Raw genomic sequence first — 111911 nt, 5'->3', positions numbered from 1 at the left:
CCGGGCCGAGGTGGTCGACGCGCTCGACGACGACGCCACCGTGATCGGCTGGGGCGACGCGTCGAACGGCGAAGACGCCTTCATCGGCGTGAACTCGGCAGCCGGCGTCAAAGCGTTGCCCGCCGACCACGCCCGCAACCTGTCAGTGCTGTCGGGCATCCGGGAAGACCGCTTGAGGCAGAGCGGAGGGGGTGGGGGGAGGGCCCTCGAACCGGACCCGAATGCCCACTACGTGACCTTCCTGATCACCGATGGGGACAACATTCAGTGGATGCTCGGGGACTTCCCCACCGACCCGCGGTGGTTCGGGAGTCCTCGGCGCGGGGAGGTCGACCTGGGCTGGGGCATCTCGCCGTCGCTGATCGATCTCGCTCCCTCGGTGATGCGCTGGTACTACGACCAGTCGCGCAAGGACCGCTGGGTCGTGGGTCCGTCGGGCGGCGGCTACATGTACCCGAGCCGCTACCCCGCTGCCGCACTGGACAAGCACACCGCTTCCCTGGCCGAGGCGATGGGCCGCGCAGATCTGTCCGTCGCACAGATCATCGACTTCGACGCGTTCGAGAACACCAGCCTGTGGTCGTCGTACCTCAAGCGCCGTGAGATCGACGGCTTGATCTACCTCGAGTACTCCCGCTACGACGGCCTGAAGGGCAAGGTCGTCTGGTCCGAGGGCAAGCCGGTCATCTCCGCCCGCACGATGCTCTGGGACGGGCTCGACGGCGCCGACGAGGCCTCGGTGACAGCCGAACTCAACGCGGCCACGCGAAACCCGCACTCCACGGCCGGCTACTCGGTGGTCGTCTGGCACGCGTGGAGCAAGTCCGTCGACAACGTGCTGACTGTTGTCGACGGACTCGACCCGCACGTGAAGGTCGTTCCGCCGGACACCTTGGTGAAGATGGTCGGGCGGTACGCCCGCCCCTAGAGGGTTCGGTAGTAGACCGCGACCGGGAGCTTGACGCAGCCGAGGCTTTCGTAGAGGGCACGGGCGGGGGCGTGGAAGTCGTCTCCGCCGGTGCCGATCTCGACGACTTCCGCGCCCAGGCCTCGCATCCCGTCGAACGCGTGCTCACACAGGGCGGTGCCGAGGTTCTCCCTGCGGTGCTGAGCCGCGACGGCGAGGATGGTCACCTCGCCATGCCGCCGATCGGGCTCGACTGCCCACGCCACATAGCCGGCGAGTACGCCGCTCTCCTCGGCGATCGCGACGTACTTGTGCTGGTCCGGATCATGCAGCCCGGCGACCTGCTTGTGGTAGTCGTCGCGCCAGTTGCCGTGCTGGATGCCGAAGATCGTCTCCCCGACCAGCGGACGGAACGAGTCCTCGTAGAACGGGCCGAACGTCTCGATCGTGAACTCGATGAGCCCGGGCAGGTCAGAGTCAACGTACGAACGAATGAACATGAAGTGTGCCTCTCGCACTGAAGGGAATCGGGCGCGCGTGACCCGTCTCGCAGCTCGCGCTGCGACGGGTCGACCTTCAGCGGCGAGTACGTCCCGCGGCGAAACACTCCATGCCCGTCATGCTACGTGACCCGACCGCAGCCTTGTCGCCGCACGCTGGCGCCGAGAGCGTCTCGGCCCGCGGCTCAGGACGAAGAGGGTTGCGAGGAGCGGGAGGGTGACGAGGTACGCCGTACGGAGGTCGAGGACGCGAGCCAGTACGGCGAGCAGAGCCGGGGCGATCAGAATGGCGATGCCGGAGGCGAGGGCTCCGACGGCTGCGAGGCGGGCGGGGCTGAGACCGGGTGTCGCGACCAGGGCGGCGAGGGTGACCGGGTAGAGCGGCGCTATGCCGAAGCCGGCCACTCCCAGTCCGAGCGCCACTGCCGCGGGCGAGTCGAACAGACTGACGAGCAACGTGCCGGCGATCGCCAGGAGTCCACTGGGTACGACCGGAGACCATGCCCGCCATTGGATCGGGCCGATCGCCCGGCCGACCGCCATGCCGATGGGGAAGGCACTTCCCAGCAGGGCAGCTGTTGCTGTCGGCAACCCGGTGGAGACCAGGCGGGCCACCGCCCAGACCACGAAGCAGAACTCGACCGCGACGGCCAGCACGATCCGCAGCCAGCCGCGACCGACCTCCAGAACCACCGCCCTCCCCAGCCTGCGAGGCACGAGTCCCTTGAGACCGCGTCCGGACCACCGCTTGCCGAGACCGACCGCCGGCGCCGAGTCGATGAGTACAGGTACGGGCGTCTCCCTGACCGGAGGCGATGGTGAGGCCGTGCGCCAGGTGAGGACGGCCAGGAGGAGCAGGGGTGGGACAGCGGCCAGGATGGCGAGGCGGCCGGAGGGACCCAGTGAGTCGAGCGCACCAATGGCGAGTGGGGCGAGGATGCCGGTGCCGCTGGCGACCGCATTGACCCGGCTGAGACGGGCAGCCGCCGTGGGACCGTTCAGCATCAGTGGGGCGACCAGGACGAGCAGGGCGCCGCCCAGGCCGATGCACAGTCCGCCAGCGACCGCCACGGCGTACACCGGGGCCAGTGCGAGGAGCACTATGCCGGCGGAGCAGACAACTGACCCGAGCGCGAGGACGGTGGTGATCGGCCAGGTGCGGAGCAGGCGTGGACCGACCAGCGCGACGATCAGGAGGCCGATCGCGAAACCCGACGACAGCAGGGCCAACCGACTGGTTGGTTCGTCCAGATCGCGCGCCAGGATCGCGATGCAGGCTCCCAGTCCGGCCAGCACGAACCCCATCGACGAGAGCCCGATTCCGATCTGGACCTCATCACGGCGGATGCGCGCTCCGGGGATCTCGGCGCTCATTCGACTTGAGCGGTGAACAGCGCGACGAGGCGGTGCAAGTCGGCCAGCTCGATGTCGGCGGTCGTACCCTTCAGGCCGGCCGTGACCGCACCGGCCGCGCGGCCGGCAGCCAAACCGACCTCGGTGTCCTCGACCACCAGACACTGCTCAGCAGGCACGCCGACCAGCTCGGCGGCCCGCAGATACCCCTCCGGATCCGGCTTGCCGCGGCTGACGTCGTCGACGGTGACCAGGATCGACGGAGAGATCCCGGTAGCTCCGAGGCGGACCTTCGCCAGCCGGGTGGACGCACTCGTGAAGACGGCCCACGGCAGACCGAGCCGTTCCAGCACCTCGATCAACTCGTGGGCACCGGGTGCAGGCACGACGTCGGTCAGGTCCTCGCACTCCAGATCCAGCAGCCGGGCCGCGGCCGCGGACACCTCCGCCGGCGCGAGATCGGGTCGCAGCCGCGCGATCGTCGCCTCGGACGGACTGCCGTGAGCGATCGCCAGTGCGTCGGCCGGCCGTACGCCGTACTCCTGCGCCCAGAGCGTCCAGGTCCGGTCGACGGCTCCGTCGGAGTCGACCAGGGTGCCGTCCATGTCGAACAGCACCGCGCGGATGTCGGGAAGCCCCATCACCCCTCCAATTAAACTCGTCCCACGAGCATAAGGTAGAAGGATGCTATGACTCCAGTGCGCCGGGGACAGTGGCAGACGGCTTCCGACGTACTGGTGCGGATGAGCCGTCAGCCGGGGATCACGCGTGCCGCGGTGGCGCGGGAGCTGCGGCTGAGCACGAGTTCGGCGACCGAGGTGACCGCTCGGCTACGCGATGTACGGCTGCTGACCGAGGCTCCGGCGCCCAGCCAAGGGCGGGGACGGCCGACGACGGTACTGCGGGCGCACCCGCAAGGGCCCGTGGCGCTCGCGCTGGACCTGAGACAGGGCAGTTGGCGGAGTGCTGTGGTCACGCTCGACGGGTCGTTCCTGGAGCAGCAGTCCAGGCGGCATCGGAGCCGACGTTCCCAGGTCGTGCTCAGCAACCTGCAGGAGGAGGTAGAACGGGCACACGGGCAATACGGTGCTCGGTTGCGGGTCGTCAGCCTGGCGGCGCCGGGCACCATCCGGGACAACCGTTTGATGCAGGCGCCGACGCTGGACTGGGCCGAGCTCGACCTCGAGACCGTCACAGCTCGGACCGGCGTACCTCTGCTCGCCGGCAACGACGCGACCCTGAGCGGTGTGGCCGAAGCGCGCACGGGTGCTGCCGCGGGAGCCGGTACGGCGTTGCACCTCATCGTCGAGGTGGGTCTTGGCGGCACTCTGATCATCGACGGCGTACCAGCGCAGGGGGCGTCGGGCGCCGGCGGTGAGTACGGGCATGTCCCGTTCGGGGATCGCAGCCGGTCCTGCCCGTGTGGTGCACGCGGCTGCTGGGACCTGGACATTGATGGGCGCGCGTTGGCCAGGCATCTCAAGGAGACCGCACCGGACGATCCGTACGCCTACGCGGAGGCTGTGCTCCGTCGCACCGACCGTGCAGCGGCCCGGGCAGTCGCCAAGGTGGTCACGGCGTTGGGCACCGGCATCGCCGGTCTGGTCAACGCACACGACCCCGACGTGGTCACGCTGGGCGGTCTGGCCATCCCACTCCGCGCTGCCGCCGAGACGTCGTTCGAGCAGGCCTACCTAGCCGGTCTGATGACCTTCCACCGCAGCTCTCCCCCGCCGGTCCTGTCAGCCACGCACCAACCAGACGGCCCGCTCCGCGGTGCGGCAGCGCTGGCACTCGACCACCTCACCAGCGAGCCCTCCATAGCGACCTGGGCCGCTAGTCAGTAGTGGTCTCCTCCACTGCCGGAGGTGGTTCAGGCTTGGCCTTGGAGACGATCGGGGGCTCGACCTCCGCGAGGATGGTGATGAGGTCGAGCCGGTGGTGCTGGATCTCGTGGGCGGTGTGCCGGATGATCCAGCCCAGCGTGCGCGGCGCACGCACCGGGTAGTTGTAGAGGCCGAGCTTGCCGAGCTGTGGCGGGGTCAGCACCCGGGCGGCCGCACCGAACTCGCGGGCGAACCGCACCAGCGCGGCCGCCACCTCCATCGGGTCCTGGTCCTCGTACTTGAGCTGCTTCACCCGACCGGTCCGGTCCATCGGCGCGTACACCGGCCGGTCCTCGGCCAGGCACTGCGCGATCCGGTGCCGCTGCGTCTCGAGTACGTCGCGCACGTGGCAGGCGTACTCGATCGCCGACCACACGTCAGGCTCCGGTCGCAGCCGTACGACGTTCGGATCCGGACCGGCCGCGGCCTTGGTCAGAGCCATGCTGCAGTCCGCCGCCTGCCGGATGAGCAGGGTCACCGTGCCCTGCAGGTCACCCGTGTCGTAGTTGAAGCCGCACTGCTCGCAGTACCCGTCCACCGGGGGCTGCTGCTTCGTCAACTGCCACTCCCTCGAAATCTCCACGCGTGATCGACCGGACCGATTCCACCACCGAGTGCGAACCCGGCCACGATCGCCCCGGTCACGTACTCCTTCGCGGCACCGACCGCACTCGGTACGTCGTACCCACGCGCCAGGTACGACGCGATGGCGCTGGCCAAGGTGCATCCGGTCCCGTGGGTGTGCCGGTTGTCCGCCCGGACCGCGCTGTAGGACCGTCGTACCCCCGGACCGTGCAGCACGTCCACTGCCGCCGTACCGACGTCGTGGCCGCCCTTCACCAGGACCCACGTGGCTCCGCCGTCCATGAGCAGCTTCGCGGCGAGCTCACGGTCCTCGATGGTCTCCAGTTCGATTCCGGCGACCGGTCCGAGCTCGGTCAGGTTCGGCGTCAGGACGGTTGCCAGCGGCACGATCTCGGTCCGAATGGCGTCCATGGCGTCAGCGGCCAGCAGCGCATCACCGTGCTTGGACACCGACACCGGGTCAACCACCACCGGCACGGACGGCGGCAGCGTCCGTAGCAGGGACGCCACCACGCCGACCATCCGCGCAGAGGCCAGCATGCCGGTCTTCACCGCGTCCACACCGATGTCGTCCACGACACTGTGGAACTGGGCGCGGACCTGCTCCTCCGGCAGCTCCCACGCACCCTGCACGCCGAGGCTGTTCTGCGCCGTGATCGCGGTCAGCACGCTCATGCCGTGCACACCGTTGGCCAGCATGGACTTGAGGTCGGCCTGGATCCCCGCTCCGCCGCCGGAGTCCGAACCGGCGATCGTGAGCACCCTGGGCAATCGACTCATCTCAGCTCCTGAAGTGGGCGTGACCGGACTCCTCGGCGTACGCCGCGCCGTCCACGGTGACCGTTCCGGCCGGCCGTTCCTCGTTGCCCTCAGCAACCGAGCCGATGACGGTCCAGCCCTCGGGTACGTCCGCGGGCTCGAACGTGCCGACCAGTGCGTGGTCCTCACCACCGGTCAGCACGAACTTCAGCGCGTCGACACCTGTCGCGGCCGCCACCGCCTGCAGCGGCTCCGGCACGGCCAGCGCGTGCGAGTGTACGTCGATGACCACCTGACTCCGGGTCGCGATGTGGCCGAGATCCGAGAGCAGTCCGTCGCTCACGTCACACAGTGACGACGCACCGGCCAGCGCGGCCCGCGGACCCTCCACGTACGGCGGCTGCGGGCGGCGGTGCGCTTCCACGACGGACCGGGGCGAACGGAAGCCGCGGGTCAGGACCGTGTAGCCGGCCTCGGCCCAGCCCAGCCGGCCGATGTAGGCGACCTCGTCACCTGGGCGCGCGCCGGAGCGCAGCACCGGTGCGCGGCCGTCGAGCGACCCGAAGGCCGTCACCGAAACGACGATCTTGTCCGACTGCACGGTGTCGCCGCCGACGATGTGCACATCGACCAGTTCGCACTCGTCCGCCAGGCCCTGGTTGAGCTCCAGCGCCCAAGCGGTCGCCAGGTCGGCCGGTGCGCCGAAGCCCACGACCATGGAGGTCGGCCGGGCGCCCATCGCCGCCACATCGGCCAGGTTCTGCGCGGCGGCCTTGCGGCCCACGTCGTACGCCGACGACCAGTCCCGGCGGAAGTGGCGGCCCTCCACCAGCAGGTCCGTCGTGATCACCATCCGCCCGTCCGGCACCGCCACCACGGCCGCGTCGTCACCAGGCCCGACCAGGACGTCCTCACCTGTGGACAGCCCCTTGGTGACGGCCTCGATCAGGCCGAACTCACCCGTGCTCCCCAACGTCTCTGTCACGTCAGCAGACCTCCCATATCGCCAGTGGGAGTCTAGGCGGTACCGTGACCGGGCAACGAAGAGTACGCCCGGCCGCCGCCCAGTACCGCGGCCGGAGCCAGCTGAGGACGACTGAGTGGAGAACGACGTGGTGGTCCAGGCCTACATCCTGATCCAGACCGAGGTCGGCCGGGCGGCCGACGTCGCCGCACAGATCGCCGAGGTCCAGGGTGTCACCCTGGCCGAGGACGTCACCGGTCCGTACGACGTGATCGTCCGCGCGGAAGCCCGCAATGTCGACGAACTGGGCAAGCTGGTCGTTGCCCGGGTCCAGAACGTGCCTGGCATCACCCGCACCCTGACCTGTCCCGTCGTTCACATCTGAGCTGGTTGCCCGAGGTCCCGCCGTCCTTCAGCATGCCCAAAGTCCTGTTCGCCGCACTCGGTCTGGCCGGTCTGGTCGTTCTGACCGCGTGCAGTCCGGGGGCCGTACCCGTCGCCGTACCGTCTCCCGCGCCCGAGGTCGCTGCGGTCTGTGAGCCGCTGGTGGCGGCGCTGCCCGACCACGTACTGGACGCCGACCGCCGCAAGACCGAGCCGCCCAGCCCGCTGACCACCGCGTACGGCGATCCGCCGATCGAGGTCACCTGCGGAGTCGCACCGCCGGCGGGGATGGCCGAGGCGCAGTCGCAGTGCTTCGAGGTGAACGGCGTCGGCTGGTTCGCCAAGGAGGCCGGCAACGGGACCATCTTCACGACCATCGGCCGCAAGGTCTACGTCGAGGTCGCGGTCCCGGCGAAGTACAAGCCCGAGGCGAACGCGCTGACCGACGTCGCGGACGCTATCCACAGGTTCGACAAAGTCATCACTCCCTGTACCTGACGACGGCATACTCCCTGTCGAGAAGGAAATTCGTCCGCACTCGGTGTCCGGTTCGGTCCGGCGGGGGCGACGTATCGGCTGAGAGGCACCCGCGGTGGGTGCCCGGACGACGGGAGACTCCGATGAAGTACATGATCCTGACCTACGCGTCGCAGCAGGACTACGACGGGATGTCCGGCAAGGACACGGGCAAGCCCGCCTGGACGGCCGAGGACTTCGCCGCGATGGGCGCGTTCATGGAGAAGTTCAACGCGGATCTGGCCGAGTCCGGTGAGCTGGTCGAGACCCGCGCGCTGGCCGCGCCGGTGCTCACCCGGCGGCTCGGCTCGAAGGACGGAGCCTCGGTGGTGACGGACGGTCCGTACGCCGAGACCCAGGAGGTGCTCGCCGGGTACTGGATCGTCGAGTGCGAGTCCTTCGACCGGGCGACCGAGATCGCCTCCAGGCTCGGCGACACACCGGCGCCCGAGTTCGTCCGCGCGACCGCGTACGCCGACATCCGGCCCGTGGTCGAGGGCCGGGACGAGATGCTGGACTGATCGTCATGTCCGCAGCTCTCGAGGACCTGCTGCGTGAACTGGCGCCGCAGGTGCTCGGGGCGCTGGTCCGGCGGTACGGGCACTTCGACACCGCGGAGGACGCGGTGCAGGAGGCGCTGCTCGCGGCGGCGCAGCAGTGGCCGGAGGACGGCGTACCGGACAGTCCGCGCGGGTGGCTCATCACGGTGGCCTCCCGCCGGCTGACGGATCTGCTCCGCCGCGAGCAGGCTCGGCAGCGGCGCGAGGACCGGATGGCGCGGTGGGCGGCCGGCCCGAGCGAACCGATCGCGGACACCGACGACACGCTGATCCTGTTGTTCATGTGCTGCCACCCGTCGCTGTCGCCAGCGTCGCAGATCGCGTTGACGTTGCGGGCGGTCGGCGGTCTGACCACCGCGGAGATCGCCCGAGCGTTCCTGGTGCCGGAGGCAACGATGACGCGGCGGATCACCCGGGCGAAGGCGAGTGTGAGCGCCAGCGGTGCGCGGTTCGCCCTACCGGCGGATCGGGACGAGCGGCTCGGCGCGGTGCTGAAGGTCGTATACCTGATCTTCAACGAGGGCTACGCGAGTACGACGGGGCCGAGTCTGCAGCGGGTCGAGTTGTCGGCGGAGGGGATCCGGCTGGGACGGATGCTGCACCGGTTGCTGCCGGACGACAGCGAGGTGACGGGGTTGCTCGCGCTGATGCTGCTGACGGATGCGCGCCGGCCGGCGCGGACCGGGCCGCTGGGTGAGTTGGTCCCGATGGACGAGCAGGATCGGTCGCTGTGGATCTCTGAGTTGATCGAGGAAGGAGTGGGGCTGATCACCGCGGCGCTGCCGCGAGGCCCGGTGGGTCCGTATCAGCTGCAGGCAGCGATCGCCGCCGTACATGACGAGGCCGCGTCGGCGGAGGAGACCGACTGGCCGCAGATCCTTGCGCTGTACGAGGTCTTGCTCCAGCTGACCGACAACCCGATGGTCGCGCTCAACCACGTCGTCGCGGTCGCGATGGCGCGGGGACCGGACGAGGGTCTCAAGCAACTGAGCACCATCGAAGACGACGACCGCATCGCCAACGACCACCGCCTGGCAGCCGTCCGCGCGCACCTACTGGAAATGTCCGGCGACACCACCGCAGCCCGAGCCGCCTACGAGGAAGCAGCAACCAAAACCACCAGCGTCCCCCAACAGCGCTACCTCCACACCCGAGCCAACCGCCTATAGCTGCGGTGTGGGGGTGATCACCTGGTAGCGGATGTGGGTTGCTAACGGTGTGTCTACTACGCGGATGATCTGTAGCTCGATCTCGGTGGGGAGGATGTCGAACAGGCGGTGGCCTCGGCCGAGCAGGACCGGGACCTGGTGGATCTGGATCTCGTCCAGGACGCCGGCTTCCAGCGCGCTCTGACCTGTGGACCCACCGCGGACCTGGACGTCGCGGTCGCCGGCGGCCGCCTTGGCCTGCTTCATCGCGCTCACGATGCCGTCCGGCACGTACGTCACCAGCGGATATCCCCACCGCGCGGCGGGTCCGGGCGGCCGGTGACTCGGCACGAAGATCGGCCTTCCGTTGTGATCGCCACCCCAGTGATCCATCAGCTCGGCCGTACGACGCCCCGCGAGGACCGCCCCACAGCCGTTCCACTCGTCGAAGAACTCCGACTCGGGCCCAGCCGGCCGATTCACCTCGGCGTCCTCGGCGAACCAGTTGTGCAGCCGATGCCCGTCGGCTCCACCGAGGTAGTCGTCGAGATCCGCGATGTACCCGTCAACGGACACCGACATGTCGAGCACCGACTTGGACATGACCTGCTCCCCTCCTGGTCCGGCGTGGGGGCAACCCCACGTCCGCGACCGTAGGCCGACCGCCTTTCAGGCCACTTTCAGAGCCTGAAAGGCGGGGAAGGCCGTCAGCGGAGGCCGGTGGGGCGGGTCAGAGCCAGCGTGAGGAGGCGGTTGACCAGGGTTGGGTAGTCGATCCCGGATTCGGCCCACAAGCGGGGGAACATGCTCGTGGGGGTGAAGCCGGGCATCGTGTTGATCTCGTTGATGACAACCCGGCCGGTTGCATCGAGGAAGAAGTCGACACGGGCCAGGCCTTCGGCCTCGATCGCGTCGAACGCCGTCAGAGCCTTCGCCCGGATGTCCGCGGCGACGTCGGCCGGGAGGTCGGCCGGCACCGAGAGCGCGAGGTACTCCTCACCCTCCGGCAGGTACTTCGTCTCGAAGTCGTAGAAGTCGTGGCCGCCACCGGAGACCGCGACCTCGCCGCACACGCTGACCTCGGCGGGCGCACCGTCCAGGCCGCCCAGGACGCCGACCTCGATCTCGCGCGGGTCGTTCGCCGACGCCTCGACGATCACCTTCGGGTCGTGGGCCCGGGCCTCGACGACCGCGTCGTCGAGCTCGTCGCGGCTGTTCACCTTGCTGATGCCCAGGCTCGACCCGCCGCGGGCCGGCTTCACGAATACCGGGTAGCCGAGCGCGTCCACCGCCTTGCGGCAGGCCTCCGCGTCACGCATCCAGTCACGGTCGCGGATCACGACGTACGGCCCGACCTCGAGGCCGGCGGCCTGGAAGACGACCTTCATGTAGTGCTTGTCCATGCCGACCGCGCTGGACAGGACGCCGGAGCCGACGTACCGGATGTCGGACATCTCGAGGAGGCCCTGGATGGTGCCGTCCTCGCCCCACGGCCCGTGCAGGAGTGGGAACACCACGTCGACCTCGCCGAGCGTGCTCGGTACCGTCCCCGGTTCGCTCACCACGAGCTCGCGGTTCGCGCCGAACAGCACCGGCATCGCGGTGACGTCGACCTCCGGGAGCTTGCCGTCGGTGATCGACAGGCGCTCCGGATCACCGCTTTCCAGCACCCAGTGACCGCTGGTACTGATGCCGACCGGGACCACGTCGTAGACGTCGCGGTCGATCGCCTGCAGCACGTTGGCCGCGGTCACACAGGAGATGGCGTGCTCGCTCGACCGTCCGCCGAAGACCACGGCGACGCGGGGCTTGCGTTGTTCCCTCGAGTACTCACTCACCGGCTCGACTGTAGCGGCCCGGCGATCAGGTTCCGATCTGGGTTCGGTTAAGAGCTGTTCAGATTTCGGACGGTAGCGGCGTGTCCCAGGTGACCGGGAGCGCGGTCACGCCGTACACCAAGGTGTTGTCCTTGAACTCGAGTTCCTCGAACGGTACGGCGAGTCGCAGCGTCGGGATCCGCCGGTACAGACGGGTGAACACCTCCTGCAGTTCCACCCTGGCCAGCTGTTGTCCGAGGCACTGGTGTGGACCGAAACCGAACGCCACGTGACCGGCCGCGTTGCGGGTCAGATCGAGCCGATCGGGGTCTGGGAACGCGCGCTCGTCGCGGTTGGCCGACGACAGCGCCGCGATCAGGAACCCACCCGCCTCGATCGTCCGGGAGCCGGCCGGAAGGTCGTCCGTCACGTGCCGGAACACGCCGAACTGAACCACTGACAGATACCGCAGCAGCTCCTCGACAGCGGCGGGCGCCAGCGAGGGATCCTCCCGCAGAGCCTTGAGCTGCTCCGGGTTGCGCAACAACGCGAGGGTGCTGAGGGCGATCATGTTCGCCGTCGTCTCGTGGCCGGCGATCAGCAGCGTGATGCCGATCGACACCAGTTCAGGCACGGTCAGCGGCTGACCCTGTTCCTCGCCGCGGGTGATCAGCCGCGACAGCAGGTCGTCCTCCCGCTCGGCCTGCTTGGCGAGGACGAGACCGACGATGTACTGGTTCAGCTCGCCGCTGACGCGCATCATCTCGTCCGGATCCCGGTCGATCGCCACCAGGACCGCGCTGCGCTGCTGGAACTCGTCCCGGTCCGCGTACGGCACGCCCAGCAGTTCGCAGATCACCAGCGAGGGGATCGGCAGCGCGAACGCCTGCACCAGATCGATCGGCCCGCCGACCGCGAGCATCGCGTCCAGGTGGTCCTCGATCATCCGCACGATCCGCGGCCGCAGCGCCTCCATCCGCTTGACCGCGAACTCGGTCGCCAGCAGCCGGCGCAGCCGCCGGTGCGCCGTGCCGTCGTTGTGCAGGACCGAGCCAGAGTCCACCTCCCGCTCCAGGTCCGCGTCCACCCGGACGTGGTCCGACGGCGCGGACCGCGAACTCAGCCGGTCGTCCCGCAGCACCGTGCGTACGTCGTCGTACCGGCTGAAGACCCAGGCGTCGACGCCGGCCGGGGTGGAGACCTTCGACGGACCCTCGGTACGGCGCAGCGCGGCGTACTCGCTCGCGGGGTCGAACGGGCACCCGGACGGGCGGTTGACGGGGAACGTGTCGGTCATCGGCACCCTTTCCGCAGATTCTGGTAGTGACTACCATATGACCGAGACTGCCGACTGCGAAGCATTACTGGCGAGTCGGCCAACCGGTACTCTGCCCGCGGAGGTGGAGATGGGACTGCGCGAACTCAAGCGGGAGCGGACCCGCCGGCTGATCGCGGACAAGGCGTTCGAGCTGTTCACCGACCACGGCTTCGGCCGGACCACGGTGGAACAGATCGCCGCCGCCGCGGAGGTTGGTCCGAGCACCCTGTACCGGTACTTCCCGACCAAGGAGACTCTCGTCCTCGAGTTCGTCGAGGACTGCCTGATGGACGCCGTCGGCTGGTTCCGCGGGCAGCCGGTGATCATCGCCCTGCCCGACGGCCTGCAGTCGGTGATCGAGCGGGTGCTGGAGCGGCTGGAGAGCAACCCGGACCGGGTGCGCGCGGTGTTCGACCTGGCCGGTCAGACCGCGTCGGTGAGCGCCCACCTGAACGAGTTGATCTGGCGGTTCCGCAACGACCTCACCGACGAGCTGGTCCGCCGGCTCTCCGGCCCGGTCCGCCAACGTGCCGAGCCCGGCCCAGCCCGCCAACAGAGTTCGGACCCGCGGCAGGTCGAGTTCACCGCCGCGCTGTCGGCCGGGATCGCGATGAACATCATCGAGACGGTGGTACGGATCTGGGTGGAGAATCCGGACGACACCGAGGTCAAGGTGCTGGCGCGCCGCGCGATGAGCCTGCTCCGCGGCGGCGGCATCCCCCTCCCGGCGGCCGGTCCGCGACTGCCCGGCCCGCTCCCGTCCTCCCCCGCCCGGAGCGAAGCGGACGGTGGGCGGAACAATTCCCCGTATGGCCTCTGATCTCGATCCCTCCACCGTCGTCGTCCACGCCGGCCGCCCCGAGCGGGTACCGAACGCGCCGGTCGGCGACTCGCCGGTGTTCAGCTCGACGTACGTCGCGGGCGGTGACCGCGGCTACGGACGGTTCGGCAACGACGCGTGGACCGCACTCGAGGAGACCCTCGGCGCGCTCGAAGGCGGTCGTGGACTGACCTTCGCCTCCGGGATGGCAGCGGTCGCGGCGGTGTGCGATCTCGTTCCCGTCGGTGGCCGGATCGTCGCACCACAGCACGCGTACTCCGGTGTCCTCGCCCTCCTCGACCAGCACGCGGCATCCGGCCGCCTGCGCGTGGAGAAGGTGAACATCGCGGACACCGACGCCGTGATCCAAGCGGTCGCAGGCGCCGACATGCTGTGGATCGAGTCACCGACCAACCCGGCGATGGAGGTCGCGGACATCCCCGCGCTCTCAGCCGCTGGTCACGACGCCGGCGCCACCGTTGTCGTCGACAACACGTTTGCGACCCCGCTGCTGCAGCAGCCGCTCAAGCTCGGTGCTGATGTCGTGATGCACTCGGCAACCAAGTTCATCGCCGGTCACTCCGACGTCATCCTCGGCGCCGTCATCACCGCCGACGAGGACCTGTGGGCCGCGATCGAGCTCCGCCGCCGCGGCAGTGGCGCGATCCCCGGCCCGATGGAGGCCTGGCTGGGCCTCCGCGGACTGCGGACCCTCGCGCTGCGGCTCGAGCGTGCCCAGTCCAACGCCGCGTTCCTGGCCGAGCGTCTCCTTCAGCACCCGCGCGTGAGCCGCGTGCGGTACCCCGGCCTACCGGACGACCCCGGCCACGCCCGCGCCGCCGCGCAGATGTCCGGCTTCGGCGCGATCCTGTCCATCGAACTGGGCGGCGATGGTGAGTACGCTCAGCGCGTCTGTGAGAGCACCGAACTGTGGGTTCACGCGACCAGTCTCGGTGGCGTGGAGTCGATGCTCGAACGCCGTCGCCGGTGGGCGATGGAGGTCGAGACGATCCCGGTGGACCTGATCCGGCTGGCGGTCGGGATCGAGCATCCCGACGATCTCTGGGCCGACCTGGAGCACGCGCTCAAGACCGCGACTTGAGCACCGGCCCGCCGAGGAACGTCAGCACGCAGAGCACCAGCGGCAGGATGAACGCGACGTTCAGCGGCATCCAGTGCGCGAGCCCACCGATCAGCGCCGGGCCCGCGAGCAGACCGACGTACCCGAGTCCGACGACGCGTGCCATCAGGGCGCCGGCGGCACGGGGGTCGAGGTTGCCGGCGGCAGTGAAGAGTTGCGGTACGCCGCCGGCCAGGCCGAGGCCGAACAACGCCCAGCCGACGAGCGCGACGGGCACCCACGGTACGACGATCACGATGGTCAGACCGACCGCGGCCATCGCGGCACCCCACCTCACGATCGCCGCCGGGCCGACCACCGCGGCGACCCGGTCGGTGAGGAACCGGCCGACGGTCATCGCCACCGCGAAGGCGCCGTACGCGTAGGCCGCCGTACTGACCGACGTACCGAGGATGTCGCGGAAGTGCAGCGCGGCCCAGTCGTTGGCCACACCCTCCGCGAGCATGAGGCCGAACGCGAGCCCGCCGAGCGCCCAGACCAGCTTGCCGGGCGGTTTCGCCCGCTCCTCGGCCGGCTCGTCGGCCCCGTCAGTGGTCGCCTCGATCAGGAACCGGCTGGCGGCGAGAGCGATGACGATGCAGAGCGCGCCCGCCAGGCCGAGGGTGACCTCGGTCGGTACGCCGGCTCGCAGCGTGGCGGCACCGATCAGCGCCGCGATGGCGCCGCCGATCGACCACATCGCGTGGAAGGCTGCCATGATCGGGCGCGGGTAGCCGCGTTCCACCACGACCGCCTGGGCGTTCATCCCGACGTCGATCGAGCCGTTGCCGAAGCCGATGAGAATCAGCGTCAGGCCGAGCGTCCACCAGTTCGTCGCCAGGCCAGGACCGGCGAGAGCGATGCCGAGCAGTACGCCGGCCGCGGGCACCAGCCGTCGCTGGCCGAGGCGGTCCACCAGCGGGCCGGCCACCTGCATGCCGGTGAAGGCGGCGCCGCCGAGGACCAGCAGCAGAAGCCCGAGCGTGCTGTGCGAGATGCCGGTGGCGTGCTCGATGTTGGGGATGTGCACGACCCACATACCGACGGCGAACCCGTTCAGGCCGAAGTACAGCCAGGTGGCGACACGGGCGGCTCTTGGCGGTGCGGTCTGCGAACGCAGATCGGTGGCGGTCAAGAAACGTCCTCCAAAGCGGCAACCTCGACCAGTACGCCGCGTTGGGCCAGCAGCGTGCGCTGGTCCTCGGGCGCGGTCGGGTCGGTGATGATCAGGTCTGGGTCGTCGGCCGGACAGACGTAGGCCAAGGCGGCGCGATCCCACTTCGCGCCGTCGGCCAGCACCATCGAGCGAGCGGCGACGGCCATCGCCTCCTGCTTGACCTCGGCGTCGCCCAGGTCGAACGCAGTCAGTCCGGCGTCGAGGCTGAACGCGCAGGGGCTCAGCACGGCCAGGTCGAAGCGCAGCGCCCGCAGCGACGCGACCGTCAGCGGACCGACCAGAGCAAGCTCGCCTCGACGCGCCTCTCCCCCGGGCATCAGCAGCCGGATCCGTGGTGCGTCCGCCAACTCGTGCGCGACGTGGAGCGAGAGCGGCATGACGGTCACCGCGCGATCGTGCAGAAGCTTGGCCACCTCGAGCGCCGTCGTACCGCTGTCGAGGACGATCGTCTCGCCGTCGTGGATGTGCTCGACCGCGACGCGCGCGATCGCACGCTTGGCGGCGACGGCGGCCTGCGCCCGCAGCGAGTACGGCGGCTCGACACCCGAGGCCATGGCCGGGACGGCACCACCGTGGACGCGCTTGAGAACGCCCTGGGCGGCCAGGAAGTCGAGGTCGCGGCGGATCGTCATGTCCGACGACTCGGTCGCCTCGACCAGTTCCTGGACGGACACTCGGTCAACGCCCCGAAGTCGTTCTACGATCACTTGATGCCGTTCTGCGCTCCTCACGCGCAGAAATCTACCATCCGCCTGATCGTTCAAACAGATTGTCTGTTCGCTTGTGACTGACGACACCACACTGGTCAGGCGGTCGCGGTACGCCGTGGCCGCGGTCTTCTGCGTGCACGGCTCGGTGACGGGCTCGTTCGCGACCCGCGTGCCCTGGATCCAGGAACACTCCGGCCTGTCTGCCGGGCAGCTCGGCATCGCGCTCGCGTTCCCCGCGTTGGGCGCGGCACTGATGATGCCGCTCGCCGCCCGGGTCACCCACCGCTTCGGGACACGGAGCGCCCTGCGCGGACTGCTGGCGTTGTGGACGCTCTCGCTGATGCTGCCGTCGTTCGCTCCGAACCTGCTGATGCTCTGCGCCGCCCTCTTCGTGTACGGCGGAACGTCGGGCATGGCCGATGTGGCGATGAACGCCCTCGGGGTCGAGGTGGAGCATCGGCTGAACAAGTCGATCATGTCCGGCCTGCACGGGATGTGGAGTCTCGGCGCGCTGTTCGGGGCCGCGGTCGGCACCGTGGCGGCGCACACTGAGCTCAGCGCGCAGGTCCATCATGTGGCGGCGGCCATCGTCTTGACGGTGATCGGAGCCGTCGCATGTCAGTTCGTGCTGAACATTCATCCGGACGAGGACGAGGAGCCGCCGGCGCGGTTCGCGCTGCCGCCGCGGTCGGCGTTGCTGATCGGTGCGGTCGGGTTCTGCGCGGTGTTCGCTGAGGGCGCGAGCCTGGACTGGTCGGCGGTCTACCTGCGCGACGTCCTCGACAGCACGGCCGGGGTCGCCGCGGGTGCGACGACGGGCTTCGCGCTGACGATGGCGATCGCGCGGATCACCGGTGACGCGGTGGTCGACCGTTTCGGCGCGGTACGGACGGTTCGCTGGAGTGGCGTGATCGCGACGGCGGGCGGCGTACTGGTCGTGATCGCACCTCACGCGGCGGTCGCGATGCTGGGGTTCGGGCTGCTCGGGGTCGGGATCGCGGTCGTCGTACCGCTCGCGTTCGCCGCGGCCGGCCGGACTGGCACCAACGCGAGTCAGGCGATCGCTGGGGTCGCCACCATCACGTATGCGTCCGGGCTCGTCGCGCCGTCGATCATCGGCGGCATCGCCCAGGCCAGCAACCTGACCGTCTCCTTCATGGTCGTCACCGTCCTGACCGTCGCCCTGGCCGTCTTCGCCCCGGTCCTCCGCACCAAACCCCGCGTCCGCGCCTAGCTGAGCAACCGGTCGAGGACCTCCCCGGCTTCCTCGTAGCCGGCGTCGCTGATCCGCTGCAGCTCCAGCAGGTCCTTGGCGGCAGCCGCACGCCGCGTGAGGTGCTCCCCCGCCCGCTCGTTCCCCTCGTCGAGCAACCCGTTCAGAGCGTCCAGATCAGACCGCTCATCCGCCAGATCGGCGAGCCTGTCCATCGCCTTCTCGTTCCCCTCGTCGGCGAGCGCGCGCAGGGTGTCCCAGTCAGTCATGCATCGATCATGCGACCTTGCCCCTAGGGCAAGGTCAACAATGGCCCTGTGCTCACGATCGGACAGCTGGCCAAGTACGTCGGGGTGTCGACCAAGACCATCCGCGTCTACCACGCCAAGGGCCTGCTGCCCGAGCCCGAACGCGACGCCTCCGGTTACCGGCGGTACGGCGCGGAGGCGGTGGTCGACCTGATCCGGATCCGGACGCTGGCCGAGGCCGGTGTTCCGCTGGCACGGATCCGGACCCTCGGTTCGGGGCAGGAGTTCGCCGCGGCCCTGCAGCAGATCGACGACGATCTGACCGACCGGATTCGTGGCCTGGAAGCCACTCAGCAGCGCTTGCGCGAGCTTGCCTCAGGCGACGTACGACTGCTCCCGGCCGAGGTCGACGTCCATCTGCGGGGTCTGGCCGAGCTGGGCTTCAGTGAGCAGTGGGTGGCGATGGAGCGCGATCTGTGGATCATCGTGTTCGCCACCTACCCGGAGACCGGGGACGAGCTCTTCAGGGACCAGGCCGGCGCTCTGGCCGAGCCGGCGCTGCGAGAGCTGTACCTCGACTACGACCGCGCCCGCGACCTGCGACCCGACGACCCGGTCCTGGCCGAACTCGCCGACCGGATCGTGGCGGCCAGCATCGAGCGCTACGGCACGGACCTGCCCGGCCAGGCGATCGACCCCAACCTGCCCCAGCTCCTCCAGAACACGGTCAACGCCTCCTCCCCCGCCTGGCAGCGCCTGGACCACCTGATCCGCCGCCGCCTGGGTTGAGGCGCCCGGCCAGAGGCTTGGTACGGCCGATCAACCGGCCGTCACCAAGCTCCCGACCGAGGATCTGTCCGCGCGCGGCTACTTGTCGGTGGCGAAGGCGGCGTCGAAGGCGGCTTCGGGCTTGTCGAAGGCGAGGTTGCGGATGACGTTGACCGCTTCGGCGGCGCCGACCTTGCGCTCCATGCCGGCGTCCTCCCACTCGACCGAGATCGGGCCGTCGTAGCCGATGGAGTTCAGGACCCGGAAGCAGTCCTCCCACTGCACGTCGCCGTGACCGGTGGAGTAGAAGTCCCAGCCGCGGCGCGGGTCGCCCCACGGCAGGTGCGAACCGAGCCGGCCGTTGCGGCCGCCGCCGACCCGCATCCGGGTGTCCTTGCAGTCGACGTGGTAGATCCGGTCCTTGAAGTCCCACAGGAACGCGACCGGGTCGATGTCCTGCCACACCATGTGCGACGGATCCCAGTTCAGGCCGAACGCCTCACGGTGCCCGATCGCCTCGAGAGTCAGCGTGGTCGTCCAGTAGTCGTACGCGATCTCCGACGGGTGCACCTCGTGCGCGAACCGCACACCCTCCTCGTCGAACACGTCGAGGATCGGATTCCACCGGTCCGCGAAGTCCTTGTAGCCGGCCTCGATCCGCTCGGCCGGCACCGGCGGGAACATCGCGACGTACTGCCAGATCGACGACCCGGTGAAGCCGATCACCGTGTTCACACCGAGCTTGGCCGCCGCCCGCGCGGTGTTCTTCAGGTCCTCGGCGGCGCGCTGCCGGACGCCTTCGGGATCGCCGTCGCCCCAGATCCGCGACGGCACGATCGCCTGGTGCCGGAAGTCGATCGGGTTGTCGCAGACGGCCTGGCCGACCAGGTGGTTCGAGATCGCGAACACCTGCAGGTTGTACTTCGCCAGGATGTCCTTGCGGCCCTGGACGTACGAGTCGTCGTCGACGGCCTGCTGGACGTCGAAGTGGTCACCCGAGCAGGCGATCTCGACGCCGTCGTACCCGGCCTCGGAGGCGAACTGACAGACCTCCTCGAACGGCAGGTCGGCCCACTGACCGGTGAACAACGTGATCGGACGTGGCATCTGACTGACTCCTCAGCGATTAAGAGTTCTCGACGGTGGTCCAGGCACTGTCGTCCGCGGCCGACCGCAGTACGGCGTCGACCAGCCGGGCGGACCGCGCTCCGGCGGCGAAATCGGGCAGGCCGTCCGGGCGATCACCCAGTACGGCGGCATAGCTGTCGGCAACGAACGAGTCGAACGCGTCCTGGTACCCCTGCGCATGCCCGGCCGGCAGCCGGTTCACGCGCGCCGCGGGCGGGCTGAGCGTCTCCGGGTCCCGGGTCAGCAACTGCGAGGCGGCACGGCGGCCGACCCAGAGGCGATCCGGGTCCTCCTGGTCGAAGCCGAAGCTCGACTCGGTCCCCGAGACCTCCAGGTACAGGCGGTTCTTCCGGCCGGCGGCGACCTGGCTGACGACGATGGTGCCGACCACTCCGGCCTCGGTGCGGAACTGCGCGGTGGCCAGATCCTCCGTGCGCACCTGCACGCCGCCACGCTCGCCGCGGACGGTCCGTAGCTGCGCGCTGATGGCCGCGATCCGGTCGCCGGTGACGAACTCGGTCAGGTCACACCAGTGCGACCCGATGTCGGCGAACGTCCGCGACGGTCCGCCGGTCTGGTCGTCCACCCGCCAGTTCTGGTCGTCCGCACCGGCCAGCCAGTCCTGCAGGTACGACCCGTGCAGGCTGGTGATCACTCCGGCCTCGCCGGCAGCGATCCGGGTCCGCAGCTCGCGGACCATCGGGTGGTAGCGGTACACGAACGGCACGGCTCCGACGCGCTCGGCGTCGAGCGCGGCGGCCTGCAGGCCGGCCGCGTCCTGCGCCGAGGTCGCCAGCGGCTTCTCGCAGATCACGTGCTTACCGGCCTCGAGCGCCCGCAACGTCACCGGGAGGTGGGTGTCGTTCGGCGTACAGACGTGGACGACATCGATGTCGGCGGCAAGCAGTTCGTCCAGGGTCGCGAAGCCGCGCTCGGCGCCGGTCGCCTCGGCCGCGGCCTCCGCCCGAGCGGGGCTGGAACCGATCGCACCGACCACCTGGGCTCCGGCCACCAGGGCCGACCTGCCGTGAACGCGGCCCATGAAGCCGCCGCCGACGATCCCGACCCGGAGCTTGCGCGCACTGGTGGACACGTCGAAGGACGCTATGTGACACTTTTGAACCCTGTCAAGCAAAAGTCCATCGGTCCAACGACGGAAGTGCTGCGATGAGCGATCTGGGTACGGCGGGCACCGGTGCCGTGCTGCGGTTGCTCCTGGACGGGCAGCCCCGGACCCGCGCCGAACTCATCGATCTCAGCGGCCTGGCCCGGTCCACGGTGACCGGCCGGATCGAGGAGTTGCTCGCGGCCGGACTCGTCGTACCGTCCGGTGAGGCCGCCTCGACCGGTGGCCGGCCGCCGGCGCGCTTCCGGTTCAACCCGACCGCGCGGCTGATCCTGGCCGCGGACGTCGGCGCGACGCATCTGTCCGTCGCCCTGACCGACCTCACCGGCGAGATCCTCGATCGGTCGACCACGCCGCTCAACATCGCCGAAGGCCCCGAGGTGGTCCTGACCGCCATCGCGCGGACCGGCCGTTCGCTGCTGAAGGCCGCGCGGCGTTCGAGCAAGGACCTTGCCGGCACCGGAGTCGGACTGCCTGGACCGGTCGAGCACAGCACCGGCCGTCCGAACCATCCGCCGATCATGCCGGGCTGGGACTCCTACGACGTGGTCGGCCGGCTCGAACACGAGCTGAAGGCGCCGGTTCTGGTCGACAACGACGTGAACATCATGGCCCTCGGCGAACACGCGACCGAGTACGCCGACGTCGAGCACCTCCTGTTCGTCAAGGTCGCCACCGGCATCGGCGCCGGTGTGATCAGCGGCGGCCGCTTGCATCGTGGCGCACAGGGCGCGGCCGGCGACATCGGCCACATCCAGGCACCAGGTCGCTCCGAGCTGTGCCGCTGTGGCAACACCGGGTGCCTGGAGGCGGTCGCGTCGGCCGCGGCCATCGCCGCCCAGCTGGACGTCGGCGGCAGTCACGACATCGTCGGCCTCGTCCGCGCCGGCAACACCGCCGCAACCGCGGCAGTCCGCCAGGCGGGCCGTGAGATCGGCTCCGTCCTCGCCGCGGCCGTCAGTCTGCTCAACCCGTCGGTGATCGTCATCGGCGGCTCACTGTCCCGGGCCGGCGACAGCCTGCTGGCCGGCATCCGCGAAGCGATCTACGCCAGATCGTTGCCCCTGGCCACCACCGACCTGCACGTGGTCACCAGCCGGTCAGGTCAGGATGCCGCGCTGCGCGGCGCCGCAACCCTCGTCCTTCAGCACCAGCTGACGGCCCAGTGATCCACCAGCGCGAGGATCCGGTCGCGGAGCGGGCCGCCCCGTGCTCGCCCGAAGCCGTGGCGCCTGCCGTGGAAGGCCGCCTGCACGACCTGGAGATGTGCCCACCTCCGGACGCGCTCCAGCTCCAGCTCCGCGGCGTCGGTGAAGACGTCGAGCTCGTGCAGCAGCACCTTCATCAGGTCGTCGGACTCCATCAGCGCCAAAGCACGGGGCTTGAGGAAGGCCACGCCGTCGTACGCCGGATCACCGACGTACCCCTTCGGATCGACGGCCAGCCACGGTTCGCGGTCGGCGCGCAGGATGTTGCGGGGATGGAAATCGCCGTGGACGACGAGGTCCGGCTGATCCCGGCCCAGTTCGTCGATCACCGCGAGCGCGGAGTCGACCACCGCGACGGGCAGGACGCCCGCGAACTCCGCAGCGTCCTTGCGAAGCTCCTCGTCCCAGCTGTCGGCCTGGTCCACCAGTCGCGGTAGCGCGGCCGGTGCCGGGATCGACAACCGGCGATTGAGCCGGCCGGCCACCGTGGCGATCTCGTCGCCGTCACCGAGCTCGGTCAGCGTCGAGGGCTGTGCTCGCTCGAGCAGCATCGCGAAGCGGTCGTCGTCGCGCTCGTACAAGCGCACCGCACCGCGGCCGTCCCAGGCTGCGAAGGCCTCGGGCTCGTGCACGTTGCCGGGATGCGGGAAGGACACCTTGAGAGCAGCCGGTCCGCAGGCCCGCCGGACAGGCGCGATCACGCCGACCTGACCGTGTCCGAGCGAACCGTCGAGCGTGCAGTCCCACCGTGCCAGCAGATCCTCGATGATCGTCGGCAGCTCGGACAGCCAGGCCCGGCCTGCCTCGCCTTCGCGGTCGACCGTCGATTGTGCGAAAGCGGCAGGGATCATCCCCAGCGCTCCGACTTGGCCGACCGGGAGACGAGGCTGAACAGCATGTCCTTGGGCGTCATCTCGCCGGCGACGACCTTGGTGACATGTTCGGCGATCGGCATCTCGACGTCGTGGTGGTGAGCCAGGTCGGTGATCGACGAACAGGACTTCACACCCTCGGCGACCTGGCGGGTGGCGCCGGCGATCTCGGCCACGGTCATGCCCTTGCCGAGCTTCTCGCCGAAGGTCCGGTTCCGCGACAGCGGTGACGAGCAGGTCGCGACCAGGTCACCCAGGCCGGCCAGCCCGGAGAACGTGTGCTCCTGCGCGCCGAGCGCCGTACCCAGGCGGGCCGTCTCGACCAGACCGCGGGTGATCACCGAGGCCCTGGCGTTGTCGCCGAAGCCGAGGCCGACCGCCATCCCGACGGCCAGGGCGATCACGTTCTTGGTCGCGCCACCGAGCTCGCAGCCGATCACGTCGTTGTTCGTGTACGGGCGGAACGTCGGCGAATGGCACAGCTTCTGCAGCCGCGTCGCGGTTCCCTCGTCCGCGCACGCGACCACCGACGCGGCCGGTTGTCCTTCCGCGATCTCCCGCGCCAGGTTGGGCCCCGACACCACAGCGATCCGCTCCGGTCCGGCGCCGGTGACCTCCGCGATCACCTCGCTCATCCGCTTGGTCGTACCGACCTCGACGCCCTTCATCAGACTGACCAGGGGTACGGCGTTCGGCAGGACGTCGGCCCAGTCCTTCAGGTTCTCCCGCAGCGACTGACTCGGGACCGCCAGTACGACGGCCTCCGCACCGTCGGCGGCCGCGGCCGGATCGTGGGTCGCGGTGATCGCGTCCGGGAGTCGCACCCCGGGCAGGTAGTCGGGGTTCTCGTGCCGGCTGTTGATCACTTCGCACAGGGACTCACGCCGGCCCCAGACGGACACCTGGTTCCCCGCGTTCGCCAGCACCGTGGCGAACGCCGTACCCCAGGATCCGGCTCCGAACACCGCCACCTTCGTCATGCCGTCTCCTCACCATCGTCGGCCGCACGGGCCTTGCGCAGGTCGTAGAGCTCCTTCGGCGGGGTCTCGCCGCGCAGTTCGCCCAGCGTGGCAGCGACCTCGGCCATGATCACCTCGGTTGCCTCGTGCAACAGCGAGTTCGTGAGCGGCTTGCCCTGGAAGGCACTCAGATCGACTGGCCGGCCGGCCCGCACCTGCAAGGACTTGCGCGGCAGCAGCCGGATCCGCACGCCGCGGCCGGTGTAGGACTTGATGACCTCCTGGGCGCCCCAGTTGGCGACCGGGATCACCGGACAGCCGGTCATCAAGGCGATCCGGGCGGCACCGGTCTTGCCGGTCATCGGCCACATCTCGGGGTCGCGGGTGATCGTGCCCTCCGGGTAGACACCGACGCACTCGCCCCGCTCGACCGCGGCGACCGCGTCCCGGAACGCGTCCGCGGCCTGGGTGGAGTCCCGGTAGACCGGGATCTGCCCGGCACTGGTGATGATCCGGCCGAGCACCGGCAGCTTGAACAGCGACGCCTTGCCCAGGAACCGCGGGATCCGGCGGCACTCCCAGATGAAGTACCCGAGTACGACCGGGTCGAAATGCGAGATGTGGTTCGGCACGTAGACCACGCCGCCGGAGCGGGGCATGTTCTCCCGCCCGGTGAACGTGCACTTGGTGAACACCAGCATGAACGGCTTCACGATCGCGACGATCAGGCCGAACCAGAAGCCCCGGGGTGGCCGGGGATCTTTCCGCTGCCCGTCCACTGCTGCCTCCTGGTGCTCGTGCCTGCCATCGGTCATGGGAGAATCCTGCCTGATGGCAGACCTACAGGTCGCTCCCTGGACCCTGGTGATCCCGGTGAAGCGTACGGCGATCGCGAAGAGCCGGCTCGCTGCCGCCTACCCGCAGCACCGTCCGGAGCTCGCGCGCGCCTTCGCTGTCGACACTACTGCGGCGGCCCTCACCTCTCCCCTGGTCCATGCCGTCCTGGTCGTGACCGACGATCCGGTGGTGTCCGGAGACGTCACCGCCGTCGGCGCACGGGTGGTGCCGGACCTTCCGGCCGCAGGCCTCAACGACGCCTTGCTGCACGGCGCCACGGTCGCTGCCGCGGAGTTCCCGGGGCACGGGGTCGTTGCCCTCTCCGCGGATCTGCCCGCATTGCGGCCCGCCGAGCTGACCGCCGTACTGGCGGCTTGTGTGGCGCCGCGCTCGTTCGTCATCGACCTTCCCGGCACCGGTACGTCGCTCCTCGCAGCACAGCCCGGGGTCGCGCTGGATCCGCGGTTCGGTGTGGGTTCCGCACTAGCCCACCAAGCATCCGGGGCGGTGCCGATCGAGCTGACCGGCATCGAGTCGGTACGCCGCGACGTCGACACGGCAGCCGATCTGGCCCACGCCGTACAGCTGGGAGTCGGTGAAGCGACCGCGGACGTGATGTCACTCGTGCTCGGTGCCGCCACCGGGACCGAGGGTCTAGCCTGCTGAAATGCAAGCAACAGTGAGCCGCTACGACACCGAGACATTCTCCGGCGCGGTGCTGACCGACACCGGGATCGAACTGCCCTTCACCGTGCACGCGGTCGCGGACACCCCGGTCCGGCATCTGCGCGTCGGCCAGCGGGTCCGGATCGAAACCACCGGCTCCGGGGCGGATCTCAGCGTGACCAGGGTCGATTTCGGCACCGTGCTGTAAAGGTTGCCAAAGGCACCCGCACACGGCGAAGGCCGGTCGCCCCTGGAGTGGGGTGACCGGCCTTCGCTGTAGTGCGTACTGCGGTGCTGCAGTGCTGAAGGTCAGCGAGACGATGCGCGCTTCGCCGGAGCCTTCTTGGCGGGGGCCTTCTTGGCCGGCGCCTTCTTGGCGACAGTCGCCTTCTTCGCCGGAGCCTTCTTGGCCACGGTCTTGGCCGGGGCCTTCTTGGCCACGGTCTTCGCCGGCGCCTTCTTGGCAACCGTCTTGGTGGCCGTCGCCCTCTTGGCGGCGGTCTTGGTCGCCGCGGCCTTGGCCGGAGCGGCCTTCTTCGCCGGGGCGGCCGCCTTGGTGGCGGTCGCGGCCGGCTTCGGCACGACGAGCTTCGGCAGCTTCTTCGCACCGGAGACAACGGCCTTCAGCTCCGCACCCGCGCGGAACTTCGGAACCACGGTCTTCTTGGCACGCTTGGTCTCACCGGTCCGCGGGTTGCGCACGATGCGCGCGCCACGCTCGATGGCCTCGAAGGCACCGAAACCGGTGATGGCGACCTTGCCACCCTTCTTGGTCAGCTCGCGTTCGACGGTGTCGATCACCGATTCCAATGCGTGCTGGGCCTGGCGGCGGTTTCCGTCGAAGTGCACTGCGAGCGCTTCGACCAACTGGCTCTTGTTCACTGCTTCCCTCCGTGAACACTAGGCGTCGAGCACAGCGCTCGATCTCACGTGAACGTTATGGACTCAAGTGCCAGTTCACAAACACCAACGCGGCAATTCGGCCTTGTTTTGGGCGATTCGTGCCACAATTTGGCCCGATCCGGCCCATCAGGGCCTTCAGAATCCCTGCTGAGCAACGATCCGATGCCCAGCGTGACCGGGTGGAAGCCGGGTCACAACCAGCCGCGGCGCTTGAAGATCTGGTGCAGACCCCCGCAGACCAACGCCATCAGGCCGATCGCGAACGGGTATCCGAACTGCCAGTGCAGCTCGGGCATGCTGTCGAAGTTCATCCCGTAGACGGTGCCGATCAGCGTCGGTGCGAACAGGATCGCCGCCCAGGCGGAGATCCGCTTCACCTCTTCGTTCTGCTCGCTGCTGGCGATCGCGAGGCTCTTCATCTCCTCGTTCTGCTGCTGGGCCACCAGGGTCGCGTTCACGGTCAGGATGTCGCGCAGCAGTTCGCGGAAGCCGTCGACCTTCTCCACCACCTCGGTGACGTGGTCGGCCACATCGCGCAGCGAACGCTGCAGTTCCTCGTCGATGCCGTACTTCTCGAATCCGCCGCGCAACGCCTCGAGGATGGCGACCAGCGGCCGGGTCGCGCGCTGGAACTCGATCACCTCACGGGACAGTTCGTAGATGCGCCGCGACACCTTCGGGTCGCCGCGGAACACTTCGGTCTCGATCTCGTCGATGTCGTTCTCCAGACCGGCGACCACCGGCGCGTACCCGTCGACGACCTTGTCCATGATCGCGTAGAGCACGGCCTCGGTGCCCCGGTCCAGCAACTCGGGATCGCGTTCGACCCGGCGCCGTACCGCGGCCAGGTTGGGCGCCTCGGCATGCCGGACCGTCACCACGAAGTCCGGGCCGACGAACACGTGCACCTCGCCGAACTCGACCTCCTCGGTCGCGTCCCGGTAGCGGGCGGCCTTCAGTACGACGAACAACGTGTCGCCGTAGCGCTCCAGCTTCGGCCGCTGATGGGCCTGGATGGCGTCCTCGATGGCCAACTCGTGCAGGTCGAACTCCTGGGCCAGCGACGCGAGTTCGCGCCGGTCCGGCCGGTACAGGCCGATCCAGGCCAGGCTCTTGGGTGCCTTGTGCAGGACCCGATAGGTCTCGGCCAGCGAACCCGGCGACGCGACCCGGCGCCCGTCACAGTAGATCGCGCTGTCGACGACGCTGTGTCCCTTGGGCAACGGCTGCTCGCGCGGCTTCTCGGCCGGCTCGACGACAGGGGCAGCGGCATGCTTGCGGGCGGCAGTGCGCAGTGACGGGGTGCGGCCGAAGGCGCGCAGCGTGCGCAGGCGCAGGTCGGACATGAGTCCTCCAGGTGCGGTGAGGCAAGTGAGTGATGGGCACGCGTCTGCCCGACCCCCACGGCACTCAAGCCGCAACTACCAGAGGATTCCGCCTCTCAAGGTCGAGCGAGACCGGTATGTCTGGAGGGATCGCTGTTCATGAGCGCCTCACCTCCTCGGTCTCGCAAGCCTTGTTCTGACAACCACGCCAGGGTAACACCAGAGTTATCGCCGCCAGGCCTCCGGACGTTACGGCGGCGAGAACTCTGCGCTACGTCAGGCCTTCGCGTTCCGTCAGGCCTTGGCCGGCAACGTAGCCGGCTTGAACGCGGGCCGGGTCGCCTCGTACGCGGCGATGTCGGCCTCGTGGGACAAGGTGATGCCGACGTCGTCGAGACCGTTCAGCAACCGGTAGCGGGTGTAGTCGTCGATCTCGAACGGCGCCGAGACGTCACCGGCGGAGATCGTCTTGTGCTCCAGGTCGACGGTCACCTTGGTGCCCGGGTCGGCTTCGATCGTGGTCCACAGCCGCTCCACGACGTCCTGCTCGACAAGGGCCGCGAGCAGCCCGGCCTTGCCCGAGTTGCCGCGGAAGATGTCGCCGAACCGCGACGACACGACGACGCGGAACCCGTAGTCGAGCAGGGCCCAGACCGCGTGCTCGCGCGACGATCCGGTGCCGAAGTCCGGTCCGGCCACGAGCACCGAGACACCGCCGTACTCGGGCTGGTTCAGGACGAACGCGGGATCGTTGCGCCAGGCCGCGAACAGCCCGTCCTCGAAGCCGGTCCGGGTGACCCGCTTCAGGTAGACGGCCGGGATGATCTGGTCGGTGTCGACGTTGCTGCGGCGCAGCGGGGCCGCCGTACCGATGTGCTGGGTGAAGGCTTCCATGATTCTGCTGCTCCTCAGACGTTCTCGGGTACGGCGACGTCGACCGGCGGCAGGTCCGCCGGGGCCGCGAGGGTCCCGGTGACCGCGGTCGCCGCGGCGACCAGCGGGGACACCAGGTGCGTCCGGCCGCCCTTGCCCTGACGGCCTTCGAAGTTCCGGTTCGAGGTGGAGGCGCTGCGCTCCCCCGGGGCCAACTGGTCCGGGTTCATGCCCAGGCACATCGAGCATCCGGCCCCACGCCATTCGGCGCCGGCGTCCTTGAAGATCGCGTCCAGGCCCTCGGCCTCGGCCTGCAACCGGACCCGGCCCGATCCCGGGACCACGAGCATCCGGGTGCCCTCGGCAACCTTCCGGCCGGCCAGCACCCCGGCCGCGGCGCGCAGGTCCTCGATCCGGCCGTTGGTGCAGGAGCCCAGGAACACTGTGTCCACGTGGATCTCACGCATCGGCGTACCGGCGGTCAGGCCCATGTACTCCAGCGCCCGCTCGGCGGCGCGATTGTCGTTCTCGTTGCCGAAGTCGTCCGGCGACGGGACCGACTCCGACAGCGGGATGCCCTGACCAGGGTTGGTGCCCCACGTGACGAACGGCGTGATGTCCTCGGCGCGCAGTACGACCTCGCGGTCGAAGGTCGCGTCCGCATCGGTGGCCAGGCTCTTCCAGTACTCGACCGCGGCTTCCCAGTCGACGCCCTGCGGCGCGTGCGGCTTGTCCTGCAGATAGGCGAAGGTGGTCTCGTCCGGCGCGATCATGCCGGCCTTCGCGCCCCACTCGATCGACATGTTGCAGATCGTCATCCGGGCTTCCATGCTCAGCGCACGGATCGCCTCGCCGCGGTACTCGACGATGTAGCCCTGGCCACCGCCGGTGCCGACCTTCGCGATCAGCGCCAGCACCAGGTCCTTCGCCGAGACGCCGTCGGGCAGTACGCCGTCGACCGTCACGGCCATCGTCTTCGGCCGGGCCTGCATCAGTGTCTGGGTGGCCAGCACGTGCTCGACCTCGCTGGTGCCGATGCCGAAGGCAATCGCCCCGAACGCACCGTGCGTGCTCGTGTGGCTGTCACCGCAGACCACGGTCATGCCGGGCTGGGTCAGTCCGAGCTGCGGGCCGATCACGTGGACGACGCCCTGGTCCGGGTCGCCGAGGGTGTGGATCCGGATGCCGAACTCCTCGGCGTTCTTGCGCAGCGTCTCGACCTGGGTGCGCGACACCGGGTCGGCGATCGGCTTGTCCACGTCGTACGTCGGGACGTTGTGGTCCTCGGTGGCGATGGTCAGGTCCGGGCGCCGGACCTGACGGCCACCCAGCCGGAGGCCGTCGAACGCCTGCGGACTGGTCACCTCGTGCACCAGGTGGAGGTCGATGTAGAGGAGGTCGGGTTCCCCGTCGGCATGGCGCACGACGTGCGCATCCCACACCTTTTCCGACAACGTCCTACCCATCAGACTTCTCCTCCTTGGATACTTTTCCCAACCCCACCGGCCCCGGTCGAGGTGCCTGGTGAGGTGCTGTATCGCTCACAGTGCTCTCGATTGGGTCACGGAAGCGACTTGCGTTCCACGATTCGAGACGGCAATATCGTCTCATGGACAACTCTAGCGGAGTCGGCGTTCTCGACAAAGCAGCCCTCGTTCTGTCCGCCCTGGAGTCCGGGCCGGCGACCCTGGCCGGCCTGGTGGCGGCCACAGGGCTGGCCCGTCCGACGGCACACCGGCTGGCGGTGGCGCTGGAGCACCACCGGCTGGTCGGGCGCGACATGCAGGGCCGGTTCGTGCTCGGCCCGCGGCTCAGCGAGTTGGCCTCGGCCGCCGGCGAGGACCGGCTGCTCGCGACCGCCGGCCCGGTGCTGGCGCGGCTGCGGGACATCACGGGTGAGTCGGCGCAGTTGTTCCGCCGCCAGGGTGAGTACCGGGTGTGCGTCGCGGCCGCCGAGCGTCCGTCCGGCCTGCGGGACACCGTGCCGGTCGGCAGCCAGCTGACCATGGCGGCCGGCTCCGCGGCCCAGATCCTGCTCGCCTGGGAGGACCCGGAGCGGATGCACCGCGGTCTGCACAACGCCACCTTCAACGCGGCCGCCCTGGCCGGTGTACGGCGCCGCGGCTGGGCCCACTCGGTCGGCGAACGCGAGCAGGGTGTCGCGTCGGTGTCGGCTCCGGTGCGTTCCCCGTCCGGCAAGGTGATCGCGGCAGTGTCCGTCTCCGGCCCGATCGAGCGGTTGTCCCGCCAGCCCGGACGGATGCACGCCCCCGCCGTGATGGCTGCCGCCGAGCGTCTGTCCGAGGCTCTCCGCCGCGCCTCGGAGTAGTCAAGCGAACTGTTCAGCCGCCGTACGGCACCGTCAGGATCTCGAGGTTGTGCCCGTCGGGATCGTCCCAGTAGAGGCCACGTCCGCCGTCGTTGGTGTTGATCTCACCGTCGCGCCGGTGGAACGGATCGGCCCAGTAGGCCAGTCCGCGCTCGACGATCCGTCCATGGATCTGGTCGAACTCCTCCTCGCTGACGAGGAAGGCATAGTGCTGCCGATGCGGCTGCCCGTGGGCGTCGGCGAAGTCCAGCGACGTTCCGTTCCCGAGCTGCACCACAGCGAACGGCCCATAGCTGGTCGGATTGCCGAGTCCGAGGATCTCGGCCAGGAAGCGCGCGGACGCCTCCTTGTCGGAGCAGTTCACGATGGTGTGGTTGAACTCGACGGCCATGACCCCAGCGTAGGGGCTCGGAAGTTCCGCGGCTGCGAGTGATGACGTGGACCCGTTGTGCATTCGGGTGAGTCGGGGTGACCATGAAGCTTGGGTGGCCTGGGAGCTCAAGGAGGTCTGCAGATGGATCGGGACTGGCTCACACTCGGCTGGAAGATGCTGCTCGTCCGCGGGGCGATCGGCATCGTCTTCGGGATTCTCGCGATCGTCTGGCCGATCGAAACGGCCATCGCGCTCGCACTGCTGTGGGGCATCTGGGCCCTTGCGGACGGCATCGGTTCGATCGCACAGGCGTTCCAGCCGGAGTCGAGAGGCAACCGGCTCTGGCTCGTGGTGCTCGGCGTCATCGCACTGCTCGCGGCGTTCTTCGCGATCTTCCACCCGGGGATGGCGGCGAAGACACTGACGTGGATCCTCGGCATCTGGCTGATCGTCCGCGGACTCTTCGAACTGTTCGGTGCCTTCACCAACAACCACGTCATGCCGCGCTGGCTGCTCGTCGTGAGCGGTGCCCTGTCGATCCTGATCGGCGTCCTGTTCGTCGCCAACCCGGGTGCGTCCGCGGTCGGCATCGCCGTACTCCTCGGGGTGACCGCCCTGGTCTGGGGCGTCGTCCTGATCGCCGTCGGCCTCAGCGTCCGCCGCGACCTGAGCCATCCACCCCAGACCACCACGCCGTCCCCGGCGTGATCGGCTGACATTCGTCCAAGACCGACGGCCGGCAGCCGCATAGCGTCCCGTGCATGGTTCATCGCGACGTTGAGCTCGTGCACGGGATGCACGTGGTCCACGACGGCCCGCGGACAGCGTCGCCGTTGGTGCTCATTCATGGATCGGGCGCCTCGGGCGCATCCTGGGGTCCGGTGGTCGAGGCACTCGCCGGCCGTCATCACGTCATCCGGGTAGATCTTCCCGGCTGCGGCCGGTCTCCGACGGCTCCGACGTACGACGTGCCTCGTCAGGCGAGCCGCGTTGCCGAGCTGCTCGACGACCTTGGACTGCGGGACGTCCCTGTGGTCGGGCACTCCAGCGGCGGCTGGGTCGCCATCTCGCTCGCCGAACAACGCCACGACCTGGTGGGTTCGCTCGTGCTGATCAGCACGGCCACCAGCCTCGATGCGCTGCAGCCGCAACCGTTCATCCTGCGAGCCCTGCTGGCCCCGCCCTTCGGCGCGCTGCTGTGGCCCAGGCGGTCGGACGCGATGATCCGCAAGGGAATCGGGGCAACGATGGTTCGCCCGGTGGACATTCCGGACGATACGGTCGCCGACCTGAAGAACCTCACGTACCGCACCTTCCGCAAGATCCTGCGGTGCAACGGCGCCTACGTCGCCGAGCGCAGTACTCCGGACCGTCTCACCGGCCTCGACGTACCGGTACTCGTGATCTTCGGTGCCGCCGACCCCCGGTACTACCCGGCGACAGCGCGCCAGTACGACGCGGTGCCGAACACACGGCTCGAGATGCTGCCCGGTGTCGGGCACATGCCGATGCTCGAGGCGCCCGAGCTGACCAGCGAACTCCTGCTGGGCTTCACGGCCGCTGCCGCGGACACTCCCACTCCGTAGACTGATTACGTGTCGTCGACTGGCACATCACCTGGCTGGACATGGTCGGACGTGGACGTCGCCGTACCGCGCCCGTCAGCTCGGCTGCCGGGGATCAGCATGGCCGGGTTCGGCGTCCGAACATCCGCGTTCGTGGACATCGCCATGGTTGCCCACCCGTCGGTCACTCTGCTGTTCGACCTGAGCGAGGTAGGAGGCATCGTCTACGGGGCCGATGGGGGGCAGCACCAGCGCGGCAGCTTCGTCGCCGGGCTCCTCCCTGGCCGGCTGCGCGCCGGCGGCTGGAACGGCGAGTGTCTCCAGATCCGCTTGTCGCCGGTCGTCGCGGCCTCGGTGTTCGGCGCGTCGAGCGAACTCTCCGGGACGGTCGCATCCCTGGACGATGCCTGGGGCCGCGATGCCGGACAGCTCGAGGAGAAGCTGCGCGCCACGGGATCCTGGGACGAACGGTTCACGATCGCGGCGGACGTCCTCACCCAACGCCTGGACGGCCGGCGATCGATCGACCCGGAGGTCGCGTTCTCCTGGCAGCGGACGGTCGCCGGCCGCGGGCGGATCCGGGTCGACGGGCTGGCGGACGAGGTCGGCTGGAGCCGGCAGCGCCTGTGGTCCCGCTTCCGCTCCCAGATCGGCCTCACGCCCAAACGCGCCGCTCAACTCGTGCGCTTCGACCACGCCGCTCACCTTCTCGCGGCAGGCCACGCCCCCGCGAGCGCCGCCGCCCAGAGCGGGTACGTCGACCAGTCCCATCTCCACCGCGACGTCAAAGCCATCACTGGAATCACCCCGTCCGCCGTGGCCACCGCGCCATGGCTCGCAATCGACCACATCGCCTGGCCCGCGCATCCCAGATGATCCCCGCGTGTGGCCTTCAGTCCTCGATGGCGGTCAGCGTTTCGATGAGCCGATCGATGTGACTGGAGAGTGCTCGACCGGCCGGCACGAGCTGCGGCGTCGAGTGCACCAGCTGTGCGTGACCGAGGAAGGCGGCGTACGCCAGCAGGCCGCGGTCGCGGGCCCGGGCCTGGGAGAGCCCGAGTTCGGCGAACAGTGAGGTGAGGTAGGCGAGCCGGCGCTCGGTCACCCGCGCCAGCGTGGGCGCGACCAGCGGGTGCGTCGCGGTGGCCTGCAGTGCGAGCTCGACGGAACCGGCTCCCGCCCCGGGGTCGCCCACCACCGCGGTGAACACGAGGCGGAGGAGCTTGCGCAGCCGGGTCGCGACGTCGGGGGTCCGGTCGACGGCCGCGATCACCCGGTCGGTGTCGCGTTGCTCCCAGCGCTCGAGCGCGGCGGCGATGAGCGCGTTCCGATCGGTGAAGTGCCAGTAGAAGCTGCCCTTCGTGGTCCCGAGCGACTTGGCCAGCGGCTCGACCGCGACCGCTCCGAGACCGCCCCGGGCCAAGGCGTCGAGCGCTGCCGCCGTCCAGTCGTTCGCCGTCAATGACTCGCGCTTCCCAATGGCCATGTCCATACGCTACCGTATGGTCAATCCTCCATACGGGGGCGTATGGAGGGAGTGTCATGAACGCACAGACCATCGAGGCGCAGCCCGCCGCCCCACGCACCGCCGAGCAGCGCAAGGCCCGGGGCCTGATCGGCGTCATCCGGCGCTACCCGGTCCTCAGCTTCGTCATCGCGGCCTGCCTGTTCGGCTGGCTGCCGTACATCGCGGCCTTCGCCGGGCTGGGATCGAATCCCGGGAATCTGCCGCTCGGCCCAGTCGCGGCCGCGCTGGTCGTCACCGCCTGCCAGGGGCGCGAGGAGCTGCGCGCCTGGGGCCGGAGGCTGCGCCAGTGGAGAGCAGCCCCGAAGTGGTACTTGCTCGCCATCCTGGCACCGGTGGTGGTGCACACCGTCAACGTGCTGGTGAACCATCTACTCGGGGCGCCGTTGCCCACCTCGGAGCAGCTAGCGGCCTGGCCCGGCGTACTGGCGTCGACGGTGGTGCTGGTTGTGCTGATCGGCTTCGGCGAGGAAGCGGGCTGGATGGCGTTCGCGGCGCCGATCCTGCTGCGCCGGCACGGCTTCCTGGCCGCCTGGGTTCTCGCAGCGGCGATGCGGATCCTTTGGCACCTGCCACTGATGATCGCCGGCGACCTGCCGTGGGTGATCGGGATCGTGGGCAACGCGGCCTTCACGATGGTGATGCTTCAGGTCTTCACCGCCAGCGGCGGACGCTGGACTCTGGTGGCGGTCTGGCACGCGGTCCTCAACGCTGTCGGCTCAGGTTTCTTCTTCCAGATGGTGACCGGCGAGGACAACGCGAGGCTCGGCTACCTGCTCGCCGCCGCCTACACCGTCGTCGCCACCGCCGTGTACGTCGGCCGACGGCGGGCCGCGGTGCGGTGACCTGATCCGTCCGGAACCAGAAAAGCCTCCCACCAGTTGGTGGGAGGCTTTCTCTGGTAGCCCCGACGGGATTCGAACCCGCGCTACCGCCTTGAGAGGGCGGCGTGCTAGGCCGCTACACAACGGGGCCAGAGGTTTGTCGTCCGGTCCTCACGGGCCAGGCAACGAGGTTGAACCTTACCGATTTCCGTCGGTGCGGTCCAATCCGCTGGGGTACTAGGACTCGAACCTAGACTAACTGAACCAGAATCAGACGGGCTGCCAATTACCCCATACCCCAAAGGCATTTCACTGCCGTTGTGAGACCGTCTCCGCCCTCACAACCTGGCTCGAAGAGAGTACCCGAGCATGGGCTCGGACACCAAAACGGGGGTGCCGGTGGCGGGTTGTCACTCCCGTCACACCAGCCTCGTGCCCGGGTGCGGCGCCGGCGTCAGCGGCAGGTCGCACACCGTCGCCAGCTTCATCCTCCGGGCCAGCCACAGCGCGACCGCCCCGAACAGTGCGAACTTCACGACGTCCACCGTCACCAGCGACCAGGGCGCGTCCTTCGCGCCCAGGCTGGCACCCACGCTGTTGGTCAACGCCGCGAACACGAACGTCACCACGTTGTTCGCCGCGTGCGCCGCGATCGACGCCTCCAGCCCACCGGTCCGTACGACGAGGAAGCCCGCGACCAACCCGAACGCGAACCGATCCAGGAACAGCGCCGGGCTCTCCCACGGCCACACCCCGTGCGCCATGGTGAACAACACCGTCGTGACGAGGACCGCGATCACGGAACTCCGCACCAGCGCGCCGACAGCCTGCAGCAGGTAGCCGCGGAAGAAGTACTCCTCCCCCGCCGCTTGGAACGTCGACGTGAGCAGCGTGACCGCAATCACGCCGGCCGCATCAGGCGCGATCCCACTGCCGCCATCACCGCCGATGAGCTCGACGCCGCCGACCTGGATCACACCGAGCATGACCAACTCGGTCACAACCGCTGCCACCGCGAACCACGCCAGCGGCCGCCACCGCAGCCGGCCGACGACCGAGGACAACAGCCCCGGCGCCTGCCGGTTGAGCGCTCGCGCGACCAGCATGCTCAACGGGATCAGCACGATCAGCGACACATTCGTCGCCAGCAGCCCGAGCCACGAGACCGTGCCGTCGGGATCCTTCCGGATGCCCTGCTGGATCCCGAGCACGATCACGCTCGTGATCATCCAGCCGACCAAGATGGCCAAGGCGCCGAGAACGACGTACCCGCGCGGTGCCTCCGGGTTCACCAGCAGCCGCTGGTACGGCGGAGGCCCCGCATCGGACCTGTCCGTCGCCGGCGTCACGTCGTGCGGCATCTAGCCCGCCAGGAGGGACGCACGCGCCTGCTCGAGCCGGTGCAGGGACTTCTCCCGGCCGAGCAGCTCGATCGACTCGAACAGCGGCGGCGAGATCCGGCGTCCGGAGATCGCCACCCGGACCGGGCCGAACGCGTTCTTCGGCTTCAGCCCGAGCCCTTCGATCAGCGAGGTCCGTAGCGACGCCTCGATCGCCTCAGTGGTCCAGTCCACGTCGGCCAGCGCCTTCACCGCCGCCTCGAGGACCGCACCCGCGTCACCGGTCAGCACCTTCGCGGCGGCGTCCGGGTCGACGCTGAACGCCGCATCGTCGACGAACAGGAAGCCGAGCATGTCGACCGACTCCGACAGCGTGTTCATGCGCTCCTGCACCAGCGGTACGGCGGCCTGCAGGACCGCACGCTGGTCCGCCGACGGCTCGGCCGGCAGCACGCCCGCCTTGGCCAGGAACGGGACCATCCGGGACCCGAACTCCTCCGGCGCCAGCATCCGCATGTGCGCGGCGTTGATCGCCTCGCACTTCTTCGGGTCGAAGCGGGCCGCGTTCGAGTTCACCTTGCGGATGTCGAACGCCGCGATCATCTCCGCCGTCGTGAACACGTCGCGGTCGTCGGCGATCGACCAGCCGAGCAGGGCCAGGTAGTTCAGCAGGCCCTCGGGCAGGAAGCCGCGCTGCATGTACTCGCCGAGGCCGGAGCCCGGGTCGCGCTTGGACAGCTTCTTGTTGCCCTCACCCATCACGAACGGCAGGTGCCCGAACCGCGGCGTCCGGCCGCTGCCGACGCCGATCTCGGCCAGCGCCTCGTAGAGCGCGACCTGCCGCGGTGTGGACGGCAGCAGGTCCTCGCCGCGGAGCACGTGGGTGATCTCCATCAGCGCGTCGTCGACCGGGTTCACCAGCGGGTACAGCGGGTAGCCGTTCGCCCGGACCAGGACGTAGTCGCTCAGGTTCTCGGGCAGGAAGGTGATCTCGCCGCGGACCAGGTCGTCGAACACGATCGGCCGGTCCGGCATCCGCAGCCGGACCACGGGCCGGCGGCCCTCGTCGACGTACGCCTTGACCTGCTCCTCGGTGAGCGTGCGGCAGTGGCCGTCGTACCCGCTGTGCTGGCCGGCGGTGCGCGCGGCCTCACGACGCTGCTCGAGCTCCTCCTGCGAGCAGTAGCAGTGGTACGCCCGGCCGGCCGCCAGCAGCCTGGCGACGACGTCGGAGTAGATGTCCATCCGCTCGGTCTGCTGGTACGGACCGAAGTCGCCGCCCTTCTCCGGGCCCTCGTCCCAGTCGATGCCGAGCCAGCGCAGAGACTCCAGGGTGTAGCTGAGCCCGTCCGAGGTGTTGCGGGAGACGTCGGTGTCCTCGATCCGCAGGACCAGCTTGCCGCCGTAGTGGCGGGCGAAGGCCCAGGCGAACAGCGCCGTCCGGATGTTGCCGACGTGCAGGTAGCCCGTCGGGGAGGGCGCGAAGCGCAGCCGCACCTGGTGCGGTTCGAGGCCGCCAAGAACGTCGCCGTCGTCGTCGAAGGAAGCAGCGGCTGGCCGGTCAGTCACGCACGATCACCTTGTTCGTCAGAGTTCCGATTCCTTCGACGCTGATGGCGACCTCGTCGCCGGGCAGCATCGGGCCGACACCCGCGGGGGTGCCGGTGAGCACCACGTCGCCGGGCAGCAACGTGGTGAAGGAGGTGATGTAGGCCAGCACCTCCGGGATGCCGAAGATGAACTGCGACGTCCGCCCGTCCTGCTTCGGCTCGCCGTTCACCTGCGTGCTGACCCGCAGGTCGGACACGTCGAGCTCGGTGCTGATCCACGGGCCGAGCGGGCAGAACGTGTCGTAGCCCTTGGCCCGGGCCCACTGCCCGTCGCTCTTCTGCAGGTCGCGCGCGGTGACGTCGTTGGCGATCGTGTACCCGAAGATCACCTCGTTCACCCGTTCCTTGGGCAGGTCGCGGCAGATCCGGCCGATCACGATCGCCAGTTCGCCCTCGAAGTGCAGGTTGTTGGTCTGCTCGGGGTACACGATGCCGTCCCGCGGCCCGATCACCGAGGTGTTCGGCTTCAGGAAGATCAACGGCTCGGCCGGTACGTCGTTGCCGAGCTCCTCGGCGTGCGCCGCGTAGTTGCGGCCGACGCAGACCACCTTGCTGCGCGGGATCACCGGAGCGAGCAGCCGGACGTCGGCCAGTTGCAGCTTCTCCCCGGTGAACTGGACCGGCCGGTAGAGCGGGTCCGAGTCGAGCACGGACACGGTGCCGGTGAGCCCCTCGGGGTCGTCGGTCTCGACGACGCCGTACCTCGGCTCGTCGTCCACGGAGAATCTGGCGATACGCACGGCCCGAGCCTACCGTCGCTGGGGAATGAGACAGTTATCCGGTGACGATCGAGATCCGGCAGGCGCTTCCTTCCGAGTACGACGCTGTCGGCGAGCTGACCGTGGAGGCGTACTCGCACGACGGTTATGTCCGGGGCGACTACGCGAGGACGCTGCGGGCGGCGGCTGATCGGGCCGCCAAGGCGGAGCTGTGGGTCGCGGCGGACGAGAGCGGTCTGCTCGGCTCTGTCACCTACTGTCCGGCGGCCTCTGTGTACCGAGAGATCGGGCTGGACGACGAGGGAGAGTTCCGGATGCTCGGAGTGGTCGGCCGTGCGCGCGGACTGGGCGTTGGGACCGCGCTGACCGAGCGCTGCATCGAGCGCACCCGCGAGCTCGGCCTCGGCCGGATCGTGATGTGCAGTGCGACGTACATGACGACCGCGCACCGCATCTACCAGCGCCTCGGCTTCGTCCGCATCCCCGACCGCGACTGGTCCCCGATCGCCGGCGTCGATCTGTGGGCCTTCGCCCTGGACCTGTGACCGTCACCCTCAGCCCCGCCGAATGGACGTCGTACGAGACAGCCCATCGGAACCGCGTCGACGCCTTGGTCTCCGGCCATCTGGAGCGGCGACGTCGTAGGCAGGCGCATCCGGTCGAGGACTTCCTCTTCACCTACTACCCCACTCGCCCGAACCAGCTCCGCATCTGGCATCCAGGACCGGGCGTCCGGTTGCTCGGTGCCACGCAGTACGACGGACGCCGCGGCTACAGGTACGTCGACGGCGCGGCGAGTGTGGATCCGGCGGAGGTGGAGCGGCGGGCGGACAGCATTCGGTGGATCCGTCGCCTGCTGGGTGCGACGCTGGATCGCCAACCGCAGTTCGGATGTTTCGGGTTGCACGAGTGGGCGATGGTCTACCGGACGTCCGACGTACGGCATGAGTCGTGGCCGTTGCGGCTGGGATCCGAGCGGACGGATCAGGTGGTGGAGTCGCACAAGATCGCCTGCTCGCACTTCGACGCGTTCCGGTTCTTCACGGACTCCGCGCGGCCGCGGAACGTGCTGCAGCCGACCCGGGAGTCCCAGCCACAGCTGGAGCAGGGCGGCTGCCTGCACGCCAACATGGACCTCTACAAGTGGGCGTCGAAGCTGATGCCGTTCACTCCGAGTTCCTTGGTGCTGGACTGCTTCGAGCTCGCCCGCGACATCCGCACGCTCGACATGCGCGCCTCGCCGTACGACCTCTCGGCTCTCGGCTACTCCCCTGTGCCGATCGAAACCACAGCAGGCAAAGGCGAGTACGCCGCTGCCCAGCGCACCTTCGCCGAACGCGCCCGGCCGCTGCGTCAGCGACTCGTCGATCTCTGCGACGAGTTGCTCGGCTAGGCTCGGCCGCATGGGGAAGATCGTCGCCATCGCACTGGGTGCCCTGCTGCTTGCCATCGGCGCGGTCTGGACGCTCCAGGGACTCGGCTACCTCGAGGGCAGCTCGATGACCGGTAGCTCTTTCTGGGCGATCGTCGGCCCTATCGTCGCGGCCGCCGGCGTCTCGCTCATCTACGTTGCGTTCCGCGGTCCGCAGAAACGGTGACGACCGCCCACTGGTAGTGCATCGATCGGCCGTCGTCCCACGTCTCCCATTCGTCGACAGTGCCGTAGCGCTGCAAGGTCTCCCGCAGTCCGTCGTCCGTGCGGATGCTGAAGAAGCGCCCCGGACCGAAGCCACTCTCGTCCTGCCAGACCTGCTCGCCCCCGGTGGCACTACCCCACAGCCCGATCGCCAGCGGCGCGCCAGGACGCAGCACTCGCACGATCTCGCTCAGCGCCTGGTCGACATCTTCGTCCGCGACATGCAGGAGCGTGCTCATCGTCCAGCCGGCGTCGAAGGTCTCGTCCTCGAACGGCAACTCCAGGACTGAAGCAACTTCCGCTCGGAGGCCGAGCGAGCGGCACGTCTCGACGCTGGCGGGCGCGAGATCCACGCCCACATAGGCGAACCCGGCATCCGCGATCGCCTGCCCGTCACGCCCCGGCCCACACCCGATCTCGAGCACGGACCGCCGCCTCTCACTCTCCAGCCGCGCGAGGTACGCCGTACGCCGAGCGACCCTGGCATCAGGCAGCTCACGCCCGACCCGCGCCCCGACCTCGTTGGTGTAGTAGGCAATCAGGTCACTCTCGCGCTGCGCGCGTCCGTCGTTCGTCATCTTCCGATCCTAGAGATGAGCGACTGGCCCACGGTCTCCACCGCTGATTGGCCCAATCCACTGGGCATTTCAGGCCCTACCGTGACAGTCGTGAAGGTAATGATTGCCGGCGCGACCGGAGTGATCGGACGACAGTTGGTCCCGCGCCTGATCGAGGGTGGGCATCAGGTGATCGGGACGACCCGCTCCGATGCGGGGCTCGAACAACTGCGGGCGGCCGGGGCTCACGGCGTACAACTCGATGTGTACGACGCGGATGCGGTGAAGGCTGCGGTCGCGGCTGCTGCGCCCGACGTGATCATGCATCAACTGACCGACCTCAGCAGCGGCGCCCCGGGTGGCAACGGCCGGATCCGGCGCATCGGCACCCGCAACCTCGTCGACGCGGCCCGCCAGGCCGCCGTACCCAAGATGGTCGCGCAATCGATCGCCTGGGCCTACGAAGCCGGTGCTGGACCGGCCGTGGAGACCACCCCGCTGGACGAGTCGGCACCGGACCCGCGCGGTACGACGGTGTCCGCGATCCGCGCGCTGGAGGACGGGGCGGCCGAACTCCCGGAGTACGTCGTCCTGCGGTACGGACTGCTCTATGGCCCGGGCACGTGGCTGCGCCGCGGCGGGTTGGCGGACGACGTACTACGGAGCGAACGGCCGGCCGATCACCCCGGTGCCGCGTTCTTCGGCGGCCTCATCGAGGGCGATGGTGTCTTCTCGTTCCTCCATGTCGAGGACGCGGCACGGGCTGCCGTCGACGCCCTGAACTGGCCGAGCGGCGCCGTCAACGTGGTCGACGACGAACCGGCACCGACGCGCGAATGGCTCCCCGTCTTCGCAGCGTCCGTGGGAGCCCCGGCTCCGGCCCTGGCGTCGGGTCGCAGACCGTGGGAGCGCGGCGCCGACAACGCCCTGGCCCGCTCGCGCGGTTGGACGCCGCTTCACCCCAGTTGGCGCACCGGCTTCAGCGCGGAGTGACCGCCTTCAGGGCGAAGAGGAGGGGGATGCGTGGGGCGTCGTCGGGGAGGCGCCACCAGCCCTCGGCGGTCTGTTTCATCCTGGGCCAGCGGGGCCACTGCAGGACCTCTGATTCACGCAGGGTCGTGACGTGGAAGCCGGTGGACGCGAGGGTGGTGACCACCTCACCCAGGCCGTGCATCCATTCGTAGCTGGTCTGACGGCCGGGCACCGCGTCGCCGGTGTAGGTCACGGTCGAGTCGTGGGCGATCGGTCCGCGGCCTTCGAGGTAGTCGGCGCGGATGATCAGGTCGTCGGACTCGCCCGGCAGCGACACCGGCCGCATCGCGTTCAGCAGTGGGTGGAACTCCACGACGTACAAGGCGCCGCCGGGCTTGAGGAGGTCATGGACCACGCGCGCCCAGTGCTCGAGATCGGGCAGGTAGCACAGCGCACCCTTGCCCGTGTAGACGACGTCGAACGTGCGGCCTTGCACCGCCTCCACAGCGTCGTACACATTCGCGTGGACGTAGTCGACCTCGACCCCGGCGTCGGCAGCGATCTGCCGCGCCTCCTCGAGCGACTTGGCCGACAGGTCCAACCCGGTCGTCCGCGCCCCGCGCCGAGCGAAAGCGATGGTCTCCGTCCCCAGATGACACTGCAGATGCAGTACGTCGCGACCCTCGAGCGGACCGAGGTCCTCCCACTCGTAGTCGGCGAACCAGAACTCCGCCGGCTGACTGTAGAAACGGCTTGCCGCGTGCAGCGGCGCCCGCGCATCCCAGTCCGCCTCGTTGGCGGCCACCATCCGCAGTGTCTGCTCGTCCAGTTGCATAAGCGTCCTCAGGCGTCGGGGTCGTCTGGCAGTCGACCGTAGGACAGATCCTTGGCGCGGTCGAACGTATTGCCGGCCGGGTGATGCGGGTGCGGCAGCGCCGAGTCGGTGTCAAGGTCGAAGCCGACCGCCTCCTCCGACTCGATCACGTCGTCGGTCTTCGGATGGTGCTGGTGGTGCGGCAGGTGTTTGCCGAGAGAGTGCAGCAGACCGGAATGCTCGTCCTGCGGCTCGGTCTCCGTCATCGCCGGGGCCCCTTCGGTAGTCGCCCTGCGACGCCGGGCGGAGGACTGATTGTGACGCGTTCTGGTGGCGAGCGGGTGAACGGCGCCTGCTTGATCGCAGCATCCCCTTGTTCAAGGTTGTGAAATAAGCTTGAATAAGAGGTATGGCACGGGTGGAGTTGCATCGGTGGCCTGGGCATCCGGACGGGTTCACCCGGGCCGAGCGGTTGGGCGGGTCGTACGAGCTGTACTTCCCGGACCCGTTGGTCGGGCGCGAGTTCGACCTGAGCGACGACGTCCTCGCGGCCTTGGAGGACGCCGCCGGCGATCTGGCCCGCCTGGACGCGACGGCCGCCGTCCTGACCAACAGCGAAGCCCTGGCCCGCCTGCTGCTGAGGGCAGAGGCTGTCGGGTCGTCGCAGATCGAAGGGCTGGTGGTCGGCGCGCGCCGCCTGCTCAAGGCCGACGTACTGCGGGACCGGCAGCGCGACGTCACCGCCGAGGAGGTGCTCGGCGCGGTCGACGCGATGACCTGGGCGACCGAGTCCGTCCAGGCCGGCGACAAACTCGAGGTCGACCACCTGCTCGAGGCGCACCGGCGCTTGATGGCCCAGTCCCCCACACCCGAGTTCGGCGGCGAGGTCCGCTTCCTGCAGAACTGGATCGGCGGCCGCTCCCCCGCCGAGGCGTACTACGTCCCGCCGCCGGCGCACCTGGTGCCCGACCTGCTGGCGGATCTGATGACCTTCGTCCGGGAGTCCCGGCTGCCGGTGCTGGCGAAGACCGCGATCGCGCACGCGCAGTTCGAGACCATCCATCCATTTGCCGATGGCAACGGCCGGACCGGGCGGGCGCTGATTCACCTGATCCTGCGGGCCGATGGACTCATCACGCGAACCGTGCCGCCGGTGTCGCTGTCGCTCGCCACCCACGCGATGCAGTACGTCGAAACACTGACGGCGTTCCGGCATGTCGGTCGCTCGACCACTGCGAAGGCTCGGTCGGCGGCGAATCCGTGGCTGCGGATGTTCGCGATGGCCTGCAGCCACGCGACGGCGGAGGCCGCTCGCTTCGAGCAGACGGCGGCCGAACTGAAGTCCGCATGGCGCGAGCGAGCCGCGCCCGTCCGCGGCGGCTCGGCAGCCGACCTGCTCATCGAGGCACTGCCCGCCGCGCCGGTGCTCACGCTCGCGGCGGCGGCGCAGCTTGTCGACCGCTCCCAGCAGGCGACCAACCAGGGTCTGGCGAGGCTCGTCGAGGCCGGCATCCTGCGTGAGATCACCGACGGCCGACGCAACCGCGTCTACGAGGCGCCCGAACTGATCGACGCGTTCACCCTGCTCGAACGCCGCTTCGCCAGCCCGGCCGCGGACACCCGGATCGAGCCACCTAGCAGACCGGTCCCATCGAGGCCAGCACCAACACGCCACGCACATTGACTTTCGTCTCCCGAGCGAGCAAGAATTCGAACATATGTTCGATCGTACAGGGAGAGATGATGCCAGAGCCGTTCGACTGGGACATCCTGCACCGGCCATCGGCGATGGCCATGGTCCGGGGCCAGCTCGGCTTCAGCTGGATGGTGCTGTCCGGCCGGCTCGCGCAGTTGACCGACGACCAGTACTTCTGGCGACCTAGCAGCGAGGCGCTGACCGTCGTGCGCCGGCACTACACCGGACGGTTCCGATCACTCGGGTCCGGCGAGTGGGTCGCGCAGTGGCCCGACGAGCCGGACCATCGCGGGCCACGCACGATCGCCTGGCTGATCGCCCATCTCACCGAGACATTCTTCGAGCGCTGGGAGTGGACGTTCGGCACGAGCCAGCAGGGACGTGCGGACATCACCCTGCACGGGAACGCGCGGGATGCGGTGGCGTGGCTGACACATTGGGTCGAGGCCTGGCAGGACGCGATCGCCGCTCTCGACGAGGAGCAGGTGATGACGATCGGCCTGAGCCAGGCGACCGAACTGGACGCGGGCGAGCCGTTCGGTCACGTCGTACTGCGGCTGAATCGGGAGTTGATCCACCATGGCTCGGAGATCATGACGCTCCAGGATCTCTACGCGGTCGCTGCGTGAGTTGCGGGCGAGGACCACAAGATGTGCGACACGCGGCGTGGCGCTACCACAAGATCTAGGGGTCGCCACTTAGCATCACTACTGCTGGTGGTTCGGAGTGGCCGGTACTGCGAGATGTGGGCCACGCCGAGGCAACAGGGGAATCCGGTGCGAGTCCGGAGCTGCCCCGCAACGGTGAGCGGAAGCCTTCCGCGAGTCCTGATACCTGCCACCGGCGCGTGCACCGCCGGTGCACGCGGTCCGAGACCTCGCGGGTGGGTCGCAGGGCGTGGCGGCAGTGTTCCCGGCCGGTGCTGCCGGCCCCGTCGTGCGCCCCTCCGCGTGGCTCCGGTCCTCCGAACTCGTTTGGAGACAACACCTGTGACGATTGCTTCCTCATCCCGGGCGGCGACAGCCGACCAGTCGATCCAGCTGACCGTCGTACGCCGCGACGGCGGCCACACCGGTTTCGACCAGACCAAGATCTCGGTCGCCATGACCAAGGCGTTCCTCGCCGTCGAGGGCGCCGAGGCGGGCACCACCCACCGGGTCCGTGACCTGGTGACCGACCTGACCGGCCGGGTCGTCGAGGCCCTGACGAGCCGCGGTGACGCCCGCCGCAGCGTGCAGGTCGAGGACATCCAGGACCAGGTCGAGCTGGCGCTGATGCGCGCCGGCGAGCACCAGGTCGCCCGTGCGTACGTCCTCTACCGCGAGGAGCGCACCAAGGCCCGCACCCCGGCCGACCCGTCCGGCATCACCGACAAGCCCGCGCTCACCGTCCGCGCGGCCGACGGCAGCGCGGCGCCGCTCGACGTCGACCGCCTGCGCGTGATCGTCGCGGAGGCGGCCACGGGTCTCGACGCGGTCGACCCCGAGCTGATCCTCGACGAGACCCTCGGCTCCTGCTACGACGGCATCGCGCAGCACGAGGTCGAGCTCGCGCTGGTGATGGCCGCCAGGTCGTATGTCGAGACCGAGCCGCAGTACAGCTTCGCCGCATCCCGGCTGCTGCTCGACCAGATCCGTCGCGAGGCGCTCGGACGCGTCCACGGCGAGCCGCGGCAGGCCAGCCAGGCCGACATGACCGACGCGTACGCCCACTACTTCCCTCGCTACATCCAGCTCGGCATCGAAGCCGGGCAGCTCGACCCGGAGCTGGCGAGCTTCGACCTGGACCGGCTCGCCGCTGCGATCCGTCCCGAGCGCGACCTGGACTTCACCTTCCTCGCCCTGCAGACCCTCTACGACCGCTACCTGCTGCACATCGACAAGGTCCGGTTCGAGTTGCCGCAGGCATTCTTCCTGCGGGTCGCGATGGGGATGGCGCTGCGCGAGGACGACCGCGAGGCACGGGCGCTGCAGTTCTACGAGTTGCTCAGCTCGTTCCGGTTCATGTCGTCCACACCGACACTGTTCAACTCCGGCACCACCCGGCCGCAGCTGTCGTCCTGCTTCCTGACCACGGTCGAGGACGACCTGGCCGGCATCTTCCACGGCATCCGCAACAACGCGATGCTGGCCAAGTACTCCGGTGGCCTCGGCAACGACTGGACCCCGGTGCGCGGGATCGGCGCCAGGATCCGCGGGACCAACGGCGAATCGCAGGGCGTCGTACCGTTCCTGAAGATCGCCAACGACACCGCGGTAGCTGTGAATCAGGGTGGAAAGAGAAAGGGCGCGGTGTGTGCGTATCTCGAGACCTGGCACGTCGACATCGAGGAGTTCCTCGACCTGCGGAAGAACACCGGCGACGAGCGCCGGCGTACGCACGACATGAACACGGCGAACTGGGTGCCGGACCTGTTCCTGCAACGGGTCGAGGCCGGCGGCGACTGGACGCTGTTCTCTCCCAACGAGGTGCCCGACCTGCACGATCTGTACGGGCCTGAGTTCGCCGCGGCGTACGCGCAGTACGAGGCGGCGGCCGACCGGGGCGAGATCAAGGTCTTCAAGCGGGTCAAGGCGGTCGACCTGTGGCGGCGCATGCTGACCGTGCTGTTCGAGACCGGGCATCCGTGGATCACCTTCAAGGACGCCTGCAACCTCCGCTCGCCGCAGCAGCACGACGGCGTCGTCCACTCGTCGAACCTGTGCACCGAGATCACCCTGAACACGACCGTCGACGAGACCGCGGTCTGCAACCTCGGTTCGGTCAACCTGGTCGCGCACCTGACCGAGGACGGGCTGGACGCCGACCTGCTCCGCGAGACGGTGAAGACCGCGGTCCGGATGCTCGACAACGTCATCGACGTGAACTTCTACACCACCGCGGAGTCGGAGCGGGCCAACCAGCGGCATCGCCCGGTCGGCCTCGGTCTGATGGGCTTCGCCGACGCACTGTTCGCGCTGCGGATCCCCTACTCCTCCGACGCCGCCGTGGCCTTCGCCGACAGCTCGATGGAGCAGATCAGCTACCACGCGATCGAGGCGTCCAGTGATCTCGCCGCCGAGCGCGGCCGCTACTCGTCGTACGACGGATCGCTGTGGAGCCAGGGCATCCTGCCGATCGACTCGCTCGAGCTGCTCAGGACGGCGCGGGACGGCGACCTGATCGTTGACCAGAGCAAGCAACTCGACTGGGACGCGCTCCGGCAGAAGGTGCTGCGCGACGGCATGCGCAACTCGAACGTGATGGCGATCGCGCCGACCGCGACGATCTCCAACATCTGCGGGGTGAGCCAGTCGATCGAGCCGACGTACAGCAACCTGTTCGTGAAGTCGAACATGTCGGGTGAGTTCACCGTGGCGAACCCGTTCCTCGTGGCCGACCTGAAGGCGCGCGGGCTGTGGGATCAGGTGATGGTGTCCGACCTCAAGTACCACGACGGCATCCTGGCGGGGATCGAGCGGATCCCGGCCGACCTGCGCGAGCTGTATGCGACGGCCTTCGAGATCGACCCGATGTGGCTGGTCAAGGCGGCGTCGCGGCGGCAGAAGTGGATCGACCAGTCGCAGTCACTGAATCTCTACATGGCCGCGCCGTCGGGCCGGGCGCTGGACGAGCTCTACAGGTCGACTTGGCGGTATGGACTCAAGACGACCTATTACCTGCGTTCCCAGTCAGCCACCCATGTGGAGAAGTCCACGCTCCAAGGGACGGACGGCCGGCTGAACGCCGTACCCGTTGCGCTTCCCGAGCCCACCGGCGCCGTGTGCGCCATCGACGACCCGGACTGCGAGGCGTGCCAGTGACGACCGGATTGGGAGAGATCGCCGTCGGGGCGTCCCGGGTCGAGGTCGCCGACAAGGCGATGATCAACGCGCGGGCGGACGTGAACCAGTTGCTGCCGCTGAAGTACCGGTGGGCCTGGGAGAAGTACCTTGCCGCCTGCAACAACCACTGGATGCCGACCGAGGTGTCCATGCAGGCCGACATCTCGCTCTGGAAGTCGCGCGACGGCCTGACCGAGGACGAGCGGATGATGCTGAAGCGCAACCTCGGCTTCTTCGCTACGGCGGAGTCTCTGGTCGCGAACAACATCGTCCTGGCCGTCTACCGGCAGCTGACCAACCCCGAGTGCCGGCAGTACCTGCTGCGCCAGGCGTTCGAGGAGGCCGTGCACACGCACACCTTCCAGTACATCTGTACGTCGCTCGGCCTGGACGAGGGCGAGCTGTTCAACATGTACCGCGAGGTGCCGTCCATCTCGGACAAGGACGCGTGGGCGCTGAAGTACACCCAGCACCTGGAGGACCCGGACTTCCGGACCGGGACGCCGGAGAGCGACACCGCGTTCCTGCGCGACCTGATCGCGTTCTACGTGGTGTTCGAGGGGATGTGGTTCTACACAGGATTCGCGCAGATCCTGTCGCTGGGCCGGCGGAACAAGATGGTCGGCATCGCCGAGCAGTACCAGTACATCCTGCGCGACGAGTCGATCCACCTGAACTTCGGCATCGACTGCATCAACCAGATCAAGCAGGAGAACCCACACCTGTGGACGGCCCGGTTCCAGGCCGAGGTGCGGCAGATGCTCACCGAAGCGTGTGAGCTGGAGGTCGCCTACGGCCGCGCGACGATGCCGAACGGCATGCTCGGCCTGACCGCGGAGCTCTGCGAGCAGTACATGCACTTCATCACCGACCGCCGCGCCGAGCAGATCGGCCTCGCGCCCCTCTTCGGCGAGACCCGCAACCCCTTCGGCTGGATGTCAGAAGTCATGGACCTGAAGAAGGAAAAGAACTTCTTCGAAACCCGCGTCATCGAGTACCAGTCGTCAACCGGACTGAGCTGGGACTGAGTGCGACGCGAGCCGGGCAGCCCAGCGGCTGCCCGGCCCGCGTGTCCTGCCCGCGGTCTACGCAGGGAGCTTGGCCAGGATGTCGGCGGTGGTGCCGGTTTCGCCGAGGCGGGGGAAGATGTAGGTGGTGGCGTGGGTGTGGGAGTCGGGGCTGAGGTCCGTCATCGCGTCGGTGGCGAGGGTGACGTGGTAGCCGTGCTCGTGGGCGGCGCGGGCGGTCGACTCGACGCCGAAGCTGGTGGCTACGCCGGTGAGGACGATCTGGGTGACGCCGCGGCGGCGGAGATGGACGTCGAGGTCTGTGCCGTGGAACGCGCCCCAGTTCCGCTTGGTCACCACGGTGTCCTCGGGGTGACCGGCAAGCTGCGAGACGATCTGGTCGGCGTCGGCGGGCGGCGTACCGGTCGCGCGGGTCGCCTGCTCGGTCCGGCCTGGCATCCGGTCCGCACCGTCCGCGCGGAAGCTCGCCCGGACCAGGAACACCGGGAGGCCGCGCTTGCGGAAGGCGTCGGCGAGCTCCGCGGTCCGGGTGATGACGTCGGCGGTCGGGTACGGCGCACCGGGGATGGCGGTGATGCCGTTCTGCAGGTCGATGACGACGAGGGCGGTGTTCGGATCAAGAGTGGTGACGGGCACGACGGACCTCTCAGTTGGGTTGTGGGCGGCCGATCCGGGCGAGGGACCGGTCGAGGAGGGTCACCAGCACGAGCAGGCCGGCGATGACGAGCAGGAACAGCGCCAACTCGTGCAGACCGGTGGTGGTCGCGCCGTGCTGGAAGAAGTGGGCGTTGGCCGCGGCGGCGATCAGCGCACCGAGGTACATGAAGGTGCGCAGCAGACCGGCCGAGGAACCCATCCGGGCCCGATCCGCCTGGTGGTAGAGCGCATTCTGATTGGCCAGGCCGTTCAGGCCCTGCGGGATCCCCGCGATGACGCCGACCAGTGCCAGCAGCCAGATCGCGGTCTCACCCCCGACGAGCTGCGGTACGACGCAGGCCACGGCCAAGAGGATGCTCCCGGCAACGAGTTTGCCGCGGACCTGGGCACGCCGGCCGGTGATCACGGTGATCGCCATGGCCGACAGCGACAGCGGCAGCAACAGCAGGCCGGCCGACGAGGCACCCAGCCCGCGACCTTCCTCGAGCCACTGCGTGAAGCCGTAGAGGAACGAGTAGCTGATCGTGAACGCGAGCACCTGGCGCAGGTACGTCGCGATCAGCGGACGGTTGCCGCCGAGGACCCGCAGGTCGATGAACGGCTCCATCGAGCGAAGTTGCACGACGACGAACACCACGCCGAGCAGGGCACCGAGCGTCAGCAGGTACCAGTTCGATGCCTTCGGCGCCATCAGGAACATCATCAACGACACCAGGGTGCCGGCGAACAGCGCGATGCCCGCATAGTCGAGCCGGACCGTGACACGGGACCGCGGACTCCGCGGCAGCCAGAGGGATCCGAGGACCAGGCAGATGATCGACAGCGGCACGTTGATGGTGAAGATCATGTGCCAGCCACCGAGCCCGATCAGCAGTCCGCCGAGCGTCGGGCCGATCACCGAGATCACCTGGTTGGCGATCGACAGCGAGCTGAGGATGGCCGCCGGAGTCTCCATGCCGGTCCGGTCGGCTTCGCTCCGGATCAGCGACATCGAGGCCGGGTACGCCGCCGACGTACCGAAACCGAGGAGGACGCGGGACACGATCAGCACCCCGAGCGTCGGCGCCAGCGCACCGAGCAGACCGGCGACGCCGACGACCGCCGTACCGATCAGATAGAGCGGACGCGGGCCGTAGAGGTCGACCAGCCGGCCGATGACCGGCTGCCCGACTGCGGTCGCGAGGTACAGCCCGGTGATCAGCCAGGCGGTGTCGGAGGGCGGTACTCCGAAGGCGGCCCCGATCGGGATCAGCGCCACCGCGAGCATCGACGAGTTGATCGGGTTCAGGATCGACCCCACCACCATCGGCGCGATCAATCGCCGATCGAACCGCTGGGGGCGACTGGCGGCCGGATCCGGCTCGGGGGTCACCGGGAGGTCGCCGCCCGGGGTGCCGCGGTGGTGTCGAGGGCATGGTCGAGCAGAGCGAGTGCCTTGATGACGGTCTGCCGCTCGGCCTCGGTGCAGCCGTCCTGCAGCGCACGGGCCAGCCACTCCTGGCGGACCTTGCGATCACCCTGGAGCCGGTGCCGTCCGGCGGTGGTGAGCGACACGACCTGCCGGCGACCGTCCTCGGGGTCCGGGTGGCGCTCGATCAGGTCCGACTCCCGCAATCCGGCCAGGATCGCGGCCATCGACTGCGGGCGCATCCGCTCCACGGCCGCCAACTCACTGGCCGACGCCGGCCCGTCCTTGTCGAGCCGGCTCAGCACCGAGCTCTGCGACGGCGTCAGGTCGTCCTGCTCCGCCAGTTCCTTCAGCCTGCGCTTGAGCCGGCCGAACATGACGCGCACGTCACTGGCCGCCTGCACCGCCGACGGGGAGATCCGCTCACTCACCTAGCCAGCATAACTGGTCAGTCCAAACTGAGCAGTTGCGGCTGATGAATCAGGAGTAGGTGACCTCGAGGACGCCGATCACTTTGTTCAGGCGGGCGGCGACGCGGCCTGCGTCGAAGCCGTCGCCCTCGACGGTGATGTTCAGCGTGCCGTCGTCGAGGGAGAGCGCGAGTTCGCGTACGTCGTACGGGTTCAGCATGACGGCGATCCGGGCCAGCATGCCTTCGGTCTCGACGACGCGCGCGGTGAAGACGGTGACCGTTCGTTCGACGGCGAGCAGGGTCATCGCACGACCTCCTTGTGACGCAGCAGACCGAACGTGACACCGTCGACGAGCGCCTCCCAGGACGCCTCGACGATGTTGTGGCCGACCCCGACCGTCACCCAGGAGCCCTCGCCGTCCGCGGTCTCGATCAGGACTCTGATCACCGCGTCCGTCCCATGCCCCTGGTCGAGGATGCGGACCTTGTAGTCGACCAACTCGAACTTGTTCACTACCGGGTACGCGCGTTCGATCGCCGTACGCAGCGCATGGTCGAGGGCGTTGACCGGGCCGTTGCCCTCCCCCGTCACGATCTCCCGCTCGCCGCCCGCGACCAGCTTCACGGTCGACTCCGACACCGCCTCGCCATCGGCGCGCGACTCGGTGATCACCCGCCACGACTCGACGTCGAAGAAGGACGCCCGTTTCCCGGTGACCTCCTCGGTCAGCAGCAGCTCGAACGACGCGTCCGCCGCCTCGAACGTGTACCCGCGGGCCTCCATCTCCTTCACTCGCTCCGTCACGCGGCTGACCAGTTCGCGGTCGTTGCCGAGGTCGAACCCGAGCTCGCGGCCCTTCAGCTCGACGCTCGCCCGCCCGGCCATCTCGGACACGAGCATCCGCATGTCGTTGCCCACCCGGGCCGGATCCGTGTGCTGGTAGAGATCGGGATCCACCTTGATCGCACTGGCGTGCAGCCCCGCCTTGTGGGCGAAGGCGGACACACCGACGTACGGCTGCCGGGTCGACGGCGGCACGTTCGTCACTTCGGCGATCGCGTGGGCGATCCGGAACGACTCGGCCAGCTTGCCGGCCGGGAGGAGGTCCAGGCCCCGCTTCAGCTCGAGGTTGGCGACGATCGCGAGCAGGTCGGCGTTGCCGGTGCGTTCGCCGTACCCGTTGATGGTGCCCTGGACGTGCGTGACGCCGGCCTCGACGGCGGCGATCGTGTTCGCCACCGCGCAGCCGGCGTCGTTGTGACAGTGGATGCCGAGGCGCGCGCCGGTGGAGTCGAGGACGTCGCGGACGATGTCCTGCAACTCCCGCGGCAGCGTGCCGCCGTTCGTGTCGCACAGCGCCACCACGTCGGCGCCGGCCTCGACGGCTACGCGGACGACTTCCAGCGCGTAGGCCCGGTTGGCGCGGTAGCCGTCGAAGAAGTGCTCGGTGTCGAGGAAGACCCGCTGCCCGTTCTCGCGCAGATGGCGGACCGTGTCCGCGACCATCCGGAGGTTCTCGTCCAGCGTCGTACGCAGCGCCCGCTCGACGTGCGCATCGTGGCTCTTGGCAACGAGTGTGACGACGCCGGCGCCGGAGTCGCGCAGGGCCGCCACCTGCTGGTCGTCGGCCACCGCGGTCTCGGGTTTGCGGGTCGCACCGAAGGCCGCGAACGTCGCGTTCCGCAGGTGCAACTCGGTCCGGGCCTGCTCGAAGAACTCGGTGTCCTTGGGCACCGCGCCCGGCCAGCCGCCCTCGATGAATCCCACGCCCAGGTCGTCCAGGTGCCGCGCAATGGCGATCTTGTCGGCCACGGACAGCGCCAGCCCCTCCTGCTGCGCACCGTCGCGCAGAGTGGTGTCGTAGACGTGGAACTCGTCCGAGATGCTCATGATCGGCCTTCCGTGGGGGCTGGCGGGCAAACAAAAAACCTCCCGCAAGGTGCGAGAGGTCTGCGCGCTCAGGTACTGCTGGCTGAGCGCGCCTAGGTAATGATGACCCGGTAGTTCTTCATGACATTTCGCAGTCTGCCACACAATGTCCACACCGTGGCGGGCCCGTCTCGAATCACGAACATTCAGTACGCCGACCAGTACTACGGCGCATGCGGGAGTCCACCTCCCCACCAGAGCCCGCTCCCCACCGGAGTCCACCTCCCCACCAGACCCCACCTCCCCGCCGGAGCCCGCTCCACCACCCGCACACGAACGGATATCCCCTCCCCTTGCGGGTTCTCCGTTCTCACACCACCGGAGAACCCACTTCCCGGAGGGATATCCCCTCGTGTGCGGGTGGGAGCGGGAGCTAGGCGGGTGGGAGTGGGAACCGGGCTGGAGTGCGGGAGTGCGGGTGGGAGCTGGGCGGGTGGGAGTGGGAGCCGGGCGGGAGTGCGGGAGTGCGGTGGGGGTTGGGCGGGTGGGAGCCGGAGCTGGGGGCGGGTGGGGTTGGCGGGGGTTCAGGCGGTGAGGGAGGTGAGGGACCAGCCTGGGTCGTCCCAGGCGGTGTAGAAGTCCTCGCGGCTGAGTGGGCGCAGCCCCCACTCGTCGCGGTCCAGGGCCTGGTCGGTGAGCATGCCCTCGTCGTCCTCGACCCGCTGCCACCAGTACCTGCTGATGGTGCCGTCCTCGGCCGCGCCGATCTGGCGGACCACGACCCACTCCCGCTCGTGCCAGACCGCCTCGTACAGCCAGTCGGTGCCTTCCTCGTCGGCCACCGCGCCGTACGTGCGAGGCGCGGTACCGCGGTCGAGGTCGCGGATCAGCTCGACGGTCGACCGGATCGCGGCGACGGTCTCCGGCGACCAGTCACGCCGCCCGGCGAGCTCCGCGTAGTAGGCCTCGACATCGTCGGGGAAGCTGCTCATGCCGCCCGACCCTACCGAACCCCGGGCCCCGGCAGCTGAAAGGATCCTGTGAAAACAACCGCTTGAGGAAGGATCACGCAGTGAGTGAGGCCGAGCGCCGGGATGCTTTTGAGGACGATGTTCGTACGGCGCTGTTCCGGCCCGGCGGGGAGCTGAAGCGGCTGCAGTTCCGGCTGATGGGATTCGCCGTCGGGCTGGCGTTGCTGGTCACGCTCGCGCCGACCTGGCTGACCGCCCGCGGCTCGACCACCAGGATCTACAGCGGGATGAGCCTGCTCGGCCTGACGCCGGGCAGTGAGTCTCCGATGGGTGCCCTGGGCACCGTTCTGTTCCTGGTCTTCCTGCTGCTGGCGGTGGCGTTGCTGGTGACTCCGCCGGAGAGCGTGTTCGCGCTGGTGGCCGGCATGGCCGGGCTGGTGTCGACGTTCGTGATCGTGGTGAACCGGCCGGAGTCGGAGACCCGGGAGGTCGACTGGACCGGCGCACCGGCGGTCGCCCTCGGCCTGTGGGTGCTTGTCATCGTCGTGGCCGGCGTGGCGCGGAGTACGGCTCGGGGCTGACGTGACGGACGGCCCGGTGGAAGCTCCACCGGGCCGTCGTACGTGCAAACTGATCAGCAGATTCTGGTCATCCAGTTGTGGGTGTCGGGGGTGCGGCCGTACTGGACGTCGAGGAGGGCGCTGCGGACCGCGGCGGTGACCGGGCCACCGTTGCCGTCGGCCACCTGCACCTCGCCGTCCTTCCACTTCAGCGACGCGACCGGGGTGATCACCGCGGCCGTGCCGCAGGCGAACACCTCGCGGATCTTGCCCGACGCCGCACCGTCGCGCCACTCGTCGATCGAGATCTTCCGCTCGGTGACGGTGTGGCCGAGGTCGGTGACCAGCTTGAGGATCGAGTCCCGGGTGACGCCCTCGAGGATGGTGCCGGACAGCTCCGGCGTGACGACCGAGTTGTCGTCGAGGACGAAGTACAGGTTCATCCCGCCGAGCTCTTCGATCCACTTCTTCTCGACCGCGTCGAGGAAGGCGACCTGGTCGCAGCCCTGCTCGATGGCTTCGGCCTGCGCGATCAGCGACGAGGCGTAGTTGCCGCCGGTCTTGGCCGCGCCGGTGCCACCGGGGGCCGCTCGGGTGTACTCCTCGCTCAGCCAGATCCGCACCGGCTTGACCCCGTTGGCGAAGTACGAGCCTGCCGGCGACGTGATCACGCAGTACGTGACCTCCGCGGAGGGCCGGACGCCGAGGAACGGGTCCGATCCGAACATGAACGGCCGCAGGTAGAGCGACGTCTCGCCGCCACCGGGGACCCAGGCCTTGTCCAGCTCGACCAGCTTGCGCAGCGAGTCCAGGAAGGCGGCCTCGGGCAGCTCGGGCAGCGCGAGCCGGCGCGCCGACTTCGCGAACCGGGCCGCATTGGCTTCGGGGCGGAACATGTGGATCGAGTCGTCGGGATGCCGGTAGGCCTTCATCCCCTCGAAAATGGTCTGGGCGTAGTGGAACACCGCGGTGGCCGGAGACAGCTCCAGCGGTCCGAAGGCGGTGATCCTCGCGTCGTGCCAGCCGTTCTCCTTGGTCCAGGTGGCGATCGCCATGTGGTCGGAGAAGTACTGCCCGAATCCCGGGTTCGCCAGGATCGTGGCGCGCTGGTCGTCGCTGGCCGCATGGGTGGTTGGCTCAACGGTGAATCGCAGATCGGCGCTCATAGCCGCACCGTACCTCTTGGCCGACTGGTCATGCGAGCGTCAGCCGATCGCGCGCTTGGTGATGGCGTCGCCGATCTCCGCGGTGCTCCGGACGGCGCCGGTACGCTCCGCGATGTCGGCCGTGACCGCCGCCTCGATCGCCGCCGCGGCCTCGGTCAGACCGAGGTGGTCGCACAGCAGCGCCGCGGACAGGATCGCCGCGGTCGGGTCCGCCTTCTGCTGACCGGCGATGTCCGGCGCGGAGCCGTGCACCGGCTCGAACATGCTCGGCGCGGTCCGGTCCGGGTTGATGTTGCCGCTCGCGGCCAGCCCGATACCACCGCTGATCGCGGCCGCAAGGTCGGTGATGATGTCGCCGAACAGGTTGTCGGTGACGATCACGTCGAACCGGGCCGGGTCGGTGACCAGGAAGATGGTCGCCGCGTCCACGTGCAGGTAGTCGACCGCGATCTCCGGGAAGTCCGCGGCGACCTTGTCGAACGTCCGCTTCCACAGGTGGCCGGCGTGCACGAGCACGTTGTTCTTGTGGACCAGCGTGAGCTTCTTGCGCGGCCGCGCCTGCGCCCGGGCGAACGCGTCCCGGACCACGCGCTCCACGCCGTACGCCGTGTTGACGGAGACCTCGGTGGCGATCTCGGCCGGCGTACCGACTCGCAGGGCGCCACCGTTGCCGACGTACGGGCCCTCGGTGCCCTCGCGGACGACGACGAAGTCGACGTCGCCCGGGTCCGCCAGTGGGGAGCCGACCGACGGGTAGATCTTCGACGGGCGCAGGTTCACGTAGTGGTCGAGGGTGAACCGGAGCTTCAGCAGCAGGCCGCGCTCGAGCACCCCGGACGGGACCGACGGGTCGCCGACCGCACCGAGCAGGATCGCGTCGTGCTTGCGGATCTCCTCGAGCTCGGCGTCCGGGAGCGTCTCCCCGGTCGCGTGCCAGCGCCTCGCGCCGAGGTCGTACTCGGTCCGCTCGAACGTCACGCCCTGCTGCGCGGCTACCGCGTCCAGCACCTTCAGCGCCTCGGTGGTGACCTCCGGACCGATGCCGTCACCGGGGACCACGGCCAGCGTGAAGTTCTTCTTGTCGCTCACTTCTTGGGTTCTCCCCCATTGTCGCGGCGGTTCATAGCCTCTTGGACGGCCCTGGCCTCGGACGCGGTCACGCTCCCCGGGCGCGCCGGACGGCGACGGCGGGTCGCCTTCCGTTCGCGGGCGTCGATCGCGGGCCAGTTGGCCGGATACATGTCGTACATGCTGCTCCTCCCCAGACAGGATGCGGGCGGCAGGATGCCGACGAATTTACTCTGACGTCCGACTATTTCACCACTATGCGGGCACGATGTCCCGGAATGTGAGATGTCGGTGCAGGCGCTGGGCCAGAGCTGTGCAACTCTCAACCGGTGAGTGCTCCTCCAGAACTGCCGCCGCTGGTTTCAGCGGCCCTCAGCCTGTCCGGCCGGCGTGGATTCGTCAGCTCCACCCGGAACGAGACCGGCCGGCTGCTGGCGACGCTCGCCGCGTCGAGGACCGGTCTGCTCGGCGAGCTCGGGACCGGCTGTGGCGTGGGCTCCGCGTGGTTGCGCAGCGGCGCCGGAGAGAGCACCCGCATCGTCACCGCGGAGAGCGACCCGCAACTGGCGCAGGCGGTGGCGGAGCTGTTCGCCGCCGACGAGCGGATCGAGGTCGTGTCGGCCGACTGGACCGCCCTGATCGAGCGCGGCCCGTTCGCGCTGCTGTTCGTGGACGCCCGCGAGGCGAAGCTGTCGGCCCGCGACATCATCGCGGACGTCGTCGAGCCGGGCGGCTTCGTCGTCCTGGACGACTTCACGCCGTCGGCCGTCTGGCCGCCCATGTACGAGGGCCGGGTCGACACGCTCCGGCAGGAATGGCTGATGGACAAGCGGTTCACCACCGTCGAGGTGATGGTCGCGCCGGACGCCGCCGTACTGCTGGCCACCCGGCACTGAAACAAGCCCTGAAACAAGCACTGAAACACCCAGGAACGAAGGCGGGCCCGAGCCATAGGTGGCTCGGGCCCTTGTCGGCCGCCATGCGCCTGCGGGCGGCTGACCGCTTCCAGTAAATCAGTCGTTCGCCTGAATTACGCCTCCAGGTCCACAGTGCGAGCCGTATCGGCCTGCACCGCACCGGCGATGTCGTCCAGTACGCCGGTCGCGATCGCCGAGTCGACGGCCAGCGCGACCAGCGCCTTGCCGCCCTTGCGGTCCCGGCTGACCTGCATGCCGGCGATGTTCACTTCCGCCTCGCCGAGGATGCGGCCGATCTGGCCGACGACGCCCGGCCGGTCCTCGTAGGTGAGGAAGGCCAGGTGCGCGGACAGCTCGATCTCGACGTCGAACCCGTCGATCTCGACCAGCCGCTCCGACTGCCGGACGCCGACCAGCGTGCCGGACACCGACACCTGGATGCCGTCGGCAAGGGTCCCGCGCAGGGTGATCAGGTTGCGGTGCTCGGGGCTGTCGTGGTCGGTGACGAGCCGGACCTCGAGGCCCCGCTCGGCCGCCAGCAGCGGCGCGTTCACGTACGACACGTTGTCCTCGACCACGTCGGCGAAGACGCCCTTGAGCGCGGCCAGCTCCAGCACCTTCACGTCGTACTGCGTGATCTCGCCGCGGACCTCGACGTCGAGCTGCTGCGCGACGCCACCGGCCAGCGCGGTGAAGATCCGGCCCAGCTTCTCGGTCAGGCCGATACCCGGCCGGACGTCCTCGGCGATCACGCCGCCCTGGACGTTGACCGCGTCCGGCACCAGCTCGCCCGACAGCGCCAGCCGGACCGACTTGGCCACGGCGATGCCGGCCTTCTCCTGCGCCTCGTCGGTGGACGCGCCCAGGTGCGGGGTGGCGATCACGTTCTCGAACTCGAACAGCGGCGAGTCGGTGCACGGCTCGGACGCGAACACGTCCAGGCCGGCGCCGGCCACCCGGCCTTCCTTGAGCGCGTTGTAGAGCGCCTGCTCGTCGACGATGCCGCCGCGGGCCGCGTTCACGACGATGACCTCGGGCTTGACCTTGTGCAGCTCCTCGTCGCCGATCAGGCCGATCGTCTCCGGGGTCTTCGGCAGGTGCACCGAGATGAAGTCGCTGGCCGCGAGGAGCTCGTCCAGGGACGCCAGCCGCACGCCCATCTGAGCGGCCCGGCCGGCCTGCACGTACGGGTCGTAGGCGATCACGTTCATGCCGAAGGCGGCCAGCCGCTGCGCGACCAGGACACCGATCTTGCCGAGGCCGACGATGCCGACGGTCTTCTCGAACAGCTCGACGCCGGAGTACTTGCTGCGCTTCCACTCGCCGTTCTTCAGCGACTGGTCGGCGGCCGGGACCCGGCGCGCGGTGGCCAGCAGCAGCGCGACCGCGAGCTCGGCGGCGCTGACGATGTTGGAGGTCGGCGCGTTGACCACCATCACGCCGGCCTGGGTGGCGGCCTTCACGTCCACGTTGTCCAGGCCGACACCGGCCCGGGCGACGACCTTGAGGCGCTTGGCCGCGGCCAGCGCCTCGGCGTCCACCTTGGTGGCGCTGCGGATCAGGATGGCGTCGACGTCGGCGATGGCCGGGAGCAGCTGGGCGCGGTCGGCGCCGTTGGTGTGCCGGATCTCGAAGTCGGGGCCGAGGGCCTCGACGGTGGCCGGGCTCAGCTCTTCGGCGATCAGGACGACGGGCCGGGTTACGTCAGTCATGGGAGAAGTCTCCTGCAGAAGCGGTAGGGGCTCGAAAGTCAGAGCACCGCGCTGTGCCCGCTGATGCGATGGTACCTCGTCGCCGGTCAGGCCCGCCGGGCGACCCGAATGACGGTCAGTCGGTGTCGCAGCTCTGCGGGAGGTTCACCGAGCTGCCCTGGTCGACCTTGAGCCGCCCGCCCTCCCGGACCAGACGGTACCGGACGTCCAGCCGGTTGCAGGTCTGACCCTTCGCGCCGCTCGCGTTCGGCGAGAACAGCACGGTGAACATCATCCGGGCGTTCACGCCCTGGGCGTTGGTGGTCACCTCGATGATCCTGGCGCCGAAGAAGTACGTCGTCTGGTGGCTGTCGCGATCCCGTTTCTCCGACAGCGCGCCGAGCAGCCGCTGGGAGTAGTAGGCCGTCCGCAGCCCGCCGAAGTCGTGGTGGTTCATCAGCGTCAGGTAGGTGCCGAGCAGTTTCTGCGCCTCGATCGCCAGCTTCGTCTTCGAGACCAGCAGTTCCGGGACGATCGGGGTCTGCGGGCCGAGCGACCGCTCACAGGTGCCGCCCGGTTCGGGCGTGAGCGCCGGCGCGTTCGGTACGACGTACTCGCGGAGCCGGGCGACCGGGACGATGCCGGCGGTCGCGGCGGTGTCACCGACGACCAGGCCGACGACCTGGCCGGACTTGTCGACGACCGGCCCACCGAGCTTGGCCGTGTTCATGATCTCGGTCAGCGCCCGCGGGCGGTCCGTCGTACCGACCTTCTGGATCGCCTGCCTCCCCGCCGCGGTGTACCCGATGTGCGCGCGCTCGGCCTTCCGGTCCGGGTCCGTGGGCGCCAGGGGCACCGGGTCCTCGTCGAGTCGCCCGATCATGCGCAGTACGGCGACTCCGTCCGCGCTGGTGCCGAGCAGGTTGGCCCGGCGGATCCGGCCGTCCGGGGTCACGATCGCCATCGACAGCGACTGCCTCATCGCGGACGCTGCGGTGAGGACCAGTCCGTCACCGATCACGACCCCGCTCGCTTCGCCGTTCCCCGCGCACGTCGTCGCGAGGACCCGGACGACGCCGGGGCCGGCCAGGTCCAGGACCTTCGCGGTGTCGATCTTGAGGCTCTGTGCGCGGATCAGCCAGCCGGCCGAAGCGCCGGCGCCGAGGATCAGCAGGACGACGAGGAGCCCGGCCAGGAACCGGCCGAGCTTCCACCGCGGCCGTGGTCCACGGCGTGGGGTCCGCGGGATCGGGGCCTGCAGTTGGGTGAGGACGCCGGCGCCCACCGGCACACGCCGGGGCGGCCGCGGCAGCGCATGCCTGCCGTCCTCCACCGAGGTCCACCTCCCCCACCATCACCAGTCCAGACCACAATCGTCACCGATTGTGCCAAAGAACAGGCCCGGACCACCCACCTGGATGGTCCGGGCCTATCACAAGGTGGGTGTCAGCGGGCCGCGGTGCCCTCCACGTAGTCCTCGTCGTGGGACTTGACCCAGGCCATCAGGCCGCGCAGCTCCTTGCCGACCGCCTCGATCGGGTGCGACTCGCTCTGCTTGCGGAACTCGGCGAACTCCGGCGCGCCGGCGTCCTGGTCGGCGATGAAGCGGGCCGCGAAGGTGCCGTCGGTGATGTCGCCGAGGACCTCCTTCATCCGCTGCTTGACCGACGCGTCGATGATGCGGGGGCCGGACACGTAGTCGCCGTACTCGGCGGTGTCGGAGACCGACCAGCGCTGCTTGGCGATGCCGCCTTCGTAGATCAGGTCGACGATCAGCTTGAGCTCGTGCAGGCACTCGAAGTACGCGACCTCGGGCTGGTAGCCGGCCTCGGTCAGTACCTCGAAGCCGTTCTGGATCAGCGCGGACACACCACCGCAGAGGACGGCCTGCTCACCGAACAGGTCGGTCTCGGTCTCCTCGGTGAAGGTGGTCTTGATGCCGCCGGCCCGGAGGCCGCCGATGCCCTTGGCGTACGACAGCGCGAGGTCCCACGCCTTGCCGGTGGCGTCCTGCTCGACCGCTACCAGCACGGGTACGCCGCGACCCTCGGTGTACTCACGGCGGACCAGGTGGCCCGGGCCCTTCGGGGCGACCATGAACACGTCCACGCCGGCCGGCGGCTTGATGTAGCCGAACCGGATGTTGAAGCCGTGACCGAAGACGAGCGCGTCGCCGTCGACCAGGTTCGGCTCGATGGCCTCCTTGTAGAGCTTGCGCTGGGCCGGGTCCGGAGCCAGGACGACGATCACGTCGGCCTCCTCCACCGCCTCGGCCGGGCTGAGTACGCGCAGGCCCTGGGCCTCGGCCTTGGCCCGGCTCCTGGAGCCCTCGGGCAGGCCCACCCGGACGTCGACGCCGGAGTCGCGCAGGGACAGCGCGTGCGCGTGGCCCTGGGAGCCGTAGCCGAGAACGGCCACGTGGCGGCCCTGGATCACCGACAGGTCGGCGTTGTCGTCGTAGAACATTTCAGCAGCCACTTTGGCGCTCTTCTCCTCTGTAGATATTCGGTACGGCGCTTGTTGTCGGCTCAGCCCTGGCGGGCCGGGGCCACAGGTCGGCCCGGCGGCGGCGCCGGCACCGGGTGATGGGATCGCTCGGCGGGTTGCGCCTGCAGGTTCGGGGGGCCCGACGCGACGTGCGGCGGCGGCACCGGGACCGGCCGTAGCGTGCGGTCGGAGATGGAGCGACTGCCCCGGCCGATCGCCACCATGCCGGACTGCACCAGCTCACGGACGCCGAAGGGTTCCAGCACGCGGAGCATGGCCTCGAGCTTCTCGGGATTGCCGGTCGCCTCGATCGTGATCGCGTCCGGAGCCACGTCCACCACCTTCGCACGGAACAGCTGGACGGTCTCCAGCACCTGTCCCCTGGTCAGGGTGTCCGCCTTGACCTTCACCAGCAGCAGTTCACGCTGCACGGTCTGGCTGGGCTCGAGTTCGACGATCTTGATCACGTTCACGAGCTTGTTCAGCTGCTTGGTGATCTGCTCCAGAGGCTGCTCGTCCACGCTGACCGCGATGGTCATCCGGGACACCTCGGGGTGCTCGGTCGGACCGACCGCGAGGGAGTCGATGTTGAACCCGCGGCGCGAGATCAGCGCGGCCACCCGGGCCAGCACACCGTGCTTGTTCTCCACCAGGATCGACAGTGTGTGCTTGCTCATCGCTTACAGCTCCTCGCTGTCCCAGGCCGGCGCCATGTCGCGGGCGATCTGGATGTCGTCGTTGCTGGTGCCGGCCGCGACCATCGGCCAGACCATCGCGTCGCGGTGCACGACGAAGTCGACCACCACCGGCGCGTCGGTGACCGCCATCGCCTTCTCGATCGTGGCGTCGACCGAGTCGCGGTCGGAGCAGCGCAGCCCGACGCCGCCCATCGCCTCGGACAGTTTCGCGAAGTCCGGGATCCGGGCCGAGTGCAGGTCGGTGTTGGAGTAGCGCTTGTCGTAGAACAGGGTCTGCCACTGCCGGACCATGCCCAGTGACTGGTTGTTGATCACGGCAACCTTGATCGGGATGCCCTCCAGCGCGCAGGTGACCAGCTCCTGGTTGGTCATCTGGAAGCAGCCGTCACCGTCGATCGCCCACACGGTCTTGTCCGGCCGGGCGACCTTGGCTCCCATCGCGGCCGGAACGGCGTACCCCATCGTGCCGAGGCCGCCGGAGTTCAGCCAGTGGCGCGGCTTCTCGAACGGGAGGTAGTGCGCGGCCCACATCTGGTGCTGGCCGACGCCCGCGGTGTAGACGGCGTCCGGTCCGGCGATCTGGCCGATCCGCTCGATCACGTACTGCGGGGACAGGCTGCCGTCCTCGGGCTCGTCGTACGCGACCGGGTACTTGGCCCGCACGGCCTCGAGCTGGTGCCGCCAGGTGTCGTACGACGGGGTCCGGCCGGCGTTCGCGATCTCGGTCTGGAGCGCGGCGATGAGGTCGGTGATGACCTCCTTGCAGTCACCCACGATCGGCACATCGGCGGCCCGGTTCTTGCCGATCTCGGCCGGGTCGATGTCGGCGTGGATGACCTTCGCCTCCGGGGCGAACGAGTCGAGCTTGCCGGTCACCCGGTCGTCGAAGCGGGCACCCAGGCAGATGAGCAGATCGGAGCGCTGGAGCGCGCCGACCGCGGAGACCGAGCCGTGCATGCCCGGCATGCCGAAGTGCAGGTCGTGGGTGTCCGGCAGCGCGCCGCGGGCCATCAGCGTGGTCACCACCGGGATGCCGAGGAGCTCCGCGAGTTCCTTCAGCTCGGCGTGGGCCTGCGCCCGGATCACACCGCCGCCGACGTACAGGACCGGCTTCTCGGCCGCCGCGATCAGGCGGGCCGCCTCGCGCACCTGCTTGGGGTGCGGGCGCGTCACCGGCCGGTAGCCGGGCAGCGACAGTTCGGTCGGCCACTGGAAGTCGACGCGCGCCTGCATCGCGTCCTTGGTCACGTCGACCAGCACCGGACCGGGCCGGCCGGTCGAGGCGATGTGGAACGCCTCGGCCACCGTGGTGGCGATGTCGTTCGGGTCGTTGACCAGGAAGTTGTGCTTGGTGATCGGCATCGTGATGCCGCGGATGTCGGCCTCCTGGAAGGCGTCCGTCCCGATCGCGGCGCTGGCCACCTGGCCGGTGATCGCGACCATCGGGACCGAGTCCATGTACGCGTCCGCGATCGGCGTCACCAGGTTGGTCGCGCCAGGCCCGGAGGTCGCCATGCAGACGCCGGTCTTGCCGGACGCGGAGGCGTACCCCTGGGCGGCGTGCCCGGCGCCCTGCTCGTGACGTACCAGGATGTGGCGGATCTGGGTCGAGTCGAGCATCGGGTCGTACGCCGGGAGGATCGCGCCACCCGGGATGCCGAAGACGGTGTCCACTCCGGCATGTTCCAGTGCGCGGATCAGAGCCTGTGCCCCGGTCAGCTGCTCACTCATGAGTGCCTTCCCTCAGTCCTGTCACGATATGGCCTTGATGATCTGGCGTTGTCGCGACCGATCCATCCTCGCTTGTGGCTGTCGCTTCGCGACATCTGGGTCGCAGATAGTCGCATCGGCAACAAAAAACCCCTTCCGCCGGGTTGGCTGAAGGGGCGCGCTCGACTCAGTGGTCGCGTCAGTCGGCGCGCCGCACAAGTACGAGGAGAATCGATCGCATGTAGGCAACAGTCGCCGACGGAATGCGATCGGGTCAAGTTCGGCTCGGCGTTCTCTCATATCGTGAGATGACTGTCTTAGATGCAGACAGCCCCTTCGGACGCCGAGCGGACCAGGCGGGTGTACTTGCCGAGCACACCCTTGGTGATCGCCGGGGTCTTCGGGGTCCAGCCGACCTTGCGGCGTTCGAGTTCCTCCGGGCTGATGTGCAGGTCCAGCGTGCGGTTCTTGACGTCGAGGGTGATCCGGTCGCCGTCACGGACGAACGCGATCGGGCCGCCGTCGACCGCCTCCGGGGCGACATGGCCCACGCAGAGTCCCGTCGTACCGCCGGAGAAACGGCCGTCGGTGAGCAGCAGGACCTCCTTGCCCAGGCCGGCGCCCTTGATCGCGCCGGTGACCGCGAGCATCTCGCGCATCCCGGGGCCGCCCTTCGGGCCTTCGTAGCGGATCACCACGACGTCGCCGGGGTTGAGTCCGGCGACCGCGTCCATGGCCGGGCGCTCGCCGTCGAAGACTCGCGCCGTACCTTCGAAGACGTCGGAGTCGAAGCCGGCGCTCTTCACCACCGCGCCCTCCGGCGCGAGCGAGCCGTGCAGGATCGTGATGCCACCGGTGCCGTGGATCGGCTGGTCCAGCGCGCGGATGATCGTGCCGTCGACGTCCGGCGGGGCGATGTCGGCGAGGTTCTCGGCCATCGTCTTGCCGGTGACGGTGAGGCAGTCGCCGTGCAGCAGTCCGGCATCGAGGAGCGAACGCATGACCACCGGGATACCGCCGACGCGATCCACGTCCGTCATCACGTAGCGCCCGAACGGCTTGAGGTCGCCGAGATGCGGGACCCGGTCGCCGATCCGGTTGAAGTCCGCCAGGGTCAGGTCGACGTCGGCCTCCCGCGCGATCGCGAGCAGATGCAGTACGGCGTTCGTCGAGCCACCGAGCGCCATCACGACGGCGATCGCGTTCTCGAAGGCTTCCTTGGTGAGGATCTGGCGGGCCGTGATCCCCTTCTGCAGAAGGCCGACCGCGGCCTCGCCGGACTTGCGCGCGTAGCCGTCGCGACGTCGGTCGACCGCGGGCGGTGCGGCCGAGCCGGGGAGCGACATACCGAGCGCTTCGGCGGAGGCGGCCATGGTGTTGGCCGTGTACATGCCGCCGCAGGCACCTTCGCCTGGGCAGATGGCGCGCTCGACCGCATCCACCTCGTCCTGCGTGATCAGGCCACGCAGGCAGGCACCGACCGCCTCGAACGCGTCGATGATCGTGACGTCCTTGTCGCCGAGCCTGCCGGGCATGATCGAACCGGCGTACAGGAAGACCGAGGCCAGGTCGAGCCGGGCCGCGGCCATCAGCATGCCGGGCAGCGACTTGTCGCAGCCGGCCAGCAGCACCGAGCCGTCCAGCCGCTCGGCCTCCATCACGGTCTCGACCGAGTCGGCGATGATCTCGCGGCTGACGAGCGAGTAGTGCATGCCGACGTGGCCCATCGAGATGCCGTCGGACACGCTGATCGTGCCGAACTCCAGCGGATAGCCGCCGGCCGCGTGCACGCCTTCCTTGACCGCCTTCGCGAGCCGGTCCAGGGACAGGTTGCACGGGGTGATCTCGTTCCAGCTCGACGCGACTCCGACCTGTGGCTTGGCCCAGTCGTCGTCACCCATCCCGACCGCGCGAAGCATCCCGCGCGATGCGGTCGCCTCCAGCCCGTCGGTCACCGTCCGGCTCCGTGGCTTCACATCGACCATGCGGCTCACTCTATTCCTTGGTCAACGAACACCGCCGTTACGGCTCTGCACCGTTGGTTGGGTCAGGACATCTGGTGTGCCACCGCCGTCGCGAAGGCGGTGAGGGGGTCGGGGTCGTTGGTATAGCCCCAGGGCAGGCTCTCGATCCGGCCTGTCGTCAGTGCGGCGTGCTCCATCGCCGCGGCCTTCGCGCCGACCGCCTTCAACGCGAACGCCATCGCGCCGTGGGCGGAGATGTCCTCCGGCTGTTGATCGCGTCCGGGGGTCCACCACTTGTCCCTCGCGGCCAGCAGTTCCTCCCGCCGGTTCGAGATCTCGCGGGTCAGGCGGGCGCCGCGCTGCAGCCGGGAGAGCTCGCTGTCGCCGAGTACGTCGACCCACACCTCGTTGATCACCTGTGCGGCGACGGCGCAGAGCGCGCTACCCGGCTGTGCGTTCGCCACCACCTGATGACCGAAGTGCACGAGCTCGGCGAGCTCCAGGCCGGACCACTTCGGGGCGAGCACCTGCACCCGTCCGCTGTGCGCGGCATAGCTCTCGGGATGGCGCTCCACCGCGGACCGAAAGACCTCGTCCTTCACTTCCATCGACGACTGCAGTCCGACCGTGACCCACTGCAGCACCTCCCACGGGGCCGCATCGCCGGGCGCCGTATCGATCGCATGATTCAGTACTGCGCCCGCGGTCCCGAGGACGTCGTGGAACGACGCGAACTGCTGCTCGGAGACGTACTTCGCGAGACTCTCGCTCCGCACTTCCCAGGCCTCGAACACCAACGTCTGCCCAAGCCACAGGAGCAGATCCGGATCCCTGGGCAACGCCTCCAGCCGCAACTCCAACTGCCGACTGTGCCCGACCGCCGCCTGCCCCAGGCCCACCACCCGCACCGACCGCAGCCCGGTATTCATCGGCGTCGCCTTCAGCAACGCCATCCCCGTCGACAGATCCCCCGCACGCACAGCGGCATACGCCCGATCGAGCTCGGGATCGGCCCAGGCCTGATCGAGCCGAAGCCTGGAGACATCCACCGCCCTCCGAGAGAAGATCCCCATCCTCGGATCGTACGTGTGCGGGTTGCTCGAATAGACTGCCGAACGACCGCGACTGGCGAGGGTGGAGTACCACCGGGGAGCGGTCGGCCGGCAAGCAAGGCGTCGTCCGCCTGGGCGCCTCCGATGTGTTTCGATCTCGGAGGTCGCTGGATGCGTTATGGCATGAACCCCCACCAGTCCGCCACGATGACGCCGGTGTCGGGTCGGGCGCCGTTCACGGTCGTCAGCGGGAGTCCGTCGTACATCAACGTCCTGGATGCGCTCACCGGTTGGCAGCTCGTGCGAGAGGCGGCCGGGATGTTCGGGATGGTCGCTGCGGCGTCGTACAAGCACGTCTCCCCTGCCGGTGCTGCGCTGGCGGAGTCGGTGAGCGCCGCGTATGTGCGTGCCCGTGATGCCGATCCGAAGTCGTCGTACGGCGATTTCGTTGCCGTGTCGCATCCGGTCGATGCCGAGCTTGCGGGTGTGCTCAAGCGGGTCGTGAGCGACGGGATCATTGCGCCCGGGTACGACGAGGGCGTCGTCGGAGTGTTGGCTGGGAAGAAGCGCGGGACCTTTCTCGTTCTCGAAGCCGATGCGTCCTTCGAGCCGCCGGAACACGAGGTGCGCGAGGTGTACGGGCTGCGGCTGACGCAGCAGCGGGACGATCTGCCGTTGACTCGTGAGCTGCTGGATCCGGGCGTGCCGGATGCCGCGGCCCGCGATCTGTTGCTCGGGATGATCGTGGCGCGGTACACGCAGTCGAACACGGTCGCGATGGTGAAGGACGGTACGACGATCGGCATCGGCGCCGGCCAGCAGTCACGAGTCGACTGCGTCCGCCTGGCCGGCGAGAAAGCAGACGAGTGGTGGTCCCGCCGCTCGTCCGAGCAGCTGATCGGTGTCGCGATGGTCTCCGACGGCGCCATCCCCTTCGTCGACAACATCGACGAAGCCCACCGCCACGGCGTGGCCCACATCGCCGAACCCGGCGGCTCGATCCGCTCCGACGAGGTCGCCGAGGCGTGCGCCGCCCGCGGAATCACGCTGTCACGAACGGGCGTACGCCTCTTCCGCCATTGAGCAGGTCAGGAGACCGGTTCGACCTTGGGGGTTTCTTGGGGGGTTGGCGGGGGTGGGGCGGGCGGGCCGCCTTCCAGCTGGATGTCGGGGACGATGCGGTCGAGCCATCGGGGCAGCCACCAGGCGCGGTCGCCGAGGAGCGTCATGACGGACGGGACCAGGACCATCCGGACGATGCTGGCGTCGATGAGTACGGCGACCGCCATGCCGACCGCGAGCATCTTGACCGTCGGGTCGTCGTCGAGGACGAAGCTGAGGAAGACCACGATCATGATCGCGGCCGCGGTGGTGATGACCCGGGCCGTCGCGCCGATTCCGATCGCCACGGCGCGATGGCTGTCCTTGGTCGCGATCCACGCCTCGTGCACCCGGGACAGCAGGAAGACCTCGTAGTCCATCGACAACCCGAACACGATCGCGAACATCAGCATCGGCACGAACGACGGGATCGGCACCTTCTCGTCGATCCCGACCAACGAGGATCCCCAGCCCCACTGGAACACCGCGACGATCACGCCGTACGCCGCTCCGACCGACAGCAGGTTGAGGATCGCGGCCTTGATCCCGATCAGGAGCGATCGGAACGCGACCGTGAGCAGCAGGAACGCCAGCAGCACGACAGCCCCGATCAGCCACAGCATCCGCCCGGCGACCTTCTCGGTGAAGTCGACGTACCCGGCGGTCGTGCCCACGACGTACGTCGGCTCCTGCTGCCCGGCCAGGACGTCGTCCCGGATCCGGTTGACCAGGTCCTCGGTCTCCGCCGCGGACGGCGACGTGGTCGGGATGACGTTGATGATCGCCGTCGTACCGGTGCTGTTCAGGCTCGGCGGCTGTACGGCGGCCACGCCGGACGTCTTCTGCAACGTCGACGCGAGACCGTTCAGCAGGGTCTGCTTGTCGGTCGAGCTCTCGGACGGGAGTTGTACGACGACCGTCAGCGGACCGTTGGCGCCCGGGCCGAAGCCTTGGGCCACCAGGTCGTACGCCTTCCGGCTCGAGTCCTGCTCCGGATCCGTGCCGGCGTCGAGCTGGCCGAGGTTCATCGACAGCAGCGGGATCGCCAGGACGAGCAGCACCAGCGTGGCGACGATGCCGTACGGCCACGGCCGGTCGCTGACCTTGCGTCCCCAGCGGGCGAACGCGCTCTGCTCGTGTTTGAGGTCGCGCCGCTCGCGCTCCTCGGCCCGGTGTTCGGCCACGGCCGCCTCGTCCTCGAGGCCGGCCTCGAGCTCCCGTTCCTCCACCAGGTGCTGCCGGTCCTTGCGGTTGAGAACCATGAACTTGGCCAGACCGAGCATGGCCGGAATGAGCGTGAGGGCTGCCAGCACGGTGACCGCGACGACGATCGCCGACGACAGACCGAGCGCGCCGACGAACGGCACGCCGGACACGTACAGGCCGAGGATCGCGATGACGACCGTCCCACCGGCGACCAGGATGGCCGCACCGGAGGTCGACTCGGTCCGGCCGACGGACTCCTCGACGCCTTGCCCGTCGTCGAGTTGTTCGCGATGGCGCGACACCATGAAGAGCCCGTAGTCGATCGCGACGCCCAGTCCGAGCAGGGTCGCGACCGTCGGTGCCGACACCGGGAAGTCCTTCACGGCCGCGAGCAGGCCGAGGATCGCCAGGCCACCGCCGACGCTGAAGACCGCTGCCACCAACGGCAGCGCGGACGCGACGATGGAGCGGAACATCAGGAACAGCAACAGCAGCGCCAGCGCGAGACCGATGGCCTCCGAGAGCGCATCGTCGGCCTGCTTGCCGATCTGCCCGGCGCCTCCGCCGTACTCGACCTCGAGTCCTGCTGCGCGGGCCGGCTGGACGGCCGCGTCCAGCTTGTCGAGGTAGCTGCTGTCGAGCGACGCCGGCACCACCGAGAACGACACCGGAGCGTTGACGACGCTGCCGTCCTTCGAGATGTACGCCGTCGACGACGTCGCGAGCGGATCGACGGCCGAGACGACGTCAGGCAGCTTGCCGACCGCCGCCATCGACGTCTTGACCGCGTCGGACTGCTCGGAGACCGTCCCGGACTTCGCATGGAAGACGATCGATCCGGAGTAACCGCCGGCCGTGGAGAAGTCCTTGTTCAGGATCGTCAATCCAGCAGACGATTCACTGCCCGGGACCGTGTAGTTGTTGACATACGTACCGCCGAACGCCGCCCGCAGGACGAACAACCCAATCACGGCGACCAGCCAGCCGGCGATCACGAACCAGTGAAATCGTGCGGCCCCCCGGCCGAGCCGATCCAGAAACGCATGCATAGGGCGCCCCCTCCCCCAGGCGCCCCCAGGCCGCGGCCCCGCCGCGCGCCCCTTCGCCGACAGTAGGCCGGGCGCGACCGCGCGACAACCCCTTGGTCACTGTCCGCATCTCTACGCCACCGCGGGATCGCTCTTCGTCGTCACCCGACCAGGCGGAAGCGCTGGGACGAGACAGCACGCCGTACTTCGTCCGCCGTCCGCTGCACGTCGAGCCCGCTGGTGTCGATCGCGTGCGACTCCAGCTCACCCAGGTCGGCGAAGAGCTGGTGCAGCCCGGTGATCGCCTCGGCATCCTTCAGCGAGTCGCCGCCCCGGTCCCGGGCGCGGGCCAGCGTGGTCTCGAGATCCGGCCGGAGCACGACGTACGACAGCACCAGGCCGGCCCGCTCCGCGGCGGCGCGGAACGGTGGCACGTAGTGGAGGCCGACGACCCCGTCCACCACGACGTCGTACCCGCCTCGTGCGTACGTCGTGGCGGCCCCGACCATCACGTCGATGACCACGTCGTTCTGGTCCGCCGCCCCAGGCATGTACGGCGGCACGAAGCCGGTGCGGATGGCCGTGTAGAACTGATCGGTCAGGAGATGCACTGTCAGGCGTTCCGCATCCGTGGCAACCAACTCGGCCACTGTCGACTTGCCTGCACCAGGCGTTCCGGTCAGCACGATCAGCTCGCCGTTCATGCTGCGAGACACTAGCCAACCCGCCCCGGAAACCGCAGCCATTTAGCCGCCGGCGACGCTGGGGAGGATGAGGAGCTCGGCTTCGGCGGGCAGCTTGGTGTCCAGACCGTCCAGGTCGCGGATGTTGTCGTTGCCGAGATACACGTTCACGTGCCGACGGATCGCACCCTGCTCGTCGGTCAGGCGCCGGCGAAGCGCTGGGTGCTGAGCCTCGAGGGCGGCGAAGACCGAGGCAACAGTCGGCTCGCCGCCGGCCTCGATCTCGACCCGCTCGGCTCCGCCCGCGAACGGTCTGAGCACCGTCGGCAGCCTGACCGCGACCATCGTCAGCCCAGCACCGCGGCGCGCACGGTGAGCACGTCCGGCAGGTGACTCGCCACCCCGACCCACGTGTCACCGGCATCCGCGCTCGCGTACACGCACCCGTCGCGCGTGCCGACGTACACCCCAGCCGGGTCGGCCGAGTCGGTCGTCATCGCGTCGCGCAGGACCGGCACGAACGAGACGTCGGGCAGTCCGCTGGACAACGGCTCCCAGGTCGCTCCGGCGTCGCGGGACCGGTAGACGCGGCAATTGGCCTCGGTGGGGATCCGGTTCGCGTCCGCCACCAACGGGAAGACGTACACCGTGTCGGGCTCGTGCGGATGCACCACGATCGGGAACCCGAAGTCCGACGGCAGACCGTCAGCGATCGACTTCCAGATCGCGCCACCGTCGTCGGACCGGTAGACGCCGTGGTGGTTCTGCGCGAACATCCGGTCCGGTACGTCGGGATGGCCGGCCAGCTTGTGCACACACTGCCCGAACTCCGGATACGGGTCGGGGAAGAACTTCGCCTGGATTCCCTGGTTCGCCGGCGACCACGACGCACCGCCGTCGGTGGTCTGGTACACGCCACCGGTCGACATCGCGACACTCACCCGCCCGGGGTCGCTCGGGTGCGGGAGCACGGTGTGCACCGCCTGCCCGCCGAAGCCGGCACCCCACTCCTTGCGGTGCGGGTGGTCCCACAGGCCGCGGACCAACTCGAACGTCACTCCGCCGTCGGTCGACTTCCACAGCGCCGACGGCTGCGTCCCGGCGTACACGACTCCGGGCTGCGATTCGGGCGCCGGCTGGATCTGCCAGACCCGCTCGAGCGACGCGTCGGAGCCCTCCGGAAACCCGATCGAGCCCTGCGGAGGCTCGTCCCAGCTTGTCCCGAGGTCGTCGGAGTGGAACACCGCCGGGCCCCAGTGCTCGCTGGTCCCGCCGACGAACAGCCGGGGCCGGTCGCCGCGCGTGTCGATGCCGACCGCGTACACACTCTGCATCTCGAACTCCGGCACCGGACCGTCCAGGTTCCAGTCCTTGCGCGCGGCGTCGCTCCGGCCGATCCAGAGCCCCTTCTTGGTCCCGATCAGCAGTACGGCCTCGGACATCGTTGTCCTCCTTTAGCGTGGTGGGCCCGCCACCACATTGACGAGTGCTTCCCCGTTCGCGTAGCGCTCCAGCTGGGCCCGCACCAGGCGGGCGACGCGCGGCTCGAACGCCGTCGACGCGCCGCCACGGTGCGGGTTGATCAGAACGTTCGGAGCCGACCACAGCGGATGTCCGGTGGGCAACGGCTCGGGATGGGTCACGTCGAGCGCGGCGCTGATCCGCTCGGAGCTGAGCTCCGCCAGCAACGCGTCCGTGTCCACGACGACACCGCGTGCGACGTTCACCAGCAGCGCGCCGTCCTTCAGTTGGGCCAGGAACTTCGCGTCCACCATCCCCCGCGTCTCGGCGGTCGCCGGCGTCAGCACGACGACGACATCCGCGCGCGGGAGCAGCTCAGGCAGGTCGGTGATCGGGTGCACACCCTCCCGGGGCCGCCGAGCGACCCGGATGATCTCGCACTCGAACCCGGTCAGCCGCCGCTCCAGCGCCTCCCCGATCGACCCGTATCCGAGGATCATCACCGTCCGGTCCGCGAGCGAGTCGTCCAGCTCGGTGTACGACGACGGCCAGACCTCCCGCTCCTGGTTGCGGACGGCTCGCGGCAGGCGCCGGTACGACGCCAGGATCAGGCCGACCGCCAGCTCCGCGGTGGACGCGTCATGGACGCCGCGGGCATTGCACAAAATGACTCCGTCGGCCAGGTGCGGCACGACATGCTCGAACCCGGCCGTCTGGGTCTGCACGACCTTGAGATTCGGCATCTCCCGGACGACCTGGATCACCCGGTCACCGCCCATGTACCCCGGAACGTAGAACTCGACCTCCGCGAGCGACGCCGGCCGCTCGTCACCATCGAAGAAGTCCACGTCGAAACCCGCGGGCAGCCCGCCGAGGAAGGAGCCGGGGTCCTCCCAGGGCAGCCATGCCTTCACCACATCAGCCATGCCCACGAACCTACTCGGCCACTCCGACAGTGTGAACTCCCGTGCCAGGCACGAGGCGTCGTCGTACTCTGGATCGGTGCCTTCGATATCGGATCCGGTCCGGACTCTCGATCACGATCAGGCGGTAGGGCAGCTGCGGGCGTCGTACGAACGGATCCCCGCAGGCAGGCCCGTCCGGCTGGCGAAGCGCAGTTCCAACTTGTTCCGGCCGAGAGCCGAGATCGACCAGGCCGGCCTCGATGTGTCCGGACTGACCGGCGTGATCGATGTCGATGCGGTGGCGCGGACGGCCGACGTCCAGGGCATGTGCACGTACGAGGACCTGGTCGCGGCGACGTTGCCGCACGGCCTCACCCCGATGGTCGTCCCGCAACTGAAGACCATCACCCTCGGCGGCGCGGTCACCGGACTCGGCATCGAGTCGTCGTCGTTCCGCGCCGGGCTGCCGCACGAGTCGGTGCTCGAACTCGACATCCTCACCGGGGCCGGCCAGCTCGTCACAGCCCGGCCCGACGGTGAGCACGCGGAGCTGTTCCGCACCTTCCCGAACTCCTACGGCACCCTCGGCTACGCGACCCGGCTGCGGATCGAGCTCGACCGGATCTCGCCGTACGTCGCGCTGCGGCATGTGCGGGTCGACCTGGACCGGCTCGGCCCGGTGATCGAGGAGATCGTTGCCTCCGGCATGTACGAGGGCGAGCCGGTGCACTTCGTCGACGGGGTGGCGTTCACGCCGTCGGAGGCGTATCTGACGCTCGGTCGCAACAGCGACGCGGCGGTGCGGACCAGCGACTACACCGGCCAGCAGATCTACTACCGCTCGATCCAGCAACGACCGACCGATTTCCTCACCGCACACGACTATCTGTGGCGCTGGGACACCGACTGGTTCTGGTGCTCGGCCGCCTTCGGCGCGCAGAACCCCTGGGTACGGCGGGTGTGGCCGCGGCGCTGGCGGCGCAGCGACGTGTTCCACAAGATCGTCGGCTTCGAGAACCGGCATCACGTTGCCGCGCGGCTCAATCGCCGGCGCGGCCACGCCGACCGCGAACGCGTCGTCCAGGACGTCGAGATTCCGGCGTCGCGGCTGGCCGGGTTCCTGCGCTGGTTCGACGCCGAGGTGGGGATGCGGCCGGTGTGGCTGTGCCCGCTGCGGCTGCGCGGGTCCACCGACTGGCCGCTGTATCCGCTGAAGCCCGGCGAGACGTACGTGAACGTCGGCTTCTGGGGCACCGTGGCCATGGCCGACGGTGCCGCCGACGGTGACGTGAACCGGGCGATCGAGGACGCCGTCGCGCGTTTCGACGGCCACAAGTCGCTGTACTCCGACGCCTACTACGACCGCGACACGTTCGACCGCCTCTACAACGTTCCGGCCTTGAACGCGGTGAAGAAACGGTACGACCCCGACGCCCGGCTCACCGGGCTCTACGAGAAGGCGGTGACGCGCCGATGACGACGCTTGCGACCCAGGTTTCGATTGCCGATGCACTCACGACAGTGACCCCGGACGGTCTCCCGTTCCGGTTCACGGCGTACGACGGCAGCGCGACCGGCCCGGAGGATTCGCCGATCCACATGCACCTCGCGTCCGAGCGCGGCCTGTCCTACGTACTCACGGCGCCCGGCGACCTCGGCCTGGTCCGCGCCTACGTGATGGGCGATCTGGAGATCACCGGCGTGCACCCGGCCAATCCGTACGAGCTGATGCGGATGATGCTCAACCAGCTCCACTTCGAGCGCCCCACGACGGCGGAGGCGCTGCGCATTGTCCGCGGGCTCGGCTGGAGCCACCTGAAACCACCGCCGCCCCCGCCGCAGGAGCACCTGCCGAAGTGGCGCCGTACGTTCGAGGGACTGCGGCACTCGCGGACCCGGGACAAGTCCGCCATCCACCACCACTACGACGTGTCGAACGCTTTCTACGAGTGGATCCTCGGGCCGTCGATGACGTACACCTGCGCGGTGTACCCGTCGGCGGACGCGACCCTGGAGCAGGCGCAGTACGAGAAGTACGACCTGGTGGCGCGGAAGCTCGACCTGAAGGCGGGCCAGCGGCTGCTCGACGTCGGGTGCGGGTGGGGCGGCATGGTCCGGCACGCGGCCCGCGAGTACGGCGTACGCGCGCTGGGCGTCACGTTGTCGTCGGCGCAGGCCGAGTGGGCGTCGGAGGCGATCAAGGCCGAAGGGCTGGAGGATCTGGCCGAGGTACGGTTCCTCGACTACCGCGATGTGCCGGAGCGCGACTTCGACGCGATCAGCTCGATCGGCCTGACGGAGCACATCGGCGTACGCAACTATCCGTCGTACTTCGGTTTCCTGCTGGACCGGCTCAAGCCCGGCGGCCGGCTGCTGAACCACTGCATCACCCGGCCGGACAACCGGTTCCGCTCCACCGGCGCCTTCATCGACCGCTACATCTTCCCCGACGGCGAACTGATCGGCTCCGGCCGCATCATCGCCGAAGCCCAGGACGCCGGCTTCGAGGTCCGCCACTCGGAGAACCTCCGCGAGCACTACGCCCTCACCCTGGCCGCCTGGTCCGACAACCTCCAGACCCACTGGGACGAGGCCGTCGCCGAGGTAGGCCACCCCATCGCCAAGATCTGGGGCCTCTACCTAGCCGCCTGCCGAGTCGGCTTCGAACGCAACAACACCCAACTCCACCAGTTCCTGGCAGTAAAACTGGACAACCAATCCAACGCCCACTTCCCCCTCCGCCCCACCTGGCTCAGCTGACAAACGAGAGGCTCCAGCGATCCTTCCGCTGGAGCCTCTTCGTCAGAGCTGGGAGAGTCGGGACGCCTCGTTACGGCTACGAGCGCTGCCGGTCGACGTAGTCCAGGATGTCGCCCAGCGCGTCCTCGGCTGTCCCACCGAGGTCAGGATCGGACATCAGTTGCTGGAGGCGCTCCCGAACCGCGTCGTCGATCCGACCGTCGAGCCGTGCCACATGACCAAGACAGGTGACGGCGAGACGGCGGACCTGAGGATCGCGCCCGACCGCCGTGCACTCCAACAAGAAGCGCTGCAACCACGCACGATCCACCTCGTTGTACGTCAGATCCAGCAGCGCAGCGGTCGCGTCGGTCGTCGTCCCATTCTCAACGGCCCCGACGCGCCCCGCCCGCCAACGGAGTTCATCCTCCGTCACCTTCAATTGGTCACCAGCCCGCTCTTGATGGCCTTCGTCAGCACAGATCTCGCCCTGGCCATACTCGGCGCGGTCTGAAAATCGCCTGGTACGTGACCATGGTAAATCTCGTCGGTTCCTCCCTCGACCGTGCAGCCACAGGCGCGCATCTCCGTCCGGTCGAGAATCACGGTCTCACCGCTGCTCCGCCCAACCCGCCGGGGTGACGTCGATTTGATCTGCACCGAGTTGTCCAGTGCGGCCTGACCGTCCGAAGGCTCGGCGCTGTTCACGCCGCGGGACGAACTGCGAGCTGTCGGGCCGTGCTTTCCGCCGGCCTCGTAGATCTGCCGGCCGCAGTTGTGCACCAGGACCCGAGCCTCGGACTGGCCGGTGGTGCCTACGTAGTAGGTGTGAACGTCGTTGACTGTCAGGTTGTAGACCACAGCCTGGGTCGTCCGGGAACTCACCTGCGACACAGTGACCACGACACCCTTGTCCAGGCTCTCCAGAGCCATTCCCGCGCGAAGCTCAGACGCCTCGATCCACCGCTTCAGCGCGGGGACGTAGAAGGGGTGTCCGTCCGTGGCTGTCACGGCAGTGGTCTCGGAGTTGCCGTTCCTCGCGGCAACCTGGAGGGTGATCGTGACCAGCGTCTTCTGCCCACGTCCGATGATCGTCCGAACGACCGATCTGTCGGTGGTCGCCCCGGTCTGCGGATCGGTGACCCGCACTTTGTCGCCGACCCTCACCTTGTCGATGGTCATCTCGCTGCCGTCGGACAGCACCACCTTGGTTGACGACACGAACGAGTTCCACACACAGGACGCCGCATCCGTGAGTTCGTCTTCGGCTTTGCGGAGGCCCTTGATGCCGTCGATGGCTTCGCCGACCAGGTCTTTGATGCGGCCGATGAGTTTCCAGGCCTTCTTGGCATGGAGGAGGTATCTGCTGATGAGTTTGCCGGCGATGCCTCCGGCGAAGGAGGACAAGATGGTGACGCCGGTGGCGATGCAGCCGCCGATGTCGCCGTTGGTGAAGCAGTTGAGGGCGTCGGTGATGCCCAGTTCGTCGGCGACGATCTTGACCAGGTCCTTGATGACCTTCTTGATGCGCTTCTTGGTCTCCTTGACCTTCTGGGTGTGCTGGGAGATCTCGGACTCTTCCCAGGTGTTGATCTGCTTGCCGTCGTCGTCCTTGTAGGAGATGAGGCCGCCGCGGCCCTCCTTCTTGGACTTCTGGTACTCCTCGACGTTGTTCGAGCCGCCGTTGCGGTACTCGGGCCCGTCCTCGCCCCGGCCGCCCAGGAACATCAGGCCGTCGGGGTCGCTGAACGTCGCCGGGCTGTTGTTGGAGTAGGCGTAGGCGTTGAGGGTCTGCGGATCGGCGATGTCGACCAGCGGGTCGACACTGATGAAGCGGCCGAGCTTCGGGTCGTACTCGCGGGCGCCGAGATGTGTCAATCCGGTCGACGGATCGTCGACGCCGTTGACGAAGCCGCGGGAGTTCGGTTCCCAGGTCGGTGATGTCGTACCCCGGGTGTTGCCGAACGGGTCCATCAGGCGACGGGACACGGTCGTCGTCAGTCCGTCGACGGACACCGACGCGGTGCCGTGCGGGTCCGCCATCAGGTACTCGACCGACGAACTGTTGTTGCGCATGGCAATCGTCGCGCCGTTGAAGTCGTAGTACCGGGTCGAGCCGGCTGTGTCCGTGGTCTTGTCCCAGCGGACCTCGGCCGACGCGAGGTAGAGCGTGGCTCCCTTCGGATCGTGACGGATCAGGCGACTGCCGTCCGCGTCGTAGACGAAGCTGGTGTCGCCGTCCGGGCCGCTGACGGACGCCACGTGACCTTCCGCATCCCAGGTGAACGCGTCCGTGTCACCGCCGACCGTCCGCGTCGCCAAGTTGCCGGCGGCGTCATACCCGTACGTGTCGGCCGATGTTCCACCCGGGCCTGCGGCGGACACACCAGTGACCGCGTGCGGCCGAGCGGCCGTCGGCGCCGGGTACGCGTAGGTCGATGTGGTGTCCCCAGCCACCTTGTGGTCGACCAGGCCGGTCCGGTTGCCCGACGCGTCGTACGAATACGACTGCCAGTACGGCGCTGGGCCGCCCAACGTGGACGCGGACCGCGCATCCGTGCACTTGCTCGCCGGAGTCCATGCCTCGGTGGTCCGCTGCAGGTAGTCGGTCGCGAAGCACTGGAGATCGAGCGACGTGCCGTACTGGTGGGAGATCGACGTGACGTTCGACGCGTCGTCGTACCCGTAGACGAAGGTGTCGTCGGTCTGCAGGACCGCTTCGCGGTCGACCTTCATCTTGGCCAGCCGCCGCGTGCCCTGCTCGTACTCGAACGACTGGTAGACGCCCTTCCCGGTCTGCTGACCGGCGTGGTACTGCAGCGGGTCGCCGTACTCTCCGTAGACAGTTCCACTGACGTAGGCCTGCCAGCCGCCCATCTTCGACAGGTTCCCGGATGCGTCGTACGAGAGGTCGATCGTTTCGTCCGGCAGTCCCGGCGTGGTCGGCAGCTTGGCCTTCTTGACGGTGCCGTCCGGGTTGTATTGCGTGGTGCTCGCATAGGTGCCGGCCAGCTTGCCTTCGGACGCCGGGATGACGACCTGAGTGCCGACCGGGCGATCCATCGAGTCGTATCCGGTGATGGCGGACACATAGTTGTTGCCATTGATCGTGCGGGTGGACGACGTCAGCAGTCCCTTGCCGAGCGTGTCGTACACCCAGCTCGCCAGCACGGGGCCGGTCGCCGATCCGTTGCGTACGGCGGTCTTGCGGTCCAACTCGTCGTAGGAGAAGTAGAGCTCCTGCCCACGCGCGTCCTTGGTGGACACGACCCGGTCCGCCGCGTCGTACACCGAGGTCGTGGTGCCCTTGTCGGGGTCGTCGGCCCGGATCTGCCGACCGCGCAGGTCGTAGCCGTAGCTCCAGACACTGCCGGCCGCGTTGGTGACGGTCTCCAGCTGATCGTCCGGGGTGTAGGTGTACTTGGTCGAGTCGTAGTCACCACCGGCCGCACGGCCGTGGAACTGCCGGAGCTCCGTGACCTTGCCCCGGGCATCGAGCATCTTGATCGTGGTGGTCGCGCCCTCCGGCGGGATCACCGCGACCGCATTGCCGCCGTAGATCGTCTGGGTGCGCCACTTCTCCGCGTTCTGGACGACGAACTGCGACAGGATGGCGCGGTTCGCGCCGTCGTAGGTGGTGAGCGTCCGGGCCGGCAGATTCGGCTCGTCGGCGTCGAAGAGCGTGTTGGACGGTGCGGACGTGTTGTCGTAGTACGGCCCGTCCTGACTCGCCACGTTGCCGCGGGCGTCGTACCTGGTGTCGATCAGAACCCGGCCGAGACCAGTTGCCGCGGGCGTCTGCACCTGGCGCTGTCTCAGCAAACCGTCGAACAGCGTCCGGCTCGTCTTGTAGGTGCCGTCCGGCTTGAGCTCCTGGGTCGCGACGACGTTGGGCGCGGTCTTCGACACCAGGTAGCTGAAGATCATCGACGCGGTCGCGCCGCCGGCCTTGGAGCGGTTCGGCAGCCAGACCCCGGTCAGCCGCCCGAACGCGTCGTACGCGAGATCGGTACGGCGTCCGTTCGGGTCGACCTCGGCCAGAGTGGCTCCCCAGGCCGGGGAAACCGTGGTCGTGTTGACGAATCCCTTGGCGTCCGTGGTGGTCATCCCTGTCACCGGGCCGCCGGTGGCCGGAACGAAGGCGACCGTGCTGGTCTGCCGGTTCAGGCCGTCCCAGGTCCCGACGATCCGGCCGAGCGCGTCGTACGACGTCCGCGAGCGCTGCTCGTAGACCGGGCCGGAGGTCCAGCCGCTCATGGTCTCGACCTTGGTGACGAGGCCCCGGACCGGCGCGTCCGCCAGACCGGTCTTCCCGTCGTAGTAGCTGCGCTCGTCGGAGATCACCTGAGTGGGACGGTCCGGCGTCGCACCACAGGCAACGGAAACCGTCTCCTCGCGGCTCACCGGGCTCAGCAGCCACAGGTCGTTGTTGCGGTTGTAGGTGTAGCGGGTGCACCGGTCGTCCGCAGTCGTTGCCAGATCACCCAGGTCGTCGACCGAGGTGGGCAGACCGACCGAGTCGAAGGTCGTCACCGAGCCCGCCGTACGGTAACTGCCGCTGCTCAACCGCGTCCGGGTCACCGACGACTTGGTCCGCAGGATCATCGCGGTGTCGCCACCGGCCGTACCCGTCGCGGTCACCCACGGCGTGGAGATGGTCCCCTCGACCTCGGCGCCACCGGCACCGTCGTACGTGATCTCCTCGCGGACGAACCCGTTGTACCGGTTCGCGTCCTCGATCGTGCCGCCCTGGCTGTCGGTCACGATCGCCGTCTTCTTCGTCGTCCCCGCAGGGTCGAGGTAGTCGTCGTGCATCCCGCGGAAGAAGGTGTACTGCGTCTGAGTCTGGTTGCCGAGCGGTCCGGCCTTCACGTTGACCTTGGAATACCCGCGCCAGTCACCCCAACTGCGGTACTTCAGCAGCGTCAGTTCGTTGTCGTCGAAGTGCCAGGCCGGTGTTCCCAGATACTCGTACGTCGTCTGCTGGTCGGGGGCATCGGTGGTCTGGTCGTCGACCGCGACAGACGTGACGACGTACTTGCTGAACCACTGCAGGGTCGGCGCGGCGCCGCCGTCGATGGTCCAGTAGACCGGGAAGCACAACCGGGTGTTGGTCGCCACGTTGGCCGGTTTCGAGGTCGGCGTGCAGTCCGCGGCGCTGTAGTTGACGTTGGTCGTCTGACCCGATTCCGACGTGACCGACGAGACGCGGTACTTCACCATCGCCGGGGCGCCGTCGCCGATGGCGTCGACCCGGTTCGGCTTGTCGATACCGGTGAACGTGACGCTGGGGTTCGTCAACGCTGTGCCGACCCGGCCCTGGTGGGTGATCGAGCGCAGGAACAACGACGGCGCGACGTCCGTGGCCGGATAGTCCTGGGTCAGGGTCCAGGTGTCGACCGGGTTGTAGGTGTTGTTGCTGCCGAGGACCTCGGTGTTGATCGTGGTCAGCCGCTTGCGGGTGAAGAACGACGGCGAGGTCCGGTTCGGGCAGGTGGTCGACGACGTACAGAGCTGGTCGAACGGCGTGTCCGGCCAGCGCGAGGCGTTCGCCGCGGTCAGCTGGGCCGGGTCACAGGTCACCGTTCCACCGGGGAGGCACCGCTCGGAGACGCCGAACCAGACCCGGGTCGGCGCGGCCGTGGTCGTCTCGGTGCTGCCGGCAACCTTTCCGTAGTCGATGATCCACGGGTAGCTGGCGCGCTGGTAGATCGAGACGCCGGTGTTGTTGTTGCGGCCGTAGTAGTTGCTCTCCTGGATGTACCGGTAGCTCATCAGGTTGTTGCTGAGGTCAACCACCCGGTCGACGTTCCAGCGCCAGGCCTGAGTGCAGTACGACGCGGCGAACGTCGCCTGGTAGCACGGCTCACCGACCTGGTTGCCGAAGACCGGGACCGTGCTGACCGAGTCGGAACGGGCGTTGCCGGGCACGCTCGGGTTGAGACCGAAGGAGTACTTCGTTCCGTCCGTGGTCGTGACCTGCCAGTACTCGCCGTCCTTGGCGCCGTTCGTCGCGCCGTAGCGGCGCTGGATCAGCGAACCGTCGTCGTTCTTCAACCGGAACGTGTCGATCTTCGCGACCGGGTCGCTGCTGATCTTCAGCAGTTCACCGGAGTGGCTGCCCAGCGAGAGGACCGCGTTGTCGGACTTCCAGCACAGGTCGCCGGTCTTCACGGTCGTGTTGCTGTTGGTCATGTCATCGGCGCAGGACACGTACTTGCGCTCGATGAAGCCAGGCTCCAGAGAATGCCCCTGGCCAATCCACGAGGTCTGGTTGTTCGTCGACGCCACCTGCCCGTCGACCGACCCGGAGCTGTAGCTGATCGCGAGCTCGGGCTTGGGACCGGCCGTACCCGGCGGGACGCGGAGCGGATAGCTCCAGGTGAAGTCGCCGGTCTGAGCCCCGACGTTCCAGGTCGCCGAGGGCGAGAGCGTCGTCGCCGCGTAGGAGCCGGCCGGGCCGGATGCCCCAGCCGTCAGGGCCAGCGTGGTGAACTGACTCGTCGCCTGCTTGGCAGCAAGCTGGACCTCACCGGACACGACCTTGGTGTCGACGTTGTTGCGCGTCGCCGCCACCGGCCGTTCCTGCGTACAGGTGGTGGCGGCGGTGCAGGTCAGTTCGACCAGCCGAAGCCGCGACGACCAGTCGCCGCCGTAGGCGCTCGCGAACTTCGAATAGTCGAACTGGACCTTCACCTTCGCGGGCGCTGCCTGCGCGTCCGTCCGGCTGAGACGCATCGCGACACCGGTGACGCCGAGCCGGTTGCTGTCGGCCTGACCGAGCACCTCGAGCTTCGCAGACGGGGACGCTGTACTCCGGGCCGTCGCACTGACGGAGGCGGACACGGATGATGCGACCTTGCTCTGCACCGAGGCGCCGACCGTCGAGACCGACGCCTCCGGCCATACCGGAGCCGGGGGCACCTTCGAGGCCGCCACGGCCTGCTTCGACTGGGCCGCCGGCGCCGGGACGAAGTTCTTGCCCGGCGTCGGCTTCTCCTGCTGCACCGCCGGCGCGGGCCGGCTCGGCGTCTTGGCCTCTGCCTCGGGGACGTACGCCGCCACACCTGCCACCAGGCTGACGCCGAGCAAGGTAACCAGCGCGGCCATCCGCCGCCGCTTGGTGTGAAGTGATCGCATCAGAGGTCCTCAGTTGGTCGGGGCGGAGTCGTACAGGTCCGTGTAGACCGCGGCGTTGTCGATCGGACCGGGGTAGATGCGAACGTCGTCGACCTGGCCGTCGATCGGACGGGCCACACCCGCGACCGTGCCGGTACCGACTCGCAGCAGCCCGGGTGCGTCCGTCGTCGGAGGAATGTCCACGGTCGTCGCCACCGCGTCCTCGCCGACGAACAGGGTCAGCGTGTGTTCCCCGGAGTCGTAAATGCCGGTGAGGTAGACCCAGTCACCGGCCAGGTACGGTGTGGGTTGCGACAGAACCGACAACTCGCCGGATCCGTTCGGGTTCGGGATCGAGAAGGACCACACGGCCTTGGGATCGCCAGGATCGGACAAGTCCTGGCTCTGGACTCCCAGCATGAATCCACTGGTGCCGGCGCGGTCCTCGCTCAACGCGATCTGACGCCCGGGTGTGTTTCCCAGCTTCACCCTCACGCTGGCGCTGAAGCTCCGGCTGGTGTCGACGATGTCGCTCGCCGGCGAACCCAGCGTGGCGCCGCCGGTCAGCGCGACCGACCAGTCCTGATTCGTCGCCGACGGATCCCACCGGTCCCCGGACGCCCAGGTCGCCGTGGTCGCCAGGTTGAGTCGACGCCCGAACGTACTCGAGTCCGCTGTGGTGATTCCCGAGCCCTCGTCCATCCTCCAGATGCCGGCTGCGGCGCCCGTCTGGACCTTTGCGGCCGCCTCGCCGTACAAGGCGCTGCGGTTGTTCGAGCGGTCGTAGGCCCAGGCCCTGATCACCGTCGGGCCGGTCTTCGTGGCGGTGAAGGTGAAGGTGCCGGGATTGACCGGGATGTTCGCGCTCGTCGGCTCCTCGCTGTCGATGGTGTAGCGGAAGTAGTTCTGGTCGACGGCGGTCGCGACGATCTTGACGCTGACCGTCTCACCGAGGGAGTAGATCTTGTCCTCCCCCGACGTGATCGTGACGTCCGGAGCCACCGGTTTGGAGGTGTCGATGATGAACCAGCAGAACGGCGACCAGGCCGAGTAGTCGACACCGTCCCAGGCACGGACCCGCCAGCCGATCAGCCGGTTCGTCTCCAGCGGTGCGACGTCGGCTTGTGGCGTGAAGTCAATCGTGCTGCCACTGACCTTGGTGACGCTGGTCAGCCGCTGGGCCGCCGCCCCGCCGCCGTTGTACCAGAACTCGAAGCCTGCCGACGACGGCTGCAGGTCGCTGTCGAGAATCTTGACGTGCGGGACCGGGCTGGTCTGGTTGAGCCGGGCCGGGTTCTGGTAGTCGGTCGCGCAACCCGACGTGGGATCCGTCGTCCGCATGCCGGAGACCTGCGGGATCCAGTTGTAGCCGATCGTCAACTTGACCGCCTTGTGGAATCTCTTCCAGGCCAGCGAGTCGGCTTCGTTGGTCGCGCGCACCCCCAGGTGGACCCAGCCGCTCCGCGCGGCGGCCTGCTCGGCGACCGCGGTCAGCACGTTGAACTCGAGCCACTTCCCGTTCGGAGTGCATTCGTCGCGACCGACTGCATCGGTGGCCGAGGCCAGCTTCTTGAGCCAGACGTTGGAGCCCGAGCCGTTGCTCCAGTTGACCTCCGTGTTGATCGCGGCGACCTTCCAGACCTCCACCGCTTTCGGCGTACAACTGGCGGCCCACGTCTCGTAGGCACTGAAGATGGCCGAGGTGATGTGGGCGCCGGCGAGACCGGAGATCCCCATCTTGTAGATCAGGCGCTTGCGGCTCCACGGCTCGAACGACTGGTACCCGACGCCTTCCGGGCCTTCCCAGTTCCACGACGGGGTGGTCGGGTAGTGCTCGTTCATCATCGCGCGACCGGACTGCGCCGAGTTGAACGTCGGGTCGATGTGCAGCGGGTACCGCGTCGCGGCGTCGTTCAGCAGCGCGGGCGCCGGGCTGATCGTCAGCGCGTTCTTCGAGACCGTCGCCGGAAGCTGGACGACCTTGTCGCCTTCGAGCGGAGCCTCGGTCCGGTCGTCGTCCGTCGGTGCTGTCGCCGTACCGCGGGAGTCCCACATGATCGGCTGCGATCCGCTGAAGACCAGCTTGCCGAGGTGGTCCTTCGCCTCGATCACGCCGCCCCTGGACTTCGCCACGGTCAGGCCGGGCGCCTTCATCCCGAGGTCGAGGTTCTGCAGCTGCGGCAGCCGGGCCGCGGCCGGGGTCTTGACGATCAGGACCTCGCTGTAGGAGTCGGCGAAGGCGGTGATCTTGAGGTCGACGTCGGGGAACACGTTCGGGTAGGTGACGTTGTCGGCGTCGACGACCGGCTGGGGCAGCGTCCCGGGCCAGCTGAGCGCGAGCTCGTGGCCGTCGGACGTCATCACGATGAGCGGGTCGGTGCCGCCGCCGGAGAACGTCATGTCGAGCGCGGTCGCCTTCGGCCGCAGCCGGCCGTCAGCGCTCTTCGCGAGTGTCGTGTCGATGTCGGCCCACTGGTCGCCACGCTTCACGCGGACCGGGATGTTGGTCTGCTCGAGCGTGAACGTGCCGTCCGGGTTGGCGAACGTCTGCGTGGTCTCGGTGCGCTTCTCCGGCACCTCGACTCGTTTCCCGGTCGCCTTCGCCCGCTTGGCCGGAGAGTCGTCGGCGGCCGTGCTGGTCACCGCCGCCGGTTGAGCGTCGGCCGGCGCCACGATCACCGACCCGAACAGTCCCACTGCCAGCGCGCAGAAACCCGCCACCGCACGCCGCGCCAAAGTCTTCCGCCCCTGGGGCAGACCCCACCCGTACATCGCGCCCACCGCTCTCGACTCCCCCGAGCCATAGATGCGGTACGGATCCTAAGGAGCGCACACGGTGACCAACAGGTACAACCCATACAGTTCACCCATACAAACCGGAACGCCCCAGTACCCCATGTGTGGGGTGCATGGACTACGCCTGTGGTTGGCATTGGACGGGCGCCGGCCGGGCGGGAGACGGTGGTCGGGTGGCTGTCGAGTTCGGGGTTCTGGTGGACGTTCGGGGGGCGGGGGCGGGGTACTCGGGGGAACGGGTGGAGGAGGTGGTGGTTGCCGACCAGCTCGGGTTCGCGGGGGCTTGGTTGTCGGAGCACCATCTGACCGCGGACGGCATGTTGCCTTCGCCCTTGGTGATGGCCGGAGTGCTTGCGGGGCGGACGGCGCGGATCCGGATCGGGACGAACGTGCTGGTGTTGCCGCTGCATCATCCGTTGCGGGTGGCGGAGGACGCGGCCGTGCTTGACCTGGTGTCGGGTGGGCGGTTCGTGCTGGGGGTCGGCCAGGGGTACGCCGAGCGCGAGTTCGCCGCGTTCGGAGCCGACAGACGACGGCGCGGGGCACTGCTCGAGGAAGGCGTGGAGCGGATCCGACGCGCGTGGGCCGGCGACCTGTCGGTGACACCGCGGCCCGGCCACCGGATCCCGATCTACGCCGCTGGAGTGACGGCGGCGGGGCTGCGGCGGGCGGCGCGGGTGGGCGACGGAGTGATCATCTACTGCGCGACCCCGGCGGATCTGATCGCCCGGCGGAAGCTACTGGACGAGGTCGTCGACGAGCCGCCGCCGCTGATCTGCACCGGGATCATGCACGTGGACGAGGACGCGGATCGGGCCTGGGCCGACGCGGCGCCTGGGATCGCTTATCTGGAAGGGGAAATCGCGTCGTACGGCGGGACCGAGCCGCCGGCGTTGCGGCGGGAGGACTATCTGGTCGGTACGCCGGAGGACGTCGCCGACCGGCTGATCGAGTTGCACGCGGCGACGCGGTTCGTGCAGTTCGCGCACTGGTTGCGGCTTCCCACCATGTCGCACGAGGCGGCGCTGCGGTCTCTCGAATTGGTTTCGGCTCGGGTGATTCCCGCCGTACTGGCTGGTGTTGGACGCTAACTTGGGAGGCAGGACGACCTGAGGAGACGGCGTGGGCGGGACTAGGGTCAGGCAGCGTGGACGGGCTGCGGTGGTTTTGACCGCGCTGGCGTTGGCTGCGGGGTGCTCCGATGACGGTGCCGCGACGACGTCGAATCCCGGCACGTCCGCGCCCAGTACGACGCCCGCACCGAGCAGCACCGGTACGACGTCCAGCGCCGCGCCGAGCACGAGCCGGCAAGGGCCGGTCAAGCTGACTGTGGCGTCGACGGTGGCGACGGGAATCGACGTACCGTGGGGGCTCGCGTTCCTGCCGGACAAGAGTGCACTCGTCGCGGAGCGGGATTCGGCCAAGATCAAGCGGATCGCGGGCGGGCAGGCGAACGAGGTCGGCGAGGTGGACGACGTCGACGGGTCGTCCGAGGGCGGACTGCTCGGGCTGGCCGTGGATCCTGGGTATCCGGGCAGGCCGTACATCTACGCCTACTACTCCACCGACGACGACAACCGGATCGCCCGGATCACGTTCCAGAACAACAAACTGTCCGACCAGCAGGTGATCCTCGACGGGATCCCGGAGTCGGCGGTCCACAACGGCGGGCGACTGCGGTTCGGCCCGGACGGGTACCTGTACGCCGGGACCGGTGACGGGTCCGAGCGGCCGAACTCCCAGGACGACGAGTCACTGGGCGGGAAGGTCCTGCGCATCACCACCGACGGCAAGGCCGCGCCCGGCAATCCGGACGGCCGGCCCTGGTTCAGCAAGGGCCACCGCAACGTGCAGGGCCTCGCCTTCGACGGCAAGCAGTTGTACGCCGCCGAGTTCGGCCAGAACACGTGGGACGAACTCAACGCGATCACCGCCGGCACGAACTACGGATGGCCGGCCGCCGAGGGCGTGAGCGGACTCGACGGTATGGCGGACCCGATCGCGCAGTGGCGGACCAGCGACGCGTCGCCGAGCGGTATCGCGTTCGCGCAGGGGCACATCTTCATGGCGTCGCTCCGCGGCGAGCGGTTGTGGGCCATACCAGTTGCCGACGGCAAGCGAACCGGCGAGCCGCAGGCGTTCTTCACCAACCAGTTCGGCCGGCTGCGCACGGTCGAGACCGCGCCGGACGGCTCGCTCTGGCTGACCACTTCCAACACCGATGGCCGCGGCGGCACCCGCGACGGCGACGACAGAATTCTCCGCATCACCATCAGCCGTTGACCGACAACCGTTTCAAGTCTTTGCGCGTCTGGTACTAGTGGGGGAAGCCTTGAGAACAACCGGTTGAGGGAGGAGTTGGTGATGCGGCCCGATCAGGTGTCCGTTGTCCCTAGCAGTGTGGTCGCTTCGGTGAGCACCTTCGAGGATGCTCAGCAGACGGTCAGCTATCTGCGCAGTTACGGGATGGAAGCGGGCAGCCTGGAAGTGGTCGGATCCGACCTGAGACAGGCCCGCAGGAAACGGGTCGTCCCGGTCGCCAAGCTGACCGGCGTCGGCGCCTTGCAGGGCGCGCTCCTCGGCATCCTCGCCGCCGTCTTCATCACCCTCGTCGCCGAGACCACGTTGACCGGTCTTGCCGTCGTCGTCTGGGGCTTCGTGTACGGCGTACTCCTCGGCGCGCTGTGGGGACTGTTCCGCGGACTCGTGCGGAACAGGCCCGACGCGGAGACGACCGAGATCGTGCCGACGCGCTTCGAGGTGCGCTGCCCGCCCGACGAACTGTCCGTCGCGCGAACGCTGCTCGCGGACGCCACGGACGTCGACGACGACGGGCGGGTCGAACGCGAGGTCATCGCGAACGCGCCGCACAAGTCCGACAAGGACAAGAAGGCAGCCTGACACGGAGCCGGACCCCTGGGTGGCTCACCCAAGGGTCCGGCGCCAGGCTGCTCAGGCGGGCAAGCTAGCCCGCTTGCAGGCCAGCAAGCTTGCAAGCTTGCCCGCCAGGTTCAGATACCGAGCTTGGCGTTCAGCAACTCACGGACCTTGGCAGCATCCGCCTGACCGCGCATGTCCTTCATGACCGCGCCGATCAGCGCGCCGGCCGCGGCCGGCTTGCCGGAGTTGACCTTCTCGACCACGTCCGGGTTGGCCGCGATCGCCCGGTCGATCGCCTCGATCAGCGCCGAATCGTCGGAAACCAGCGCAAGGCCCCGGGCGGCGATGATCTCGTCGATGCTGCCTTCGCCCTTGAGCAGACCGTCGAAGACCTGACGCGCCAGCTTGTCGTTCAGCTCGCCCTTGTCGACCCGTGCCTGCACGTTGGAGACATCGGTCGGACTGATTCCCAGCTCGCCCAGATCCTTGCCGCTCTCGTTCGCGGCCCGGGCGAGCTCACCCAGCCACCACTTCTTGGCGGCCGCGGGACTCACCCCGAGGCCGACCGTCGTGACGATCAGCTCGAGCGCGTTGCCGTTGACGACGTCGCGCATCTCGAGGTCGGTGAAGCCCCACTCCTCCTGCAACCGGACCCGTCGCAGTGAAGGTGCCTCCGGCAACGAAGCGCGGATCTCCTCGACCCATTCGCGCGACGGTGCCACCGGGACGAGGTCGGGCTCCGGGAAGTACCGGTAGTCCTCGGCGTCGGACTTCTCCCGGCCGGAGGTGGTGATGCCGGTGTCCTCGTGCCAGTGCCGCGTCTCCTGCACGACCTTGCCGCCGGCCGACAGCACCGCCGCCTGCCGGGTGATCTCGTACGTCACCGCGCGCTCGACCGAGCGGAACGAGTTCACGTTCTTCGTCTCGGTCCGGGTGCCGAGAACTGTGGAGCCCGAAGGCTTCAGCGAGACGTTCGCGTCGCAGCGCAGCGAGCCCTGGTCCATCCGGACGTCGGAGACGCCGAGCGCGAGCAGCAGGTCGCGCAGCATGCTCACGTACGCGCGCGCCACCGCGGCGGCCTTGTCCCCCGGTACCTCGATCGTCTTGGTGACGATCTCGATCAGCGGGATGCCGGCCCGGTTGTAGTCGACCAGCGAGTGCGAGGCGCCGTGGATCCGGCCGGTCGCGCCGCCGACGTGGGTGGACTTGCCGGTGTCCTCCTCCATGTGGGCGCGCTCGATCTCGATCCGGTACGTCTCCCCGTCGACGACCACTTCGGTCCACCCGTTGTACGCGATCGGCTCGTCGTACTGGGAGGTCTGGAAGTTCTTGGGCATATCCGGGTAGAAGTAGTTCTTCCGGGCGAACCGGCACCACTCGGCGATCTCGCAGTTCAGCGCCAAGCCGATCTTGATCGCGGACTCGACGCCGCGGCGGTTCACCACCGGCAGCGCGCCCGGCAGGCCGAGGCAGACCGGACAGGTCTGCGTGTTCGGCGGCGCGCCGAACTCGGTCGGGCAACCGCAGAACATCTTCGACTTCGTGTTCAGCTCGACGTGGACCTCGAGGCCCATCACCGGGTCGTACTGCGCCAGCGCGTCGTCGATCTCGAGGACGTCAGCGGTCATCGGGTCACCTCCAGCTCCGGAGCCTTGGTCATCAGTACGCCGCCCCACTGCTCGGCCAGCGCGGACTCCAGCGCGGCGCCGACGGTGTAGCACAGGTCGTCGCGCAGCACCGGCGCCATCACGTGGAAGCCGACCGGCATGTTGTCCTCGTCGGCCAGACCACACGGGAACGACGCGGCCGCGTTGCCGGCCAGGTTGGACGGGATCGTGCAGAGGTCGTTCTTGTACATCGCGATCGGGTCGTCGATCCGGTCACCGATCGCGAACGCCGTCGTCGGCGTCGCCGGCGAGACGAGCACGTCGACCTGCTCGTAGGCGTTGACGAAGTCGCGGGCGATCAGCGTCCGCACCTTCTGCGCCTGGCCGTAGTAGGCGTCGTAGTACCCGCTCGACAGCGCGTGAGTGCCGAGCATGATCCGGCGCTTCACCTCGGCGCCGAAGCCGGCCTCACGGGTCAGGTTCATCACCTTCTCCGCGCTGTTCGTGCCGTCGTCGCCGACCCGCAGCCCGTACCGCATCGCGTCGAACTTGGCCAGGTTGGACGAGGCCTCGCTCGGCAGGATCAGGTAGTAGGCCGGCAGCGCGTACTGGAAGTGCGGACAGGACACCTCGACCACCTCGGCGCCGAGCTTGGTGAGCAGCTCGACCGCCTCGTGGAAGCGCGCCTCGACACCCGGCTGGTACCCCTCGCCGCCGAGCTCCTTGACCACGCCGACGCGCAGGCCGGCGACATCACCGTTGCGGGCCGCCGCGACGACGGCCGGGACCGGCTGGTTGATCGAGGTCGAGTCCATCGGGTCGTAGCCGGCGATCGCCTCGTGCAGCAACGCCGCGTCGAGCGTCGTCCGCGCACATGGACCAGGCGTGTCGAGCGACGACGCCAGCGCGATCAGTCCGTACCGCGAGGTCCCGCCGTACGTCGGCTTGACCCCGACGGTCCCCGTGAACGCGCCGGGCTGCCGGATCGAGCCACCGGTGTCGGTGCCGATCGCGAGCGGTGCCTCGTACGCCGCCAGCGCGGCCGAGGAACCACCGCCGGAACCACCCGGGATCCGGCCGAGGTCCCACGGGTTGTGGGTCGTGCCGTACGCCGAGTTCTCCGTCGAGGAGCCCATCGCGAACTCGTCCATGTTGGTCTTGCCGAGGATGACGATGCCGGCCGCCTTCAGCCGCTTCACCATCGTCGAGTCGTACGGCGGCTTCCAGCCCTCGAGGATCTTCGAGCCGGCCGTGGTCGGAACGCCCTCCTGGGTGAGCACGTCCTTCAGCGCCAGCGGGACACCGGCCAGCGGAGCGAGCTCCTCGCCCGCCGCGCGGCGAGCGTCCACGGCGGCGGCCTGCGCCAGTGCGCCCTCTGTGTCGACGTGCAGGAACGCGTGCACGTCGCCGTCGACGGCTGCGATCCGGTCCAGGTGCGCCTGGGTGATCTCCACCGAGCTGGCCTGGCCGGACGTCATCAGCTCCGCGAGCTCAGCCGCGGTCTTGCGGATCAGATCTGTCATGTCAGTCCTCCTCCAGGATCCGCGGCACCCGGAATCGCTGCTCCTCGGCGGCCGGCGCACCGGACAGCGCCTGCTCGGGTGTGAGGCACGGCACGTTCTCGTCCGCGCGCATCACGTTGGTGAGCGGGAGGGCATGCGAGGTCGGCGGGATGTCGTCCGCGGCCACCTGGCTGACCTGCCCGACCAAGGTGATGATCTGGTCGAGCTGCGGGGCGAGGTGGTCGAGCTCGTCGTCGGTGAGCTCGATCCGCGCCAGTCGCGCCAGGTGCGCGACCTCTTCGCGGGTAATCGATGGCATGAACTGATCCAATGGTTTCTTGAGGATTGACCGGGGTGAAATCGGCCCGGACCCGGCCATCCTAGTGGGCTCGTGTATCGGTCGCGTTTCCTTGTCCCCCAGGGCTGTGGACAGCGCTGCGGGCTCGATGGCCGAGAGGGCCGGGCGTGTCTTCGGGTTCCGCTCTGTAACATGGGCCGCGACAGGGCGTTACGCGCAAGGTGATCGGCTGGGAGATGATCGTTCGGTGTTCCTGCTGCGCTTGATCATCCCCGACCGGCCCGGTTCGCTCGGCACCGTGGCCACCGCCCTCGGTGAGGTGAACGCCGACATCCACGCGATCGAGATCGTCGAGCACCGCCGTGAGAACGGCACCGCCGTCGACGACATCGTCGTCGACGTGCCGCCCGGCGTACTGCCGGACCGACTGGTCTCCGCGTGCAACAGCGTCGCGGACGTCGAGGTCATCTGGTTCTCCCGGTACGGCGCCGGCGGCGGACTGCACATGGACCTCGAGGCCGTGGAGCAGATGACGTCTGCCCCCGCGGACGCGATCGACATCCTGGTCGAGCAGTCCCCGGCCGTGCTGCACGCCGACTGGGCCGCGTTGCTCGACGGCACGGGCAGTGAGGTGAAGGTCGCCCTCGAGACCAGCGCCACTCCGGAGTTCGGTGACGTGGCGGCGACCTGGCTGCCGCTGAAGAAGGCCAGCACGATGGAATCCCCGATGGAGCACAAGGGTCTGGCGGAGTCGGTCCTGGTGGCCGCACCGCTGGAGTCCGACCGCCGGATGCTGGTCATCGGCCGGCGCGGCGGGCCGGAGTTCCTGGCCTCCGAGGTGGCCCGGCTCAGCTACCTGGCGTCGCTGGCAGTCACCATCCGCGCGACCGCCTGAGCAGTCCCGACCGCTCGCCTACGTGAACTTGAAGTAGGCGAGCGTCCACAGTCCTGCGATCACCAGCAAGACGACGACCCCGACCAGGGCCACGATCAGGATCGCCTGGCTGTTGCTGCCGGTGCGCTCCGGGAGGTCGAACTGGGTGGGCCCCCAGGGCCCACCACCGTCGACCCGCGGGGATGCCTCCGGCGGCGGTTTGACCACCGTCCGGGGATCCCGCTTCTCGCGGGGGAACTTCATCCGGCCTCCGTTGTGCGCTTGCTCAGACGTAGAAGGTCTCGTAGCTGACCGAGATCCGCTGCGAGGCGTAGTCGTCCTCGCTGTTGCCGGTGATCTCGACCCGCCATCCGGCCACATAAGCAGCGTACGACTTGCCGTCACTGTGCTTGTCGACGTACTCCTTCACCGCGGCCACGTCCTCGCCCTTCAGCGCGCCGAACGCGTCGTTCACCGCGGCCGGGAACGCCGTCTTCACGTCCGCCGGGTCGCCGGACGCGCTCACCTCGAGCGACCGGATGCCCTCGCCCTTGCCGGCGTAGGAGTAGACCCGCTGCGAACCGTACTTGCCGACCTGCTTGCTGCAGGAGCTCGTGCAGACGTACTTCTTCGTCTTCAGCGCGGCGACCAGCTGCGGCTCGGTCGTGTCGAACGCCTTCCGCGGCAGGTCGAGCGAGTCGGCGCCGGACTTGCCGCCGGACAGCTGCAGGTCGTCGCCGTCGTTGCGCAGCTCGAACTCGCCCCAGGTGCTGCCGACCTTCTGCGACTTCTGGCCGGTCTTGACCGCGTCCTGGATCTTCTTGACCTCGCCGCCGCCGAACGTGTCGTTGCCGATCGCCTGCAGCTCGGCGTCGAAGGTGACGCCGGCGTTGTTGACGTTGTCCTCGTTCTGCGACCGCAGCAGGACGCCGAGGATGGTGCCGTCCTTCTGGAACTGGAAGACCGCCTCGGCCTCGGTCGCGCCGTCGTACTTGAAGCAGCCGCGGTGCGCACCCTGCTCGGTGTTGAACAGGTCGCTGCACCGGAACCCGATGCCCTGCAGCTTCTCGGTCGCGGTCTTCGCCTGACCGGTCGACTCGCCGAGCGAACCGTCGTCCTCGCCGTTGCTCTGGTTGCCGGTCGGCTGCGACTGCCCGTTGGTCGGACCGGCCTCGGGCGTGTCGTCACCGCCGAGGGCGCGGACACCGAGGAAGACCAGCAGACCGATCAGCACGATGCCGACGACACCGCCACCGATCACCAGCGGCATCTTCTCCTTGCTGATGCCACCGGGACCCTTGCCGGAACCGCCCTGCTGCCACTGCTGCTGGCCGGACTGACCGCCTTGCTGCTGGTGCCAACCGCCCTGCTGCTGGCCCTGCTGACTCCACGGCTGCTGCTGGTAGGAGCCGCCGCCCTGCTGCTGCGGGGAGCGCTGGCCCCAACCGCCCTGGCCGGGCTGGCCCTGACCGGGCTGGCCTGGCTGGCCCGGCTGCTGGCCCCAGCCGCCGCCACCCTGCTGCGGGGGGCGGCCTTGCTGCGGAGGCTGCCCGTGCGGGGGCTGACCCTGCTGCGGTGGCCGGCCTTGCTGCGGGGGCCCTTGCGGGGGCTGACCCTGTTGCGGCGGTTGCTGCGGGCGCTGACCCCAACCGCCACCACCCTGGCCCGGAGGCTGTTGTCCCCAGCCGCCTTGACCTCCCTGTCCCCCTTGCTGCCCGCCTGGCTGGCCCCCCGGCTGCCCAGGACCCCACGGTCCCTGTGGCGGCGTCGTCATATTCGCTCCTTCTGAACCCACGTGTAGACGTGCAAAGTTAACAGTCCGACGGCTCAGTCCGGCCGCCGGATCCGTGGAATCCGGTGCGCTACGCGTCTCCGGGTTCGGGGGTGGTCGCAACCTCGGCGGCAGCGTCCGCGCCGTCGTCCAGCAGGACCCGGAAACCGGGGGCATCGAGGACCGGTACGCCGAGTTGGACGGCCTTGTCGTACTTCGAACCCGGCGAGTCACCGACCACCACGAACGACGTCTTCTTCGAGACCGAACTGGCCACCTTGCCACCCCGGGACACGATCGCCTCGGTCGCCTCGTCACGGCTGAACCCCTCGACCGTCCCGGTGACCACGATCGACAGACCGGTCAGCGTCTGCTCGACGGTCGGCCCGGTCCGCTCCTGCCGCAGCTCGACGCCGGCCGCCTTCCACTTGTCCACGATCGCCTGGTGCCAGTCCACCGCGAACCACTCGATCACCGCGTGCGCGATGGTCGGGCCGACGCCCTCGATCTCGGACAGTTCTTCCTCGCTCGCCGCCCGCACCGCGTCGATGTCGTCGTACACGGCGGCCAGGGCCTGGGCCGCGGTCGGGCCGACGTGGCGGATCGACAGCGCGACCAGGCCGCGGGACAGCGGCTGGGTCTTGGCCTGCTCCAGATTCGCGATCAGGCGCTGGGCGTTCGCCGACAGCGCCCCGGCCTTGGTGGTGAAGAACGAACTCCGGGCCAGGTCCTGTTCGGTCAGCGCGAACAGGTCCCCCTCGTCCGTGATCAGGCCGCCGCTGATCAGCGCGTCCGCGCCCTTGAACCCGAGCACCTCGATGTCGAAGGCGGACCGGCCGGCCAGGTGGAACAGCCGTTCCCTTAGCTGCGCCGGGCAGGACTTGTTGTTCGGGCAGCGAATGTCGACGTCGCCTTCCTTCATCGGGCGCAGCGTCGTACCGCAGGAAGGGCACTCGGTCGGCATGACGAACTCGTGGGCGTCGTCGGGCCGCAGGTCGATCACCGGGCCGAGGATCTCCGGGATCACGTCACCGGCCTTGCGCAGTACGACGGTGTCACCGATCCACACGCCCTTGCGCTTGACCTCCTGCGCGTTGTGCAGGGTCGCGAACTCGACCGTCGAGCCGGCCACCCGGACCGGCTCCATCTTCCCGTACGGCGTGACGCGGCCGGTCCGGCCGACGTTCACCTCGATGTCGAGGAGTTTGGTGGTGACCTCCTCGGGCGGGTACTTGTACGCGATCGCCCAGCGCGGCGCGCTCGACGTGGAGCCGAGCGCACGCTGCAGGTCGACCTCGTCCACCTTCACCACGACGCCGTCGATCTCGTGGTCGACCGAATGCCGGTTCTCGCCGTAGTACGCGATGAACTCGTTCACCTGGTCGAGCGTCTCGACCTTGCGGGCCCGGTCGCTGACCGGCAGACCCCAGGCCTTGAGTTGGTCGTACGCCGACGACAGCCGCGCGACGTGGTAGCCGTCGACGCGGCCGAGGCCGTGGACGACGAAGCGCAGCGGCCGGCTCGCGGAGACCCGCGGGTCCTTCTGCCGCAGCGAACCGGCGGCGCTGTTGCGCGGGTTCGAGAACGGGTCCTTGCCGGCCTCGACGAGCTGGGCGTTCAGCTCCTCGAAGTCCTCGACCCGGAAGTAGACCTCGCCGCGAACCTCCAGGAAGGCCGGGTGGTCCTTGCCCTCCAACTCGTTCGGGATGCTCTTGATCGTGTGGACGTTCGGCGTCACGTCCTCACCGGTGCGGCCGTCGCCGCGGGTGGCGCCGGTGACCAGGCGGCCGTTCTCGTAGACCAGGTCGAGGGCGAGCCCGTCCACCTTCAGCTCGCAGATGAAGCCGCTGTCGTGGATCTGCCGGACCGTTACCTCCCGCTCCAGCCGCTTCGCCCACGCCTCCATCTGCTCGGCGGAGAACGCGTTGCCGAGGCTCTCCATCCTGGTCGGATGCTGCACCGGGGTGAACAGGGTGGAGATCGGGATGCCGACCTTCTGCGTCGGTGAGTCCGGCGTCCGGAGCTCGGGGAACTTCTCCTCGATCGCCTGCAGCTCATGCATCAGCGCGTCGAAGTCCGCGTCCGAGATGGTCGAGCTGGCCAGGTAGTACCGCGCCCGGTGCTCCTCGATCTCCTTGCTCAAATCGGCGTGCCGCTCCCGCACCTCAGCCGGCGCCGCAGGAATCTCCGTGCTCATGTGCAAAACCTACAGCCCACCACCGACGTTCCCGGGAAAGAAGAACGGCCGCCTTCGGCGGCGGGGCGTGGGGCGGGACCTGCCGACGTTTCAGCTGTTCTCCGCGGCTTCGGCGACGGCATCCGCGGTACGCCGCAGGAGTTCGAGGCGGGACCGCGCATCGGCCGGAGACGGGGAGGCAGCCAGTCCACACGCGGGAGTGATCACGGCCTGCTTGAGGATCTCGGGGTCGAGGCCCAGTTGGCGCCAGCGCCGGACCAGTGGGTCGGCGGCCTGCTCCTCGTTCGGCAGAGCGCCGGTCGTCGGGATCAGGCCCGCGTAGAGAGTGCTGCCCGCCTCGCCCGCGATGGCGATCTGATCCCAGGCGGCGTTGTTGAGCAGGGAGATGTCCACGGCGACTCCGGCGGCGCCGGCCTTGGTGAAGACCTCGATCGGCGGTCGTGCCGCGCAGCAGTGGATCACTGTCGGTGCCTGCGTGGTCACGAGACTGAGCAACTCGACCGCACCCGGACCGTCCACAGACCGGTGTTTGCTCCAGCCACTGGCGGTCGGGACGGCTCCAGCCAGCACAGCAGGCAGCCCCGGCTCGTCGATCTGTACGACGACGTCCGCACCCGGCACGCGGCGTCGTACCTCGGCCACGTGGTCGCTCAGACCCAGCGCCAGCGTCTGAGCGAGGTCCCGCCGGGCACCGTGGTCCGCCAGCACCTTGTCACCGCGCGGCAACTCCACAGTGGACGCCAGGGTCCACGGTCCGGTGAGCTGCAGCTTCAGTGGCCCGGTGTAACCGTCCGCCAACTCTTCGAGCACATCCAGATCCTCAGCCAGCAGCGACCGTGCCCGCCGCTGGTCCAGGCTCGCCCGCGGATCGCCACCCCCGGTGAGCCGCCAGCCCGACGGCTGCAGGTCCGCGGCAAGCTCGTTCAGTACGGCGACCGCCCGGCTGAGCATGTCGCCGTATGGACGCGCCGGCAGCTCGGCGAGGAACGGGATGTCGACAGCCTCGAGCAGCACCTTCGTCCACTCACGGATGTCGTCACCTGGGAGCGAACCCAGGCCGGTTGTCGTCATGCGTGCTGCGCCGCCACGCGCGAGACCGTGTCGATCGTGGCCGAGCCGATCACTCGCGTCCCGTCGTACAGCACGACTGCCTGACCGGGCGCCACGGCTGACGTCGGCTCGTCGAACGAGACCTGCACCTGGTCACCCTCGAGGCGGGCGGTGACGGCCACCTCCTCGCCGTGCGCGCGCAGCTGAGCCGTGACGTGCAGCTCCGAGGCCGGCACGGGTCCGCACCACCGCGGCTTCGAGGCGGTCAGGTGCGAGACCGCCAGCTCCTCGCGCGAGCCGACCGTGACCGTGCGGTCCACCGGGCTGATGTCCAGCACGAACCGCGGCTTGCCGTCGGCGGCCGGCGTACCGATCCGCAGGCCCTTGCGCTGGCCTACGGTGAAGCCGTGCGTGCCCTTGTGCTCGCCGAGCTTGTTGCCCTGCGCATCGACGATGTCACCCGGCGCCTGGCCCAGATGCTGGTCGAGGAAGCCGGGAGTGTTGCCGTCGGCAATGAAGCAGATGTCGTGGCTGTCCGGCTTGGCCGCCACCGACAGGCCGAGACGCTCGGCCTCGGCCCGCACCTCGGTCTTGACCGTGTCACCGAGCGGGAAGAACGCGTGCGCGAGCTGCTGCTGGGTGAGCACGCCGAGCACGTACGACTGGTCCTTGGCCGGGTCCACCGCCCGGTGCAACTCGCGAGCGCCGTCCGGGGTGTCCACGATCCGCGCGTAGTGCCCGGTCGCGACCGCGTCGAAGTCGAGCGCCAGCGCCCGCTCGAGTACGGCGCTGAACTTCACCTTCTCGTTGCAGCGCAGGCACGGATTCGGCGTCCGGCCGGCGGCGTACTCGCTGACGAAGTCCTCGACCACGTCGGCATGGAACCGCTCGGCCAGGTCCCAGATGTAGAACGGGATGCCGATCACGTCCGCGGCCCGGCGGGCGTCGCGGGAGTCCTCGATGGTGCAGCAGCCGCGCGCGCCGCTGCGGTACGACTGCGGGTTGCGGCTCAGCGCCAGGTGCACTCCGACCACGTCGTGCCCGGCCTCGGCCATCCGCGCCGCCGCGACGGCGGAGTCGACCCCGCCGCTCATGGCTGCGAGTACCCGCATCAGGTGTTCCTTCCCACGTTCTGCAGTCCGGCGGACTTCGCCCGCTCCACCACCGGTCCGATGTTGTCCAGTACGGCGTCGATGTCGGCGCGGGTGCTGGTGTGGCCGAGGGTGAACCGCAGCGATCCGCGCGCCCGCTGGTCGTCGTACCCCATGGCCAGCAGGACATGGCTCGGCTCGGCGACCCCGGCGTTGCACGCGGAGCCGGTGGAGACCTCGATCCCGCGTGCGTCCAGCAGCAGCAGGAGTGAGTCGCCCTCGCAGCCGCTGAAGGACAAGTGTGCGTTACCGGGCAAACGGTTCGCCGGGTCCCCCGACAACTTGGCGCCCTCGACCGTGGTCACCACGCCGCTGATCAGCGCGTCCCGCAGCTCGGTCAGCCGCCGCGCCTCGTCCGGCTGGTGCTTGACCGAATGCTCGACCGCGACCGCGAAACCGGCCGTCGCGGGAGCGTCCAGGGTGCCGGAGCGTACGTCACGCTCCTGGCCGCCGCCGTGCAGGACCGGCGTCAGCTTCGTCTCCTTGTGCACGACCAGCGCACCGATCCCGTACGGACCACCGAGCTTGTGAGCCGACACGGTCATCGCGTCGACGCCCAGCTCGGCGAAGTCGACCGGCACCTGCCCGACCGCCTGGACCGCGTCGGTGTGCACGGGGACGCCGTACTCCTTCGCGAGCTCCGCGATCTCACGCACCGGCTGCAGCGTGCCGACCTCGTTGTTCGCCATCATCAACGTGACGAAGGACACGGACTCCGGGTCCTGCTCGATCGCCCGCCGTACGTCGTCCGGCCGCACCCGGCCGAGCTCGTCGACCGGCAGCCACTCGATCTCGGCCTGCTCGTGCTCGGCCAGCCAGACGGCCGGATCGAGGACGGCGTGATGCTCGATCCCGCTCAGCAGGATCCGGCGCCGGCGCGGATCCTCGGCCAGCCGCGCCCACCACAGCCCCTTCAGGGCCAGGTTGTCCGACTCGGTCCCGCCGGAGGTGAACACGACCTCGCTCGGCTGGGCCCCGAGGGCCGCGGCGATCGTCTCGCGCGACTCCTCGACGGTCCGCCGGGCGCAGCGGCCGGAGCCGTGCAGGGACGACGCGTTGCCGGTGCGCGCGAGGTGGAAGGTCATCGCCTCGATCGCTGCCGGCAACATCGGGGTCGTCGCCGCGTGGTCCAGGTACACCGGGCGGCGGTCGGAAGCAGTCATATCGGTTTCAAGGGTATGTCCGCCGCCGTTGTTCCCGCTCATCCGGGCCGATTCACAGCTCCAGCGTGACCTTCTGCTCGAACCGGGCCCCGATCCGCTCGAACGCGGCCGCCGCCTCGGCGACGGCCTCCGGGTCGCCGGTCCGGCGGGCCCTGATCCGGAGTACGACGGCGTCCGACCACAGGTTCTCGGCAGCCGAGGCCCGCTCGACATAGCGCTCGGCGTCGGCCAGTCCCGCGACCACCGCCAGCTCGGCGCCGGCGGCGTGGGCGTACGGGACCCACCAGGGCTCGGGGAAGTCCGCGAAGGCTCCCCGGACCACCGCCCCGGCGGCCCTGGTGTCGTTGCGGTGGAGTGCCAGGCGCGCGGCGACGAACGCCGCTGCGGCCTGCAGATTCGGATCCGCGGCCGGAGTGCGGACGCGGGCCATCTGCAGTGCCCGGGCGTGCCAGACCTGTTCCCGTTCAGTGCCGAGCAGACCGTGCGCGAGCGCAGCCATGCATGCGGCCGACGACATCCAGGCGTGCGGAGGGCGGCCGGCGGCTTGCCAACTGCTCCACATCTCGTCCGCGCTGCGGATCGCTTCGTCGAACAGACCGCCCAGCGTGAACGCACGAACCTGGCGCGGGCCGGTGATGAACGGATGCCTGTGCATGGGGTCATCGGTCAGCCGCGCCAGCCGGACCGCCTCGACCACATCCCCGACCACGACCGCGGTCGCGGAGGCGACGTGGAACGCGTCCACAATCTCCGCGCATGCCCGGGGGTCGTGCTCCGGGAGGGTCGCGGCCATTTCGAGCCGCTCGACCGCCGCCTGGCGCGCGTCACGGAGGCGGCCGGCAGCGCAGAGGGCTGTGCTGTACGCGTCGAGCGCGTTCATCACGGCCAGTGGGTCCTTCGACTGCCGGGCCGCCGCAACGGCGGTCTCGGCAGGCTCGAGCTCGAGGCGCGCCACCCAGGCCCGCGCGATGTGGACCTGAACCGTGTCCGCATCGGCCGCGATCAGGCTCGCACCACGGTCAGCGGGGAGCGGAGGCTCGACCTCGTAGCGGTTCATCATCATGACGACGTACGCGAGGGCTTCCTGCTGAAGCTCATGGTTGCCTTCGGCGGCTGCGCGGTCCGCCGCGCGGAGCATCAGGTGATACGCCTGCGTGCCGTCGGCAACAGTCAGCGTCGCATCGGCCGCGTCCCGGAGGTCGTCGTACAGCTCCGCGGAATCGGTGGCGTGGGCGGCGGCCGTCAGGTAGTGGTCGTGCGCCTCGACGAACCGCTTGCGGGCGAAGGTCAGGTGAGCCAGCCGCCGGGCCAACCGCCGTACGTCGGCCTCCGGGCGGCTGACCGCTGCCCGGAGATCAGCGGTGACCTGATCGAACTCGGCCTGCCACTCCTCCCCCGCTTCGAGGCGCGCCTCCAGGTCCGCCGCAACGGCACCGGCCCAAGCCAGGTGCAGTACGGCGACCTCGTCGTACTCACCGGATCGGCCGAGCTCCTCCAGCGCGTAGACGCGGACCGTCTCCAGCATGCGCCACCTGCTCGTGCCGGCGTGCTGGCTGCGATACAGGAGGCTCTTGTCGGTCAGACGACCCAGCAGGTCGCTCAGCTCGCCGCGGGAGCTTCCGGGCGCTACCCCGCTGACGGTGGCGAGGTCGAACCCGCCGACGAACACTCCGAGCCGCCGGAACAGTGCACGCTCGTCGTCGTCGAGCAGGTCGTAGCTCCAGCCGATGACCTGAGCCAGAGAGTGGTGCCGCTCGTTCGCCCCGCGTCCGCCGGCCAGAAGCCGCAGACGGTCGTCCAGCGCGGCCAGCAGCCCGTCCGGCCCCAGCGAGCCCGCACGGGCTGCGGCCAACTCGATCGCCAGCGGTACGCCGTCGACTCCTGCACACACTTGCGCCGCGATGTCGGCCTGCTCAGTCCCCGAGAACTCCGGTGCGACCAAGGCGGCCCGGTCCCGGAACAGCTGCTCGGCCTCGGACCCCTCCAGCGGTCCCAGCCGCAGCGGCCGCTCCCCCGCCACCCCGATCCGCTCCCGACTGGTCGCCAGTACGGCGGTCTCCGGTGCCTCGGTCAGGATGCGCGCAACCAGGTCGCCTACGTCCGCCACCACGTGTTCGCAGTTGTCGAGCACGAGCAGAGTTCTCCCCTGCGTGAGGCGTCCCACCACCGCGTCGGTGAGCGTCTGCGGCGGTTGCTCTCGCACCTGGAGCGCCTCCGCCACAGCTGCGACGACGAACCCGGGCCGCACCGGGACCAGGTCGACGACCGCTCCGCCGTACGGATAGTTCTCGCCGACCTCGGCGGCGACGCGCAGGGCCAACCGGGTCTTGCCGACGCCGCCGGGACCCAGGAGGCTCACCAGTCGGTTGCTGTCGAGGGCAGCCACGAGTTCGGCGCGGTCCTGCTCGCGGCCGACGAAGCTGGTGCCCGGACCGGTCGGTGCGGTGAATCCGTGGGTCCGTGCCGGGTCCACGCCTTCCAGCTCGGCGAGTCTGGCCAGTTCACGGCGGTCCGAGACGCCGTACTTGCGCAGCAGTGACGAGACATGGCTCTCGACCGTGCGGACGCTGATGTGCAGGTGCCGCGCGATCTGGGCGTTCGAGCGGTCGCCGGCCAGCGCGGACAGGACCTCGGCCTCCCGCGCGGACACGTCTCTCGGACCAGCCACGGCCCCATCATGCCCTGGCTATGGTGCGCTCGGTGGCGGTTCCGTGGCCGCTACTGAGGACAGTGCGTGGTGTCCGATGCGACGGTGAACCCATGACTCAGGACATCCTCGACCGGCGCGCGGCGGCGGTCATCGAAGCGAACAAGTACATGACGCTGGGGACGGTCGACCCCGACGGCCGGCCGTGGGTGACCCCGGTCTACTTCACCCCGGACGGTCACGCCACGTTCTACTGGGCCTCGTCGACCGCGGCCGCGCACTCGGTGAACATCGCGGCCAACCCGGACGTGAGCATCGCGATCTTCGACTCCAGCGTCCCGATCGGCGGCGCCTCGGCCGTCTACTTCCGTGCCCGGGCCGAACGCGTTCCCGACGACGAACTCGAACGCACCGCGGCCTTCTACGCCTCCCGCTACCCGGAGCTGCGCGCGTTCTCCGTCGACGAACTCCGCGAGCCTGAGGAGCTCCGCCTCTACCGAGCCCACGCGACCGACCACTGGATCCTGGTCCGCGGCGGCGATCCGGACTACGGCACCGGCATCGACTCCCGCCGCCCGGTGTGGTCGTGAGGTGACCCAGGTCACGCCATCCTTCCGGTGAGCGAAGCTCCGCCTGCGCTCCCGGCTGTCGGAGGTGCAGGGCGGACTGCAGAACAAGGTCGATCGGCTCTCCACCGCGTTCGACGCGGTACTGATCGGCATCGGCGTCTTCCGCTACTGGAAACTCCGGGTCGGCAACGCCGCGGACCGGGCCGCCGCCGTGGACAAGGCCGCGCGACTGCGTGAACGCTGCGCCACGGTCACCGATCAACTGGCGACCTACACGAACGCGGCCGCGGACCGGCAGGCAGCGATCACGCAGGACGTCGCGGAACTCCGCCGCCGCCTCATCGCCTGAGCGGCTCAGCCCTGACGGTCTCGATCCAGGCGTGCCCGGGATGCAGATGCTCGATCATGTCGGCGAGCCAGGTACGACGCTCGTCGGTCAGCAACGGGAGCGTCGCGGCCAGATCCTGCTCGTCCTTCGGGCGTGACTGCTTCGCCTTGTAGGCGAGCGCGATCTCGGGGTTCAGGCAGCGGATGCCGTCGGGCGTGACCCAGCTGATGTCGTGGAGGTCGTAGTCGAGCTCCGGGTCGCGGCGGAACACCCACCGGCCGTCGCGGTCCGGATTCACCACCAGGTCGAACTCCCACGCCGACAGAGCGTGCTTCCGCAACCAGATCTGGTCGGCGTCTGCTGGCTGGTCCGGCCGCTGGTCGGTGAGCGGCCGGAGCTGTCCACCCGCGTTCGACCACAGGTCGTACTTGCCCTTCAGGTGCAGCCGCAGCTTCTCGATGTCCCGCCGCCAGAGCGACACGTCGACGTCTTCGTGTTCCCGCCGTACGCCGGTGAAGGCCTCGATCGCCCATCCGCCGGCGATCCACCACTCCCCGTCGTACCCGTCGAGCACCTCTCGCGCCTCCGCGGGAGTCGACTGCTTCCACGGCCCGTACAGCCGCTGGAACGCGAGTTCCTCCGCGTCCAGTCCGTCCGGATACCACGTGCGCTCCACGGTCAACGGTCCCTCCAACGGCTCTGATGGGTCCAGCCGATGATCTCGGCGGCACGGCGGCAGTCGTACGGCGACGTGGTGCCGGGGAGGTCTCCGCGGATCGCGGTGGTCGGTGAGTAGCGGGCGAGCAGTTCGGCGGTCGGCTGCTCCATGCCAGTGTCCTCCGCGGCGATCAGCAGGGTCTCGAACCGTTGAGCGGTTGGCCGGGGTCGCAGGGAGAGCACGCAGGCCCGGGCTGCCTCGACCAGGTCGACGTACCCCCAGAGGTTGCGCCGGTTGTCCTCGGGCGGTGCTTCGGCGATGTAGCGGCGTACATCGGTGGGCGTGAGGATCCAGTGGAAGCGCAGAGCGGTGACCTGCATGCCGCGGCGCGCGTACATCTGGCCGGTGCGTTCCAGCAGGTCTTTGGTCAACGCGTACGGGTCGACGTACCGCAGCTCGGTCTCCTCGTCGATCGGGACCTCGGCGACGGTGAGCTCTTCCGGAGACCAGGCCGTGCCGTAGATCGATCCGCTCGATGCGAGGACGGCGGTGCGGATGCCCTGGGTCCAGGCCTCCTCGAGGGCGTTGAACGTGGTGAGGGCGTTGATCTCCACCAAGCGCAGTGGCGTGATGTTCTCCGGGCTGGGGATCGCGGCGCAGTGCACGATCGCGTCCGCCCCACGCAGCGAACGGGCGACCGCTTCACGATCGCTCAGGTCGACAGGCGCCGGCCCGGTCAGATCAGCCTCGACCACCTCGTGCCCGTCGGCCACCAGCTGCCGGCAGACCTCACTCCCCAGCTTCCCCCTCGCCCCACTCACCCAAATCCGCACCCGGCGCATCGTAGCCACCCCACCGGTCACCGCCACCGCTCAGGGCAGGTGGCGGATGTGGTGCGGTCCGGCTCGGGAGGGGACCGAGCCGGACCGCGGGGTGGCTGGGGGCAGAGGGGTCGACCCCCAGCCAGGCGTGTCACGCCTTGCGCTTGGTGACCTCTTCGGTCGCGGCGGGCAGGACCTTGTGCAGGTCGCCGACGACGCCGAAGTCGACCAGCTCGAAGATCGGCGCCTCCTCGTCCTTGTTGACCGCGACGATCGTCTTCGAGGTCTGCATCCCGGCCCGGTGCTGGATCGCGCCCGAGATCCCGGCCGCGACGTACAGCTGCGGCGACACGGTCTTGCCGGTCTGGCCGACCTGGTAGGCGTGCGGGTACCACCCCGAGTCGACGGCCGCGCGGGACGCGCCGACGGCCGCGCCGAGGGAGTCGGCGAACGCCTCGATCGGACCGAAGTCGCCACCGGTACCGCGACCGCCGGACACGATGATCGCCGCCTCGGTCAGCTCCGGACGACCGGTCGCCTCCCGCGGCTTCGACTCGGTAATCCGCGCGGTCTTCGCGGCGTCGGAGATCGTCACGTCGAACTCCTCCACCTCCGGCGAGGTCTCCGCGGCTTCCGGGGTCGCCGCGTTCGGCTTGACCGTGATGATCGGCGTGCCGTGCGTGACCTTGGCCTGCACCGTGTAGTTGCCGGCGAACACCGACTGCGTGGTGACCGGGCCACCATCACCGGCGGTGACGTCGACCGCGTCGGTGATCAGGCCCGAGTCCAGCTTGACCGCCAGCCGGGCAGCGACCTCCTTGCCCTCCGTGCTCGACGAGATCAGGATCGCGGCCGGCTCGACCTTCGCCGCGACCTGCTGCAACGCCTCGGCCTTCGGCGCCACCAGGTACTGCGTGAGCTCGGCGTTCGTCAGCGCGATCACCTTCGTCGCGCCGTACTGACCCAGCGCGGGCAGGGCGTCCTGCACGCCGTCGCCGATGAAGACCGCGACCGGCTCGCCCAGGCGCCGCGCGATGGTGAGGAGCTCCGCGGTGGTCTTGCGGACCTTGCCCGCGGTGTGGTCAACGAGAACCAGAACGTTCGACATGAACTGATCGCCCCTCAGAGGAACTTGTTGGTGGACAGGAACTCGACGAGCTCGGCAGCACCGCTGCCGTTGTCGTCGGTGACGATCGTGCCGGCGGTGCGCGGCGGACGGGCGGTCACCTCGACCACCTCGGTCCACGCACTCGCGCCACCCACCTGGTCCGGCGCGATCTCCAGGTCGGCCAGCGACCAGGTCTCCACCGGCTTCTTCTTCGCCGCCATGATGCCCTTGAACGACGGGTACCGCGGCTCGTTCGCCTGGTCCGACACCGACAGCACCAGCGGCAGCGTGCCCTCGATCGTGTCGCTGGCGGTGTCGCCGTCGCGGCGGATCCGCACGGTCTGCCCGTCGACGGTGACCTCGGAGCCCAGCGTCACGGCCGGCAGGCCGAGCCGCTCCGACACCATCGCCGGGACGACACCCATGGCACCGTCGGTCGAACTCATCCCGAACACGACCAGGTCGGCCTCGAGCCTGGCCAGCGCCTTCGACAGGATCAGCGACGTCGCGACCGCGTCCGAGCCGTGGATCGCGTCATCGAGCACGTGGACACCCGCGTCGGCGCCCATCTGCAGACCCTTCTTGACCGCGTCGGCTGCCTGGTCGGGGCCGACCGTGAGGATGGTCACCTCGGCGTCACCGGCTTCCTTCACGGTCAGCGCGGTCTCGACGGCGTACTCGTCCAGCTCGGACAACAGCCCGTCGACACCGGCCCGGTCCACCGTGCTGTCCTCCGGGCGGAACCGGCGGTCCGCCGTGGCATCCGGCACGAACTTCGCGCAGACGACGATCTTCATAGCGTGTGGGACCCCTTCTGGTTAACGGTCTCTCCCAAGCCTGCCACGGATGTTACTCGCGAGAAACATGAGTCCCGTGCGAGTCCCATCACAGTCCGGCGCACCCGTAGTCTGAGCCGGGTGACCGAGACGTTACCGCTGACCGGCGAGAGAACTGCGCCCGGGATCTGGCACGAGAACTACTGGTTCGCGCGCCACGACGCCGCCTATCGCTGGATCACGGCCAATCTGGACCTCGGGACCGGCCCTGTCCTCGACGCCGGCTGCGGCGAGGGGTACGGCGCGGAGTTGCTCCGCCTGGCCGGCGCGGCCTCCGTGACCGGTCTCGACTATGAACATACGACGTTGCGCCACGTCCGCCGGGTTTATCCACAGGTCAATGTGGTGCGCGGCAATCTCGTCCAGACCGGGTTCGCCGACGGCAGCTTCGATCTCGTCACGTCGCTGCAGACGATCGAGCACCTGTGGGAGCAGCCGCGGTTCGTCACCGAGTGCGCGCGCATCCTCGCCCCGACCGGCACCCTCGTGCTGAGTACGCCGAACCGCCTGACCTTCCCGAGCGGCAACTGGTACCACACCCGCGAGCTGACCCCCGCCGAGTTCACCGGGCTCCTCGAGAGCGACTTCGAGATCACGCACGCACTGGGACTCCACCACGGCGAACGCCTCGGCGCCTGGGAGACGCGGTACGGCTCCTGCGTGGACGCCCAGCTGGCCACGGCGTACGACGACTGGGACGCCGACCTCACCGCACTCGTGAAGAGCACGCGCCACGAGGACTTCGAGATTCGCCCAGGAGACCTGGACGAATCTCTCGACCTCATCCTCGTGGCGCGACCACGGAACTAGGGCCGGACGAACCGCTCGACGATCTTGCCGACGATCAGGTAGACCAGCGCCGCGATCCCCCAGTTCACCAGCAGCGTGTTCTTCGCCGTCTCCAGCCGGAACAGATCCTTGAACGGACCGACCAGGTCCTGACCGCGCTCGAGCACCCAGCGCACGATCTCGTTGCTCTGGTTGGTCTGGTCGAGCGCGGTGAACAGTGCGCCGAGCGCAAGCACCGCCGCCGCCAGCACCGCGACCAGCCAGATCAGCGACGCCAGCAGGTTGCGCAGCCGCTTGACCCCGGAGCCGACCGTGCCGAGCGCCTGCTTGCCCTTGCCGGACGAGCCGACCGCGGTCCGGCCTGTCGGTGGTTTGTTGCCCGAGGCACCAGCACTGGTGACCGGCACCTTGCTCACCGGCGTCGTCACCGAGGTGCCGGCCGGATCCTTGCCCGCGGCATCCTTACCGGTCCCCGTTGCGGCGTCCTCCGAGCCGGCCGCACCAGTACCGGCCGCCGCGGCCGGAGCCTCGGCAGCTGCCCTCTCCCGGGCCCGCTGCTCCGCGACGATCTCCGCCGCGGTCTTCGGCCGGGCCGGCTTCGTCGCCGTCGCGGTCGTGGCACGGGCGCTGTCGCCCTGGGCCGAATCCGTGTCCTTCGAGGCTGTCACCGCCTTGTCGGCTTCGGCGGCCGCCGCCTTCTCGTCGTGCGTACCCACGTCGTCCATCTCCTCAGCCGGGGTCGGTTCCTCATCCGTCGCCGTTTCCGGTGCTGTGGCCGGCGGTCTCCTCCGCCGGCTGACCGGGACCGGGCGCGGCGACAGCCTGCGCCGGGCGCCCGCGAGCGGGGCCGGTGGGGCTGTCCTGCCGTCCACTGTCTGCACTTCTGGGTCCAGCCTTCGGTTCACGCCCACTTCCGTTCCCACCGCCGGCGGCGAGCCAGCGCTCGTTTCAAGCACTGATTCCAACGTAGCGCCCCCGGGTTCCGTCACGATCGGAACCGGGTCGACCGCGCGCGTCCGCGCCTGCGTGATCGAGTCGTCGGCCGCGGCCTGGTCGAGCAGCGACCGGTCGGTCGCGGACTCGGCCCCGGTCTGGTCAGCCACGCTGCGTCTCCTCTCCGACGATCGACCGATCGGGTGGGACATCCAACCGTTCGTGCGGGACATAGTGCCGGACTGGTGAGTAACTTGAGAACCCCTCAGCGCCGGCCTCGTCCTCACCAGGTGCTCTTACCCCGTCACCGGCGGTTTCTCCCGGAACGTTTTCGGGCTGCGGCGGTGCCCCGGTGTGGAGGCGGGCCGTCGTACGGGCGTTCGCCTCGGCCAGACCGGCCAGGTAGGCGCGGCGGGCGGCGTCGGCGGCATAGCGGGTGGTGCGGTCGGCCACCACCACAGCCGGGACCCCGACCGCGACGGCGTACGACGGAATGTTGCCACGGGCAACGCTGTTCGCGCCGATCACCACGCCGCGGCCGATGTCGGTTCCGCGGGTGACGGTCACCTTGGTGGCCAGCCAGCAGTCCGGACCGATCCGGACCGGCGACTTCACCAGGCCCTGGTCCTTGATCGGCAGGTCCAGGTCCTCGGTCTTGTGGTCGAAGTCGCAGATATAGGTCCAGTCCGCGATCAAGGTGGACGCGCCGATCTCGATGTCCAGGTAGCAGTTGACCGTGACGTCGCGGGCGAACACCACCTTGTCGCCGATCCGCAGCGTGCCCTCGTGCGCGCGCAGCCGGGTCTCGTCACCCAGGTGCACCCACTTGCCGAGGATGATCCGGCCGTGCCCGGGCCGCGCCACGATCTCCAGATGCTTGCCCAGGAAGACGAATCCCTCGGTGATCACCTGCCGGTGGCGCAGCTTGAACCACGCGAACCGCCAATAGCGCTTCAGGTAGTACGGCGTCCAGGCCCGGTGGCGCACCACCCAGCTCAGATTCGCCGCGGTCAGCAACCGCATCCGGACACCTTACTGCGCTTGATTCCTTCGCCGCCCCGTCGCCCCGGCCGGGGCGACGCCCGTGATGGAGACGTTGTAGTACAGCTCGTCAGGGACGACAGCCGACAGAACCTTGTCCACCTTGGACAACTGCAGCCACGACTTGTACGCGAACATCCGCCAGCCGAAGCCCAGCTTCTGCTCCGGTACGGCGGCCTCGAACGTCCGGATCGGCCATCCGACCCACGCCGCCAGCAGCTCTTCCGTCACCGTCTTCACGTCCGTCGCACCGGCACGCGAAGCCATCCGGGCCAGCGTGTCGGGGTCGAACGTGTGCAGGTCGACGACGGCCTCCAGCGCGGCTGCCCGCGACGACTCGTCCAACTCGGCCTGCGGTCGCCGCCACTCGCTGAGCGCGGGCAGCTTGGTCACGTTGGTGGTCGCCCACCAGGTGAACCGGGACAGTCGGCGGGCGACGTAATCGCCGTACCGGGTGGGTTCGCCGCAGATGACGAACCGGCCGCCCGGCTTGAGCACACGCAGCATCTCGCGGAACGCGAGCTCGACGTCGGGGATGTGGTGGATGACCGCGTGCC

Annotated in this window: 107 protein-coding genes, 2 tRNA genes, 1 pseudogene and 2 riboswitches (2 of these 112 cut by a window edge); of the genes and pseudogenes, 39 read left to right on the top strand and 71 right to left on the bottom strand. The window is 69.0% G+C overall.

The genetic code is table 11. From position 1 onward, the window contains the following. Positions 1 to 928, top strand: the 3' portion of a protein-coding gene (locus ACGFH6_RS43315) for a GxGYxYP domain-containing protein (protein WP_393396942.1). It extends 653 nt beyond the left edge of the window; the window shows 928 of its 1581 coding nt (coding positions 654-1581); the start codon falls outside the window, past its left edge; it ends in the stop codon at positions 926 to 928. Here ACGFH6_RS43315 and ACGFH6_RS43310 read toward each other — a convergent pair. From ACGFH6_RS43310 to ACGFH6_RS43300, 3 genes are all read right to left on the bottom strand, one after another. Continuing rightward, complete coding sequence (locus ACGFH6_RS43310; RefSeq protein ID WP_393396940.1) at positions 925 to 1407, bottom strand: GNAT family N-acetyltransferase; 483 nt, start codon at positions 1405 to 1407, stop codon at positions 925 to 927. The genes ACGFH6_RS43315 and ACGFH6_RS43310 overlap by 4 nt on opposite strands. 117 nt (positions 1408 to 1524) lie before the next feature. Further along, positions 1525 to 2781: an MFS transporter gene (locus ACGFH6_RS43305; RefSeq protein WP_393396938.1), complete on the bottom strand. Its 1257-nt coding sequence runs from the start codon at positions 2779 to 2781 to the stop codon at positions 1525 to 1527. Next, positions 2778 to 3401, bottom strand: coding sequence for an HAD-IA family hydrolase (locus ACGFH6_RS43300; protein ID WP_393396936.1), 624 nt, complete (start codon positions 3399 to 3401; stop codon positions 2778 to 2780). Before ACGFH6_RS43300 ends, ACGFH6_RS43305 begins: the two co-directional genes overlap by 4 nt. A gap of 48 nt (positions 3402 to 3449) precedes the next feature. Between ACGFH6_RS43300 and ACGFH6_RS43295 the strand changes: the two genes are divergently transcribed. After that, the gene (locus tag ACGFH6_RS43295) at positions 3450 to 4607 is read left to right on the top strand and encodes an ROK family protein (protein ID WP_393396934.1); all 1158 of its coding nucleotides are present in this window, start codon (positions 3450 to 3452) and stop codon (positions 4605 to 4607) included. Here the strand turns inward: ACGFH6_RS43295 and ACGFH6_RS43290 are convergent. Genes ACGFH6_RS43290 through ACGFH6_RS43280 form a run of 3 tightly spaced genes read right to left on the bottom strand, consistent with a single transcriptional unit; the run spans position 4597 to position 6975 of the window. Further along, positions 4597 to 5205: a DinB family protein gene (locus ACGFH6_RS43290; RefSeq protein WP_393396932.1), complete on the bottom strand. Its 609-nt coding sequence runs from the start codon at positions 5203 to 5205 to the stop codon at positions 4597 to 4599. The genes ACGFH6_RS43295 and ACGFH6_RS43290 overlap by 11 nt on opposite strands. Then, positions 5202 to 6011 (bottom strand): bifunctional hydroxymethylpyrimidine kinase/phosphomethylpyrimidine kinase, encoded by an 810-nt coding sequence (gene thiD, locus ACGFH6_RS43285; protein WP_393396930.1) that lies wholly within the window; start codon positions 6009 to 6011, stop codon positions 5202 to 5204. Before thiD ends, ACGFH6_RS43290 begins: the two co-directional genes overlap by 4 nt. A gap of 1 nt (position 6012) precedes the next feature. Then, a complete protein-coding gene (locus ACGFH6_RS43280; RefSeq protein WP_393396928.1) occupies positions 6013 to 6975 on the bottom strand; it encodes a thiamine-phosphate kinase in 963 nt (320 codons plus the stop codon). Positions 6976 to 7105: 130 nt separating this feature from the next. Here ACGFH6_RS43280 and ACGFH6_RS43275 point away from each other — a divergent pair, with 130 nt between their 5' ends. The 4 genes from ACGFH6_RS43275 to ACGFH6_RS43260 all read left to right on the top strand — a co-directional run bounded on the left by ACGFH6_RS43275 (position 7106) and on the right by ACGFH6_RS43260 (position 9583). Beyond that, positions 7106 to 7339: an Lrp/AsnC family transcriptional regulator gene (locus ACGFH6_RS43275; protein ID WP_198682133.1), complete on the top strand. Its 234-nt coding sequence runs from the start codon at positions 7106 to 7108 to the stop codon at positions 7337 to 7339. 32 nt (positions 7340 to 7371) lie between these two features. Further along, entirely contained in the window at positions 7372 to 7836 is a 465-nt protein-coding gene (locus ACGFH6_RS43270) for a DUF3515 domain-containing protein (RefSeq protein WP_393396925.1), read from the top strand. A 122-nt stretch (positions 7837 to 7958) separates the two neighbouring features. Next, positions 7959 to 8375: a YciI family protein gene (locus tag ACGFH6_RS43265; protein ID WP_393396923.1), complete on the top strand. Its 417-nt coding sequence runs from the start codon at positions 7959 to 7961 to the stop codon at positions 8373 to 8375. 5 nt (positions 8376 to 8380) lie between these two features. Next, on the top strand, positions 8381 to 9583 hold the full coding sequence (locus ACGFH6_RS43260) for an RNA polymerase sigma factor (protein WP_393396921.1): 1203 nt from the start codon (positions 8381 to 8383) through the stop codon (positions 9581 to 9583). Here the strand turns inward: ACGFH6_RS43260 and ACGFH6_RS43255 are convergent. The 3 genes from ACGFH6_RS43255 to ACGFH6_RS43245 all read right to left on the bottom strand — a co-directional run bounded on the left by ACGFH6_RS43255 (position 9578) and on the right by ACGFH6_RS43245 (position 12676). Beyond that, on the bottom strand, positions 9578 to 10165 hold the full coding sequence (locus ACGFH6_RS43255; protein ID WP_393396919.1) for a dihydrofolate reductase family protein: 588 nt from the start codon (positions 10163 to 10165) through the stop codon (positions 9578 to 9580). The genes ACGFH6_RS43260 and ACGFH6_RS43255 overlap by 6 nt on opposite strands. 104 nt (positions 10166 to 10269) lie before the next feature. Beyond that, complete coding sequence (locus ACGFH6_RS43250; RefSeq protein WP_393396917.1) at positions 10270 to 11400, bottom strand: D-alanine--D-alanine ligase family protein; 1131 nt, start codon at positions 11398 to 11400, stop codon at positions 10270 to 10272. A gap of 58 nt (positions 11401 to 11458) precedes the next feature. Further along, a complete protein-coding gene (locus ACGFH6_RS43245; RefSeq protein ID WP_393396915.1) occupies positions 11459 to 12676 on the bottom strand; it encodes a cytochrome P450 in 1218 nt (405 codons plus the stop codon). A 109-nt stretch (positions 12677 to 12785) separates the two neighbouring features. Here ACGFH6_RS43245 and ACGFH6_RS43240 point away from each other — a divergent pair, with 109 nt between their 5' ends. Both ACGFH6_RS43240 and ACGFH6_RS43235 read left to right on the top strand, forming a co-directional pair. After that, positions 12786 to 13517, top strand: coding sequence for a TetR/AcrR family transcriptional regulator (locus tag ACGFH6_RS43240; RefSeq protein ID WP_393396913.1), 732 nt, complete (start codon positions 12786 to 12788; stop codon positions 13515 to 13517). Next, the gene (locus tag ACGFH6_RS43235) at positions 13507 to 14619 is read left to right on the top strand and encodes a trans-sulfuration enzyme family protein (protein ID WP_393396911.1); all 1113 of its coding nucleotides are present in this window, start codon (positions 13507 to 13509) and stop codon (positions 14617 to 14619) included. The genes ACGFH6_RS43240 and ACGFH6_RS43235 overlap by 11 nt, the downstream gene beginning before the upstream one ends. Here ACGFH6_RS43235 and ACGFH6_RS43230 read toward each other — a convergent pair. Together ACGFH6_RS43230 and ACGFH6_RS43225 are read right to left on the bottom strand one after the other, a co-directional pair. Continuing rightward, on the bottom strand, positions 14603 to 15772 hold the full coding sequence (locus tag ACGFH6_RS43230; protein WP_393396909.1) for an MFS transporter: 1170 nt from the start codon (positions 15770 to 15772) through the stop codon (positions 14603 to 14605). The two genes, ACGFH6_RS43235 and ACGFH6_RS43230, sit on opposite strands and share 17 nt — an antisense overlap. Next, positions 15769 to 16521: a DeoR/GlpR family DNA-binding transcription regulator gene (locus ACGFH6_RS43225; RefSeq protein ID WP_393396907.1), complete on the bottom strand. Its 753-nt coding sequence runs from the start codon at positions 16519 to 16521 to the stop codon at positions 15769 to 15771. The genes ACGFH6_RS43230 and ACGFH6_RS43225 overlap by 4 nt, the downstream gene beginning before the upstream one ends. Positions 16522 to 16597: 76 nt before the next feature. On the opposite strand from ACGFH6_RS43225, the gene ACGFH6_RS43220 reads away from it, so the two are divergent. Beyond that, the gene (locus ACGFH6_RS43220; RefSeq protein WP_393396905.1) at positions 16598 to 17758 is read left to right on the top strand and encodes an MFS transporter; all 1161 of its coding nucleotides are present in this window, start codon (positions 16598 to 16600) and stop codon (positions 17756 to 17758) included. Here the strand turns inward: ACGFH6_RS43220 and ACGFH6_RS43215 are convergent. Continuing rightward, a complete protein-coding gene (locus ACGFH6_RS43215) occupies positions 17755 to 18006 on the bottom strand; it encodes a hypothetical protein (RefSeq protein ID WP_393396903.1) in 252 nt (83 codons plus the stop codon). The two genes, ACGFH6_RS43220 and ACGFH6_RS43215, sit on opposite strands and share 4 nt — an antisense overlap. A 48-nt stretch (positions 18007 to 18054) precedes the next feature. Here ACGFH6_RS43215 and ACGFH6_RS43210 point away from each other — a divergent pair, with 48 nt between their 5' ends. Beyond that, the gene (locus ACGFH6_RS43210; RefSeq protein WP_393396901.1) at positions 18055 to 18774 is read left to right on the top strand and encodes a MerR family transcriptional regulator; all 720 of its coding nucleotides are present in this window, start codon (positions 18055 to 18057) and stop codon (positions 18772 to 18774) included. A 78-nt stretch (positions 18775 to 18852) separates the two neighbouring features. Here ACGFH6_RS43210 and ACGFH6_RS43205 read toward each other — a convergent pair whose 3' ends face one another. Beyond that, positions 18853 to 19860 carry a sugar phosphate isomerase/epimerase family protein gene (locus ACGFH6_RS43205; RefSeq protein ID WP_393396898.1) on the bottom strand — a complete coding sequence of 336 codons (1008 nt, stop codon included), beginning with the start codon at positions 19858 to 19860 and terminating at the stop codon, positions 18853 to 18855. A gap of 19 nt (positions 19861 to 19879) precedes the next feature. Further along, positions 19880 to 20974, bottom strand: coding sequence for a Gfo/Idh/MocA family protein (locus ACGFH6_RS43200; RefSeq protein ID WP_393396896.1), 1095 nt, complete (start codon positions 20972 to 20974; stop codon positions 19880 to 19882). 74 nt (positions 20975 to 21048) lie between these two features. Between ACGFH6_RS43200 and ACGFH6_RS43195 the strand changes: the two genes are divergently transcribed. Then, on the top strand, positions 21049 to 22176 hold the full coding sequence (locus tag ACGFH6_RS43195; protein ID WP_393396894.1) for an ROK family protein: 1128 nt from the start codon (positions 21049 to 21051) through the stop codon (positions 22174 to 22176). Here the strand turns inward: ACGFH6_RS43195 and ACGFH6_RS43190 are convergent. Genes ACGFH6_RS43190 through ACGFH6_RS43180 form a run of 3 tightly spaced genes read right to left on the bottom strand, consistent with a single transcriptional unit; the run spans position 22152 to position 24861 of the window. Next, a complete protein-coding gene (locus tag ACGFH6_RS43190) occupies positions 22152 to 23066 on the bottom strand; it encodes an aminoglycoside phosphotransferase family protein (RefSeq protein WP_393396892.1) in 915 nt (304 codons plus the stop codon). The genes ACGFH6_RS43195 and ACGFH6_RS43190 overlap by 25 nt on opposite strands. Beyond that, positions 23063 to 24067 (bottom strand): NAD(P)H-dependent glycerol-3-phosphate dehydrogenase, encoded by a 1005-nt coding sequence (locus ACGFH6_RS43185; protein WP_393396890.1) that lies wholly within the window; start codon positions 24065 to 24067, stop codon positions 23063 to 23065. Before ACGFH6_RS43185 ends, ACGFH6_RS43190 begins: the two co-directional genes overlap by 4 nt. Then, a complete protein-coding gene (locus tag ACGFH6_RS43180; protein ID WP_393396888.1) occupies positions 24064 to 24861 on the bottom strand; it encodes a lysophospholipid acyltransferase family protein in 798 nt (265 codons plus the stop codon). The genes ACGFH6_RS43185 and ACGFH6_RS43180 overlap by 4 nt, the downstream gene beginning before the upstream one ends. Before the next feature lie 16 nt (positions 24862 to 24877). Between ACGFH6_RS43180 and cofC the strand changes: the two genes are divergently transcribed. Then, entirely contained in the window at positions 24878 to 25549 is a 672-nt protein-coding gene (cofC, locus tag ACGFH6_RS43175) for a 2-phospho-L-lactate guanylyltransferase (RefSeq protein ID WP_393396886.1), read from the top strand. Position 25550: 1 nt separating this feature from the next. Beyond that, positions 25551 to 25757, top strand: a complete 207-nt coding sequence (locus ACGFH6_RS43170; RefSeq protein ID WP_131355325.1) for a hypothetical protein — start codon at positions 25551 to 25553, stop codon at positions 25755 to 25757. Between the two features lie 101 nt (positions 25758 to 25858). Here the strand turns inward: ACGFH6_RS43170 and ACGFH6_RS43165 are convergent, their stop codons facing one another. The 4 genes from ACGFH6_RS43165 to leuC form a co-directional block, all read right to left on the bottom strand. After that, complete coding sequence (locus tag ACGFH6_RS43165; RefSeq protein WP_131355328.1) at positions 25859 to 26431, bottom strand: HU family DNA-binding protein; 573 nt, start codon at positions 26429 to 26431, stop codon at positions 25859 to 25861. Between the two features lie 212 nt (positions 26432 to 26643). Further along, complete coding sequence (corA, locus tag ACGFH6_RS43160) at positions 26644 to 27798, bottom strand: magnesium/cobalt transporter CorA (protein WP_393396883.1); 1155 nt, start codon at positions 27796 to 27798, stop codon at positions 26644 to 26646. Positions 27799 to 28071: 273 nt separating this feature from the next. Further along, a complete protein-coding gene (leuD, locus tag ACGFH6_RS43155) occupies positions 28072 to 28671 on the bottom strand; it encodes a 3-isopropylmalate dehydratase small subunit (RefSeq protein ID WP_393396881.1) in 600 nt (199 codons plus the stop codon). Between the two features lie 14 nt (positions 28672 to 28685). Beyond that, positions 28686 to 30116 (bottom strand): 3-isopropylmalate dehydratase large subunit, encoded by a 1431-nt coding sequence (gene leuC / locus ACGFH6_RS43150; RefSeq protein ID WP_393396879.1) that lies wholly within the window; start codon positions 30114 to 30116, stop codon positions 28686 to 28688. Positions 30117 to 30259: 143 nt separating this feature from the next. Here leuC and ACGFH6_RS43145 point away from each other — a divergent pair, with 143 nt between their 5' ends. Further along, complete coding sequence (locus tag ACGFH6_RS43145; RefSeq protein ID WP_012922430.1) at positions 30260 to 30979, top strand: IclR family transcriptional regulator; 720 nt, start codon at positions 30260 to 30262, stop codon at positions 30977 to 30979. A gap of 13 nt (positions 30980 to 30992) precedes the next feature. Here ACGFH6_RS43145 and ACGFH6_RS43140 read toward each other — a convergent pair whose 3' ends face one another. Then, entirely contained in the window at positions 30993 to 31370 is a 378-nt protein-coding gene (locus tag ACGFH6_RS43140; protein ID WP_393396877.1) for a VOC family protein, read from the bottom strand. 123 nt (positions 31371 to 31493) lie between these two features. Here ACGFH6_RS43140 and ACGFH6_RS43135 point away from each other — a divergent pair, with 123 nt between their 5' ends. The 3 genes from ACGFH6_RS43135 to ACGFH6_RS43125 are packed head-to-tail and all read left to right on the top strand — an operon-like array spanning position 31494 to position 33793. Further along, entirely contained in the window at positions 31494 to 32060 is a 567-nt protein-coding gene (locus ACGFH6_RS43135; RefSeq protein ID WP_393396875.1) for an HdeD family acid-resistance protein, read from the top strand. Positions 32061 to 32113: 53 nt separating this feature from the next. Continuing rightward, complete coding sequence (locus ACGFH6_RS43130) at positions 32114 to 32938, top strand: alpha/beta fold hydrolase (protein WP_393396873.1); 825 nt, start codon at positions 32114 to 32116, stop codon at positions 32936 to 32938. Between the two features lie 9 nt (positions 32939 to 32947). After that, complete coding sequence (locus ACGFH6_RS43125) at positions 32948 to 33793, top strand: helix-turn-helix domain-containing protein (protein ID WP_393396871.1); 846 nt, start codon at positions 32948 to 32950, stop codon at positions 33791 to 33793. A gap of 16 nt (positions 33794 to 33809) precedes the next feature. Here the strand turns inward: ACGFH6_RS43125 and ACGFH6_RS43120 are convergent, their stop codons facing one another. Continuing rightward, complete coding sequence (locus tag ACGFH6_RS43120) at positions 33810 to 34403, bottom strand: TetR/AcrR family transcriptional regulator (RefSeq protein ID WP_393396869.1); 594 nt, start codon at positions 34401 to 34403, stop codon at positions 33810 to 33812. Between the two features lie 56 nt (positions 34404 to 34459). Here ACGFH6_RS43120 and ACGFH6_RS43115 point away from each other — a divergent pair, with 56 nt between their 5' ends. Continuing rightward, on the top strand, positions 34460 to 35287 hold the full coding sequence (locus ACGFH6_RS43115; protein ID WP_393396867.1) for a CPBP family intramembrane glutamic endopeptidase: 828 nt from the start codon (positions 34460 to 34462) through the stop codon (positions 35285 to 35287). Between the two features lie 54 nt (positions 35288 to 35341). On the opposite strand, the gene ACGFH6_RS43110 is transcribed toward ACGFH6_RS43115, so the two are convergent. The 5 genes from ACGFH6_RS43110 to ACGFH6_RS43090 form a co-directional block, all read right to left on the bottom strand. Next, a tRNA-Glu gene (locus ACGFH6_RS43110) sits at positions 35342 to 35417 on the bottom strand. Between the two features lie 78 nt (positions 35418 to 35495). After that, positions 35496 to 35567, bottom strand: a tRNA-Gln gene (locus ACGFH6_RS43105). 118 nt (positions 35568 to 35685) lie between these two features. Then, positions 35686 to 36627, bottom strand: coding sequence for a CPBP family intramembrane glutamic endopeptidase (locus ACGFH6_RS43100; protein ID WP_393396865.1), 942 nt, complete (start codon positions 36625 to 36627; stop codon positions 35686 to 35688). After that, on the bottom strand, positions 36628 to 38175 hold the full coding sequence (gene gltX, locus ACGFH6_RS43095; protein ID WP_393396863.1) for a glutamate--tRNA ligase: 1548 nt from the start codon (positions 38173 to 38175) through the stop codon (positions 36628 to 36630). Continuing rightward, complete coding sequence (locus ACGFH6_RS43090) at positions 38168 to 38956, bottom strand: fumarylacetoacetate hydrolase family protein (RefSeq protein ID WP_131355344.1); 789 nt, start codon at positions 38954 to 38956, stop codon at positions 38168 to 38170. Before ACGFH6_RS43090 ends, gltX begins: the two co-directional genes overlap by 8 nt. Before the next feature lie 41 nt (positions 38957 to 38997). Between ACGFH6_RS43090 and ACGFH6_RS43085 the strand changes: the two genes are divergently transcribed. The 3 genes from ACGFH6_RS43085 to ACGFH6_RS43075 are packed head-to-tail and all read left to right on the top strand — an operon-like array spanning position 38998 to position 40533. After that, positions 38998 to 39480 (top strand): GNAT family N-acetyltransferase, encoded by a 483-nt coding sequence (locus tag ACGFH6_RS43085; protein WP_393396860.1) that lies wholly within the window; start codon positions 38998 to 39000, stop codon positions 39478 to 39480. After that, on the top strand, positions 39477 to 40328 hold the full coding sequence (locus ACGFH6_RS43080) for a 3-methyladenine DNA glycosylase (protein ID WP_393396858.1): 852 nt from the start codon (positions 39477 to 39479) through the stop codon (positions 40326 to 40328). Before ACGFH6_RS43085 ends, ACGFH6_RS43080 begins: the two co-directional genes overlap by 4 nt. 10 nt (positions 40329 to 40338) lie before the next feature. Next, positions 40339 to 40533: a hypothetical protein gene (locus ACGFH6_RS43075; protein ID WP_393396856.1), complete on the top strand. Its 195-nt coding sequence runs from the start codon at positions 40339 to 40341 to the stop codon at positions 40531 to 40533. Here ACGFH6_RS43075 and ACGFH6_RS43070 read toward each other — a convergent pair. After that, complete coding sequence (locus tag ACGFH6_RS43070; protein WP_393396854.1) at positions 40496 to 41149, bottom strand: class I SAM-dependent methyltransferase; 654 nt, start codon at positions 41147 to 41149, stop codon at positions 40496 to 40498. The two genes, ACGFH6_RS43075 and ACGFH6_RS43070, sit on opposite strands and share 38 nt — an antisense overlap. 99 nt (positions 41150 to 41248) lie before the next feature. On the opposite strand from ACGFH6_RS43070, the gene ACGFH6_RS43065 reads away from it, so the two are divergent. Then, positions 41249 to 42121, top strand: coding sequence for an NAD-dependent epimerase/dehydratase family protein (locus ACGFH6_RS43065; RefSeq protein WP_393397214.1), 873 nt, complete (start codon positions 41249 to 41251; stop codon positions 42119 to 42121). On the opposite strand, the gene ACGFH6_RS43060 is transcribed toward ACGFH6_RS43065, so the two are convergent. Together ACGFH6_RS43060 and ACGFH6_RS43055 are read right to left on the bottom strand one after the other, a co-directional pair. Continuing rightward, positions 42108 to 42935 carry a class I SAM-dependent methyltransferase gene (locus ACGFH6_RS43060; protein WP_393396852.1) on the bottom strand — a complete coding sequence of 276 codons (828 nt, stop codon included), beginning with the start codon at positions 42933 to 42935 and terminating at the stop codon, positions 42108 to 42110. The two genes, ACGFH6_RS43065 and ACGFH6_RS43060, sit on opposite strands and share 14 nt — an antisense overlap. 8 nt (positions 42936 to 42943) lie before the next feature. Further along, positions 42944 to 43180 carry a hypothetical protein gene (locus ACGFH6_RS43055; RefSeq protein ID WP_393396850.1) on the bottom strand — a complete coding sequence of 79 codons (237 nt, stop codon included), beginning with the start codon at positions 43178 to 43180 and terminating at the stop codon, positions 42944 to 42946. 143 nt (positions 43181 to 43323) lie between these two features. Here ACGFH6_RS43055 and ACGFH6_RS43050 point away from each other — a divergent pair, with 143 nt between their 5' ends. The 4 genes from ACGFH6_RS43050 to ACGFH6_RS43035 all read left to right on the top strand — a co-directional run bounded on the left by ACGFH6_RS43050 (position 43324) and on the right by ACGFH6_RS43035 (position 49462). Continuing rightward, complete coding sequence (locus ACGFH6_RS43050; protein WP_393396848.1) at positions 43324 to 44598, top strand: Fic family protein; 1275 nt, start codon at positions 43324 to 43326, stop codon at positions 44596 to 44598. 59 nt (positions 44599 to 44657) lie between these two features. Continuing rightward, positions 44658 to 45239, top strand: coding sequence for a DinB family protein (locus tag ACGFH6_RS43045; RefSeq protein ID WP_393396846.1), 582 nt, complete (start codon positions 44658 to 44660; stop codon positions 45237 to 45239). Positions 45240 to 45310: 71 nt separating this feature from the next. Continuing rightward, positions 45311 to 45467, top strand: a riboswitch (cobalamin riboswitch). A gap of 132 nt (positions 45468 to 45599) precedes the next feature. Next, entirely contained in the window at positions 45600 to 48413 is a 2814-nt protein-coding gene (locus ACGFH6_RS43040) for a ribonucleoside-diphosphate reductase subunit alpha (protein ID WP_393396844.1), read from the top strand. Next, entirely contained in the window at positions 48374 to 49462 is a 1089-nt protein-coding gene (locus ACGFH6_RS43035; protein ID WP_393396842.1) for a ribonucleotide-diphosphate reductase subunit beta, read from the top strand. The genes ACGFH6_RS43040 and ACGFH6_RS43035 overlap by 40 nt, the downstream gene beginning before the upstream one ends. Positions 49463 to 49519: 57 nt before the next feature. Here ACGFH6_RS43035 and ACGFH6_RS43030 read toward each other — a convergent pair whose 3' ends face one another. The 6 genes from ACGFH6_RS43030 to ACGFH6_RS43005 all read right to left on the bottom strand — a co-directional run bounded on the left by ACGFH6_RS43030 (position 49520) and on the right by ACGFH6_RS43005 (position 54801). Then, on the bottom strand, positions 49520 to 50098 hold the full coding sequence (locus ACGFH6_RS43030) for an isochorismatase family protein (protein ID WP_393396840.1): 579 nt from the start codon (positions 50096 to 50098) through the stop codon (positions 49520 to 49522). A gap of 10 nt (positions 50099 to 50108) precedes the next feature. Further along, on the bottom strand, positions 50109 to 51491 hold the full coding sequence (locus ACGFH6_RS43025) for an MFS transporter (protein WP_393396838.1): 1383 nt from the start codon (positions 51489 to 51491) through the stop codon (positions 50109 to 50111). Next, the gene (locus ACGFH6_RS43020) at positions 51488 to 51958 is read right to left on the bottom strand and encodes a MarR family winged helix-turn-helix transcriptional regulator (protein ID WP_393396836.1); all 471 of its coding nucleotides are present in this window, start codon (positions 51956 to 51958) and stop codon (positions 51488 to 51490) included. Before ACGFH6_RS43020 ends, ACGFH6_RS43025 begins: the two co-directional genes overlap by 4 nt. Before the next feature lie 49 nt (positions 51959 to 52007). Then, positions 52008 to 52244 carry a hypothetical protein gene (locus ACGFH6_RS43015; RefSeq protein ID WP_393396834.1) on the bottom strand — a complete coding sequence of 79 codons (237 nt, stop codon included), beginning with the start codon at positions 52242 to 52244 and terminating at the stop codon, positions 52008 to 52010. Continuing rightward, complete coding sequence (gene cimA, locus ACGFH6_RS43010) at positions 52241 to 53830, bottom strand: citramalate synthase (RefSeq protein ID WP_360451869.1); 1590 nt, start codon at positions 53828 to 53830, stop codon at positions 52241 to 52243. Before cimA ends, ACGFH6_RS43015 begins: the two co-directional genes overlap by 4 nt. Before the next feature lie 563 nt (positions 53831 to 54393). After that, complete coding sequence (locus ACGFH6_RS43005) at positions 54394 to 54801, bottom strand: hypothetical protein (RefSeq protein ID WP_393396831.1); 408 nt, start codon at positions 54799 to 54801, stop codon at positions 54394 to 54396. 80 nt (positions 54802 to 54881) lie between these two features. On the opposite strand from ACGFH6_RS43005, the gene ACGFH6_RS43000 reads away from it, so the two are divergent. After that, positions 54882 to 55361 carry a hypothetical protein gene (locus tag ACGFH6_RS43000; protein ID WP_393396829.1) on the top strand — a complete coding sequence of 160 codons (480 nt, stop codon included), beginning with the start codon at positions 54882 to 54884 and terminating at the stop codon, positions 55359 to 55361. A 53-nt stretch (positions 55362 to 55414) separates the two neighbouring features. Here ACGFH6_RS43000 and ACGFH6_RS42995 read toward each other — a convergent pair whose 3' ends face one another. Both ACGFH6_RS42995 and ACGFH6_RS42990 read right to left on the bottom strand, forming a co-directional pair. Continuing rightward, positions 55415 to 56506 carry a branched-chain amino acid aminotransferase gene (locus tag ACGFH6_RS42995; RefSeq protein WP_393396826.1) on the bottom strand — a complete coding sequence of 364 codons (1092 nt, stop codon included), beginning with the start codon at positions 56504 to 56506 and terminating at the stop codon, positions 55415 to 55417. A 39-nt stretch (positions 56507 to 56545) separates the two neighbouring features. Next, positions 56546 to 57595, bottom strand: a complete 1050-nt coding sequence (locus ACGFH6_RS42990; RefSeq protein WP_393396824.1) for a 3-isopropylmalate dehydrogenase — start codon at positions 57593 to 57595, stop codon at positions 56546 to 56548. 308 nt (positions 57596 to 57903) lie between these two features. On the opposite strand from ACGFH6_RS42990, the gene ACGFH6_RS42985 reads away from it, so the two are divergent. After that, positions 57904 to 58470: an O-methyltransferase gene (locus tag ACGFH6_RS42985; RefSeq protein ID WP_131355395.1), complete on the top strand. Its 567-nt coding sequence runs from the start codon at positions 57904 to 57906 to the stop codon at positions 58468 to 58470. A 134-nt stretch (positions 58471 to 58604) separates the two neighbouring features. Here ACGFH6_RS42985 and serA read toward each other — a convergent pair whose 3' ends face one another. The 7 genes and pseudogenes from serA to ACGFH6_RS42950 form a co-directional block, all read right to left on the bottom strand. Further along, positions 58605 to 60203 (bottom strand): phosphoglycerate dehydrogenase, encoded by a 1599-nt coding sequence (gene serA, locus ACGFH6_RS42980; RefSeq protein WP_393396821.1) that lies wholly within the window; start codon positions 60201 to 60203, stop codon positions 58605 to 58607. Positions 60204 to 60318: 115 nt separating this feature from the next. Further along, positions 60319 to 61515 carry a serine protease gene (locus tag ACGFH6_RS42975; protein WP_393396819.1) on the bottom strand — a complete coding sequence of 399 codons (1197 nt, stop codon included), beginning with the start codon at positions 61513 to 61515 and terminating at the stop codon, positions 60319 to 60321. Positions 61516 to 61628: 113 nt separating this feature from the next. Further along, complete coding sequence (ilvC, locus tag ACGFH6_RS42970; protein WP_360440819.1) at positions 61629 to 62648, bottom strand: ketol-acid reductoisomerase; 1020 nt, start codon at positions 62646 to 62648, stop codon at positions 61629 to 61631. Positions 62649 to 62842: 194 nt separating this feature from the next. Continuing rightward, positions 62843 to 63346 (bottom strand): annotated as a pseudogene (gene ilvN / locus ACGFH6_RS42965) (acetolactate synthase small subunit); the annotation flags it as partial. A gap of 3 nt (positions 63347 to 63349) precedes the next feature. After that, the gene (locus ACGFH6_RS42960) at positions 63350 to 65098 is read right to left on the bottom strand and encodes an acetolactate synthase large subunit (protein WP_393396817.1); all 1749 of its coding nucleotides are present in this window, start codon (positions 65096 to 65098) and stop codon (positions 63350 to 63352) included. Between the two features lie 296 nt (positions 65099 to 65394). Continuing rightward, positions 65395 to 67062, bottom strand: coding sequence for a dihydroxy-acid dehydratase (ilvD, locus tag ACGFH6_RS42955; protein ID WP_393396815.1), 1668 nt, complete (start codon positions 67060 to 67062; stop codon positions 65395 to 65397). A gap of 62 nt (positions 67063 to 67124) precedes the next feature. Next, complete coding sequence (locus ACGFH6_RS42950; RefSeq protein WP_393396813.1) at positions 67125 to 68114, bottom strand: hypothetical protein; 990 nt, start codon at positions 68112 to 68114, stop codon at positions 67125 to 67127. A 38-nt stretch (positions 68115 to 68152) separates the two neighbouring features. Next, a riboswitch (ZMP/ZTP riboswitch) is annotated at positions 68153 to 68237 on the top strand. Positions 68238 to 68264: 27 nt separating this feature from the next. Between ACGFH6_RS42950 and ACGFH6_RS42945 the strand changes: the two genes are divergently transcribed. Further along, on the top strand, positions 68265 to 69176 hold the full coding sequence (locus ACGFH6_RS42945) for a 5-aminoimidazole-4-carboxamide ribonucleotide transformylase (RefSeq protein ID WP_393396811.1): 912 nt from the start codon (positions 68265 to 68267) through the stop codon (positions 69174 to 69176). Positions 69177 to 69181: 5 nt separating this feature from the next. On the opposite strand, the gene ACGFH6_RS42940 is transcribed toward ACGFH6_RS42945, so the two are convergent. The 5 genes from ACGFH6_RS42940 to ACGFH6_RS42920 form a co-directional block, all read right to left on the bottom strand. Continuing rightward, the gene (locus ACGFH6_RS42940; protein ID WP_393396809.1) at positions 69182 to 71449 is read right to left on the bottom strand and encodes an MMPL family transporter; all 2268 of its coding nucleotides are present in this window, start codon (positions 71447 to 71449) and stop codon (positions 69182 to 69184) included. A gap of 140 nt (positions 71450 to 71589) precedes the next feature. Continuing rightward, positions 71590 to 72132, bottom strand: coding sequence for an AAA family ATPase (locus ACGFH6_RS42935; RefSeq protein ID WP_393396807.1), 543 nt, complete (start codon positions 72130 to 72132; stop codon positions 71590 to 71592). A 42-nt stretch (positions 72133 to 72174) separates the two neighbouring features. After that, positions 72175 to 72456: a ubiquitin-like small modifier protein 1 gene (locus ACGFH6_RS42930; protein ID WP_393396805.1), complete on the bottom strand. Its 282-nt coding sequence runs from the start codon at positions 72454 to 72456 to the stop codon at positions 72175 to 72177. A 2-nt stretch (positions 72457 to 72458) separates the two neighbouring features. Next, positions 72459 to 73553 (bottom strand): WD40/YVTN/BNR-like repeat-containing protein, encoded by a 1095-nt coding sequence (locus ACGFH6_RS42925; protein WP_393396803.1) that lies wholly within the window; start codon positions 73551 to 73553, stop codon positions 72459 to 72461. A gap of 12 nt (positions 73554 to 73565) precedes the next feature. Next, positions 73566 to 74498 carry a 2-hydroxyacid dehydrogenase gene (locus ACGFH6_RS42920; RefSeq protein ID WP_393396801.1) on the bottom strand — a complete coding sequence of 311 codons (933 nt, stop codon included), beginning with the start codon at positions 74496 to 74498 and terminating at the stop codon, positions 73566 to 73568. 76 nt (positions 74499 to 74574) lie between these two features. On the opposite strand from ACGFH6_RS42920, the gene ACGFH6_RS42915 reads away from it, so the two are divergent. Both ACGFH6_RS42915 and ACGFH6_RS42910 read left to right on the top strand, forming a co-directional pair. After that, on the top strand, positions 74575 to 75954 hold the full coding sequence (locus ACGFH6_RS42915; protein ID WP_393396799.1) for an FAD-binding oxidoreductase: 1380 nt from the start codon (positions 74575 to 74577) through the stop codon (positions 75952 to 75954). After that, complete coding sequence (locus ACGFH6_RS42910) at positions 75951 to 77237, top strand: class I SAM-dependent methyltransferase (protein WP_393396797.1); 1287 nt, start codon at positions 75951 to 75953, stop codon at positions 77235 to 77237. The genes ACGFH6_RS42915 and ACGFH6_RS42910 overlap by 4 nt, the downstream gene beginning before the upstream one ends. Positions 77238 to 77313: 76 nt before the next feature. Here ACGFH6_RS42910 and ACGFH6_RS42905 read toward each other — a convergent pair whose 3' ends face one another. The 3 genes from ACGFH6_RS42905 to ACGFH6_RS42895 are packed head-to-tail and all read right to left on the bottom strand — an operon-like array spanning position 77314 to position 87107. Beyond that, positions 77314 to 77652: a hypothetical protein gene (locus tag ACGFH6_RS42905; protein WP_393396795.1), complete on the bottom strand. Its 339-nt coding sequence runs from the start codon at positions 77650 to 77652 to the stop codon at positions 77314 to 77316. A gap of 2 nt (positions 77653 to 77654) precedes the next feature. Next, positions 77655 to 84356 (bottom strand): polymorphic toxin-type HINT domain-containing protein, encoded by a 6702-nt coding sequence (locus tag ACGFH6_RS42900; RefSeq protein ID WP_393396793.1) that lies wholly within the window; start codon positions 84354 to 84356, stop codon positions 77655 to 77657. A 9-nt stretch (positions 84357 to 84365) separates the two neighbouring features. Further along, positions 84366 to 87107: a LamG-like jellyroll fold domain-containing protein gene (locus ACGFH6_RS42895; protein ID WP_393397211.1), complete on the bottom strand. Its 2742-nt coding sequence runs from the start codon at positions 87105 to 87107 to the stop codon at positions 84366 to 84368. Positions 87108 to 87304: 197 nt separating this feature from the next. Here ACGFH6_RS42895 and ACGFH6_RS42890 point away from each other — a divergent pair, with 197 nt between their 5' ends. The 3 genes from ACGFH6_RS42890 (at position 87305) to ACGFH6_RS42880 (ending at position 90032) form a co-directional block, all read left to right on the top strand. Continuing rightward, positions 87305 to 88222 carry an LLM class flavin-dependent oxidoreductase gene (locus ACGFH6_RS42890; protein ID WP_393396791.1) on the top strand — a complete coding sequence of 306 codons (918 nt, stop codon included), beginning with the start codon at positions 87305 to 87307 and terminating at the stop codon, positions 88220 to 88222. Between the two features lie 70 nt (positions 88223 to 88292). Beyond that, positions 88293 to 89414 (top strand): PQQ-dependent sugar dehydrogenase, encoded by a 1122-nt coding sequence (locus ACGFH6_RS42885; protein ID WP_393396789.1) that lies wholly within the window; start codon positions 88293 to 88295, stop codon positions 89412 to 89414. Between the two features lie 129 nt (positions 89415 to 89543). Then, positions 89544 to 90032 (top strand): hypothetical protein, encoded by a 489-nt coding sequence (locus tag ACGFH6_RS42880; RefSeq protein ID WP_393396787.1) that lies wholly within the window; start codon positions 89544 to 89546, stop codon positions 90030 to 90032. 110 nt (positions 90033 to 90142) lie between these two features. Here ACGFH6_RS42880 and gatB read toward each other — a convergent pair whose 3' ends face one another. The 3 genes from gatB to gatC are packed head-to-tail and all read right to left on the bottom strand — an operon-like array spanning position 90143 to position 93439. Continuing rightward, a complete protein-coding gene (gatB, locus tag ACGFH6_RS42875) occupies positions 90143 to 91639 on the bottom strand; it encodes an Asp-tRNA(Asn)/Glu-tRNA(Gln) amidotransferase subunit GatB (RefSeq protein WP_393396785.1) in 1497 nt (498 codons plus the stop codon). After that, complete coding sequence (gene gatA / locus ACGFH6_RS42870; protein ID WP_393396783.1) at positions 91636 to 93141, bottom strand: Asp-tRNA(Asn)/Glu-tRNA(Gln) amidotransferase subunit GatA; 1506 nt, start codon at positions 93139 to 93141, stop codon at positions 91636 to 91638. Before gatA ends, gatB begins: the two co-directional genes overlap by 4 nt. 1 nt (position 93142) lies before the next feature. Next, on the bottom strand, positions 93143 to 93439 hold the full coding sequence (gatC, locus tag ACGFH6_RS42865) for an Asp-tRNA(Asn)/Glu-tRNA(Gln) amidotransferase subunit GatC (RefSeq protein WP_131355449.1): 297 nt from the start codon (positions 93437 to 93439) through the stop codon (positions 93143 to 93145). A gap of 226 nt (positions 93440 to 93665) precedes the next feature. On the opposite strand from gatC, the gene ACGFH6_RS42860 reads away from it, so the two are divergent. Further along, positions 93666 to 94313: an ACT domain-containing protein gene (locus ACGFH6_RS42860; protein WP_393396780.1), complete on the top strand. Its 648-nt coding sequence runs from the start codon at positions 93666 to 93668 to the stop codon at positions 94311 to 94313. 18 nt (positions 94314 to 94331) lie between these two features. Here ACGFH6_RS42860 and ACGFH6_RS42855 read toward each other — a convergent pair whose 3' ends face one another. Next, positions 94332 to 94556, bottom strand: coding sequence for a hypothetical protein (locus ACGFH6_RS42855; protein WP_393396778.1), 225 nt, complete (start codon positions 94554 to 94556; stop codon positions 94332 to 94334). Positions 94557 to 94578: 22 nt separating this feature from the next. Then, on the bottom strand, positions 94579 to 95562 hold the full coding sequence (locus ACGFH6_RS42850) for a hypothetical protein (protein ID WP_393396776.1): 984 nt from the start codon (positions 95560 to 95562) through the stop codon (positions 94579 to 94581). 75 nt (positions 95563 to 95637) lie between these two features. Here ACGFH6_RS42850 and ACGFH6_RS42845 point away from each other — a divergent pair, with 75 nt between their 5' ends. Further along, positions 95638 to 96081, top strand: coding sequence for a hypothetical protein (locus ACGFH6_RS42845; RefSeq protein ID WP_393396774.1), 444 nt, complete (start codon positions 95638 to 95640; stop codon positions 96079 to 96081). Positions 96082 to 96154: 73 nt separating this feature from the next. On the opposite strand, the gene ligA is transcribed toward ACGFH6_RS42845, so the two are convergent. The 5 genes from ligA to ACGFH6_RS42820 form a co-directional block, all read right to left on the bottom strand. Beyond that, positions 96155 to 98260 (bottom strand): NAD-dependent DNA ligase LigA, encoded by a 2106-nt coding sequence (gene ligA / locus ACGFH6_RS42840; RefSeq protein WP_393396772.1) that lies wholly within the window; start codon positions 98258 to 98260, stop codon positions 96155 to 96157. A 90-nt stretch (positions 98261 to 98350) separates the two neighbouring features. Next, positions 98351 to 99331 carry a methionine synthase vitamin-B12 independent gene (locus ACGFH6_RS42835; RefSeq protein WP_393396770.1) on the bottom strand — a complete coding sequence of 327 codons (981 nt, stop codon included), beginning with the start codon at positions 99329 to 99331 and terminating at the stop codon, positions 98351 to 98353. Beyond that, complete coding sequence (gene mnmA / locus ACGFH6_RS42830) at positions 99328 to 100422, bottom strand: tRNA 2-thiouridine(34) synthase MnmA (protein WP_393396768.1); 1095 nt, start codon at positions 100420 to 100422, stop codon at positions 99328 to 99330. Before mnmA ends, ACGFH6_RS42835 begins: the two co-directional genes overlap by 4 nt. Next, entirely contained in the window at positions 100422 to 101624 is a 1203-nt protein-coding gene (locus ACGFH6_RS42825) for a cysteine desulfurase family protein (RefSeq protein ID WP_393396766.1), read from the bottom strand. The genes mnmA and ACGFH6_RS42825 overlap by 1 nt, the downstream gene beginning before the upstream one ends. 52 nt (positions 101625 to 101676) lie before the next feature. Beyond that, positions 101677 to 104292 carry an ATP-binding protein gene (locus ACGFH6_RS42820; protein WP_393396764.1) on the bottom strand — a complete coding sequence of 872 codons (2616 nt, stop codon included), beginning with the start codon at positions 104290 to 104292 and terminating at the stop codon, positions 101677 to 101679. 92 nt (positions 104293 to 104384) lie between these two features. On the opposite strand from ACGFH6_RS42820, the gene ACGFH6_RS42815 reads away from it, so the two are divergent. Both ACGFH6_RS42815 and ACGFH6_RS42810 read left to right on the top strand, forming a co-directional pair. Beyond that, positions 104385 to 104861 carry a pyridoxamine 5'-phosphate oxidase family protein gene (locus ACGFH6_RS42815; RefSeq protein ID WP_393396762.1) on the top strand — a complete coding sequence of 159 codons (477 nt, stop codon included), beginning with the start codon at positions 104385 to 104387 and terminating at the stop codon, positions 104859 to 104861. Between the two features lie 64 nt (positions 104862 to 104925). Further along, entirely contained in the window at positions 104926 to 105189 is a 264-nt protein-coding gene (locus tag ACGFH6_RS42810; protein ID WP_393396760.1) for a hypothetical protein, read from the top strand. Here the strand turns inward: ACGFH6_RS42810 and ACGFH6_RS42805 are convergent. From ACGFH6_RS42805 to ACGFH6_RS42790, 4 genes are all read right to left on the bottom strand, one after another. Beyond that, positions 105179 to 105844 carry a nucleotidyltransferase domain-containing protein gene (locus tag ACGFH6_RS42805; protein ID WP_393396758.1) on the bottom strand — a complete coding sequence of 222 codons (666 nt, stop codon included), beginning with the start codon at positions 105842 to 105844 and terminating at the stop codon, positions 105179 to 105181. The two genes, ACGFH6_RS42810 and ACGFH6_RS42805, sit on opposite strands and share 11 nt — an antisense overlap. Before the next feature lie 2 nt (positions 105845 to 105846). Then, positions 105847 to 106659 (bottom strand): NAD-dependent epimerase/dehydratase family protein, encoded by an 813-nt coding sequence (locus tag ACGFH6_RS42800; RefSeq protein ID WP_393396756.1) that lies wholly within the window; start codon positions 106657 to 106659, stop codon positions 105847 to 105849. 139 nt (positions 106660 to 106798) lie between these two features. Further along, the gene (locus tag ACGFH6_RS42795) at positions 106799 to 107755 is read right to left on the bottom strand and encodes an electron transfer flavoprotein subunit alpha/FixB family protein (protein ID WP_393396754.1); all 957 of its coding nucleotides are present in this window, start codon (positions 107753 to 107755) and stop codon (positions 106799 to 106801) included. Positions 107756 to 107769: 14 nt separating this feature from the next. Next, positions 107770 to 108552: an electron transfer flavoprotein subunit beta/FixA family protein gene (locus ACGFH6_RS42790; RefSeq protein WP_393396752.1), complete on the bottom strand. Its 783-nt coding sequence runs from the start codon at positions 108550 to 108552 to the stop codon at positions 107770 to 107772. A 120-nt stretch (positions 108553 to 108672) separates the two neighbouring features. On the opposite strand from ACGFH6_RS42790, the gene ACGFH6_RS42785 reads away from it, so the two are divergent. Next, positions 108673 to 109401 carry a methyltransferase domain-containing protein gene (locus ACGFH6_RS42785; protein WP_393396750.1) on the top strand — a complete coding sequence of 243 codons (729 nt, stop codon included), beginning with the start codon at positions 108673 to 108675 and terminating at the stop codon, positions 109399 to 109401. On the opposite strand, the gene ACGFH6_RS42780 is transcribed toward ACGFH6_RS42785, so the two are convergent. The 3 genes from ACGFH6_RS42780 to ACGFH6_RS42770 all read right to left on the bottom strand — a co-directional run. Continuing rightward, positions 109398 to 110105, bottom strand: a complete 708-nt coding sequence (locus tag ACGFH6_RS42780) for a hypothetical protein (protein ID WP_393396748.1) — start codon at positions 110103 to 110105, stop codon at positions 109398 to 109400. The two genes, ACGFH6_RS42785 and ACGFH6_RS42780, sit on opposite strands and share 4 nt — an antisense overlap. Positions 110106 to 110475: 370 nt before the next feature. Continuing rightward, a complete protein-coding gene (locus ACGFH6_RS42775; protein WP_393396746.1) occupies positions 110476 to 111336 on the bottom strand; it encodes an acyltransferase in 861 nt (286 codons plus the stop codon). Positions 111337 to 111345: 9 nt separating this feature from the next. Next, a protein-coding gene (locus ACGFH6_RS42770) for a class I SAM-dependent methyltransferase (protein ID WP_393396744.1) crosses the window boundary here: on the bottom strand, positions 111346 to 111911 show its 3' portion. The gene runs 415 nt beyond the window's last position; 566 of the gene's 981 nt are visible here — the last part of the coding sequence; its start codon lies beyond the right edge, outside the window — the gene reads right to left on this strand; it ends in the stop codon at positions 111346 to 111348.

The organism is Kribbella sp. NPDC049227 (assembly GCF_043197265.1).
Classification (GTDB): domain Bacteria; phylum Actinomycetota; class Actinomycetes; order Propionibacteriales; family Kribbellaceae; genus Kribbella.
This window is presented reverse-complemented; position numbering and strand designations above follow the sequence as displayed.

What these genes read in the sequence shown, in the direction of transcription:
- ACGFH6_RS43310 (WP_393396940.1), bottom strand. Translation starts at nt 1,407, where the DNA reads ATGTTCATTCGTTCGTACGTTGACTCTGACCTGCCCGGGCTCATCGAG.
- ACGFH6_RS43305 (WP_393396938.1), bottom strand. Translation starts at nt 2,781, where the DNA reads ATGAGCGCCGAGATCCCCGGAGCGCGCATCCGCCGTGATGAGGTCCAG.
- ACGFH6_RS43300 (WP_393396936.1), bottom strand. Translation starts at nt 3,401, where the DNA reads ATGGGGCTTCCCGACATCCGCGCGGTGCTGTTCGACATGGACGGCACC.
- ACGFH6_RS43295 (WP_393396934.1), top strand. Translation starts at nt 3,450, where the DNA reads ATGACTCCAGTGCGCCGGGGACAGTGGCAGACGGCTTCCGACGTACTG.
- thiD (WP_393396930.1), bottom strand. Translation starts at nt 6,011, where the DNA reads ATGAGTCGATTGCCCAGGGTGCTCACGATCGCCGGTTCGGACTCCGGC.
- ACGFH6_RS43270 (WP_393396925.1), top strand. Translation starts at nt 7,372, where the DNA reads ATGCCCAAAGTCCTGTTCGCCGCACTCGGTCTGGCCGGTCTGGTCGTT.
- ACGFH6_RS43265 (WP_393396923.1), top strand. Translation starts at nt 7,959, where the DNA reads ATGAAGTACATGATCCTGACCTACGCGTCGCAGCAGGACTACGACGGG.
- ACGFH6_RS43260 (WP_393396921.1), top strand. Translation starts at nt 8,381, where the DNA reads ATGTCCGCAGCTCTCGAGGACCTGCTGCGTGAACTGGCGCCGCAGGTG.
- ACGFH6_RS43255 (WP_393396919.1), bottom strand. Translation starts at nt 10,165, where the DNA reads ATGTCCAAGTCGGTGCTCGACATGTCGGTGTCCGTTGACGGGTACATC.
- ACGFH6_RS43245 (WP_393396915.1), bottom strand. Translation starts at nt 12,676, where the DNA reads ATGACCGACACGTTCCCCGTCAACCGCCCGTCCGGGTGCCCGTTCGAC.
- ACGFH6_RS43240 (WP_393396913.1), top strand. Translation starts at nt 12,786, where the DNA reads ATGGGACTGCGCGAACTCAAGCGGGAGCGGACCCGCCGGCTGATCGCG.
- ACGFH6_RS43235 (WP_393396911.1), top strand. Translation starts at nt 13,507, where the DNA reads ATGGCCTCTGATCTCGATCCCTCCACCGTCGTCGTCCACGCCGGCCGC.
- ACGFH6_RS43215 (WP_393396903.1), bottom strand. Translation starts at nt 18,006, where the DNA reads ATGACTGACTGGGACACCCTGCGCGCGCTCGCCGACGAGGGGAACGAG.
- ACGFH6_RS43205 (WP_393396898.1), bottom strand. Translation starts at nt 19,860, where the DNA reads ATGCCACGTCCGATCACGTTGTTCACCGGTCAGTGGGCCGACCTGCCG.
- ACGFH6_RS43195 (WP_393396894.1), top strand. Translation starts at nt 21,049, where the DNA reads ATGAGCGATCTGGGTACGGCGGGCACCGGTGCCGTGCTGCGGTTGCTC.
- ACGFH6_RS43190 (WP_393396892.1), bottom strand. Translation starts at nt 23,066, where the DNA reads ATGATCCCTGCCGCTTTCGCACAATCGACGGTCGACCGCGAAGGCGAG.
- ACGFH6_RS43185 (WP_393396890.1), bottom strand. Translation starts at nt 24,067, where the DNA reads ATGACGAAGGTGGCGGTGTTCGGAGCCGGATCCTGGGGTACGGCGTTC.
- ACGFH6_RS43180 (WP_393396888.1), bottom strand. Translation starts at nt 24,861, where the DNA reads ATGACCGATGGCAGGCACGAGCACCAGGAGGCAGCAGTGGACGGGCAG.
- cofC (WP_393396886.1), top strand. Translation starts at nt 24,878, where the DNA reads ATGGCAGACCTACAGGTCGCTCCCTGGACCCTGGTGATCCCGGTGAAG.
- ACGFH6_RS43170 (WP_131355325.1), top strand. Translation starts at nt 25,551, where the DNA reads ATGCAAGCAACAGTGAGCCGCTACGACACCGAGACATTCTCCGGCGCG.
- corA (WP_393396883.1), bottom strand. Translation starts at nt 27,798, where the DNA reads ATGTCCGACCTGCGCCTGCGCACGCTGCGCGCCTTCGGCCGCACCCCG.
- leuD (WP_393396881.1), bottom strand. Translation starts at nt 28,671, where the DNA reads ATGGAAGCCTTCACCCAGCACATCGGTACGGCGGCCCCGCTGCGCCGC.
- leuC (WP_393396879.1), bottom strand. Translation starts at nt 30,116, where the DNA reads ATGGGTAGGACGTTGTCGGAAAAGGTGTGGGATGCGCACGTCGTGCGC.
- ACGFH6_RS43145 (WP_012922430.1), top strand. Translation starts at nt 30,260, where the DNA reads ATGGACAACTCTAGCGGAGTCGGCGTTCTCGACAAAGCAGCCCTCGTT.
- ACGFH6_RS43140 (WP_393396877.1), bottom strand. Translation starts at nt 31,370, where the DNA reads ATGGCCGTCGAGTTCAACCACACCATCGTGAACTGCTCCGACAAGGAG.
- ACGFH6_RS43135 (WP_393396875.1), top strand. Translation starts at nt 31,494, where the DNA reads ATGGATCGGGACTGGCTCACACTCGGCTGGAAGATGCTGCTCGTCCGC.
- ACGFH6_RS43130 (WP_393396873.1), top strand. Translation starts at nt 32,114, where the DNA reads ATGGTTCATCGCGACGTTGAGCTCGTGCACGGGATGCACGTGGTCCAC.
- ACGFH6_RS43120 (WP_393396869.1), bottom strand. Translation starts at nt 34,403, where the DNA reads ATGGCCATTGGGAAGCGCGAGTCATTGACGGCGAACGACTGGACGGCG.
- ACGFH6_RS43115 (WP_393396867.1), top strand. Translation starts at nt 34,460, where the DNA reads ATGAACGCACAGACCATCGAGGCGCAGCCCGCCGCCCCACGCACCGCC.
- ACGFH6_RS43100 (WP_393396865.1), bottom strand. Translation starts at nt 36,627, where the DNA reads ATGCCGCACGACGTGACGCCGGCGACGGACAGGTCCGATGCGGGGCCT.
- ACGFH6_RS43075 (WP_393396856.1), top strand. Translation starts at nt 40,339, where the DNA reads ATGGGGAAGATCGTCGCCATCGCACTGGGTGCCCTGCTGCTTGCCATC.
- ACGFH6_RS43070 (WP_393396854.1), bottom strand. Translation starts at nt 41,149, where the DNA reads ATGACGAACGACGGACGCGCGCAGCGCGAGAGTGACCTGATTGCCTAC.
- ACGFH6_RS43065 (WP_393397214.1), top strand. Translation starts at nt 41,249, where the DNA reads ATGATTGCCGGCGCGACCGGAGTGATCGGACGACAGTTGGTCCCGCGC.
- ACGFH6_RS43060 (WP_393396852.1), bottom strand. Translation starts at nt 42,935, where the DNA reads ATGCAACTGGACGAGCAGACACTGCGGATGGTGGCCGCCAACGAGGCG.
- ACGFH6_RS43055 (WP_393396850.1), bottom strand. Translation starts at nt 43,180, where the DNA reads ATGACGGAGACCGAGCCGCAGGACGAGCATTCCGGTCTGCTGCACTCT.
- ACGFH6_RS43050 (WP_393396848.1), top strand. Translation starts at nt 43,324, where the DNA reads ATGGCACGGGTGGAGTTGCATCGGTGGCCTGGGCATCCGGACGGGTTC.
- ACGFH6_RS43045 (WP_393396846.1), top strand. Translation starts at nt 44,658, where the DNA reads ATGCCAGAGCCGTTCGACTGGGACATCCTGCACCGGCCATCGGCGATG.
- ACGFH6_RS43015 (WP_393396834.1), bottom strand. Translation starts at nt 52,244, where the DNA reads ATGACCCTGCTCGCCGTCGAACGAACGGTCACCGTCTTCACCGCGCGC.
- cimA (WP_360451869.1), bottom strand. Translation starts at nt 53,830, where the DNA reads ATGAGCATCTCGGACGAGTTCCACGTCTACGACACCACTCTGCGCGAC.
- ACGFH6_RS43005 (WP_393396831.1), bottom strand. Translation starts at nt 54,801, where the DNA reads ATGAGCAGCTTCCCCGACGATGTCGAGGCCTACTACGCGGAGCTCGCC.
- ACGFH6_RS42995 (WP_393396826.1), bottom strand. Translation starts at nt 56,506, where the DNA reads ATGAGCGCCGATCTGCGATTCACCGTTGAGCCAACCACCCATGCGGCC.
- serA (WP_393396821.1), bottom strand. Translation starts at nt 60,203, where the DNA reads ATGACTGACGTAACCCGGCCCGTCGTCCTGATCGCCGAAGAGCTGAGC.
- ilvC (WP_360440819.1), bottom strand. Translation starts at nt 62,648, where the DNA reads ATGTTCTACGACGACAACGCCGACCTGTCGGTGATCCAGGGCCGCCAC.
- ACGFH6_RS42960 (WP_393396817.1), bottom strand. Translation starts at nt 65,098, where the DNA reads ATGAGTGAGCAGCTGACCGGGGCACAGGCTCTGATCCGCGCACTGGAA.
- ilvD (WP_393396815.1), bottom strand. Translation starts at nt 67,062, where the DNA reads ATGGTCGATGTGAAGCCACGGAGCCGGACGGTGACCGACGGGCTGGAG.
- ACGFH6_RS42950 (WP_393396813.1), bottom strand. Translation starts at nt 68,114, where the DNA reads ATGGGGATCTTCTCTCGGAGGGCGGTGGATGTCTCCAGGCTTCGGCTC.
- ACGFH6_RS42945 (WP_393396811.1), top strand. Translation starts at nt 68,265, where the DNA reads ATGCGTTATGGCATGAACCCCCACCAGTCCGCCACGATGACGCCGGTG.
- ACGFH6_RS42940 (WP_393396809.1), bottom strand. Translation starts at nt 71,449, where the DNA reads ATGCATGCGTTTCTGGATCGGCTCGGCCGGGGGGCCGCACGATTTCAC.
- ACGFH6_RS42935 (WP_393396807.1), bottom strand. Translation starts at nt 72,132, where the DNA reads ATGAACGGCGAGCTGATCGTGCTGACCGGAACGCCTGGTGCAGGCAAG.
- ACGFH6_RS42930 (WP_393396805.1), bottom strand. Translation starts at nt 72,456, where the DNA reads ATGGTCGCGGTCAGGCTGCCGACGGTGCTCAGACCGTTCGCGGGCGGA.
- ACGFH6_RS42925 (WP_393396803.1), bottom strand. Translation starts at nt 73,553, where the DNA reads ATGTCCGAGGCCGTACTGCTGATCGGGACCAAGAAGGGGCTCTGGATC.
- ACGFH6_RS42920 (WP_393396801.1), bottom strand. Translation starts at nt 74,498, where the DNA reads ATGGCTGATGTGGTGAAGGCATGGCTGCCCTGGGAGGACCCCGGCTCC.
- ACGFH6_RS42910 (WP_393396797.1), top strand. Translation starts at nt 75,951, where the DNA reads ATGACGACGCTTGCGACCCAGGTTTCGATTGCCGATGCACTCACGACA.
- ACGFH6_RS42900 (WP_393396793.1), bottom strand. Translation starts at nt 84,356, where the DNA reads ATGCGATCACTTCACACCAAGCGGCGGCGGATGGCCGCGCTGGTTACC.
- ACGFH6_RS42895 (WP_393397211.1), bottom strand. Translation starts at nt 87,107, where the DNA reads ATGTACGGGTGGGGTCTGCCCCAGGGGCGGAAGACTTTGGCGCGGCGT.
- gatB (WP_393396785.1), bottom strand. Translation starts at nt 91,639, where the DNA reads ATGACCGCTGACGTCCTCGAGATCGACGACGCGCTGGCGCAGTACGAC.
- gatA (WP_393396783.1), bottom strand. Translation starts at nt 93,141, where the DNA reads ATGACAGATCTGATCCGCAAGACCGCGGCTGAGCTCGCGGAGCTGATG.
- gatC (WP_131355449.1), bottom strand. Translation starts at nt 93,439, where the DNA reads ATGCCATCGATTACCCGCGAAGAGGTCGCGCACCTGGCGCGACTGGCG.
- ACGFH6_RS42855 (WP_393396778.1), bottom strand. Translation starts at nt 94,556, where the DNA reads ATGAAGTTCCCCCGCGAGAAGCGGGATCCCCGGACGGTGGTCAAACCG.
- ACGFH6_RS42850 (WP_393396776.1), bottom strand. Translation starts at nt 95,562, where the DNA reads ATGCCGCTGGTGATCGGTGGCGGTGTCGTCGGCATCGTGCTGATCGGT.
- ligA (WP_393396772.1), bottom strand. Translation starts at nt 98,260, where the DNA reads ATGAGCACGGAGATTCCTGCGGCGCCGGCTGAGGTGCGGGAGCGGCAC.
- ACGFH6_RS42835 (WP_393396770.1), bottom strand. Translation starts at nt 99,331, where the DNA reads ATGACGACAACCGGCCTGGGTTCGCTCCCAGGTGACGACATCCGTGAG.
- mnmA (WP_393396768.1), bottom strand. Translation starts at nt 100,422, where the DNA reads ATGCGGGTACTCGCAGCCATGAGCGGCGGGGTCGACTCCGCCGTCGCG.
- ACGFH6_RS42825 (WP_393396766.1), bottom strand. Translation starts at nt 101,624, where the DNA reads ATGACTGCTTCCGACCGCCGCCCGGTGTACCTGGACCACGCGGCGACG.
- ACGFH6_RS42815 (WP_393396762.1), top strand. Translation starts at nt 104,385, where the DNA reads ATGACTCAGGACATCCTCGACCGGCGCGCGGCGGCGGTCATCGAAGCG.
- ACGFH6_RS42795 (WP_393396754.1), bottom strand. Translation starts at nt 107,755, where the DNA reads ATGTCGAACGTTCTGGTTCTCGTTGACCACACCGCGGGCAAGGTCCGC.
- ACGFH6_RS42790 (WP_393396752.1), bottom strand. Translation starts at nt 108,552, where the DNA reads ATGAAGATCGTCGTCTGCGCGAAGTTCGTGCCGGATGCCACGGCGGAC.
- ACGFH6_RS42780 (WP_393396748.1), bottom strand. Translation starts at nt 110,105, where the DNA reads ATGGACGACGTGGGTACGCACGACGAGAAGGCGGCGGCCGCCGAAGCC.
- ACGFH6_RS42775 (WP_393396746.1), bottom strand. Translation starts at nt 111,336, where the DNA reads ATGCGGTTGCTGACCGCGGCGAATCTGAGCTGGGTGGTGCGCCACCGG.